General features: G+C 53.4%; 91 protein-coding genes and 2 pseudogenes. 54 read left to right on the top strand and 39 right to left on the bottom strand.

The annotated features are described in order from the left end of the window. From BM485_10525 to BM485_10515, 3 genes are all read right to left on the bottom strand, one after another. A partial coding sequence (locus BM485_10525) for a hypothetical protein (GenBank protein ID OKY75117.1) occupies positions 1 to 1,044 on the bottom strand: 1,044 nt, incomplete at its 3' end. Between the two features lie 253 nt (positions 1,045 to 1,297). Further along, positions 1,298 to 1,948 (bottom strand): histidine kinase, encoded by a 651-nt coding sequence (locus BM485_10520; GenBank protein OKY75116.1) that lies wholly within the window; start codon positions 1,946 to 1,948, stop codon positions 1,298 to 1,300. Between the two features lie 111 nt (positions 1,949 to 2,059). Beyond that, the gene (locus tag BM485_10515) at positions 2,060 to 2,329 is read right to left on the bottom strand and encodes a hypothetical protein (GenBank protein OKY75115.1); all 270 of its coding nucleotides are present in this window, start codon (positions 2,327 to 2,329) and stop codon (positions 2,060 to 2,062) included. Between the two features lie 301 nt (positions 2,330 to 2,630). On the opposite strand from BM485_10515, the gene BM485_10510 reads away from it, so the two are divergent. Continuing rightward, complete coding sequence (locus BM485_10510; GenBank protein OKY75114.1) at positions 2,631 to 3,458, top strand: phosphoenolpyruvate synthase regulatory protein; 828 nt, start codon at positions 2,631 to 2,633, stop codon at positions 3,456 to 3,458. On the opposite strand, the gene BM485_10505 is transcribed toward BM485_10510, so the two are convergent. Continuing rightward, the gene (locus BM485_10505) at positions 3,442 to 4,266 is read right to left on the bottom strand and encodes a hypothetical protein (protein ID OKY75130.1); all 825 of its coding nucleotides are present in this window, start codon (positions 4,264 to 4,266) and stop codon (positions 3,442 to 3,444) included. The two genes, BM485_10510 and BM485_10505, sit on opposite strands and share 17 nt — an antisense overlap. 135 nt (positions 4,267 to 4,401) lie before the next feature. Between BM485_10505 and BM485_10500 the strand changes: the two genes are divergently transcribed. The 13 genes from BM485_10500 (at position 4,402) to BM485_10440 (ending at position 15,924) form a co-directional block, all read left to right on the top strand. Beyond that, positions 4,402 to 6,381, top strand: coding sequence for an ABC transporter ATP-binding protein (locus BM485_10500; protein ID OKY75113.1), 1,980 nt, complete (start codon positions 4,402 to 4,404; stop codon positions 6,379 to 6,381). A gap of 159 nt (positions 6,382 to 6,540) precedes the next feature. After that, complete coding sequence (locus tag BM485_10495; protein OKY75112.1) at positions 6,541 to 7,335, top strand: hypothetical protein; 795 nt, start codon at positions 6,541 to 6,543, stop codon at positions 7,333 to 7,335. An 86-nt stretch (positions 7,336 to 7,421) separates the two neighbouring features. Then, positions 7,422 to 8,483, top strand: coding sequence for a deoxyguanosinetriphosphate triphosphohydrolase (locus BM485_10490; protein OKY75111.1), 1,062 nt, complete (start codon positions 7,422 to 7,424; stop codon positions 8,481 to 8,483). Positions 8,484 to 8,633: 150 nt separating this feature from the next. After that, the gene (locus tag BM485_10485) at positions 8,634 to 11,318 is read left to right on the top strand and encodes a valine--tRNA ligase (protein ID OKY75110.1); all 2,685 of its coding nucleotides are present in this window, start codon (positions 8,634 to 8,636) and stop codon (positions 11,316 to 11,318) included. 187 nt (positions 11,319 to 11,505) lie between these two features. Beyond that, entirely contained in the window at positions 11,506 to 11,850 is a 345-nt protein-coding gene (locus BM485_10480) for a transcriptional regulator (protein OKY75109.1), read from the top strand. A gap of 26 nt (positions 11,851 to 11,876) precedes the next feature. Continuing rightward, on the top strand, positions 11,877 to 13,175 hold the full coding sequence (locus BM485_10475) for a hypothetical protein (GenBank protein ID OKY75108.1): 1,299 nt from the start codon (positions 11,877 to 11,879) through the stop codon (positions 13,173 to 13,175). Positions 13,176 to 13,201: 26 nt separating this feature from the next. Next, entirely contained in the window at positions 13,202 to 13,432 is a 231-nt protein-coding gene (locus BM485_10470) for a thioredoxin family protein (protein OKY75107.1), read from the top strand. 74 nt (positions 13,433 to 13,506) lie between these two features. Beyond that, positions 13,507 to 13,959, top strand: a complete 453-nt coding sequence (locus BM485_10465; protein OKY75129.1) for a sulfurtransferase — start codon at positions 13,507 to 13,509, stop codon at positions 13,957 to 13,959. A gap of 2 nt (positions 13,960 to 13,961) precedes the next feature. After that, the gene (locus BM485_10460; GenBank protein OKY75106.1) at positions 13,962 to 14,354 is read left to right on the top strand and encodes a thiol reductase thioredoxin; all 393 of its coding nucleotides are present in this window, start codon (positions 13,962 to 13,964) and stop codon (positions 14,352 to 14,354) included. 65 nt (positions 14,355 to 14,419) lie between these two features. After that, entirely contained in the window at positions 14,420 to 14,815 is a 396-nt protein-coding gene (locus tag BM485_10455) for a hypothetical protein (protein ID OKY75128.1), read from the top strand. Next, positions 14,806 to 15,255 (top strand): arsenate reductase, encoded by a 450-nt coding sequence (locus BM485_10450; protein ID OKY75105.1) that lies wholly within the window; start codon positions 14,806 to 14,808, stop codon positions 15,253 to 15,255. The genes BM485_10455 and BM485_10450 overlap by 10 nt, the downstream gene beginning before the upstream one ends. Continuing rightward, the gene (locus BM485_10445; GenBank protein OKY75104.1) at positions 15,252 to 15,419 is read left to right on the top strand and encodes a BFD-like (2Fe-2S) protein; all 168 of its coding nucleotides are present in this window, start codon (positions 15,252 to 15,254) and stop codon (positions 15,417 to 15,419) included. The genes BM485_10450 and BM485_10445 overlap by 4 nt, the downstream gene beginning before the upstream one ends. Positions 15,420 to 15,501: 82 nt before the next feature. After that, positions 15,502 to 15,924, top strand: a complete 423-nt coding sequence (locus BM485_10440; GenBank protein OKY75103.1) for a hypothetical protein — start codon at positions 15,502 to 15,504, stop codon at positions 15,922 to 15,924. A gap of 171 nt (positions 15,925 to 16,095) precedes the next feature. On the opposite strand, the gene BM485_10435 is transcribed toward BM485_10440, so the two are convergent. Then, a complete protein-coding gene (locus tag BM485_10435) occupies positions 16,096 to 16,884 on the bottom strand; it encodes a carbonic anhydrase (protein ID OKY75102.1) in 789 nt (262 codons plus the stop codon). 34 nt (positions 16,885 to 16,918) lie between these two features. Here BM485_10435 and BM485_10430 point away from each other — a divergent pair, with 34 nt between their 5' ends. Beyond that, the gene (locus BM485_10430) at positions 16,919 to 17,308 is read left to right on the top strand and encodes a hypothetical protein (GenBank protein ID OKY75101.1); all 390 of its coding nucleotides are present in this window, start codon (positions 16,919 to 16,921) and stop codon (positions 17,306 to 17,308) included. On the opposite strand, the gene BM485_10425 is transcribed toward BM485_10430, so the two are convergent. After that, on the bottom strand, positions 17,280 to 17,951 hold the full coding sequence (locus BM485_10425) for a protein-L-isoaspartate O-methyltransferase (GenBank protein ID OKY75100.1): 672 nt from the start codon (positions 17,949 to 17,951) through the stop codon (positions 17,280 to 17,282). The genes BM485_10430 and BM485_10425 overlap by 29 nt on opposite strands. A gap of 179 nt (positions 17,952 to 18,130) precedes the next feature. On the opposite strand from BM485_10425, the gene BM485_10420 reads away from it, so the two are divergent. The 10 genes from BM485_10420 to BM485_10375 all read left to right on the top strand — a co-directional run bounded on the left by BM485_10420 (position 18,131) and on the right by BM485_10375 (position 29,154). Then, the gene (locus BM485_10420) at positions 18,131 to 19,483 is read left to right on the top strand and encodes a serine protease (protein OKY75099.1); all 1,353 of its coding nucleotides are present in this window, start codon (positions 18,131 to 18,133) and stop codon (positions 19,481 to 19,483) included. Between the two features lies 1 nt (position 19,484). After that, positions 19,485 to 20,243: a hypothetical protein gene (locus BM485_10415; protein ID OKY75098.1), complete on the top strand. Its 759-nt coding sequence runs from the start codon at positions 19,485 to 19,487 to the stop codon at positions 20,241 to 20,243. Between the two features lie 22 nt (positions 20,244 to 20,265). Beyond that, positions 20,266 to 20,634 (top strand): hypothetical protein, encoded by a 369-nt coding sequence (locus BM485_10410; GenBank protein OKY75097.1) that lies wholly within the window; start codon positions 20,266 to 20,268, stop codon positions 20,632 to 20,634. A gap of 457 nt (positions 20,635 to 21,091) precedes the next feature. After that, entirely contained in the window at positions 21,092 to 22,972 is a 1,881-nt protein-coding gene (locus BM485_10405; protein ID OKY75096.1) for a hypothetical protein, read from the top strand. A 174-nt stretch (positions 22,973 to 23,146) separates the two neighbouring features. Continuing rightward, the gene (locus BM485_10400; GenBank protein ID OKY75127.1) at positions 23,147 to 24,766 is read left to right on the top strand and encodes a phosphoglycerate mutase (2,3-diphosphoglycerate-independent); all 1,620 of its coding nucleotides are present in this window, start codon (positions 23,147 to 23,149) and stop codon (positions 24,764 to 24,766) included. A 29-nt stretch (positions 24,767 to 24,795) separates the two neighbouring features. Then, positions 24,796 to 25,311 (top strand): hypothetical protein, encoded by a 516-nt coding sequence (locus tag BM485_10395; GenBank protein ID OKY75095.1) that lies wholly within the window; start codon positions 24,796 to 24,798, stop codon positions 25,309 to 25,311. A 192-nt stretch (positions 25,312 to 25,503) separates the two neighbouring features. Then, on the top strand, positions 25,504 to 26,535 hold the full coding sequence (locus BM485_10390; protein OKY75094.1) for a hypothetical protein: 1,032 nt from the start codon (positions 25,504 to 25,506) through the stop codon (positions 26,533 to 26,535). A gap of 4 nt (positions 26,536 to 26,539) precedes the next feature. Next, positions 26,540 to 27,220 (top strand): hypothetical protein, encoded by a 681-nt coding sequence (locus BM485_10385; protein ID OKY75093.1) that lies wholly within the window; start codon positions 26,540 to 26,542, stop codon positions 27,218 to 27,220. A gap of 2 nt (positions 27,221 to 27,222) precedes the next feature. Continuing rightward, the gene (locus BM485_10380) at positions 27,223 to 28,440 is read left to right on the top strand and encodes a hypothetical protein (GenBank protein ID OKY75092.1); all 1,218 of its coding nucleotides are present in this window, start codon (positions 27,223 to 27,225) and stop codon (positions 28,438 to 28,440) included. Between the two features lie 6 nt (positions 28,441 to 28,446). Beyond that, complete coding sequence (locus BM485_10375; GenBank protein ID OKY75091.1) at positions 28,447 to 29,154, top strand: macrolide ABC transporter ATP-binding protein; 708 nt, start codon at positions 28,447 to 28,449, stop codon at positions 29,152 to 29,154. A 60-nt stretch (positions 29,155 to 29,214) separates the two neighbouring features. Here BM485_10375 and BM485_10370 read toward each other — a convergent pair whose 3' ends face one another. The 8 genes from BM485_10370 to BM485_10335 all read right to left on the bottom strand — a co-directional run bounded on the left by BM485_10370 (position 29,215) and on the right by BM485_10335 (position 38,207). Continuing rightward, positions 29,215 to 32,211, bottom strand: coding sequence for a hypothetical protein (locus BM485_10370; protein ID OKY75090.1), 2,997 nt, complete (start codon positions 32,209 to 32,211; stop codon positions 29,215 to 29,217). Between the two features lies 1 nt (position 32,212). Beyond that, positions 32,213 to 33,073 (bottom strand): hypothetical protein, encoded by an 861-nt coding sequence (locus BM485_10365; GenBank protein OKY75089.1) that lies wholly within the window; start codon positions 33,071 to 33,073, stop codon positions 32,213 to 32,215. 288 nt (positions 33,074 to 33,361) lie between these two features. Continuing rightward, positions 33,362 to 33,784, bottom strand: coding sequence for a hypothetical protein (locus BM485_10360; protein ID OKY75088.1), 423 nt, complete (start codon positions 33,782 to 33,784; stop codon positions 33,362 to 33,364). A gap of 354 nt (positions 33,785 to 34,138) precedes the next feature. After that, on the bottom strand, positions 34,139 to 34,417 hold the full coding sequence (locus BM485_10355; protein ID OKY75087.1) for a hypothetical protein: 279 nt from the start codon (positions 34,415 to 34,417) through the stop codon (positions 34,139 to 34,141). Positions 34,418 to 34,430: 13 nt separating this feature from the next. Beyond that, complete coding sequence (locus BM485_10350; GenBank protein OKY75126.1) at positions 34,431 to 35,597, bottom strand: hypothetical protein; 1,167 nt, start codon at positions 35,595 to 35,597, stop codon at positions 34,431 to 34,433. 5 nt (positions 35,598 to 35,602) lie between these two features. Continuing rightward, positions 35,603 to 36,223: a hypothetical protein gene (locus BM485_10345; GenBank protein OKY75086.1), complete on the bottom strand. Its 621-nt coding sequence runs from the start codon at positions 36,221 to 36,223 to the stop codon at positions 35,603 to 35,605. Positions 36,224 to 36,404: 181 nt separating this feature from the next. Continuing rightward, positions 36,405 to 37,112 carry a 6-phosphogluconolactonase gene (locus BM485_10340; GenBank protein OKY75085.1) on the bottom strand — a complete coding sequence of 236 codons (708 nt, stop codon included), beginning with the start codon at positions 37,110 to 37,112 and terminating at the stop codon, positions 36,405 to 36,407. Positions 37,113 to 37,139: 27 nt separating this feature from the next. Continuing rightward, a complete protein-coding gene (locus tag BM485_10335; protein ID OKY75084.1) occupies positions 37,140 to 38,207 on the bottom strand; it encodes a magnesium and cobalt transport protein CorA in 1,068 nt (355 codons plus the stop codon). Between the two features lie 68 nt (positions 38,208 to 38,275). Here BM485_10335 and BM485_10330 point away from each other — a divergent pair, with 68 nt between their 5' ends. Next, positions 38,276 to 38,551, top strand: coding sequence for a hypothetical protein (locus tag BM485_10330; protein OKY75125.1), 276 nt, complete (start codon positions 38,276 to 38,278; stop codon positions 38,549 to 38,551). Beyond that, entirely contained in the window at positions 38,551 to 38,967 is a 417-nt protein-coding gene (locus tag BM485_10325; protein ID OKY75083.1) for a class I peptide chain release factor, read from the top strand. Before BM485_10330 ends, BM485_10325 begins: the two co-directional genes overlap by 1 nt. Before the next feature lie 825 nt (positions 38,968 to 39,792). Here BM485_10325 and BM485_10320 read toward each other — a convergent pair. Further along, entirely contained in the window at positions 39,793 to 40,326 is a 534-nt protein-coding gene (locus BM485_10320) for a hypothetical protein (GenBank protein ID OKY75082.1), read from the bottom strand. 123 nt (positions 40,327 to 40,449) lie between these two features. Here BM485_10320 and BM485_10315 point away from each other — a divergent pair, with 123 nt between their 5' ends. The 7 genes from BM485_10315 (at position 40,450) to BM485_10285 (ending at position 46,979) form a co-directional block, all read left to right on the top strand. Continuing rightward, positions 40,450 to 41,049 (top strand): hypothetical protein, encoded by a 600-nt coding sequence (locus BM485_10315; protein OKY75081.1) that lies wholly within the window; start codon positions 40,450 to 40,452, stop codon positions 41,047 to 41,049. Between the two features lie 299 nt (positions 41,050 to 41,348). Beyond that, complete coding sequence (locus BM485_10310; protein ID OKY75080.1) at positions 41,349 to 42,902, top strand: hypothetical protein; 1,554 nt, start codon at positions 41,349 to 41,351, stop codon at positions 42,900 to 42,902. Between the two features lie 24 nt (positions 42,903 to 42,926). Next, positions 42,927 to 43,112 carry a hypothetical protein gene (locus BM485_10305; protein ID OKY75079.1) on the top strand — a complete coding sequence of 62 codons (186 nt, stop codon included), beginning with the start codon at positions 42,927 to 42,929 and terminating at the stop codon, positions 43,110 to 43,112. A 27-nt stretch (positions 43,113 to 43,139) separates the two neighbouring features. Continuing rightward, the gene (locus tag BM485_10300; GenBank protein ID OKY75078.1) at positions 43,140 to 43,742 is read left to right on the top strand and encodes a hypothetical protein; all 603 of its coding nucleotides are present in this window, start codon (positions 43,140 to 43,142) and stop codon (positions 43,740 to 43,742) included. 128 nt (positions 43,743 to 43,870) lie between these two features. Further along, positions 43,871 to 45,316: a hypothetical protein gene (locus BM485_10295; protein ID OKY75124.1), complete on the top strand. Its 1,446-nt coding sequence runs from the start codon at positions 43,871 to 43,873 to the stop codon at positions 45,314 to 45,316. A gap of 83 nt (positions 45,317 to 45,399) precedes the next feature. After that, complete coding sequence (locus BM485_10290) at positions 45,400 to 46,407, top strand: hypothetical protein (GenBank protein OKY75077.1); 1,008 nt, start codon at positions 45,400 to 45,402, stop codon at positions 46,405 to 46,407. Between the two features lie 95 nt (positions 46,408 to 46,502). Beyond that, positions 46,503 to 46,979, top strand: a complete 477-nt coding sequence (locus tag BM485_10285) for a hypothetical protein (GenBank protein OKY75076.1) — start codon at positions 46,503 to 46,505, stop codon at positions 46,977 to 46,979. Positions 46,980 to 47,601: 622 nt separating this feature from the next. Here BM485_10285 and BM485_10280 read toward each other — a convergent pair. From BM485_10280 to BM485_10270, 3 genes are all read right to left on the bottom strand, one after another. Beyond that, the gene (locus BM485_10280; protein OKY75075.1) at positions 47,602 to 47,823 is read right to left on the bottom strand and encodes a hypothetical protein; all 222 of its coding nucleotides are present in this window, start codon (positions 47,821 to 47,823) and stop codon (positions 47,602 to 47,604) included. A 69-nt stretch (positions 47,824 to 47,892) separates the two neighbouring features. Further along, complete coding sequence (locus tag BM485_10275; GenBank protein ID OKY75074.1) at positions 47,893 to 48,606, bottom strand: hypothetical protein; 714 nt, start codon at positions 48,604 to 48,606, stop codon at positions 47,893 to 47,895. A 357-nt stretch (positions 48,607 to 48,963) separates the two neighbouring features. Next, positions 48,964 to 49,401 carry an IS200/IS605 family transposase gene (locus tag BM485_10270; GenBank protein OKY75073.1) on the bottom strand — a complete coding sequence of 146 codons (438 nt, stop codon included), beginning with the start codon at positions 49,399 to 49,401 and terminating at the stop codon, positions 48,964 to 48,966. 359 nt (positions 49,402 to 49,760) lie between these two features. Here BM485_10270 and BM485_10265 point away from each other — a divergent pair, with 359 nt between their 5' ends. Further along, the gene (locus BM485_10265; GenBank protein OKY75072.1) at positions 49,761 to 52,238 is read left to right on the top strand and encodes a helicase; all 2,478 of its coding nucleotides are present in this window, start codon (positions 49,761 to 49,763) and stop codon (positions 52,236 to 52,238) included. On the opposite strand, the gene BM485_10260 is transcribed toward BM485_10265, so the two are convergent. Genes BM485_10260 through BM485_10250 form a run of 3 tightly spaced genes read right to left on the bottom strand, consistent with a single transcriptional unit; the run spans position 52,226 to position 57,837 of the window. Further along, positions 52,226 to 54,379, bottom strand: a complete 2,154-nt coding sequence (locus BM485_10260) for an RNA-binding transcriptional accessory protein (GenBank protein OKY75071.1) — start codon at positions 54,377 to 54,379, stop codon at positions 52,226 to 52,228. The genes BM485_10265 and BM485_10260 overlap by 13 nt on opposite strands. 41 nt (positions 54,380 to 54,420) lie before the next feature. Further along, on the bottom strand, positions 54,421 to 55,683 hold the full coding sequence (locus BM485_10255) for a hypothetical protein (GenBank protein ID OKY75070.1): 1,263 nt from the start codon (positions 55,681 to 55,683) through the stop codon (positions 54,421 to 54,423). Between the two features lie 27 nt (positions 55,684 to 55,710). Continuing rightward, positions 55,711 to 57,837 (bottom strand): hypothetical protein, encoded by a 2,127-nt coding sequence (locus tag BM485_10250; protein OKY75069.1) that lies wholly within the window; start codon positions 57,835 to 57,837, stop codon positions 55,711 to 55,713. A 342-nt stretch (positions 57,838 to 58,179) separates the two neighbouring features. On the opposite strand from BM485_10250, the gene BM485_10245 reads away from it, so the two are divergent. The 13 genes and pseudogenes from BM485_10245 to BM485_10185 all read left to right on the top strand — a co-directional run bounded on the left by BM485_10245 (position 58,180) and on the right by BM485_10185 (position 73,556). Further along, a complete protein-coding gene (locus BM485_10245) occupies positions 58,180 to 59,925 on the top strand; it encodes a hypothetical protein (GenBank protein ID OKY75068.1) in 1,746 nt (581 codons plus the stop codon). A 40-nt stretch (positions 59,926 to 59,965) separates the two neighbouring features. After that, positions 59,966 to 61,522, top strand: coding sequence for a hypothetical protein (locus tag BM485_10240; protein ID OKY75067.1), 1,557 nt, complete (start codon positions 59,966 to 59,968; stop codon positions 61,520 to 61,522). Between the two features lie 35 nt (positions 61,523 to 61,557). Continuing rightward, complete coding sequence (locus BM485_10235; GenBank protein ID OKY75066.1) at positions 61,558 to 63,903, top strand: hypothetical protein; 2,346 nt, start codon at positions 61,558 to 61,560, stop codon at positions 63,901 to 63,903. A gap of 78 nt (positions 63,904 to 63,981) precedes the next feature. Further along, positions 63,982 to 66,606 carry a beta-(1-3)-glucosyl transferase gene (locus BM485_10230; GenBank protein ID OKY75065.1) on the top strand — a complete coding sequence of 875 codons (2,625 nt, stop codon included), beginning with the start codon at positions 63,982 to 63,984 and terminating at the stop codon, positions 66,604 to 66,606. Positions 66,607 to 66,861: 255 nt separating this feature from the next. Further along, a pseudogene (locus BM485_10225) lies at positions 66,862 to 68,247 on the top strand (F0F1 ATP synthase subunit beta). A gap of 71 nt (positions 68,248 to 68,318) precedes the next feature. Beyond that, positions 68,319 to 68,708 (top strand): hypothetical protein, encoded by a 390-nt coding sequence (locus BM485_10220; protein OKY75123.1) that lies wholly within the window; start codon positions 68,319 to 68,321, stop codon positions 68,706 to 68,708. 34 nt (positions 68,709 to 68,742) lie between these two features. After that, a complete protein-coding gene (locus BM485_10215) occupies positions 68,743 to 69,042 on the top strand; it encodes a hypothetical protein (protein ID OKY75064.1) in 300 nt (99 codons plus the stop codon). 33 nt (positions 69,043 to 69,075) lie between these two features. Next, positions 69,076 to 69,348, top strand: coding sequence for a hypothetical protein (locus BM485_10210; GenBank protein ID OKY75122.1), 273 nt, complete (start codon positions 69,076 to 69,078; stop codon positions 69,346 to 69,348). Further along, positions 69,345 to 70,046, top strand: coding sequence for a F0F1 ATP synthase subunit A (locus BM485_10205; protein ID OKY75063.1), 702 nt, complete (start codon positions 69,345 to 69,347; stop codon positions 70,044 to 70,046). Before BM485_10210 ends, BM485_10205 begins: the two co-directional genes overlap by 4 nt. 10 nt (positions 70,047 to 70,056) lie before the next feature. Further along, positions 70,057 to 70,335: an ATP synthase F0 subunit C gene (locus BM485_10200; protein OKY75062.1), complete on the top strand. Its 279-nt coding sequence runs from the start codon at positions 70,057 to 70,059 to the stop codon at positions 70,333 to 70,335. A gap of 3 nt (positions 70,336 to 70,338) precedes the next feature. Further along, positions 70,339 to 71,106, top strand: a complete 768-nt coding sequence (locus BM485_10195; protein OKY75061.1) for a hypothetical protein — start codon at positions 70,339 to 70,341, stop codon at positions 71,104 to 71,106. Between the two features lie 6 nt (positions 71,107 to 71,112). Continuing rightward, on the top strand, positions 71,113 to 72,645 hold the full coding sequence (locus tag BM485_10190; protein OKY75060.1) for a F0F1 ATP synthase subunit alpha: 1,533 nt from the start codon (positions 71,113 to 71,115) through the stop codon (positions 72,643 to 72,645). Next, positions 72,645 to 73,556, top strand: a complete 912-nt coding sequence (locus BM485_10185; GenBank protein ID OKY75059.1) for a hypothetical protein — start codon at positions 72,645 to 72,647, stop codon at positions 73,554 to 73,556. The genes BM485_10190 and BM485_10185 overlap by 1 nt, the downstream gene beginning before the upstream one ends. 57 nt (positions 73,557 to 73,613) lie before the next feature. Here BM485_10185 and BM485_10180 read toward each other — a convergent pair whose 3' ends face one another. The 4 genes from BM485_10180 to BM485_10165 all read right to left on the bottom strand — a co-directional run bounded on the left by BM485_10180 (position 73,614) and on the right by BM485_10165 (position 77,197). After that, a complete protein-coding gene (locus BM485_10180) occupies positions 73,614 to 74,141 on the bottom strand; it encodes a hypothetical protein (protein ID OKY75058.1) in 528 nt (175 codons plus the stop codon). Positions 74,142 to 74,227: 86 nt separating this feature from the next. After that, positions 74,228 to 75,613: an HslU--HslV peptidase ATPase subunit gene (locus BM485_10175; GenBank protein ID OKY75057.1), complete on the bottom strand. Its 1,386-nt coding sequence runs from the start codon at positions 75,611 to 75,613 to the stop codon at positions 74,228 to 74,230. After that, positions 75,610 to 76,134 carry an HslU--HslV peptidase proteolytic subunit gene (locus tag BM485_10170; GenBank protein OKY75121.1) on the bottom strand — a complete coding sequence of 175 codons (525 nt, stop codon included), beginning with the start codon at positions 76,132 to 76,134 and terminating at the stop codon, positions 75,610 to 75,612. The genes BM485_10175 and BM485_10170 overlap by 4 nt, the downstream gene beginning before the upstream one ends. Before the next feature lie 124 nt (positions 76,135 to 76,258). Beyond that, positions 76,259 to 77,197 carry a tyrosine recombinase XerC gene (locus tag BM485_10165; GenBank protein OKY75056.1) on the bottom strand — a complete coding sequence of 313 codons (939 nt, stop codon included), beginning with the start codon at positions 77,195 to 77,197 and terminating at the stop codon, positions 76,259 to 76,261. A 228-nt stretch (positions 77,198 to 77,425) separates the two neighbouring features. On the opposite strand from BM485_10165, the gene BM485_10160 reads away from it, so the two are divergent. Genes BM485_10160 through BM485_10145 form a run of 4 tightly spaced genes read left to right on the top strand, consistent with a single transcriptional unit; the run spans position 77,426 to position 81,911 of the window. Further along, entirely contained in the window at positions 77,426 to 77,671 is a 246-nt protein-coding gene (locus BM485_10160) for an exodeoxyribonuclease VII small subunit (protein OKY75055.1), read from the top strand. Then, positions 77,672 to 78,559, top strand: a complete 888-nt coding sequence (locus tag BM485_10155; protein ID OKY75054.1) for a farnesyl-diphosphate synthase — start codon at positions 77,672 to 77,674, stop codon at positions 78,557 to 78,559. Then, a complete protein-coding gene (locus BM485_10150) occupies positions 78,559 to 80,445 on the top strand; it encodes a 1-deoxy-D-xylulose-5-phosphate synthase (protein OKY75053.1) in 1,887 nt (628 codons plus the stop codon). The genes BM485_10155 and BM485_10150 overlap by 1 nt, the downstream gene beginning before the upstream one ends. Further along, complete coding sequence (locus BM485_10145) at positions 80,442 to 81,911, top strand: hypothetical protein (GenBank protein OKY75052.1); 1,470 nt, start codon at positions 80,442 to 80,444, stop codon at positions 81,909 to 81,911. Before BM485_10150 ends, BM485_10145 begins: the two co-directional genes overlap by 4 nt. Positions 81,912 to 81,915: 4 nt before the next feature. Here the strand turns inward: BM485_10145 and BM485_10140 are convergent, their stop codons facing one another. Continuing rightward, positions 81,916 to 82,458 (bottom strand): hypothetical protein, encoded by a 543-nt coding sequence (locus tag BM485_10140; protein ID OKY75120.1) that lies wholly within the window; start codon positions 82,456 to 82,458, stop codon positions 81,916 to 81,918. 375 nt (positions 82,459 to 82,833) lie between these two features. Next, a complete protein-coding gene (locus BM485_10135) occupies positions 82,834 to 83,388 on the bottom strand; it encodes a peptidoglycan-associated lipoprotein (GenBank protein ID OKY75051.1) in 555 nt (184 codons plus the stop codon). A gap of 296 nt (positions 83,389 to 83,684) precedes the next feature. Between BM485_10135 and BM485_10130 the strand changes: the two genes are divergently transcribed. Together BM485_10130 and BM485_10125 are read left to right on the top strand one after the other, a co-directional pair. Next, positions 83,685 to 85,850 (top strand): alpha-glucan phosphorylase, encoded by a 2,166-nt coding sequence (locus BM485_10130; protein ID OKY75050.1) that lies wholly within the window; start codon positions 83,685 to 83,687, stop codon positions 85,848 to 85,850. Positions 85,851 to 85,929: 79 nt separating this feature from the next. Beyond that, positions 85,930 to 86,826: a hypothetical protein gene (locus BM485_10125; protein ID OKY75049.1), complete on the top strand. Its 897-nt coding sequence runs from the start codon at positions 85,930 to 85,932 to the stop codon at positions 86,824 to 86,826. A gap of 266 nt (positions 86,827 to 87,092) precedes the next feature. Here BM485_10125 and BM485_10120 read toward each other — a convergent pair whose 3' ends face one another. The 12 genes and pseudogenes from BM485_10120 to BM485_10065 all read right to left on the bottom strand — a co-directional run. After that, on the bottom strand, positions 87,093 to 87,899 hold the full coding sequence (locus BM485_10120; GenBank protein OKY75048.1) for a hypothetical protein: 807 nt from the start codon (positions 87,897 to 87,899) through the stop codon (positions 87,093 to 87,095). 228 nt (positions 87,900 to 88,127) lie between these two features. After that, a complete protein-coding gene (locus tag BM485_10115) occupies positions 88,128 to 88,781 on the bottom strand; it encodes a hypothetical protein (protein OKY75047.1) in 654 nt (217 codons plus the stop codon). Between the two features lie 480 nt (positions 88,782 to 89,261). After that, positions 89,262 to 90,284, bottom strand: coding sequence for a hypothetical protein (locus tag BM485_10110; protein ID OKY75119.1), 1,023 nt, complete (start codon positions 90,282 to 90,284; stop codon positions 89,262 to 89,264). Positions 90,285 to 90,304: 20 nt separating this feature from the next. Then, the gene (locus BM485_10105) at positions 90,305 to 91,426 is read right to left on the bottom strand and encodes a hypothetical protein (protein ID OKY75046.1); all 1,122 of its coding nucleotides are present in this window, start codon (positions 91,424 to 91,426) and stop codon (positions 90,305 to 90,307) included. Between the two features lie 3 nt (positions 91,427 to 91,429). Next, on the bottom strand, positions 91,430 to 94,198 hold the full coding sequence (locus BM485_10100) for a multidrug ABC transporter ATP-binding protein (GenBank protein OKY75045.1): 2,769 nt from the start codon (positions 94,196 to 94,198) through the stop codon (positions 91,430 to 91,432). Further along, positions 94,195 to 95,274, bottom strand: a complete 1,080-nt coding sequence (locus tag BM485_10095) for a glycoside hydrolase family 43 (GenBank protein ID OKY75118.1) — start codon at positions 95,272 to 95,274, stop codon at positions 94,195 to 94,197. The genes BM485_10100 and BM485_10095 overlap by 4 nt, the downstream gene beginning before the upstream one ends. 37 nt (positions 95,275 to 95,311) lie before the next feature. Further along, a pseudogene (locus BM485_10090) lies at positions 95,312 to 95,932 on the bottom strand (NAD(P)H:quinone oxidoreductase, type IV). A gap of 247 nt (positions 95,933 to 96,179) precedes the next feature. Further along, a complete protein-coding gene (locus tag BM485_10085) occupies positions 96,180 to 96,875 on the bottom strand; it encodes a hypothetical protein (protein ID OKY75044.1) in 696 nt (231 codons plus the stop codon). Between the two features lie 346 nt (positions 96,876 to 97,221). Beyond that, entirely contained in the window at positions 97,222 to 97,830 is a 609-nt protein-coding gene (locus tag BM485_10080; protein OKY75043.1) for a hypothetical protein, read from the bottom strand. 87 nt (positions 97,831 to 97,917) lie between these two features. Next, positions 97,918 to 98,505, bottom strand: a complete 588-nt coding sequence (locus BM485_10075) for a hypothetical protein (protein OKY75042.1) — start codon at positions 98,503 to 98,505, stop codon at positions 97,918 to 97,920. A 40-nt stretch (positions 98,506 to 98,545) separates the two neighbouring features. Beyond that, on the bottom strand, positions 98,546 to 99,958 hold the full coding sequence (locus BM485_10070; GenBank protein ID OKY75041.1) for a multidrug transporter: 1,413 nt from the start codon (positions 99,956 to 99,958) through the stop codon (positions 98,546 to 98,548). Beyond that, the coding region (locus BM485_10065) for a multidrug efflux RND transporter permease (GenBank protein OKY75040.1) at positions 99,955 to 102,118 on the bottom strand (2,164 nt) is incomplete at its 5' end. The genes BM485_10065 and BM485_10070, both read right to left, overlap by 4 nt.

The raw sequence follows: 102,118 nt of genomic DNA, 5'->3' as shown, positions 1-102,118 counted from the left end.
CACCTTGCAGTGTCCCTTGACCATGACATTGTTAGCGCCGAAGTCTTCTTTCAATCGGCTGTTTGCCCGTTCCGCGCTGGACCGGATTTTATAGCGCTCTGCCTCGTGCGGTGCCATGGGGACAACCTCTTGGCCGCGGCCATTCTTATCTGTGATTGGAACATGGCCGAACTTCCGGCTGGTCTCCTCGATCCGCTTGGCATCGTAGGCTGCATCCATCAAATCGTAGAGATAGGTCACCTTTCCGCTGGTCAACTTGATCAGCGGAATCGCTACCTGGCTGTCATGCAGCGAAGCAGAGGTTACAAGGGCACTGATTGGCAGGCCGATATCGTTGATGTCCAGATGCAGCTTGAAACCGTTCCATGATATTTTGTACCCCTTGGCGTCCTTCTTGGTGCCACGATCACAGGCAACCGGCAACTCACCAATGGCTTCCTCGGCACTCTGGCGGACCTGACGGTCAAGCCGCTTCTCGATGGCCGGCGTCCGTTGCTCGCCTTTGGCGGGACGCCCCCTCTTGCGAGGCTTCTTCGGCTCCCTGGCCACCTTCTTCGCCGCTTTCTCACGTCCGGCAATGGCCGTGGAGTCCCGGCTGATGTGTCCGACAAGCTCTTCGCCAAGGTATTCCTTCACCAGTGCATCATGGACCCGCCCACCAAGACTGCCGGCGGCAAATTCGGCAAAGGCCCGCGACAAGGTAGGCTCCGACGGGATAGCATTGGAAGTGGCAAATCCGCATATCTGCCGCAGATTCCCTGCTGATTGCAGAGCCCGACGCAGGTCGCTGGTCGTCGGATATCGGTAGAGCGCCTTTGCCACGAATGCTCGGGCGCAAGCCTGTCGGTCAAGAGGCTTGCGCCCGGGATACTGATATCGACGTATGTTCCTTGGTACGTGTTGCTCAACCTGGATAATCTCCAGAATAGACACCAGGCGTTCCTCCTGCGCGGTGAGCGGAGCTTGCAAACATTTGTTCAGATGGGGAAACAGACTTCTTTGGACATACCCCATCAACCATGATATTTTGTCGGTGAGCTTCACGGCGTTCTCCTGTGTTCTGTTTTGCTGGTTACAAAACAATACCAGAAAACGCCGTGAAGTTCAATTATTTCAATATGTTACGCGATAATATCTTTTGTGTGGCGCGTCTCGTCATTTTGAAAGAGGCTCAATAAAATATATCTTTTTATCGAATTGGCAATGACCGGCGACGGTTATTTAAAGTGGATTTGCGGCAGCTTCATTGAAATGAAAAAGGGGCCGACAACAGCTTGTTGCGAGAAGATGGAGGGGGCTAACGGTGGTAACGAAGGATGCGGCCACGAAACGGCTGGGTCAGATAGTCGATACTTTCAGGTTCGCTTCGGCTGTGCGAGTAACCCAAATGTGCCATTTTTTTACTGAAAGACCCATGACGGCCGCGTCCCGGATCAACAATTATCACCTCGCAATGGGGCCGGGCATGCCGATCTATAAAACCGGCCAGCAAATCAACATGATCTCTTTCATACAGCAGGTCACTGCCGATGATAAGATCAAATTTCCCTAAACTGCTGCTGTCATCGTCCCATCCGGTGCGGAAAAATGGTATTGCCTCGCCCTTGTTGAGCTTAACATTTTCCAGAAGAAAATGTTCCACCTCCGGATGGTAGTCCGTGGCGGTTATATCCGCCAAGCGGTTATTCAGCACCAAACTCGCCAGGGCGATGCCGCAGCCCACCTCTAAAATCCGCAACCCCTTGATCTCATGGTCAAACATGAGATGGGCAAGAAGTTCCCCCGACGCCCAGACAACCCCGAACAAGGACCATTGGGCCGAGGAAATTCCCAGTTGGTCGGCAACACCGCCGATATCGGCGTATTGCTGCTTGTCGCGCAAGGTGCGCAGATGAATATCCGTGTCGCCGAATTCTATTGTTTGATAGCGAATACGCAGCATTGACATGAAATACCTTTTGATGCTACGCAGATGTTTTGATGATACGCAGACATTTTCCCTGGAGGCGGGAATCAGTTTTGACTGGGGGGGGGGAAAAGAAATCCGGACGGGCTCGGCTTACCAGGGACTTCCCTCTCGTTCATCACGTGAACGAGCTTTCTTGACGACCAGAAGCAGATTGTTGACGGTTTTTCCGTGCAGTATCTCGATCGCTTTTGCTATATCTTCTTTAAACTGCATTTTTACGTAGCCGAAACATTTGGATTGACGGGTATAGTAATCGGTAATGATTTGGGCGTATTCTACAACAAAGCCATGGTGCAGGAAGAGCTTCTTTAATTCGAGCTCACTCATAACGGCAGTAAGGTTGCCGACATAGATTTTCATGTTGCACTCCTTTTTTTAAGCAATCAGCAAAAACTTCTACGAGGGCAAACAATGCGGGAAAAAAACAAAGTGGCGGGAAAACGTAAATGAATGTGCTTCGACTTAAACTAAGATTAAAGTAATGAGTTATTGTATACTCTGTCGTCGGCGCTTTTGCAAGTAGAGAAAAATACAAGCCCGATTGCACGGTTGGCTCCATGCTGAGAAAATCTCTCAATCCTGTACAGATCAATTTTCATGACAGGAGAAAAACACTCAGCTCATATTTTGACTTTTTCCCGGAGAATTTTTATATTTGCTTATGTGGAACTCAAAAGACGTCTATTACATATCCGACAGCACCGGCATCCTGGTAACCAATCTCGGCCAGGCCCTGACCTGTCAGTTTCCGGAAATAAATTTTGTTGAGGACAGCTACCCTTTTGTCCGTGCGATTTCCGATGCAAAGGATATTCTGAAAACCATCCTCAAACGCTCCGCAGGCAGGCGGCCCCTGGTTTTTGTCTCCATCATGGACGCGGATATCCGTCAGATTTTCGACAATCCGGAAGTGGAATTTTTCGATATTTTCGGCTCCCTGCTGGACGATCTGGAAGGCTCGCTGGAAACCAAGGCGCTGCGGGTGCCAGGATTCAGTCACCACACGGATGATCTGGAGATGGGGAGAAGAGTCGAGGCGATCCACTACTGCCTGGACCATGACGACGGCACCAAGACCTATGAATATCATGAAGCGGAGATCATTGTCCTCGGCGTCTCGCGTGCGGGGAAAACGCCGGTAAGCGTTTACCTGGCAACCCAGATGGGTTACAAATCGGCCAACTTCCCGCTGACCAGCGAATACCTCAATGAATACCGGCTTCCCGATGCCTTAAAAACATTGTCCAAAAAGGTCGTCGGCCTGACAACCTCCCCTGAATTTCTCTGCAGCGTCAGGGAAAAGCGCTATCCGGGAAGCACGTACGCCAAAATGAGTACCTGTCGGCAGGAAATCCATCAGGCGGAAGAGATTTACCGCCGGTTCGGCATTCCCGTGATTTCCTCCACCGGCAAATCCATCGAGGAAATAGTCACCCAGATCTGCCAAGTGGTCGATCTGCCGAAAAAGAAGGTCACCCTGCGGCCCTGATCTCGATTACCCGGTAATCCCCTGTGCCCAGCACGCCGTCCGCCCGGCGGATGTGGCCGATTTCCCGCCATTCCCGGCCCAGCAGCGCACAGCCGCAGGCATCAACCGCAACGGGATCAAACCCGGCGCACAGCTTATTGACCGGCGGTGAACAGGTCGGCCCCCAAAGATGGGCCTGGGCCATGCCCACCGTGGCATCAAGCAGGGTGAAATCAGGACTGCGGTAACGGTTCAGCTCAAACACCGCCTCCTGAATGCCGCTGTGAAACGAGGCTTTCTTCCAATGACCTCCCTGCTGGTAATGGCGCGGCGGGGCCGCGCCCATCATGTTTTTCATGGTCAGGGTCACACCGGCCAGGCTGTGGGCCTTCAACACCGGAACCGAAACCAGAAAGGTTTCAAAGAGAATGGCGGGCAGATATATTTCCGGAAATCGCCGGCACTGGCCGTTGCTTTTCCGGACGGATTTTTCTTCGTTAAGGTCAATGAGCTCCACCCCTTTCTCCCGGGCAAGCCGGGTGTAGCCCAGCGCATCAAAAACATGCGGGGTATCGTATTCCAGCGAACCGCATCCCTCGCCGATCATCACCCGGCAGTGCGGCGCCTGCTTCCGCAACCAGTCGACAAGGGCTGCAATCAAAGCAACCGGGGTGGTGATCGGCGGCTGCAGGGCTTCAACGAGATTGGGCTTGATCAGGATCGTCCGTTGTTCCGCCAGGACATCCGCCAAACGGCATCGGGCAAGCAAAAGGTTGATACTTCCGTCCCAGCTGGTAAAATCCGTGGAAAAAACAGTGCCTTTTTCGATCTTTTCTGCTATGTCCATGTCAGTTTCGCGCATTCACTAGTTGCGGCCTCAACGCCGTTTACGTTGATAGAGTAATTTTTTTTACCTACTTTTGAATCCTTTCTCCGGACTCCTGAATTCTTTGCAATACCCATTATGATTACCATTAATAACCTTTCCATACAATACGGAGCAAAACACCTTTTTAAAAATATCTCGGGACGCATCAACACCCGGGACAGAATCGGTCTGGTCGGGGTCAACGGCGCCGGCAAGTCGACCCTGCTGAAAATCATGGCCGGGGTTGCTGATTCCGATCCGGGGGTGGTCACCTGGTCGAAACAGGTCAGTTGCGGCTACCTGCCCCAGGAAATTACCGGCATCACCCTTGGAAACAGCCTGTTTGCCGAGGCGGAGAACGCCTTTGCCCCTCTCCTTGCCAAACAAAAGGAACTCGATGCCCTCAACAAGGAGATGAGCACCTGTCATGAAAACAAGGCCTCCCTGGAAGAGCTGCTCAAGCGTCAGGGAGAACTGCAGCATGAACTGGACCATTCCAATATATTCCGCATCAAGGCGACCATTGAAAAGGTCCTGGCCGGGCTCGGTTTCAAGGAGGAAGATTTGGCGCGGCCCTGCTCGACATTCAGCGGCGGCTGGCTGATGCGGCTGATGCTGGCAAAACAGCTCCTTGCCGCGCCCGGTTTTCTCTTTCTCGACGAGCCGACCAACCATCTTGACATCGAGTCCCTGACCTGGCTCGAGGAGTTTCTGGCTGGGTATGAGGGGGCGCTGATTATCGTTTCCCATGACCGGGCCTTTCTCGACAACATGACCTCCCTCACCTGGGAGTTGAGCCTCGGCAACCTGACGATTTACAAGGGAAATTACTCAACCTATGTCAAGGAAAAAGAGCTGCGGCAGCAGATCCAGCGTGCCGCCTATGACAACCAGCAGGCCCTGATCGACCAGACCAAACGGTTCGTTGAAAGATTCCGCTCCAAATCCACCAAGGCCAAACAGGCCCAGAGCCGCATCAAACAGCTGGAAAAAATGGAAATTATCGAGCTGGAGAAAACGGATCATAAAATTTTCTTTCGATTTCCTCCCGCGCCGCCCAGCGGCCGGCTGGCCATCACCGTTGAAGGCTTGAAAAAAAGCTACGGCGACAAAAAGGTCTTTGACAGCATCTCGTTTGAACTGCAGCGCGGCGACAAAATGGCCATCGTCGGTGTCAACGGCGCCGGCAAGTCCACTTTGGTAAAGAGCCTTGCCGGGCTGGTCAAACAGGACGACGGTGCCATCCGACTGGGCCACAATGTTTCCCTTTCCTACTTCGGCCAGCACCAGGCACAGGAACTTTCTCCCAACTATACCGTGCTGGAAACCCTTTCCATGGTTGAGGCGGAAAAAACCATTACCCAGACCAGGTCGCTGCTCGGCGCCTTTCTTTTCAGCGGCGAAGAGGTCGACAAAAAGGTTCAGGTCCTTTCCGGCGGCGAAAAAAGCCGACTGGCCCTGGCGAAAATGATTGCCACCCCCGCCAATCTTCTGATCATGGACGAACCGACCAACCATCTGGATATGACCTCCCAGGAAATCCTGCAGGAGGCCATGGCCCAGTATGACGGTACAATCATCATCGTCAGCCATAACCGTTACTTCCTTGACAACTTTGTCAACAAGGTGCTGGAGATCAAAAACGGCCGGGCCACTCTTTTTGACGGCAACATCAAATATTACCTGGAAAAAACCGCCGAGCAACGGGAACGGGCGGCAACATCGGCCGAGGAAACTCCGGCCCTTGTTGCAGATCCGCAGAACGACGCCGGCACCCCGGCCCGGGGCAAAAAAGCGCGACAGGAACAGGCCAGGATCCGCCAGGAAAAAAACAGCGTCCTCAAACCGTTTCTCAAAAAAATCGCGGAAAACGAGGCGGAAATCGAACGTCTGGAAAAGTCAAAAAGCGAGCTGGAAGCAATGCTTGCCGATCCTGAACTGTACAAGGACCAGGAAATTTTCGGTTCAAAAAGCAAAGAATACGCAGACGTGGAACGAAAGCTGAAACGCTGTTATCAGCAGTGGGAAGAAAATCAGTCAAAGGTGGAGGAAATAGAGGCGCGTTTTGCAGATTAGCGGAAACCTGAAATTTCAGGACAAATGCATAAAAAAACATCACTTTTCTTGACCATCACGGAAATAATCAGTAATGTCGTTTGTTGATTTAGACAGACGCACGCTATTTCTGACTGGAGGCTTTTGCCTCTTTATCAATTTTCTTTCGGGAGGAGAAAAATGAAAAAAATAGTAAAGAATTGTTTTCTTGCCTTGGGCTTTTCCGCTGTTCTCGCAGTTGCTCCGCAGACATGGGCATCCGATCACGGCGGCGGCCATGGTGCCCCGGCCGGCGCGCCGGCAATGTCAGCCAGTGAAACAATAAAGACGGTCATCGAAGGCAACAATACCTTTAAAGCCCATACCGACAGCGGTCACTTCGATGCTTTTCAGGACGGACAGGTCCCTAACCTGACGGTCGTCACCTGTTCCGACTCCCGTGTCCATACCCATCTTTTCGGCATGATGCCGGACAACAATATTTTCGTCATCAGAAATATCGGCAACCAGGTAGTTAACTCCGAAGGCTCGGTTGATTACGGCGTCAACCACCTGCCCACCAAAATACTGCTCATTCTCGGCCATTCAAGCTGCGGCGCGGTCAAGGCCGCCATGGGCGATTACTCAGGCGAAACCACCGGCATCAAAAAAGAGCTCGACCCCCTGAAACCGGTCATTGCCATGGATGACGGCACCGGCTCCGACAAGGAGCGCTGGGCCAAGAATGTGGAACGCAATGTCGATTACCAGGTGGATTACGCCATGAATCTTTATGGACAGAAGGTTACCCACGGTGATCTCGTCGTTGTCGGCGCGGTCTATGATTTCAACGACATTTACGGACAGGGCCGCGGTTCTCTGCTCATCACCAACATCAACGGTGAAAAAGCCCCGAACCAGATCATGCAGCACCCGGTGCTGAAGGATCTCTCCAAGGCTGATATCGTCACCCATGTGAGCAGCCGGGCCGATTGATCCCCGTTGCGGGAAACATCCCGTTATGCATCCGCACCCACAGATGATACGCTCTTCTGTGGGTGCTTTTTTGAAAGACTATTGCCATGATCAAATGCCTGCGACTTGAACTTGAGGACCGGGAGGCAAAAAACCTCTCCCCTTTTGCCTGTCATACCAAAAACAGCAGGGGCAGATTGCGGGAAGAGACGGAATGCCCCATCCGGCTGGCCTTTGCCCGGGATCGCGACAGAATCATCCATTCAAAAACCTTCCGACGGCTCACCCACAAAACCCAGGTTTTTCTCGCCCCCACCGGCGACCATTACCGCACCCGGCTCACCCACGCCCTGGAAGTGGCGCAGATCGCCCGCACCATCGGTGTCGCCCTGCGACTGAACGGTCATCTCATCGAGGCCATCGCCCTTGGCCATGATCTCGGACACACCCCTTTCGGCCATGCCGGCGAATCGGTGTTGAACGAGCTGCATCCCGGCGGCTTCCGTCATTACGAACAAAGCCTGCGGGTGGTGGAGGTTCTGGAAAACAAGGGAACGGGCCTGAATCTCTGTTACGAGGTGCGGGACGGCATCTTGAAACACTCCAAGGGCAGAAGGGCCATTCTGCCCGACGATCTCTCCGAGCTGCCCGAAACCCTGGAAGGCCAGGTCGTGCGGCTGGCGGATATTTTCGCCTATGTCAATCACGATCTGGACGACGCGGTGCGGGCCGGGTTGATAGAAGAAAAAAATATGCTCGACACGATAAGGGCGAGTCTCGGTGAAACCAACTCCCAGCGCATCAGCGCCATGGTCAACGACCTCATCGTCAAAACCCTTGAGGCCGGTGAATCGCGGCTTGCCATGAGCCCCGACGTTGTTCAGGCGACATCGGATCTGCGCACCTTTCTCTTTGAAAACGTCTACCAGTCCAGTCAGGTGCACAGCGAATTCATCAAGGCGATGAAGATCATCCGGGAACTGTATGAGTATTTCATGGAAGAGGATGTCAAACTGCCCGGACGCGGCATCTGGGAGGCGGAAACCGCCTATGGAGAGGAAACGGAACGGCCGCGCAAGGTATGCGATTTTATCGCCGGCATGACCGATCGCTATGCGCTGGATCTTTACACCAGCATCTTTTTCCCCAAGCGCTGGGGAGCCCGATAAGATTTTTTGATTCAAACAGGATTGATAAACTTGTAAAAAACACAAACAAACCCCGGAGATCACAGCGAACACAGAGTTTCCTTGCCGTAAAAAAAAATTCTCTGTGCTCTTTGTGCGCTTTGCGGTGAAACAAAAGAGTAGACATTATCCATGACAAACGAAGCAGACAATACCCAGGACAGCAAGTTGCCGGCCAAGGCCTATGAATTTGCCGATGTTGAACGGAAGTGGTATCAGACCTGGCAGGAGCAGAAGACATTCAGGGCCCATATGGATGAAAACCGGCCCTCCTTTTCCATCGTCATTCCGCCGCCCAACGTTACCGGTGTTCTCCATGTGGGACACGCCTTGAACAACACCATGCAGGATGTCCTGGTTCGCTATAAACGCATGCAGGGATTCAATACCCTCTGGGTGCCGGGAACCGATCACGCCGGCATCGCCACCCAGAATGTGGTGGAGCGCCAGCTTGCCGCCGAGGAAAAAAGCCGTCATGACCTGGGCCGGGAAAAATTCATCGACCGGGTCTGGCAGTGGAAGGCCGAATCCGGCGGCCGGATCATCAATCAGCTCAAACGCCTTGGTTGCTCCTGCGACTGGGAACGGGAGCGTTTCACCATGGACCAGGGGTTGTCCAGGGCGGTGCGCATCGTCTTTACCCGGCTGTACAAGGAAGGGCACATTTACCGGGGTGACTATATCATCAACTGGTGCCCCAGGTGTCATACCGCATTGGCCGACCTGGAAGTGGAGCATGAACCGACCGACGGCAAGCTCTATAAGATACGCTACCCCTATGCCCAGGGCGACGGTTCTATCGTCGTCGCCACCACCCGGCCGGAAACCATGCTGGGCGATACCGCCGTTGCCGTGCATCCCGAGGATGAACGTTTTACATCATTGCCGGAAAACTCGGTCATCCTGCCGATTTTAAACCGCAAGATTCCGGTTGTATTTGACGAGCATGTTGAGCGGGAATTCGGCACCGGCGCATTGAAGGTAACACCGGCCCACGACCTCAATGACTTTGAAATCGCCCGTCGCCATGACCTGCCGGCCATCAAGGTGATGGACGACAACGGCCGCATGAACGTCGAGGCGGGCCCCTATGCCGGTCTTGACCGTTTTGAATGCCGCAAGCGGATTGTCGCCGACCTGGAGAAGCTCGGCCTGCTCGAAGGCATCGAGGACTACCAGCACGGGGTGGGACACTGCTACCGCTGCGCCACGGTGGTCGAGCCATCCCTGTCCAAACAGTGGTTCGTCTCGGTCAAACCCCTGGCCGAAAAGGCAATCAATGCGGTCAAGCAGGGCGATATCCGCATCCACCCCAAGTCATGGGAAAACACCTTTTTCGACTGGATGTACAATATTCGCGACTGGTGCATCTCCCGCCAGATCTGGTGGGGCCACCAGATCCCCGCCTGGACCTGCGAGAAATGCGGCGAACTGATCGTCAGTGAAACCGACCCCGACAAGTGCCCGAAATGCGGCTCCGGCCAACTGCTGCAGGAAACGGACGTGCTTGACACCTGGTTCAGTTCCGCCCTGTGGCCCTTTTCCACCCTGGGCTGGCCGGAAAAGACCCCGGAGCTGCAATTTTTTTATCCCACCTCGGTGCTCATCACAAGCTTTGATATTCTCTTCTTCTGGGTCTGCCGGATGATGATGATGGGGCTGCATTTCATGGACGAGGTGCCCTTCAGGGACGTCTATCTCCATGCCCTGGTGCGGGACGCCCAGGGCCAGAAGATGAGCAAGTCCAAGGGCAATGTCATGGATCCGCTGCTGATCATGGATAAATTCGGCACCGACGCCCTGCGTTTCACCATGACCGCTTTTGCCGCCCAGGGTCGTGACATTCGCCTTTCCGAGGAAAGAATCGAGGGATACCGCCATTTCATCAATAAAATCTGGAACGCCTGCCGCTTTGCCCTGATGCACATCGGCGATTGCGATGCCTCCGTCACCCGCAACCTGTCGCCGGCCGGTCTCGGCCTGGCCCATCGCTGGATTTTCAGTCGACTGAACCGGGCCGTTGCCGAGGTGCACCGTTCCTTGAATGACTACCGATTCAATGATGCGGCGTCGGCCATGTATCAGTTCGTCTGGCACGAGTTCTGCGACTGGTATCTTGAACTGATCAAGCCCGAGCTTTTCAGCCAATCGGCGGAACAGAAAAATCAGGCCAGGGCGGCGCTGTTCGCTGTTGTTGAATCGGTTATCAAGCTCCTGCATCCGGTTATTCCTTTTGTTACCGAGGAAATCTGGCACGTGCTGCCCGGTGCGCGGACCAGCATCATGCTCGAGCCCTACCCCGAGGTCACCCCCGAATGGGATAATCCGGAGGCGGAAGCCGTTGCCGAACTCGTCATGGGCATCATCGGCGGCATCCGCAATATCCGCAGTGAAATGGGGATTCATCCCTCAGCCGAGGTCGAAGTCATTGTCTCCTGCCATGATCAGGCCAGGCAAAAGTCCATTGAACGGCATATCGACGAAATCAGGGGGCTCAGCCGGGCGAAATCGCTCGTTGTCATCCTGGACGGCATAGCGCCTAAAGGTGCCGCTTCGTATATCTTTACCGATATCGAAATCTTCATTCCCCTTGCCGGGCTGATCGATGTCGGCAAGGAGATTGCCAAACTCGACAAGGAGCAGCAGAAGATTGACAAGCAACTGCAACAAAGCCGGGGCAAACTCGGCAATGAAAAATTTCTGGCCAATGCCCCCGATGATGTAGTGGCCAAAGAGCAGGAAAAAGTTGCCGCCCTGGCTGCCACTCTCGCCAAGATCGAGGATAGCAAAAAAAGACTGCGGGAAATCGACGCCTAACTCTTTTTTTCCTGAATCCCGGGGGGAGCAATGTCTCTTTCCCCGGGATTTTCCCGTGCAATCTCCCCCATCTCCTGTTTTTCTCCCCTTCTTTCTCGAACACAACCGCAAAAAAGTATTTGACAATCCCATTTTGCGAAATTAATATATTGCCATATTGGAATATGAAAATACGAACGAGGGCAACATGAAAGATTTTATCCGTGTAATGAAAGCATTATCAGATCCGAACAGGGTCAAGATCATCAAGATGCTGGAGAACAAACCGCTGTGTGTCTGCGAGATCACGGCTGTTCTGCAGCTTGCCCAGCCAACCGTTTCCAAACATTTGAAACTGCTTGAGGATGCGGGCCTGGTGGATTCCAGCAAGGATGGCTCCTGGGTTAATTATCGGCTGGCGGAAAGTACCTCCTCCGCATACGGCCGCGTCATGCTGGCCCATATGCGGGAATGGCTTGATAATGATAAATCAATTAAAGATGTCGTGTTTCGCTGTAAAACCGTTGATCGGTGCGGAATAAAGGCGGCATAGGTCCGCCGAAGGGAGTTGGAACCGTTATGGAATGGAAAAGAGAATGGAAACCGCTCGTTTGGATTATTGCCGTTTTCCTCGCCTGCTATTACCTGCCTGTCGGCTACCCACGATTTGACAATGCCGTGCTGGAGGCATTGCAACTGGTCAAGTGGTACGCCGAAGAGCATGTGCTGCTTTGCCTGATCCCCGCCTTTTTTATCGCCGGTGCCATCTCCGTTTTCGTCAGCCAGGCATCGGTGCTGAAATATCTCGGCGCCACGGCAAACAAGGTCGTGGCCTATGGAGTGGCTTCGATGTCCGGCACCATCCTTGCCGTTTGCTCCTGCACCATCCTGCCGCTTTTCGCCGGTATTTACCGGATGGGAGCGGGCCTGGGGCCGGCCACCGCTTTTCTTTATTCCGGTCCCGCGATCAATATTCTGGCCATCATCCTCACCGCCCGTATTCTCGGACCGGAGCTGGGCATTGCCCGGGCTGTCGGGGCAGTGGTTTTCAGCGTTGTTATCGGCCTGCTCATGCATTTTTTCTTCAGAAAGGAAGAAATGGAGAAGGCCAAGGTGCAGATGGCCCTGCCGGAACAGGAGGTGCGGCGCCCCCTCTGGCAAAACGGCCTCTATTTTTTGATGATGATCGGCATTCTGATTTTTGCCAACTGGGGCAGACCGTCCGAGGCTACCGGGCTCTGGGCGGCCATCTATAGTAATAAATGGCTGATCACCTCTTTCTTTTCCGCCGGCATGGGCCTGATCCTCATGCTCTGGTTCGGCCTGCCCAAATGGCAACTGGCTCTTGCCGCAACTCCGGCAATAGTGATCGGCTTGTTTTTTGCCGATTACCCAACCCTTGCCTTTGTCGCGGGGGTTATTGGACTTTCCGCCGTCATCAGCACCAGGGAGGATGAAACCGGTGAATGGTTCAAGGAATCATGGGGATTTGCCAAACAGATTCTCCCCCTGCTGCTTTTCGGTGTTCTTGTCGCCGGTATTCTTCTCGGCAGGCCGGGTAATGAGGGAATTATTCCTTCCGAGTGGGTCAGCCGGGCAGTGGGCGGCAACTCCTTTTCCGCCAATTTCGCCGCCGCCTTTGCCGGCGCTTTCATGTATTTCGCCACGCTGACCGAGGTCCCGATTCTCCAAGGGCTCATCGGCAGCGGCATGGGAAAAGGCCCTGCCCTTGCCCTGCTCCTTGCCGGACCGGCCCTCAGTCTGCCCAACATGCTGGTCATCCGCAGCATCATGGGCACCACGAAAACCGTGGTCTTTGTTTCGCTGGTTATTGGTATGGCAACCATCAGCGGAATGATATATGGATCTTTTTTTTAATAATCGAAACCAATGCGAGGTGAAAAATGGAAATCAAGGTATGCGGCCCCGGCTGCGCCAAATGTCATGAAGCGGAACGGATCGTCCATGAGGCAATTGCGGAATCAGGCGTTCAGGCTACAGTGGAAAAGGTGACTGATTTTAATGAAATTGCAAAACTCGGGGTATTTTCCACTCCTGCAATCATCATTGACGGGCAAGCAAAATGCGTCGGCAAGGTCCCGTCCAAAAAAGACGTTCTGGGATGGTTGAAGTAACCTCTGTTTAAAGGTGATGCCTGTTGGTGGTGCATGATACGGGTCTCAAAAAATACCAGAAAAGGGGAACAATGATGAAGAAAAGAAGCAGCATCTTCCCGGCACTTGCACTCATGGTGCTTGTGCTCGTTCAGCCGGTTTTTGCCGCGGATGTTCTGGATGATTATCTTCTCGCTTTTTCTTATCAGGAAAGAAAAGAGATGAAAATCAACAGCAAGGAGGTGGTTGCCTTGCTGTCCGAGGGACACGTGCAGTTTATCGATGTGCGTTTTCCCGAAGAGTTCGCTGCCTGGAAAATGGGCTTTGCCCAAAACATCCCCTTGAATGAATTGCCGCGCCGACTGAACGAACTGGATAAAAACAAATTAATCGTTACCGCCTGTCCCCATAATGATCGGGCAAATATCGCCAGAATGTATCTCACCACCAAAGGATACAAGGCAAAATATCTGCAGGACGGCTTGCTTGGCCTTGCCGATTATTTGCGGGGCGACACGGCAAAGACACTGATGGAGCCGGGAAAATAATTATGAAAAATAATTTTACGTACTCGTTCATGCTTGTGATGCTGCTGTGGGCTGTTGTTTTTTTCGCGGCAGCCCCGACACTGTCCGCGGAAAAGGCCGAGATACCGGTTGTTCCCGTGCCCGGCACCGTTACCATGGTTGACCTGGGTGCGACATCATGCATTCCCTGCAAAATGATGGCGCCGATCCTCGCCGAATTGGCAAAGGAATACAGCGGCCGCGCCGCAATCATCTTTATCGATGTCTGGCAACATCGCGATGTGGCAAAAAAATTCGCCATCACCGCCATTCCCACCCAGATATTTTATGACAGCTCGGGCGCGGAGGTCTGGCGGCACACCGGCTTTCTCGATAAAGAATCGATCACGAAGAAAATTGAGGAGCTGCTGAACTGATTTTTATGGATGAACTGCTGATCACCATTTGAACAAAACGACGAAAAGAGGATCATATGGACACCATGCAAAAAATCAAGCAAACAATTGTCGTTGAATGGAAACATCTGGATAAGGATGGAACAACCTGTGACCGTTGCGCGGAGACGGGAAACGAGATTCGCCGGACCCTGTCGGTTCTGCAACAGGAGTGCGGGCCAAAAGGGGTTGAAATTGTCTTGATGGAAACCTTGCTCTCGGCAAACAACATCGGTGATTCAAATCTTATTCTGATTAACGGCAAACCTCTGGCAGAGCTTCTGCCGAATGCCGTTTCAGCGGAAAACAGCTGCTGCTCCTGTTCGGATCTGATCGGCAAAGAGACCTGCTGCCGGACGATTGTGCGTTTCGGCATGACGCACGAGGCCGTGCCTGCCCACTTCATCAGGGAAGCGATTTGCGGGGTGGCCCGATGCTGTTGAAAAAAACGGTCCTTTTTCTCTGCACCGGCAACTCCTGCCGCAGCCAGATGGCGGAAGGATGGGGACGCGCTCTGCACGGCCACCGTTACGATTTCTCTTCCGCCGGCATTGAAAAACATGGACTGAACCGGATGGCGGTGACGGTCATGGCGGAAGCCGGGGTCGATATCTCCGGCCATCACTCCAAAACCATTGAAGATCTGCCGGCCCGGGATTTCGATTTCGTTATCACCGTCTGCGGCCATGCCGATGAAAACTGTCCCTTCTTCCCTGCCCGGACAAAAGTCATCCACCATGGTTTTCCTGATCCGCCCCAACTTGCCCAAAATGCGCGGAGCCCGGAGGAAGCACTTGCCTGCTACCGGACGGTGCGGGACCTGATCCACGATTTTGTTTCAACCCTGCCGGCCGCACTGGAAGACGAAGGTGACATCACATGACAACGGACAAAAACCAAACCATCTGCTTTTGTTTCGGCTATACGGCAGGCGATATCATGGAAGATGTCCGCCGCCAGGGCAGATCGACCATTCTCGAGCAAATTTTGTCGGAGAAAAAGGCGGGCGCCTGCCGCTGCGCCGAAAAAAATCCGCGCGGCCGCTGATGCCTGGCCGATGTCCGCCGGGTCGCGGATGAAGCACGCGGGGCAATTCCGATAAAGTAGTAACACATCGTTTCAAAACAGCTTGAACTTCGTTTCCTGGAAACAGCGCAAGGAGATGGCGGACGACCTGAAAGAGATTTACAGCGCCGCGACCGTTGAACAGGCCGAGGCGAACTTGATAGCCTTCGGGGAAAAACGGGATGAGACTCATCCACGGGTCAGCCAGTCCTGGCAGAACAACTGGCAGCGGATCATCCCGTATTTTTCCTATCCGTCGGAAATTCGCCGGGTGATTTACACGACCAACACCATTGAGTCGCTGAATATGTCTCTGCGAAAGGTAACCAAAAACCGGGGCCCCTTTCCTAATGACGAGTCGATGTTCAAACTGCTTTACCTGGCGCTGACGAATATTTCGAAACGCTGGACGATGCCGATCAAAAACTGGAAATCAGCCTTGAATCAGTTCAGCATCATGTTTGAAGAGAGGCTGCCGGAATTTTGATCACAAAAACCATTTACACAAAATTCTTTACAGGCCCGACAGCGGCCATCGCAAGCCAGGAGATGTCCGTCAAAGCGTTGCCGGGCAGAGAGTGAAGGGATACCAAGGCAAAGGGCAGATTCAACCGATAGAACCTGCCCTTTTTCAATCTTAAACGAAATTCAAATCATTTCAGTGCGCTGCTCCGGCCATGGCCTCCATTGCCCGGTTCGGATTGCCTTCCACTTTGTTGAGGATTTCCGTTACCTTGGCTTCAGGCAGCCAGTCAACCTTGCCGGTGCTGACATCATACATGGCACCAACCACCTTGGCCTTGCCGCTTTTGACCATTTCGCGGCTCGCCGGGCTGGTCATGAACAGATCCTCGATTCCCTGCCAGATGTTTTCCTCAATGCCGAAAGGAACGATGTCCTTGCCGTGGACCTCGGGATGCGCGGCCATTGCCCTTTTCACAGCGGGTATGATGTTATCCACCAGGGGCGGGATATTTCTTTCCAGGGGATGTCCATGCCCCTGCACTTCACTTGTCACGGCGGTAACCGCGCCGCACTGGGTATGGCCGAGAACTACCAGTACCGGCGTATTGACATGGGCCAGGCCGTATTCGAGGGAACCGGCCTCATCAACATCAACAACATTGCCGGCAACCCTGATGATAAAAATATCCATGACACCGGCGTCAAAGATGCGTTCCACCGGCACCCGGGAATCCGAGCAGCTGATGATGGTGGCATAGGCGTGGTCGCCCTGGTCCTCCTTGCCCGCCTGAATCAGGCGCTGGGTGTCGGAATGGGGGTGGATGGATTTATTGGCGACAAAACGCACGTTGCCTTCCTGCAGCATTTTGATCGCCTCATCCGGAGTCGGCTTGTGCGCGGTGGAGCCACTGGCGGAAACCTGAAACGCCGTGGCGGCCAGTAAACAGCAACCGAGTGCTAACGACTTGAACATCTTCTTCATTTTTATCCTCCTCAAGTTATGTTGAACACATATAATGAATGGCTATTCATTCAAAAATCTTTATTTTGTTTCCCGGAAGTTGTCAAGCCTCAAAAAAAGAAAAAAATTAAGCGACAACGGGAAACAAGCAATCACGTTCCGGGTCAGGAACGCGTCAGGCATGGCCGATTATCCTTCCAGCCTGCCGGTGCTTTTGAGGCGCTTCCACGACGACCCGGCAACTGATTATCTCAGTGTGTTCTTGCTTAGCGTGTCAACCCGTTTGCGGATTTCAGCATCCAGCGCCCCTGGAGTGTCCATGTTGCGAAAGGTAACCTGTAACGGCAGTTGCATGATAATGACCCACCCGTGTAATATTTTTCAATTGAAAAAAATCAGCCTTCGCAGTTTTCATATCAAAGACTTTCGTTATGATCACCGGTAAGCGGCACAAAGGAAACAGGCAGGACATCCCTGGAGGAAAAACCGCCCTCGCGGTTTTTCTCGATCACCAGTAACTGTTGGGGCATGCCGGGCAAACCGACCGGAATGACAATCCTGCCTTCGGGTTTGAGCTGCTGCACCAACGGCAAGGGCACATGGGGAGCGGCCGCCGTGACCATGATGCCGTCAAACGGCGCATGTTCCGGCCAGCCCTGATACCCGTCGCCGCAACGGATTTCGATGTTGTCATATCCGAGCCTGCGGAGACGCGCCGAAGCCACCCCGGCCAGAGCCGGTATGATTTCAATGGAATAAACCCGGGCAACGAGAAGGGAAAGTATCGCCGCCTGATAGCCGGAACCCGCGCCCACCTCAAGAATGACATTATCCTTTTTCGGTCGGAGAAGATCGGTCATCAGGGCAACGATAAAAGGCTGGGAGATGGTTTGTCCGTGACCGATGGGCAGCGGCGAATCGGTATAGGCCGTTGGTTTATAGGCCATCGGAACAAATTCCCGCCGCTCCACCTGCTCCATGGCCCGCATGACTGCCGGGCGAAAACTCACAAGCCCGGTATAGCCGCTGGTGAAACGGCACTCTTCCTCAATTGTCCGCAGAAAATCCGCAATTTCTTCCGTTCGCATGGAGCGGCCCCTCTCTTTCCTTTGATCTTATATCGGGACCACCCAAGAAGCAACTGAATGCAGCGGTTTTTTTACGGCAATCGCGGCATGCCGCTCCCTTCCCTGCAGGATTTCTTCTTTTCTTTTGCCGTTGCATTTTGTTAGAATAAAAAAAAACAATTTTGCCGGAGGTGCTCCAGATGAAAGCCCCGGATTTCCCCAGCAGCCTGCTCCGATTTCTTCTGCCTTTTTTGCTGATTCTGCCCCTCGTCCCCTCCCCGGTTGCCGGCGAGAACGGCAAAACCGCGGTTGTGCTCACCATGAAGGGCGCGCTTGGCCCGGCAATGAGCGATTATCTCGTCCGCGGCATCCGTAGCGCCGAAGAGAGGCAGGCCGCGCTTGTCATTCTCCGCATGGATACGCCGGGCGGCCTGGACCATGCCATGCGCAGCGTCATTCAGGCTGTTCTCGCATCGCCGGTGCCGGTGGCGGTTTATGTCAGCCCGTCCGGTTCGCGGGCGGCAAGCGCCGGAACCTATATCCTGTATGCCGGCCATATTGCCGCCATGGCGCCGGCAACCAACCTGGGCGCGGCCACCCCCGTTCGGATAGGCGGCCTGCCCCATCGTCCTGAAAAAACTCCATCTTCCGGTGACGATAAATCACCGGATGCGCTCGATCGGAAAATGGTCAATGATGCGGCGGCCTATATCAAGGGACTGGCCAGGCAACATGGCCGCAACGAAGAATGGGCGGAACAGGCGGTGCGCGAAGCGGTCAGTCTCACGGCGGCGGAGGCGTTGCATATCGGGGTCATTGACCTGATTGCCGACGATATTGCCGACCTGCTGCGCCAGGTTGACGGCAGAACCGTTACAACGGCCGTCGGAGAAAGAAAGATCGCCGCAACGGATATCGCCCTGGAAACAATTGAACCGGATTGGCGCAACAGGCTGCTCGGGGTTATCAGCGACCCCAATATCGCCTATATACTGTTGCTTCTCGGCATCTACGGTCTTGTTTTCGAACTGGCCAATCCCGGTTTTATCCTGCCCGGCGTGGCCGGGGCGATCTGCCTGCTGCTTGCTTTCTACACCTTTCAGGTTCTGCCGGTTAATTATGCCGGGCTGGGGCTGATCATTCTCGGTACTTTCTTCATGATTGCCGAAGCCTTTGTACCCAGTTTCGGTTCCCTCGGCATCGGAGGGCTGGTCGCCTTTGTGGCGGGTTCAATCATCCTGATGAACGAAGAGGGTATGAGTGTTTCGTTGTCCGTTATCGCCGGCACCGCCATTTTTTCCGCAAGCCTCATGGTCGGGGTCATCGGCCGCACACTTTCCCTGCGGCAAAAAAAATATCTCACCGGCAGCGAGGAGCTGATCGGCAGTACGGGTATTGCCACTGATGATTTTGACGGTGAAGGCCGCATCTGGGTTCACAGTGAATCGTGGCGGGCCATTTGTCCGCAACCGGTTAAAAAAGGTCAAAGACTGCGGGTGACGGCAAAAGAAGGTTTGTTGCTCAAGGTGGAAATTTTCAAGGAGGAAAACTGATATGATAACACCCTTTATCGCCCCGATTGTCCTGCTTCTCGCCCTTCTTTTTCTTTCCTTCAAAGTGGTTCCCGAATACGAACGGCTGGTGGTCTTTTTTCTCGGCCGTTTCCAGACCGTCAAAAAACCGGGACTGCGCATCGTTGTGCCGGGCATCCAGCGAGCCATCCGGGTCGACATGCGGGTTATCACCATGGATGTGCCGAGTCAGGATGTTATTTCCAGGGACAATGTCACGGTAAAGGTCAACGCGGTTCTCTATTTCCGGGTGGTTGATCCGGAAAAGGCCATTATCCAGGTGGAAAACTATTTCAACGCCACCAGCCAGTTGTCGCAGACCACCCTGCGCTCGGTGCTCGGCCAACATGAACTGGACGAGATGCTGGCGGAACGGGAAAAAATGAACAATGACCTGCAGGAAATTATAGACAAACAGACGGACGCCTGGGGCATCAAGGTGACCAACGTGGAGATCAAGCATGTGGATTTGAATGAAAACATGATCCGCGCCATCGCCAAACAGGCGGAGGCGGAACGGGAAAGACGGGCGAAAATCATCCATGCCGAAGGGGAACTGCAGGCCGCCGAGAAGCTGCTGGCCGCGGCAAACATCATCTCCGCCAATCCCCAGGCCCTGCAGCTACGCTACCTGCAGACCCTAAACGACATATCGAATGAAAATGCCACCACCATCGTTTTTCCGCTGCCCATCAATATCTTGAAGGCCTTTGACACACCAAAAGAGAATACCGGCGGATGACGCGCAAAGGAAACATAAAAAGGTGCTCTTCTCCATCGCCGCCGACATTATTACCGTTTTCCATCTGTGCTTTATCATCTTTGTCATTGCCGGCGGCCTGCCGGCCCTCCGATACCGGCGTCTCATCTTTCTGCATCTGCCGGCCGCGGCATGGGGAGCCCTGATCGAATTCAAGGGCTGGATCTGCCCCTTGACCCCCCTGGAACAACAATTACGGCAAGCCGCCGCAAATTCTTCGTATCAAGGAAGTTTTATCGAGCATTACCTCCTGCCGATAATCTATCCATCCGAACTTACGAGGGAATTACAGATTTTTTTCGGCGTCATGGTGGTAATCGTCAACCTGGCCGTCTATGGATCTTTGCTTTTTCGAAGTGTAAGGCGACATTGAAAAAAATCCCGCGCAATGCACAGGTAAGGAAGGAAGAAAAGCACAAGGCGTGTGAGAAACGACGCGTTTCTTTTTGTGACAATGCACGGAAAAAAGGTGTATCATAAAGAGAATCCGGCAACATCTCTCTTTTCTCCGTATGAACGGGGAGGGAGACGAAACAACCCTCACCCTGGCCCTCTCCCTGAGGGAGAGGGGATTGACTTTTTGAGTGTCCCTGTCTTGAGGGAGAGAGGATTGACTTTTGAAGCGACCCTGTCCTGAGGAAGAGGAAATTGACTTTTTTTAGCGACCATGTCCTGAGGGAGAGAAAATTGACTTTTCATGTCGATCCAGGTTGACGCCGCCGGGTTCCTTTTCTTGTGGCAGAGGGAGTTGCCGGGTCAACGATATTTGTCGTTTTGCAAGAGGTTTATAAAGGAAACACATCCCGCAAACAAGAGCCAGGGGGGAGATTATGGATGGTTTTTTCCGCGCGATTCTTGGTGTCATCTTATTTGTTCTTGTTCTGCCCTGCGGTTTTACCTCCCTTCATGCCGCCGACAGCCCTCCGACCTTGAGCTACGGTGATTTTCTGGCAAAACTTTCCCGCGATGAAATCTCCGAAATTTCCGAAATCCACATGCAGGGCGGCACCGTTTATCTGACGGATACCCAGGGCAACAAATTTACCACTTTTTCCCCCGACGTCCCCGGTCTCATTCCCAAGCTGCTTGAAAAAGACATCATCATCCAGGCGCAAATCGCAAAGCCGTCGTACCGAACGGAAATATTTTCGCTCATCCTTTCGCTCATCATCTTTTCCCTTGCCTGGTTGACGTTGAAAAAAATCAGGGACCGCCACAAAAAAAAGAATGAAAAATTCGGCCAGGAAAAAGCCATCAAATTTCAAAAGGGCGGCAAGCAGGTTACCTTCAAGGATGTTGCCGGGGTCCCGGAGGCAAAAGAAGAGTTGCGGGAAATTGTCGAATTTTTGCAAAAACCGGAAAAATTCAGCAGACTGGGGGCAAACATCCCCAAAGGCGTTTTGTTTCAGGGGCCTCCCGGAACCGGGAAAACCCTGCTTGCCCGCGCCGTTGCCGGTGAAGCCGGGGTGCCGTTTTACAGTATCAGCGGATCGGATTTCGTTGAAATGTTTGTCGGTGTCGGCGCCTCCCGAGTGCGCGATCTTTTCAGTGAGGCGAAAAAAAACGCGCCGTGCATCATTTTCATCGATGAAATCGACGCGGTCGGCGGCCATCGGGGCGGGGGAGGCGGCAGTGCCGGACAGGAAGAACGGGGCCAGACATTAAACGCCCTGCTGGTTGAAATGGACGGTTTCAGTTCGGATGAGACAATCATTCTGCTTGGCGCAACGAATCGTCCCGACATCCTCGACCCCGCTCTGCTCCGCTCCGGTCGTTTCGACCGGCAGATCAACATATTGCCGCCGGACGTCAAAGGACGTTTGAAAATACTCAAGGTGCATGTCAAAAAGATCCCGTTATCACCGGATGTGGAGCTGGATAAAATAGCCCGTTCCACCCCAGGGTTTACCGGCGCGGAACTGGCGGCCCTGGTGAACGAGGCGGCCATCATTGCCGGACGTCAGGGAAAAACCTGTGTCCAGACAAATGATTTTGAGGTGGCCAGGGACAGAATCATGATGGGCATTGAGCGCAAGGGCATGATCATCAGTGACAAAGACCGCCGGACCATGGCCTTTCATGAGGCGGGTCATGCCATTGTCGCCAGGTTTGTTCCCGAGGCCGACCCCATCCATAAAATTTCCATTATTCCCCGAGGCCGTGCCCTGGGCCATACCCTGCAGCTGCCCCTGGCCGACCGGCATGCCTACTCCAAGGAATATCTTCACAGCAAAATCGCCATTTTCATGGGTGGACGGGCGGCGGAAGAAATCTGCTTTAATCAGCAGACAACCGGGGCGGAGGATGATCTTAACCAGGCCGTGGAGATTGCCAACAAAATGGTGTGTCGCTGGGGAATGAATCCGGTGATCGGCGCGGTTTCCTACTCCCGGGAAAACCGAGGTTTCCTGGGAGATCGACGTTCCATGCACACCGCTTACAGCGAGGAAACCGCCCGCAATATCGACCGGGAAGTAAAAAAGATCATCGATGAATGCTATAACGAGGCAATCACCATCCTGCAGCGGGAAAAGGATTTCCTTTGCCACCTGGCGGAGATGCTGCTGGTCAATGAAACCCTGGATCAGGAAGAGATGGAAATTGTGCACACCTGCATTCAGAAAAAACGACGGGAGGCGGCAATGTCGGCTGATTCCGCCGGCGTTTCCTGCCGTGCCGACACCGGTCGCCCCCACGCCGCTGGTGACTGATGCAGCAAGCCCGCGCCGGGAAACGAACTCGTGCCGGCGCGCCGTTATCCCTTCATTCAACCCGAAACCGCATGCCGGAGTGTTGCCCTCTGCCGTTATGCTATGGTATAGATGGCACAGCAACCTGATACTTCCAACGAATCGGCATTTCCAAGGATGAATAGAATGAGCGATATGAAATTGAAAAAAATTCCGGGATTCCATGACACCCCCGGCCCGGTGCTTACGGTCATCATGGATGGGATGGGCATCGGCAAGCAGGATGAAAGCGACGGTGTCTTCATGGCCTACACCCCGACCCTGGACGCACTGTTCAAGGAACCTCTTTTCACCCGCCTCAAGGCGCACGGCACTGCGGTGGGTATGCCCTCGGACGACGACATGGGCAATTCCGAGGTGGGACACAATGCCTTGGGCGCCGGCCGCATCTTTTTTCAGGGCGCAAAGCTCGTCAGTGAAGCGATCGCTTCCGGCAAGATTTTTCAAAGCAAGGCATGGTCCGCGATACAAAAACAAACGGGACGGGGCGGCACCCTGCATCTCATCGGCATGGTATCCGACGGCAACGTTCACAGCCACATCGATCATCTCTATGCCATCCTTGGCCAATGCGCGGATGAAGGCATCAAAGAGGTGCGGGTGCACGGCCTGCTCGACGGCCGGGATGTCGGTCAAAAAAGCGCACTGAACTATTTTGCTCCTTTGGAGGAAAAACTCACCGCACTCTCCACCAACGGCAGGCGCTACCGCATCGCTTCCGGCGGCGGCAGGATGATCACCACCATGGATCGCTACAACGCCGACTGGAGCGTGGTGGAACGGGGCTGGAAGGCCCATGTGCTTGGTGAAGGGCGCTTCTTTTCTTCCGCCTGCGAGGCAATCCGCACTTCGTATGAAGAAAATCCCGACATGACCGACCAGTACATGGAAAGTTTCGTCATAGCGGAAAACGGTGCGCCGGTAGGCACGATAAAGGACGGCGATGCCGTTGTTCTTTTCAACTTCAGGGGCGACCGGGCGATTGAACTGTCCCGGGCCTTTGATGAAACGAATTTTTCCGAGTTTGACCGCAAGCGAGTTCCTGATGTTTTTTACGCCGGGATGATGGAGTACGACGGCGATTCCCATATTCCCCGTAACTATCTGGTTGAACCACCGGCCATTGATCGCACCCTGGGTCAATATCTCTGCGCCACGAACATCCCCTCCTTTGCCGTTTCCGAAACCCAGAAATTCGGCCATGTCACCTATTTCTGGAACGGCAACAATTCCGGCTACATTGACGACAAACTGGAAAAATACGTGGAGATCCTTTCCGACAAGCTGGCTTTCAACCTGCGTCCCTGGATGAAGGCGGCGGAAATTACCGATCTGGCGGTGGAGGCCATTGAAAGCGGCAAATACAAATTTATCCGCCTTAATTACCCAAACGGCGACATGGTGGGACACACCGGCATCCCCATTGCCGTCCGTATCGCGGTGGAAACGGTTGACATGTGTCTGGCCAGGCTGCTGAAAGCCCTGCAAAAAACAGGCGGCGTGGCGGTCATTACCGCCGACCACGGCAATGCCGACTGCATGTGGACGGAGAAAAACGGGGTTCGTTCCCCCATGGTGGCCCATACCAAAAATCCCGTGCCCTTTATCATCAAGGACTATTCCGGCAAGAACAGCCTTGCCCTGGCCGGAGTCGCCGCGCCGGGGTTGAGCAACGTGGCGGCCACCATCTGCAACCTGCTCGGCTACCAGGCGCCGGAAGGCTATGATCCATCGCTGATTACAGTCATGCCCTGAGGTTGATTTCCCGGCAGCCTTGATCCGTGATGCAGATCTTTCGAGTAGACATCCTCCGCCACCAGCTGCGGGACGCTTTTATTTACTGGTGCGTTATTCCCGCGATCGTCATCGGCTCGGGATATCTTCTCGATCGTTTTTTTTGTTTTGCATCAATCGCCCCTCCGGGGTGGCTTATTTTCACCGCCTTTGCCTGTCTTGTTATCGGCTGCGGGATTATTTATCAAGCAACCGTCGACGTTACCCGTTACGGCCATGGCACGCCGAACCCCAGGCGCCCCCCGAAAAAGCTCGTGACCCAGGGCATTTACGGATACTGCCGGCATCCCATGTTTTTCGGATATGATCTCGCGGCACTCGGAGTTGCCCTTTTACTGTGGTCTCCCTCCCTGCTGCTGATCAGTTATCCCCTCTTTCTTTTCCTTGAAGTTCGCTTTTTAAGGAGTGAAGAACATTATCTCGCCCGTCGTTACGGAGAAAAATTTCTTTATTATCAAAAAAAAGTTCCTTTTCTTCTTCCTTTCATTTCCATCAGATGGCGATGAACGGATTCCTCTGCCCGGTCCATGCTTCCTCCAGGCAGAAACACCTTTCACCCAAACTCCCTCTCCTGAAGAAATAGTAGAAGAAACAGACCTTTCTATTCTGATGCCGGCGGCGTATAATGACCTGCTGAATGCTCAGGTATTCATTCGATGCATGGTACTATTAATATTTCAGGCATAGGCTGATCTTTCATGAAAACAGTTCCTTTTATCCGTTATTTTTTACAGGCCGCCAGGGAGCAACGCCGGGCGGAAGATGCCGTATTAAGCCTGCTCCCTTCCCTGCTCGACACAAAATACATCAGAAAAGAAGAACCCAGCGGCAAATCGGTTCATTATCTGAAGAAAAACTTTTTTTCCATCCTCTTTCTTTCCGTCTATGCCGCGCTCCATATCCCCAAGGAAAAACGAATTTTTTATGGTATCATCAACCATTGCCTGCGGGGCCTGGTGACCGGGACCGACAATCTCCTCGACAATGAATACAAGGAAATGCTGCCCTTGAATTTTGCTCAGGGCGCGACACGCTTCAAAAGCGTCATGCATATCCTTCTGTTTGACAGGGTTCTTTTTGCCGCCGTGAATGAAATGGTCAACCACCAGGTCATTTCCCCGTCTCAGTCGTCAACTTTGCATGATGCACTTTTTTCCGCCCTGGTCCCCATCGGTGCGGAAGAAGCCATGGAAGAAGGGGGTGTAACGGAAATACTGCGCCCTGATGCGATTCTCAAATCCGTGCACATGTACAAAGGGGGAAAGCTGCTCTGTCTGGCCTTTGTCGCGCCGCTTGTTCTTGAAACGGACAAGACGGAGATGCTGCAGCAGGCCGATCGGGGAATATACAGCATCGGCCTGGCTCTGCAGGTCATTGACGATTTGACTGATTTTTATGATGATATCCGCGACCAGCGTCATAATTATTTACTTTCCGTCGTCTACCACGAGGGCAACGCGGATGAGCGGAACGCACTTGTCCGGTTTCTGGAGAACCGGAACAACACAAGTCCGGCCATAGAGAAACAGTACAAAGACAGTGTGAAAATCGTTATGGAACGCGCCATCGGCGAAGCGGTGAAAGGTTTTGACCTGCTCGCCTCCGCCGGATACTGGCTGGAAAGAAAATCCGCCCTGCGCATCATACGTCAGCTTTTTCGTCTGCGCGGGGTGAAAAATCTTTTGCCGTTCTTTCCCGCCGACAAAGAAATCAAACAAACACTGACCTGAAACAATGGATAAATCCGTGATACAAACCAGGGGAAGACACCTTAATCATGTCGCCTATCTCTATGATCCGCTGATAGAAAACCTGTCTTTCGGCAGGGAGAGATTGTTCCGCGAAAAAACCTTGTCCCATATGGATATCAGGCCGTCGGACCATATTCTCGATATCGGCTGCGGCACCGGCAGCCTGACCCTGCTCATCGGCAGTCGTCTCTCCAGTGATGACAGGGGTATAATCGTGGGTATTGATGCGGCTCCACGCATGATAACCATCGCCGCCAAGAAAGCAGGCAGGCATCACGGTATGCCGATTTCTTTTCAGGTCGGAATCGCTGAAAGGCTTGATTTTGATGATCAATGCTTTGATTGGGTGGTCAACTCCATGTTTACCCATCATATCGATACCGAACTGAAGCGAAGGGCCTTCCGGGAAATGCTGCGGGTATTAAAGCCGGGCGGCAGGCTGCTTACCGCCGACATCGACAAACCTGTCGGCCTGTTTACCGTCATGGTTGGCTGGCTTTCCCGCTATCTCCTGCTGCAGCCCGAACTTGAAGACAATCTCAGGGGACATCTGCCGGAATTGATGCGGGATGCCGGTTTTATCCACGTCCAAAAGCAAGAACAGGTTTACAACATGGTTTCTTTCTTCACCGCGGAAAAACCGAGGGACAGCACGGCAGGATGAAAATGCTGGTCATTTACAGCCTGATCGGTTTGCGCAACATCCGGCGCAATTTCAGGCGTTCACTGCTTGCCGTGCTGGCCATTTCCTTCGGGCTTTTCTGCCTTATAGTTTTCCAGGCATTGAAAGTCGGGCTGCATCGAGAGATGATGCACAGCACCCTCAACCTTGACCCCGGCACCATCCAGATTCACGCCAAAGGCTATGAAGCCAATATCGCCGTGCTGCAGCCGATCGAGCAGCATGAGGAGCTGACGGCAATTCTGGCGAAAGATGGTTTTCATCCCTCTGCGGAACGGCTGAAAACCCCGGCTCTGCTTCTGGCCGGCAGAAAAAGTTCGTCGGTATTGCTTTCCGGGATACGACCCGAACAGGAAAAGCAGATCACATTCATCGGAGCAAAAACAGTCGCGGGCAGTTATCTGAAAAATCCCGGCACGCTTTTTATCGGTGAAACGCTGGCTGCAAGTCTTGAAGTGGGGGTGGGCGATTCGGTCATGCTCATGGCGCAGAGCATGTATGGAAAACCGGTGACCCGCAGGTTGCCGGTCGGCGGGATCTTTCGCACGAAATCAGCATCTTTTGACCGGAATCATATTTATACGGATCTGGCAACGGCCCAGAGCATGCTTGAGGCAAGTAACGTCATAACGGAAATCGCCCTGCAAACGGATCATGACGCAGTCGAATCCATCGCCGGCAAACTCCGGCAACGACTGAATCCGGAACTTTTCCAGGTCCGCGCCTGGCAGGTCATCATCCCTGATCTGAAACAACTTATAGAATTAAATGACGCCACCATGGGGCTGCTTGTTTTCATCGTTTTTGCAATTGTCGCCATGGGCATTGCCAATACCATGACAACCGCCATCTTTGAACGATTCCGGGAATTCGGCACCATGACCGCCATCGGCACCACACCCGGCGGAATCGTCACCATTGTGGTGCTGGAATCTTTTTTTCTCGGTTTGATAGCCGTCCTGGTCGGCACGCTCGCCGGAACGATCGCCTGTACATGGCTGTCACGTTACGGACTCGACCTTTCCAGTTTTATCAGCAGTAACCAGTATTTTGCCGAGGATCATGTGCTGAAGGCATATCTGCTGCCGGGTGACCTTCTTCGCGCCGTTTTCATTACCCTCGTCACCGCTGTCCTGGCTGGGATTTACCCGGCCTGGAAAGCATCCCGCCTTGACCCGGTCAAGGCCATTGCCCATACGTGATGGATCATGGTTTTTATCGACTTGCAACGAATTTCCAAAACCTATGATGATCGGGGTCTGCCGGTCCATGCCCTGCATCAGACGAATCTTGAGATAGGGGAGGGAGAATTTGTCTGCCTGGCAGGGCCATCGGGATCCGGTAAAACCACCCTGCTTAATCTGATGGGTTGCATAGACCGGCCTTCTTCCGGCATGCTGCGCATAAAAGGTCAAAGCGTGAATGATATGGGACGAAGACAGCTCGCCATGCTGCGTCGTTTTACTTTCGGCTTTATTTTTCAGACATTTAATTTGATACCGGTTTTAAGCGCCTTTGAAAATATTGAATATGTTTTACTCCTCCAGGGGATGGAAAAACAGGCACGACATCAGCGGGTTAAAGAAGTGCTGGAAAAAGTCGGGTTAGCCGGCATGATGGAGAAAACCCCCGGAGAGATGAGCGGCGGACAGCAACAAAGGGTGGCTGTCGCCAGGGCCCTTGCCGGTCGCCCCGCCATTATCCTTGCCGATGAACCGACCGCGAATCTTGATTCCCATACGGGAGAATCCTTGTTTGATCTGCTTCGGCAGATAAACAGGAGTCACAATACCACCTTTGTCTTCTCTTCCCACGATCCCGCCATCATCCAAAAAGCGCAGAGAGTCCTCACGATGCGGGACGGCAGCATCATTTCCGATTCGATCATGGCCGACACAGGCGCCAAGAAGCAATAATGGTCTTCGGCATAACGGTGTTTTGATTTTCCGGCATCAGGGCGAATACCGGAAACGGGATTATCTTTCTTTCAGCAATTGATTGATAATTTTTGAAATATCCTGCAGCTGAAACGGTTTGACGATAGCCGCAACAAAACCATAGTCCCGGCAATGCGCCATAATCGGGTCATTGGAATAGCCGCTGGAAACGACAACCTTTGCCTTGGGATTGATTGCATGGATCGCTTTGACGGCATCTTTTCCTCCCATGCCGCCCGGGATAGTCAAGTCCATGATGATAATATCAATCGGTTCCCCGCAGTCACCGTGTTTTTTGAATAAGTCGACCGCTTCCTCCCCGTGCCGGGCAAGAACAACTTCATGGCCAAGACTCGCGAGCATGGCCCGAGTGACATCCCTGACCATTTCCTCATCATCCATGATCATGATTCTCCCCTTGCCGCCGCTCATGTCCAATATTTCACATGTGCTTTTCATTTCCTTTTCCCTGGTTGAGGCAGGGAGATAAATGGTAAAGGCTGTTCCTTCCCCTGGTTGTGACTGCACGGATATCGAACCGTTATGCTTACTGATGATGGAATGGCTGATGGCGAGCCCGAGACCGCTTCCTTCCTTTTTCGTGCTGAAATAAGGATCAAAAATCTTATCAATGAGGTTTACCGGAATACCGATGCCGCTGTCACGGATAATGATTTTAATGAAATGTTTTTTACCGGGCAGGGTACTGCCCGCGTTTTCCCCGGACACGAAATTTTCACAGCTGACCTGGATGATGCCGCCTGTCGGCATGGCATGTTTGGCGTTGATGATGATGTTCTGGATGACCTGACTCATCTGACCTTTATCAATATCGACAAGCCAGAGATCATCCGGCATGAAATACCGGCAGGCAACGTTGCTGCCGTGCAGAACAAATTCGGCCGACTCCCGGATAATTTCAGCGATTGAGGCCGTTTCCTTGACAGGCTCGCCTCCTTTGGAAAAGGTGAGCAACTGCAGGGTAAGACCCTTGGCGCGGGCCGAGGCCTTTTCCGCATTGCTCAGCAGTTTGCGGGTAGCGTCGTCCAGGCCGCCGTCGTGCAGGGCCAGATTGATATTGCCCATAATGGCGGCCAGGATATTGTTGAAATCATGGGCAATGCCGCCGGCCAACAGCCCCACCGACTCCAGTTTTTTTATTTTCAGCAGCTCTTCTTCCATGCGCTGTTTTTCGGTGACGTCACGGAAAACGAGGACCACCCCGATAATTCCCCCGTCCTTGTCACGAATCGGTGCGCCGCTGTCTGCTATTTTGCGTTCACTGCCGTTGCGGGCGATGAGGACGGTATGATTGGCCAACCCAGTGATCCGGCCGGAGGCCATCACCTTGTCCACCGGATTTTCACAGGGAACACGGGTCTGCTCATGGACAATGGTAAATACTTCCGAGAGCGGTTTCCCTAGCGCCTCGCGCTGTTGCCAGCCGGTCATGTTTTCCGCCACGGTATTGAGCAAAACGATCCTGCCGTCCGTGTCGGTGGTAATAACCCCGTCGCCGATGCTGCGCAGGGTGACGGCCAGGCGTTCTTTTTCCGCCGCCAGCTCATCTTCCGCCGCCTTGCGCCGGGTAATATTGATGGCGATTTCCATGCGAACCATGCGGCCGTCCGTCCACTGGATGGCCTGATCACGGCATTCGTACCATTCCCTGGTCGCCGTGTTGTGTATCAGGGTGACACAGGTGCCGGTGGAGTTGCCCTCGGCATCCAGCAGTTTTTCGTTGGTGCAGAAGGAACATGGTCCATTTTGACCGACCTGCAGTGCCTGCCAGCAGATCTTGCCGGTGACGTCTCCCCACACTTGCCGGCCGTATTCATTGATAAAAAGCAGCTCATAGGTTTCCATGTCGGCAACATAGACAAGGGCTTCCAGACTGTCCACCAGCGTCCGGAAACGGGCAATGGCCGTATTTTTTTCCTCTTCCGACTTTTTGCGCTCACTGATATCGCGCACGACCGCAATAAGGCGGTCGTCATCGCCGATTCTGGCTGCCCGCAGGCTGATCTCGGCCCAGAAGAGCCGTCCGTCTTTTGCGCGGCAAAGCCAGTCAAAGGTCTGCGGTGTACCGGCCATGACCGTCTTGTTTCTGGCAAGCGCATCGTCCATCGTATACGGCGGAAAATTGGCGCTGACCGTGCCGATGTCGCAGCGCAGCGCCTCTTCCCTGGTGTATCCGTACATCTCGCACATCCGCTGATTCACGTCAAGGATCTCGCCGGTCGCAGCATCATGAACAAAAATGGCCTCGCCCACCGCATTAAAGATGGCGGCAAACCGCATCTCGCTGGTCCGGAGATCGTTGATATGGTGGGCGACAGAAGCCGCCATGCTGTTGAAGTCGGCGGCGAGCACACTGATTTCGTCGTGGCCGGGAATGAGAATCTTCGAACCGTAATCGCCTTGTGCCACCCGGCGCGTCCCTTCCGTCAGCGCGCGGATGTGGCGAGTGATGAGGTAGCCGCCGAAGACAAGCAGCAGCAGACTGAGCAGAATCTCCACCGCGGCGATGATGACACCCTCTCTCGTCACCCGGTGCTGGGTGGCCACCAGGGAGGCAAGGGAAATACCAAAGTGCACCGCGCCGACCTCGGTGTCGATGATGGTCAAGGGAAGACGGGTGTCGTAGGTGAGGTCGGTCAGTGCGTCGGCAACTTGCGAGTCGATATCGGGAAGGGCTGCCTGGTCATAAGAGCCGGCGGCGGCAATGACTTCGCCGTCAGGATCAAGCACGGTAATGTAACGGATTTCGGCACGTTCCGAGGTGGTCAATCGTTTGATAATTGCCGCCACCTCGGCGTGATCGCGTTGAAAGACGCGACCGGCAAGGGCGGCATCGAGCAGGGGGGAAAGCGACTCAAGACGCGCCTTGGCCTGGAATTCCACCGCCTCGTTCAGCAGGCGGAAGCTGTTGGCGAGCAGCAGGGTGAGCATGACGAACTCGATGGCAAGGGCGGCCGCCACCAGTCGGAATCGCAGCGAACGGTACCACGGAACGGAGCGGGACGGATTTATCATATTATTGCTGCGGCTCAACCAGGACGTGAACGTAGGGGTCGATGCGCGTCATGGCCTCGTCGTCCGGGGGCAGGAAGGATTCAAACTGGCTTTTCTGCAAAAAAGCCTTGCCTTCCGCGGTATCCTGAAAACCGAGCAGCGATTCGCGCAAGCGGAGAATCATTTGCTGATCGGTCTTGGGGGGAAGCATCACTAAAAAAGAGGGGGGCGCGGGTTTTTTCGCCCGGAAAATCTCGCGGAGCCCGCTATGCTGTTCTTCGTTAACGTGTTCCCACTTGTCCCAGAGCAGGGTCGGGGTTGCGCCGGCATCCACTTCCCCCAGGAACACGGACTGGACCACGTTGGAGAATGTGGCCGTTTCCACGATTTCCACATCCTTGCCCAAGGTAAGTCCCTTGTGGGCGAGAGCCTCCTCGGCCAAAAGATAGGTCACGGATCGCCAGTTTCCGACGGCCATTTTCCTGCCCCGGAGATCCTCAATCCTCTCTATGCCGGAGTCCTTGCGCACCAGGATGACCGTGGCGGTCTGTTGGCCGGTCATGACGACAAGCTGCCACCCGTCGCGTTTCTGGGCGAGACGACCCATGTGAGGGGCGGTGAGCACCAGGTCGTATTCGCCTTTGGCCGTGCGTTGCACATAGCTCATGAAGTCAGGCGCGGAAACCATAATGATCTTCTTGCCCAGCGCCTGCTCAATGCGTTTGACCAGGGGGGAGAGCTGTTCCACCATCTGGTTCGCCGAGATATACGGGAAAACACCGAGCACGAGAGAGTCACCCTTGGCGGCGGCGTGCAGAGCGGCGGGGAACACTATGCCAATCACGGCAATCGCCCACAGGGTGCGCTGAACAAGACGCTTCATAATGACCCTTCCTTGTTAAGGTTGCAATATCAAGAGAAAATCACAATAAATTATATAATACTCCGCGGCTCATGTCATTTTTTTTAACCGGTGATGATTGCCGTCTTGATCCCGTCATCGGCTGAACAGACAAAGCAATTTTCTCTCTACTTTGCGGGAAGGTCGGGGCAAAATACAAAAAAACCCGCTCCCAAGCAGGAAACGGGTTCAAAACTGTATCCCAAAAGCCTTTATTTATACGACGTTATCGGCAGTGATCCAAAACCGGGGCTGAATCACTATCATTATTCAGGCATTACCGATAATGTCTTTTACCTCCCTTGCCAGATCACTCGATGGTGTTACCACAACACTTTTACCACCGATTGTCATTGAGTATCTTTTGTCGTCACCGCTGCGATGATAGGCGTCCTGCAATTTTTTATGCATCAGAATCAGTTGCTGCTGGGCGATCCCTTTTTCATCGGCCAGTGTCTTAAAATTCTGCACCTTGCCGTTATTAACCCAGGCCATGCCGAAATTCTTGTTCGGGTTGCCGATAAAAACAAAGGCCGTGTCATCGGCAGGGACCACCTCCATGGGGTCGGAAACCTCACTGGAGATTTTCTCCAGCAGGCTTTTCATTGCTTCTATTTTTTTTGCCGCCGGATTTTCCGCCCCCAAGGGGGGGTATTTCTTGCCGCCACCGAAAAATTTTTCCAAAAATCCCATAGCCGCCTCCTCTTTTAATCATTCGATTTGCCTTGTCATTTTTGGCTTTAGATGGGGTACAGGTTTAAAACGAGAAGTTGAATTCTATCTAAATCATAGCAATTCCGCATCATCTGTCAAGGAATGAAAAAAACGCAATAACAGTTAGTTACACCTGCACAAGACATGGTCCAGGAACCTTTCAGTAAAATATTTTTCAGGTTGGCGGCAGGATTTCAGAGATAAAACAGAATGTTGCGTTTCAGTGCAATAGAAAGAGCGGACTATGCGCCGGCGGTTGATTAGTGAAGTTTGATGCTGATAAAAAAAGGTTCACATTATCAAAAAGATCGTTTTTCAGATCCTGATGCCGCGTTAGGCGGAGATGGAAAGCAAACAAAAGCCCCCTTCCCCTTTTCTGCGGTAGAGACCGGCAATGTGAATGGAAGCGGACCGCAAAAGATCCATAACCCTTTCCTGGTCCCGGCAGAGAAACTCGACCGCCATCCCGCAATCGGAACTTATTTCCCGGGGCACGGGGATGACATCATGAGTGATAGACTCTTTTTTGAGCAGCTTTTCCGCTTTCAGGACAAAATGAATGGAAAAAAGGATAACAACGCAGGTTGGTTCGTGAAGAAACGGTGAGGGCATAATCAGAAGGATTTCATTTTTTGACGATCATGTCAAGGGCGGTGAGACAGGTGGCAACATCGCTCTCGGTGTTGAAATAACCGAAGGAAAAACGGACGGTACCGGCGGGAAACGAGCCGATGGCCCGATGCGCGGCCGGGGCGCAGTGAAGACCGGCTCGCACCGTGATGCCGAATTCGCGGTCAAGAATATGAGCCACTTCCGACTCGCTTTTTCCCTTGACCCGCAGGGAGACGACCGCGGCGCATTGGCTATCGTTTCCAGGGCCGTAAACCGTAATATGCTCCATCCGGCGCAGCCCTTCCAGAAAGAGACGGCGCAGCCCCTGTTCATGCGCCCTGATGACCCCGATGCCGGTTTTGTCGATAAAGGAAATACCGGCTCCCAGTCCGGCAATTCCCAGTGTGTTGGGTGTTCCAGACTCGTAGCAATCCGGCATGAAATCAGGTTGACTTTCCAACTCGGAATTGCTGCCCGTCCCCCCCATTTTCATGGGGCGGAGCATAACGCCCTGCCGCAGATAAAAACCGCCGGTGCCGGTCGGCCCGAAAAGCGATTTATGGCCGGTGAAAGCAAGCATGTCAATGTTCATCCGTTCCACATCAAGGGGAAAGACCCCGGCCGACTGGGCGGCGTCCACCATGAAAAAGGCATCGCCCTTTTCCCTGCCCACGGCTTCCAGGTCAACGACGCCGCCGGTGACATTGGAAGCATGATTGATGACAATGAGCTTTGTATTGCTCCTGCGCAACCGCGCAAGTTCACTTGTCATGACCCGGCCGTCCGCATCAATCGGCAGCAGTGATATTTTGATATCCGCGGTTTTTTCAAGGTAGCGCAGAGGGCGCATGACCGAATTATGCTCAAGAGCCGTGGTGATGACGTGGTCCCCCGGCTGGAGCCGGTTGCCGAACAGGCCGAAAATCCCCAGGTTCAGGGCTTCGGTGACATTGCAGGTAAAGGCGATGCGGCTTGAGTCCGGGCAATTGAAGAGTTCAGCCAGCAATTCACGAGTGTCGAAGATATGCCTGCTGCTTTCCAAAGAGAAAGCATGAGCCGATCGTCCCGGGCTCAAGGAGGTTGTCCCCAGAAGTCGACAGACCGTCTCAACCACCCCCGGCGGCTTGGGAAAGGACGTCGCCGCATTATCGGCATAAATGACTGAAGGTTCGGCAGACACGATGCTCAAAAGGGACTCACGACTTTGTCGGCACCTGCCATGGACTGCATGATCTCGTACATGTTGGTGGTTTTGCCGACCAGCAGTTTGTCCTTCAACCCCAGGAAATCAAGACAGGTGCCGCAGGAAAAAATCTCCACCCCTTTTGCCGCCAAATCCTGAAGAGGTTCGATCAGGTCGGATTCATTCGCCGTGATCATGACACCGCTATTAAAAAAAAGAATCTTGGCCGGCAGCGGGCTGATGTCTTTCATGGTTTTGATATAGGCACGCATCAGCACCCGGCCCAATTCATCGTTGCCCTGCCCCATGGTGTCGGACGGCACGACGTAAACCAGCTCCCTGCGCACGGGCTCACATGTGTATCGGGATGCATCGCCGGCATCGTCGGCGGGGCGAGAATCCCCGCTTTTCCTGATGGTGATGCGGTAAAGACCGTCCTGCTCAGTCACGGATGACGAACATCCCCGGCTTTTGGCAAAGCGCTCCACATTGCTGCGGGATGCATCATTATCCACAAGGACCTCTATCTCGCCCGCAGCCATCTGCTCCAGGGCGTCTTTTGTCTGCAAAACCGGTTGCGGGCACTTCAGGCCGCGACAATCCAATTTTATGGACTGATTCATCTCTTCCCCCTTAATAGGGTTCCCCTATGGATAAACAATTAAATATCGTCTAATTCAATGATAATAAAACAAAAATTATAAATTATCGATATACCAAATCGCGCAAAAAAGCAAACGAGTTGTTCTAAAAAAAACCTACCCGCTTCCCGGTAAATTTCTTTTCATTACCAGCAATGACCACTCACGGCGCCCAATAGACATTAACCGGCTCCGCTGCTTGGGCCAGCACATAGCGAATGGGCATCTCGTTCAACGGACCCGGACCAACGGCCTTCTCAAAAACCTTCAACTTTTCCCGGCCGCGCAGATGAACAAAAATTGCGCGGGCATCGATCAGGGTCGGCAGAGTCAGGGTCATTCTTTCATGGGGCGCGGCAACAGGCCTCATGGCGCAGCAGAACCTGCCGGATGCCATATCCGTCGCCGCGGCAAGATTACGCGCCCCCGGAAAAAAAGAAGCGGTGTGGCCGTCATTGCCCATGCCGAGAACCACCGCATCAAACGGCCTGGGGATTATTGCAATTTTTTTTTCGCACGCAGCTTCGCCCCCTGCCGCTGAAGTGCCGTCGCTCATCAAGCCGACGAAGCGGGCTGTCGCCGCCCTGCCTGTCAGCAGATGGGTCCGCACAAGAAGCTCATTGCTGTCGGGGTCTGCGGGGGCGACCCATCGTTCGTCCGCCAGGGTGATCATCACCTTCCCCCATTCAATTTCCTGCTTGGCCAATGCGTCGAAAAAAGGAAGCGGCGTTGAGCCGCCAGACACCACAAGACTTGCGGCACCGTTTTTTTCGAGCCCGGCCTGCAGCCTGAAGGCAATGTTTTCGGCAAGATCAAGGGCCAGTTGGCTGAAGGTGGTGAAACCGCGAAAATTAAGGTTATAATCCGACATGACACGTTCCTTTTCCCGGCAGGTTGATTACAACCAGCTCTTTTTCTTAAAATAGATTCCCATTGAGCATCCCACCAGAAACATGAAAGCCAATGCGGCGAAATACCCCCATTTCCATTCAAGTTCCGGCATAAACTTGAAATTCATGCCGTAAACCCCGGCGATAAAGGTTAAGGGAATGAAAATAGTGGCGATCAGGGTAAGAACCTTCATAATCTCATTCATTTTATTGCTGTTGAGCGAAAGGGCGATTTCCTGCAGGCCGGCCAGCATGTCCCGGAAGGTTTCGGCGATATCAATGGACTGGATCACATGATCATGGACGTCGGCCAGGTAATGACGGGTGTTCTCGGAGATAAAGGCCTCGTTATTTTCAAGCCGACTGATGATGTCACGCAGAGGCCAGATCGATCTGCGGATCACGGTCATCTCCTGCCTGAACTCATGTATTTCATGGAAAATGGCGGAGGCATCGCCCCCCAGGGCCAGTTCTTCAAGGTCTCCCACCCGATCGCCCATCTTTTCCAGCAGTGAATAATAGCCGTCAACCACCGTATCAAGCAGGGCGTAAAGAAGATAGTCAGCTCCCTTTTTCCGCACCCGTCCGTTGCCGGTCCGGATGCGTTCCCGGAGCGACGCAAACAGGTCCGGGCCCGACTCCTGAAAGGATACCACGACATCATCGCGGAAGACAAAGGCGACATGAGCCGGCATGACAAACAACGATTGCTCGTCATAGGTGAGCGACTTGACGACGAGAAAAAGATACTCATCCCATTCATCGATTTTGGGCCGATGTCCGGTGTTGGCGATATCCTCCAATATCAACGCATGAAAATCAAATTTTCGTCCTATCTCCTCAACAACTCGTGGCTGGTGAATCCCATTGACATGAACCCAGGTTATTGCCCCCGCATCAACAGCCGTATCTGCAATTTCCGCAACCGTGTTACACTGTTGCTCGAATATCTTCGTTGGGGTAAAACGCATAAGGTCTATTCTGGTCCGTTCTTCTGTCTTTTCCCCCACATGAACCACGGTTCCGGGGGGCAGACCGGCCTTCTGCGAAAAATTCTGATAAATCCTGTTAATCATGGCGTATTATTGGTTAAAGAGATAAAAAACCGATGCGGTTGACAGGCATGGGAGCTGAATATTCGAATATGATACATGAAAACGGCTGGTACGTCTATATCGTCCGCTGCAATGACGGAACCTTGTACACCGGCGTCACCACAAACCCGACGCGCCGGATATCCGAGCACAATTCTTCGCGGGGCGGCTCCCGCTATACCCGGACGCGCCGACCGGTGGAGCTTGTTTACGTCGAGACAGGAGCCTCCCGATCCGTTGTCTGCAAACGGGAGTGCCAGATAAAAAAACTGTCCCTGGCGGCGAAAAATAATTTGATCAAAAAAACGGAAAAAGGTGAGCAGTGATGCTGCAGATATCCAAAAACGTGGCCATTGCCGACAGTGAAATAGAGATGACCGCCATCCGCGCCCAGGGTTCCGGGGGGCAGAATGTCAACAAGGTGTCGACCGCCGTTCACCTGCGTTTTGACATCGCCGCCTCTTCCCTTCCTGATTTCTATAAATCCAGACTGCTGAAAAAAGCTGATCAGCGGATTACGACGGAGGGTGTGGTCGTTATCAAGTCTCAGACCTATCGGAGTCTGGAAAAAAACCGGGAAGAGGCCCTGCGTCGACTCCTGGAACTGATACGGAGCGTTGCGGTCATCCCGAAAAAACGAAAACCGACAAAACCGACACGAAGCTCACAGGAAAAACGGATACAGGAGAAAACCCAAAGAGGCCGAACAAAAAATATGCGAGGCAAAATCCGCGACGAGTGACGGCAAAGGATGGGTGAATCACCTTCTCTGCCCGTTGTTTTTTCTTCACCAGCCGGACCAAGCAATCTCCTTCACAGGAAAGACTTTCGTCTCCCACCATCATGGTGTGACAATTTGCCACATTTCTTCCCTTCTTTTTTTTTGCTAAGGAGGATCTGAAGAAGTGAAGGCATTAAATTACGATCATCAACCATGTCATTGTTTCTTTTCCCTGCCTTGACCGTGTTTTTCCCGCCCCAATTCCTGTTTCGTTCAAGCAGAGGACGACGAGACGATCGGCCCGATTGGTGAGGAGTGAACCCGGGCCCCATCGTTACCTCCCAGAGGCTTCCACCCCTCTGCTAAATTTAAAAAAGGAGAAACCACGCCAATCGCCGGCAGGAGATGCGCGATACAGCTCATTGCCCCCCTGCCCTTTCATTTTCGAGCAGGAACAAAAGCCGGTGATTCTATTGCCGGATCTTAACGTAAATAAAAAACATAAGAGAAAGGAGGTGAAAAAGAACGAGTAACCATGGTTTTCCACGAAATACCGTTTGACGGTTTTCGCAGAAGGACAAATGAGGAATCACCAACCGAAGAATTACTAAAAAAAATGAAAAAGGAGAGATTATCATGGAGATAACCAAAAAAAAGGTTATGTTGACAGCGGTTTTTGCATTAACGACTGCAGGAACCTGCCTGGCCAACACTCCACCACCCCCGGTTAATCAAATCCTTGGCATCCCCGACAGCTCGTTCAACAACTTAGTTGAAGCGAATTGTCGCGCCTGCCATGAAGACCAAACCATTGTAAACCCCGGAACCATTCCGGACAGGCACCATTTACTTGTCAACAAAACCATCCCAACCCAAACCGACGTCCCTTTTCCACAGGCCGGCGTCACCGCCTATCAATGTCTTTCCTGTCATCAGCAGGTATGGGACACAACAACAAGCAGCTATGTCTTTGATACATTCCGCGACTGCCTCTACTGTCATGATCAGGTTGCCGGAGAAGCCTCCGTCCATCACTTGACGGCCAAGGCCCAATCGCAGGATTGTAAAGCCTGCCACGGCCCCATTGATAACCCATTGGACGGACATTACATTCCGTCCTATGAGCCGAGCCTCGTCACTCCATGGCCCAGCGATAAACCCAATGCGGACGTAAACGGTGAGGGGCAGTGTGTTTTTTGTCACGAATCGGGAACCGACACCGCGTCCGGACTGTTTGTCCTTACCAATGCCGACACACATCACTCCACCGGCCTTGGTCTGGGTGCCAGTGCCCAATGCCAATTCTGTCATGACTTCACTGTAGAAAAAAAATATTACATACGTAAATGTGAGGCATGTCACGGCGTGGCTTCTCTTCATAACATCCAGGTTGACTCAGACAACCCGGCCAACGTGAATTCCATTGTTCCTGGCGCGGAAAATCCATACTGGGGCCATATCGGCCACAACGACGACTGTTATGGCTGTCATGGATTCAGTGCCATGTCTGCCGCAGCTCCCTATTCCGGTCCGGTTATTCCCGACGTATCCGCCCTGGACGTAACGAGCGTGACCAGTGGCACCGCTGCGACGGTTACTGCTACCGGTATGGGCTTCACCAATGTTGTTATCGGCGTTGGCGGCGAAGAAATCGGTGTAACATCTAAAGTGATGCTGACCGCCGATGATGGAACCTTTGTAGAACTTATACCCTCCGCTATTTCCGCAACTTCCGTGGAAGTGACGGTTCCGGCTGATCTTGCTCCCGGAAACTATGACTTCCGCGTCGTTAAGGCTGATAAAACAAGTAACGCGGTCAATCTGCGCGTTATTCCAGCCATGGCGAACCAATCCATTACCTGCAGAGGAACCAGTGTCACTATTGAAGGCACAGGGTATTCCCAGCATGTAGATGCCCTTAATTCGGGAACCGGACTGTCGGCAACCGACAAGACCGGGGCCGAAGTGGATTGCGCAGTAAGAACGTGGACGGATACTTCTATTTCAGCAACCTGCAGTGTATGCCCGAGCAGTGTTACCGTCAATTCTATCTGGGGAGCAGATAACGATAGAGTGCGGACACTGAGGCCGACGCGCAGATAAATTGGCTCCGTTACACAAGGCTTGCAAATCGGGAGGTTATGATGCTTCCCGATTTGCATCTGCGCTTGACCGGACGGCGGATTCATTTCTTGAAAAAGAAAATGAGTACCGCGGGGTTGAATACGCCGAGGAAAAATCCGGTGTAGTTCGCGATGGGGACAACTGTTACCAAAATCCTTTGCCTTCATTGCCGGGTTAAAACAAAGCTTTCACCTCATTGCTATTGCGGAATCGCATCCAAAAAACATCTTGAATGATGGAGGGGTAAAATGAAGAGGTTGTTGTCAGGAGTGAACTCCTTGTTGTTTGTATTTATTTTCAGTTCTCCTTCCCAGGCGGAGGTAGAATTATTTGACTGGGGCATTAACATAGACGGCACAAGCTACTGCCTTGAGGGGCCCTGCTCGTATGACTTTTTTTCAAAGGGCAATTTGAGCAAACTTTCAGACCTTCCCCCTTCCATCGACTATGCAACATTTAATCTTACGGATAATTATTCCATTCTTGATGGTTTTGGAAAACTTGTCATCACGGTGACCGGCGCAGGGCCTCATTCGGTATCTGTTTATTTCAATTACGATCTCGATTATTCGATCAACAATGTCCTGAATGAAACCGGAACAAGTAACGGAACCGCCCCGGCCGGCCTTTCCTGGGAAATTGATGAAATCGGCTGGGGTTCCGCCAAGAAGACAGGGACTGCCAACGTATTGTACACTGGTGATATTTTTGATAATTTTTTCGACTCCGGCGTCACTTTTCCACCATCTTCTTACTTTGATAATGAAATATTTTTTGACCGGTTTCCTTTGCCGGATGGGCAGTATTTAGTTCCCCCTGTTGAAGATACGGCCCTGGGGCAAAGTTGGGATTTTGAACTCCTTGAAGGACAAACTGCCGTCATATCCTTTACCGCCGGGGCAACCGCACCTGCCGGATTTTATCTTGTCCAGCAAGATCCTGATACGGGAACCAATACCTATCTGACGAGTTCGCTTGCTTTGGAATCGAACTGTGCCGGAGTCATCGACTGCAACGGCGTATGCAATGGCTCCGCAATTGTTGACGATTGCGGCGTCTGCGGCGGCGACAACTCAACCTGCCTTGATTGTAACGGCGTTGCCAACGGCACTGCCGTGGTTGACAACTGCGGCACCTGCGACAGCGATCCAATCAATGACTGCGTCCAGGATTGCGCCGGTACCTGGGGTGGTTCCGCAACGACAGACAACTGCGGCACCTGCGACACCAATCCCGCCAATGACTGCGTCCAGGATTGCGCCGGTACCTGGGGTGGTTCCGCAACGGTAGATAACTGCGGTGTCTGTGATACCAATCCAGCCAATGACTGTACCCAGGACTGCAATGGCGTCTTTGGCGGCGCAGCCGTGGTTGATGCCTGCGGCACCTGCGACAGCGATCCGGCCAATGACTGCGTCCAGGATTGCGCCGGTACCTGGGGTGGTTCCGCAACGACAGATAACTGCGGCACCTGCGATACCAATCCGGCCAATGACTGCGTCCAGGACTGCAATGGCACCTGGGGTGGTTCCGCTGTGCTGGATAACTGCGGTGTCTGCGATGGGGACAATTCAACGTGTACGCCAAACGCCATACCCGGAGATTTGAACGATGACGGTATTGTCAATATGGCGGATGTCACAATTCTTACAGGCTTTTTGCGTCATCCCGTCGATGAATGTACAGAATGTGATATCGATGGAGATGGAAGGATTACCATCCTTGATGCACGAAAATTAGTGTTGTTATGGTTGGCGACGAAATCCTCGGCATCGGTTCAAACCAATACGGTAAATCCTGCCGACAAACCCGGCCCCAAAAGAGCTCTTTAAAGGAGACTCTTGTGAAGCCGTTTATTGATATCCGGTAAAAGGTCTGATAATCCGTTTTTCTTAAAACTGCTGTTCCTCCTTCCGCATTGTATGGAGGAACAGCAGTTTATTTCTTGTTTTAACCTGTTTGGGTCCTGTTTCGGTTTCACTTACCGTGACAGTGTCTGCCGCAGGCTGATTCTGGGAAATTATGAGAAAGTTTTTTTTTAAAAATATGTTACAAGTGAGGAAAATAAAATGAAATTCATGAAGTCATTGGGTTGTTGTTCGGTCTTTACCGTGCTTTCGCTGTTAAGCGCTCCGGCAATGGCGGCATCATTGTCATTTACGCCGACAAACTCCGCAATTCTTGCAGACGATGTGTTCGCTGTTGATATCGTCCTGTCAGACATGCGGGATTCAGATACGCTAAGCGCATTTGATTTTGATATCAGCTTTGATTCAAGCGTTTTGTCCTTTGACTCCTACTCCCTGGGGGTCGGCCTGGGAGTAGTTGATGGTATTTCTGCCTGGGACGCAAGTTCCGGCAACTACGCGCCCGGCCTGGTAAACCTCGCCGAGTTTTCACTCATTGGCCTTGACTCGTCCACTGGCGACTCTTTTTTTGCTGATCAATTTACATCCCCGTCAAACTCCATGACCCTGGCCACTCTTTCGTTTCAGGCGATAAATCCCGGCATGAGCGTGCTTTCATTTGCGAATGTCACGCTGGCTGATGAGGCTGGGAATCCTTTTTCCGCAGTTACCGTTGATCCTGTTCCCGAACCGGCCACCATGCTGCTTTTCGGCACAGGCCTGGCCGGTCTTCTCGGAGGGCGCCTGAGGAAGAAAAAGGCATAGGTCCAGCGCACCTGTCTTTGTCGAACAAACAGCGGAAAAAACGCATTTTTTGACATAAATGAGGAAACACAATGTATGTACCCAAAAAAATAATGTTGCGGTGCAACTCCGTCATCATTCCGACCCTGATGTTTTTTTTCGGTTTCACTCCTGTTGCGCAGGCTGAGGAACGCGCGGTAATCGTCGGGTTTCACGACACCCCCGGGATACAAGAGGAAACTCTTTTGCGGGGGCATGGCGGAGGGGTCAAACGCAAATTTCGTCATCTCAAAGCGTTTGCGGCAACCCTTAGCGATGAGGACATGGTCAGACTCCGCAAAAATCCAAAAGTGAAATATATTGTCGAGGATACGGTGTATTCGACGATTGAGCCCTTGGATGCCTCGGCTGATCCTGTTGAATACCTGAATTCATGGGGAGTAGAGCATATAGGCAGCAAGACGGCCCACTCCGACAATATCACGGGAGAGAGAGTGCGCGTTGCCGTTCTCGATAGCGGCATCGACTATACCCACCCGGAACTTGCTGATAATTATCAGGGCGGATGGGACTTTGTCTTTAATGATAATGATCCCTTTGACGACAGCTGGAACAGTCATGGGACCCATGTGGCCGGTGTCATCGCCGCTGCCGCCGACGGCAGCGGGGTTGTCGGCGTGGCGCCCAGTGCCGCACTCTATGGCATCAAGGTATTGGATGGCGCCGGTTTCGGCCTTTTAAGCTGGATCATCGCCGGTATCGACTGGGCTGTTGAAAATGATATCGATATCGTCAACATCAGTATTGGCGGCCCTCATTCGGCCGCTCTTCAGGATGCCTGCGAAACGGCCTATAATGCCGGAGTCCTGCTTGTGGCCGCGGCAGGCAATGGCAGCACCATTACCTATCCGGCCGCCTATGATTCCGTTATTGCCGTGACGGGCACGGATAAGGCGGATCAAAAGGGCTGGTTTGCCTCGACAGGACCGCAGATTGAACTGGCTGCCCCGGGAGTCGCCATCAACTCAACCACCGCCGACAACACCTATGCGGAATTAAGCGGCACCTCGCAAGCGGCACCGCATGTTTCAGGAACAGCCGCTCTTCTTCTTTCCTCAGGGGTGGATGATATAAATGCAGATGGCATCATCAACAATCTCGATGTCCGCCGGCAGTTGCAGCAAAGCGCTCGGGATTTGGGAGATGCCGGCCGGGATGAAGTTTTCGGCTTTGGCCTCGTCAGTGTGGAAGCCGCCCTGGAAAACAATGATGAGGTTGAAGGCCCCTTCCTGGAGTTCGAGCTGACAAAAGACGGCAAATACGGGTGTAACAAGAACATCGTCAGTCTTTCCGGAGATATGTACCAGGTTTCCATCAGGAACATCTCTCTGCGTGGTGTTCACATTGCCGTTTGGGAGGGAAGGACAAGAAGAAGTGATCTTTCGGAAATGGTGCATTTTCAACGGCAGTCACCAGAGGAGGATGTGACCTTTTTTCTTGATGCGAGCGACACGGCATTCGACATCGTTTTTCAACCCATCGGCAAACCCGGCGCTTCAGCAAGAGTTCGCATCGATAAAGCAAGCAGCCTCTAATAAAATTTCAGCCTGATCGCATCTCACACCCTTGATGTGTCCCCAAAGGACTGTGCGGGCTGTCTGACGAATTGTGAAAAAACATGCAAACAAAAACAAATATCACGACGTTTACCCTGGCTACATGTTGGGTTATTTCCCTTCTGTTCTGTTGCACCGGTTTGGGTCGTGCGGATTCCGCGGAAAAGACGGATCGCGGCAAAATCGTTGCCAAGGTCAACGGACAGCCGATCGGCGAAGACCGATTGACCTTGGAAGTAACCAGGGATCTTGAAAAATATAACAAGTTCGGCATGAAAAAAGCCGCGCCTGAATTGATAAAAACCCTGAACAAACAGGCCCTGGAACGAATTATCGATAACGAAGTTCTCTCCCAGGCAATCAGCAAATATGAGATGCCGGACATTGAGCAGAAGGCTCTTCAGGAATTTAATGACCTGAAAAAGCACTATGATACGCAGGAGAGGTTCGACGGGTATCTCAAATCCCGTCAAATGACTGAACAGAGCATGTTGGCTTCATTGCAGAACAAAACAATGATCACCACCTACATGGAAAAACAAGGGATATTGCACTTTGATCCACCGGAAGAAGAGGTTCTTGCCTTTTACGAACACAACAAGGAAAACTTCAAAAAAAAGGAACGTGTGAATGTGCAACATATTCTGGTGCAGGTAAAGGATGACGCGAAACAGCCGGAAAGAGATGCTGCTCTGCAAAAAATAAATGATATCAAGCAAAAAATTCAGGCAGGTGCGGATTTTGGCGCATTAGCTGAAGAATACTCTGATTGCCTCATGTCGAAACAGCAAGGTGGTCAACTTGGTTTCATCGAGAAGGGGTTCATGCCCCCGGAGTTTGATGAAATTGCTTTCAGCAGTGAGCAGGGCACAACGAGCAAGGTATTTCAAACCGGATTCGGTTATCATCTCTTACAGGTGCTTGCCAAGGAACCTTCCGGCTATCTCCCGATTGATCAGGCGCGCCCTTTTATAAAAAAGTTTCTCGAAGAAAAACATATCGGCAAAATGCGGCTGGAGCACATAAAAGAGTTGAGAAAAAAGGCTGATGTCGAAATATATCTCAACTAACGCATTTTCCCGCAAAAGGTCCCGGGAAGGATAAAATCTTCATAGCACAACCGGCAATTTCCGGTGACACTTCAACATTTGCAAGGAGATACGAAATGAAGAAAAAAATGAAGTTACTGACACGTATAACTCTTGCCCTTTTCGCAATCATCCTGATTTTTTTCCCTGATGATGCCGGGGCATGGGGTTCGTCACGAGATTCCTGGAGTGACGGCATGCAAGGCGATTGGGACGACTCGGCAACTGAGGCTGACTGCCGCGCATGCCACGGTGATCTTGCCCGTTTTCCCCGGCTCCAGTATGAAAACCCGGACAAACACCACTTACTGATCGGGCAGACCATCCCGCCGGCAAGCATTGTCCCTTACGAAACCGGCGGTAACACCTATGAGTGTTTGTCATGTCATGCCGTCGAGCAGACTGATGATGACTCGGCCTACCAGGTTACCATTGAACGGAACTGCCTCAATTGCCATCCAGCCGACACGGTGACCGGCAGCCCGAGAAGCAACAATCTTCATCATGATCTGCCGAACTATCGTTGCAGCGATTGCCATCGAGGGGGCCATTAACCCATGGTCCTCGCTTTATGCGAAAAAAAGAGCGTCTCGGTTCCGTAAGGTTCCGATGATTTTTGCCGGCCATTATTTCAGTCTGACGCAGATGATCGGGTTGAATGTTGCGTTCCATTACTTTCATTTCAACCCGGTCTAAAAACATCTTTCCGCATCTTGCCGCCTCTTCGGCGATTTTCTCTATCACGAGCCACAACCGATACTTCCTGCCGAAACCGACCATCTGTTTTTTCCCGTCCCCTGATCAGCCTGAAAACCGTTAAAACGGCTCCAGATCAGCATGCCGGGAAACGATTTTTCCCGTTGCTCACGTTACGGCACCAAGAAACCAAACCGTCGTCATCCCCTCCTTCCGCATTTTTTTTCACATTCCAGGGAACCTTTTTTTTCATTTCATCGTTGAAACTTAAAATAAGACAAACATGACCGCCATCCGGAAGAAGTTGCGGGTTGGAGCGGTCTGACGATTGCGCTCCGGAAATCCCGGGGAAGGAAAGAGCGGGGGTTCTTCCTTCCCCGGACCGGGCGCATGCTTTCGGGCAGACCAGTTGAAATCAATCATCGTGGTATGCCGACCGGCATTTTCCCGCCGGCCACTCCTCTACGTGTCGATAATCGGTCATTCCTGAACGTTGATATCCGATTTGTGCTCGGGCACAACTTCCGAATCGTTGGCACGTGTACGATTTTTTTTGTTTTTCACCCTGTCTTTGAAGAAATACCCCAGACAGGCAACAGCAACAATGCCGGCGGACATCCTGACCAGTGTTGCCGCAAGCGCCGTGGTTCCGCCGATGGTTCGGCTAAACACGCCCGGTTTGAACCCGCCCCTCTGTCGCATTTTCACAGCTTCCTCCCTGCGCCATCTTTTTCTTCCATTCCTTATTATTTTTCCAGAGGCGATCCCCGGCTACCTTCCCTGCTCCTTGTCCCACAGCGGCAGCGTTGTCACCGCCCAGTTCAGGCCCGATCCCGTTTCTTCCTGCCACTCGAAGGGATCACGCTCCCCGAACAGACCCGGCTTGAGCTTGAAGTCGGCGTTCCACTCTCCTTCGCCGTCCATAATCCATTCAGGGTCCAGCAGGACATCGCCGAATCTCGTGTGCAGGTAGAAAACCCGCATTTCCAGATAGTCGAATTCCCCCTTTGGAACAGTGAAAACCGCCTCATTGTGCGTTTTATCCTTCGGCTCCCACCAGGAGAGACCACCTGGGACGATGCGCTGATGCGCGACCGGTTGCCGGGAGTCGATCCGGCCGTAGGCAACAACCAAACCGTCAGGTTCTGTCTTTGTCAATTTCTCGTCAGCCGCGCCAGGGGAAGGGGCGCTGGAAAGTTTCACGGCTCGCACGTTGAACCAGAACGCCGGCACGTATATCCTGCGGCTGGTTTGGTTTATTGCCGTGATGCGGACGCGGATCAGAAGCATTCCATCCTGTTCCGCAATATTCTCCAGGCTCGTGGCAAGTTCAAGAGCAGTCGGCTCCCGGCTCGGCTTGATAATATCCTTGAACACGAACTGGTAGGTGCCGGACAAGGCGACGAACACCACCACAAGAAGCTGAATCCAATCACGTGTGTTCTTCCAACCAGGATCTGAAGTCGTCGTTTCTTTACTTGCCACGTCTGCATCCTTTTTTGTAACTATCCAGCTTGGGACGAAAATTGCTCAAACCGCCCCGGTGCTGTAACTATTCAGCAGTGCCGCAGATGCGCCGGTAAGCGCAGACTCCGAGAGAGGCCTGGCCGCTATACACTGGGTATGCGGGCAGGCCGATGACAAAGCAGATGCGGTGCTGCTGGATAGTTACCCCTTTTTTTTCTTAAAAAAGTGTCAAATGAGCGGGAGGCTTTTCCGGCGGAATACGATCGCTGAAAGTAAGTAACCACCGGCAAAGCCGGTGGCTTTAAACACCGTGGACCGCTCAAAGCGGTATGTTTAAAAGATTATCTGACCACCATTCGGTGGTCATAACCAGCGTCAACCTTGCTTAAATAACGATAATTGCTCGATACGCTGGTCTTCCTTTTCTTGCTTTTTGATATAGTTCCGGACGACCTCTTCATCGGCGCCTACTGTTGACACAAAATATCCTCGTGCCCAGAAATGCATTCCGTTGAAATTCTTCCGCTGTCCAAGGTAAATCCGAGCGATGTGAATTGCACTTTTCCCCTTTATGTATCCAACTACTTGTGCTACCGAATATTTCGGTGGTATCGATATCAGCATGTGGACATGATCTGGGAGCAAATGCCCTTCCACCACCTTGCTCTCCTTCTGACGAGCAAGTTCATGAAAAACCTCCCCCAGATTCTTCCGTAGTTGCCCATAAAGTACTTTCCGCCGGCATTTCGGTATCCATACCACATGGTACTTGCAATCCCACCTCGTGTGACTTAAAGATTGTATGTCGTTCATCGAAACCTCCATTCTCGTGACTTTGAGCGGTCCACGAGTTTGGAGGCTTCGATATTATTCCGGAACTGTCAAACTTTTGTTGTCCCCCGGCAAAGCCGGGGGTTTACCTAAAGGAAATTATCCGACGATTCTAACTCATATTATCATCCAGGATGTTTTTATCCAGCTTTTTTGCCGGCTGAAAAATATTTTCTTGAACTGTCCCGTTCTTTCCGGTGTGTTCCGCCAAGGGCAACGATCGGCGGCTCGAGAGCCGTCAGGGCTGCAAAAAATTCTCCCCTGGCATAATGCGGCCGATCAGATTAAAATCAACGATCACCTTTACGATTCGCCAAAACACCCCGGAAATCCAGCCGACCATGACAACCGATCCAAACCCGGAACTGCAACTTGCCGACGATTTTGTCCGGCATACTGCCTGCAATGTCTTCCTGACCGGCAAGGCCGGCACCGGCAAGACCACCTTTCTCCACAATCTGAAAAAAAACACCGGCAAACGCATGATAGTCACCGCGCCCACCGGGGTTGCGGCCATCAACGCCGGCGGGGTCACCCTGCATTCGTTTTTCCAGATGCCCTTTGGTCCGTATGTACCGGGAGGCGAAATCAACGACCAGCGCAATCAGCGCAAATTCAACAAGGAAAAAATCAACATCATCAAGAGCCTCGATCTGCTGGTGATCGACGAAATAAGCATGGTGCGGGCCGATCTGCTCGATGGGGTGGACATGGTGCTGCGCCGCTACCGCCGCGGCAACCTGCCCTTCGGCGGCGTGCAGCTGCTGATGATCGGCGACCTGCAGCAGCTTGCGCCGGTGGTCAAGGAGAGCGACCGGCAGATACTGCGCGATCATTATGAATCAATCTACTTTTTCAGCAGCAATGCCTTGCGGCAAACCGAGCTGATATCCATTGAGCTGCAACATGTTTACCGCCAGTCGGATCTCCGGTTCATTAAACTGCTCAACCGGGTGCGGGACAACAACCTTGACGAGGACTCGCTGCGGGAGCTCAACCGCCGCTACATCCCGAATTTTGTTCCGGCTGAAGACGAAGGCTACATCACGCTCGGCACCCACAATCGCGGGGTTGACGCCATCAACGAAACCAGAATGCGGGCCTTGCCGGCCAAGCTGCACCGTTTCAGCGCCGAGGTGGAAGGCGAGTTTCCCGAATACGCCTATCCGACCCCGGCCCTGCTCGAACTCAAGGTTGGCGCCCAGGTCATGTTCATGCGTAACGATGCGTCGCGCGACAAGCTCTATTTTAACGGGAAGATCGGCACAATAACCCGGATCGCGGGCAAAACGGTGTTCGTCAAATGCCCTGACGACAAAAAGGAAATCATGGTTGAACCGGCGACCTGGGATAATATCAAGTACACGGTCGACAGCCTGACCAGGGAAATCACGGAAAACAAAATCGGCAAATTCGTTCAATATCCGCTGAAACCGGCGTGGGCCATCACCATTCACAAAAGCCAGGGGCTCACCTTTGACAAGGCGGTCATTGACGCGGCCGCCTCCTTTGCCCATGGCCAGGTTTATGTGGGCCTGAGCCGTTGCAGAACCTTTGAAGGCATGGTGCTCAGTTCGCCTCTTTCCATGCAGTCGGTCAAAAGCGACGGTACGGTGCTCTCTTTTGTCAAAAAGGCGTTCCAAAAGCCGCCCTCGCCCGAACTCCTGCTTGCGGAAAAAATCCGCAGCCAGCAGCGGCTGCTGCTGGATTGCTTTGATTTTGACCAGCTGCGTTTTCGCCTGAACCGTCTGCTGCGGGTGGTGCTCGGCAACGAACGGCTGATCACGGTGACCGGCATCAATGATATCCGGGAAATGGAAAAAAGCGGGGTACGTGAGATCTGCGTGGTCGGCGAAAATTTCAAACGGCAATTGCTCGGTCTTTTTGCCCCTGACACCCTGCCCGAGTCGAACAGTCACATTCTTGAACGAATCGGCAAGGCATCACGCTATTTTCAGGAAAAAATCGAAACCATTCTCCGGGAAAATCTCCGGGCCCTGCGGGTGGAGACGGACAACAAGGACATAAAAAAACAAATCCACACCGCCCTCCATGAACTGAACCGGGAAGTGCTGATAAAAACGGCTGGGGTGAAGAGTTGTGAAAACGGCTTTTCCCCGGACCGCTACCGGCGCGCCCTGTCCGCCGCTGAAATCGACTGTGCGCCGGACAAGGAAAGAAAAGCCGTTCAGGAGGAATACACCGCCGCCGATGTCGCGCATCCCGAGTTGTACCAGGCCATAAAGGACTGGCGGGCGCAAACGGCAGCCAAAGAGGGGCTGCCCCATTACCGGATTTTGCACCAAAGCATCCTGATCCAGATTGCGGTCAGTCTGCCGGACACCCCCGGGGATCTGAAGAACATCAAGGGAATCGGCCCACGCACCCTGGAAAAATACGGTACGGAGCTGGTGGAGCTGGTTGCGGACTACCGCAGGAAACACAGGATTCGCGAGGTGGTTCTGCCTGCACCCAAAGCCCTGGGGGAGCAGGGGCGCGCCGAAAAAGAAAAAGCGCCGCCCGCCACGACCCGGCACGTCAGTTTCGTGCTGTTTCAGGATGGTTTATCGATTGAGCAGATCGCCGAACAACGCGGTCTGGCACAATCAACCATTGCCGGACACCTGGCCCATTTCGTCGAAACCGGCGAGCTGGAAATCGGCACCCTGCTGTTGCCGGAAAAGCAACGGGCCATTGCCGAAAAACTGGCGACAATGAAAAACAGCCCGACCAAAGAGATAATAACCGCCCTCGGCGACGACTCTTCCTACAACGACATCAAACTGGTGCAGGCCCACCTGAAATTTCACGGGAGATGAGTTGCAACTCCCGGCGAACGCTCCTCCATTTTCAGGGAAAGGGTTATCCGTTTTCGCGGGATATCGATTTCCATGACGCGAACCAGCAGCTGTTGGCCGATTTTAACGATTTCCGCCGGGTCCTTGACAAAGCGGTCCGCCAGTTGACTGATGTGGACAAGACCATCCTGATGCACCCCGATGTCGACAAAGGCGCCGAATCGGGTGACATTGGTGACGATTCCCGGCAGCCGCATTTCCGGATACAGGTCCTCAATGGCATTGACGCCTTCAGCGAACTGAAAGACGGTGAACGCCTTGCGCGGGTCACGGCCCGGTTTGGCAAGTTCCGCCATGATGTCGTGCAAGGTCGGCAGCCCAACCGCATCGGAGAGGTATTTTTCCAGATTGATTTTTTCCCTGGCCGCTGCATTGCCGATCAGTTCGGCAACCGAGCAGCCCAGATCCCGCGCCATCTGCCCGACGAGGTCGTAGCGTTCCGGATGGACGCCGCTTGCATCAAGGGGATTTTTCGCCCCTCTGATGCGCAGAAATCCGGCGCACTGTTCATAGGCCTTCGGCCCCAGACGGGGGACTTTCCTGAGTTGTTGCCGCTCGGTGAAAGGGCCGTTTTCCTGCCGGTAGTGCACGATATTTTTTGCCGGTCCCGGACCAAGGCCGGAGACAAAGGTGAGAAGCTGAACGCTTGCCGTGTTGACCTCCACGCCGACACTGTTGACGCAGCTTTCGACGACGTCCTCCAGACTTTTTTTGAGTTCCGCCTGGTCGACATCGTGCTGGTACTGTCCCACCCCGATGGACTTGGGATCTATCTTCACCAGTTCCGCCAGCGGGTCCTGCAAACGGCGACCGATGGATATGGCGCCGCGAATCGTCACATCAAGCCCGGGGAATTCCTCCCGGGCCGCATCCGAGGCTGAATAGATGGAAGCGCCGCTTTCATTCACCATGGTAATGACGATATCCGGCGCAAGATTCAGGCTGCGGACAAAGGCCTCTGTTTCGCGGCCGGCGGTGCCGCTGCCGATGGCAATGGCTTGCACCTGGTAAGTCGCGCAGAGTTGACGGATTGTCTCCCCGGCCTGGCGCAGTTTTTCTCCGCCATGGGTAGGATAAATGGTCGCATGCTGGAGGAGCGTGCCCTGCCCGTCAAGGCAGACCAGCTTGGCGCCTGTCCTGAACCCCGGGTCAAGGGCCAGTAAACGTTTCTCGCCCAGGGGCGAGGCAAGCAAAAGTTCCCGGAGATTCTCGGCAAAAACGGCGATAGCTTCGGCGTCGGCCCGGGCTTTCAGGTTGGTGCGCAGTTCATTTTCCAGCGATGGCGCAAGCAACCGTTTATAGCTGTCCTCCACCGCCAGGGCCACCTGCCGGCCGGCAGCATCCTGCTGTTTACTGAATTTTTTCAGTAAATATCCGACCCCTTTTTCCTCGGGAGGGCGGATGGCCAGGGTGAGTATTTTTTCGCGCTCGCCCCGCAGCATGGCGAGCAACCGGTGACTCGGCACCTTGGCCGCCGGTTCCTGCCAGTCAAAATAGTCCTTGAACTTCGCCCCGTTTTCCTCGTTCTTTTTCACCAGCCTTGACTGAATGATGCTTTCCTTGGCAAAAAATTGGCGCAAAACCGTTCGCACCTCGGCATCTTCACTGACCCATTCAGCAATAATGTCCCGGCTGCCCGCCAGGGCATCGTCTTCGTTGGCGCAGCCCTTTTCCGGGTCAACAAAGGACGCCGGGTCGATCCTCTCCCCCTTCTGGGCAAACAAAAGCCCGGCCAGGGGTTCAAGTCCTTTTTCCCTGGCCTGGGTTGCCCGGGTCCGGCGTTTCCGGCGGTGCGGCAGGTAGATGTCTTCCAGGGTGGCAAGATCCCGGGCAAGAGAGATTTTCCGGCTAAGAACATCGGTGAGCAAATCGCGTTCGGCAAGGGAAGCAACAATCGCCTGCCTGCGTTTGTCGAGCTCGGCAAGTTTTTCAATCCGGTCCCGTACCGCGGCGATCTGCGTATCTTCCAGGGACCCGGTTGCCTCTTTGCGGTAGCGGGCAATAAACGGCACGGTCGCGCCCTCTGCCAGCAAAGCGGCAACAGCGGCAACCTGCTGCTCCCGGAGATGCATTTCCCGGGCAATGATTTCATGATGACTCATTTTTGATCCTGATAACGAGGTGATGCCGAACGGGCCGGGTTTCAGGGCTCGGCAAAAAGGGAACGCACGGTTTCCGGAATCTTCCCCTTCGGCATCAGGCGGTTGTTTTCTCCCAGCTCATAGAGTCCGAACCATTCCTCCGGGTCGTTCTCTTCATGGTGGGTGAGGTCTTCGGCGTGTTCACCGCTTTTCCACCATTCATCGTGCAGTTCAAAAAAGACCAGCCCGCAGAATTTCTCCCGGCCCGCTGCTGTCCGCACGTCCCGCCAGATGGAGCGGAAGACCGCCGGGACATCCTCGATCCGATGCCCGCCGAATCCGGGTACCCAGGCTTTCGGGGCAATGGGCGAGGTCGAAAGACCGACCTGGGTGATGAAAACCGGCTTTGCCGTCATCCGGGCCAGGTCTTCGAGATAGCCCTGATAGGTGGTTTTCGTCACGGAGCCGGGCGGCGAGGTGACGACCCCCCGTGCATAGGTGTAGATGTTGAGGCAGACGAGATCCCCCATGTCCGGCACCAGAACGCTTTTTTTCTCCACCTCCAGATCGGGACGGTCGGCAACCGGGCCGATGTGGGTCCAGCTCGTGTGCGAGTAAAGGTGGCGGCGGCCGTAGCGCGTCAGTTCATAATCAATGGCCCCGTCGATCAGACGGGAAAGGGCGACCTCGGTGGGGGTGCGATTTGTCACCACCACATGCTTGCCCCGGTACTCGCGCACCTCGGGATGACGGCTGTCGGTGCGGGCCACCGCTGCCGCCTCCAGTTCATCACCCACGGAAAAGAGAACCAGGCGGTCCGGCCGGCCAACCGCATAGGTGTGATCAATGACATCCTTGATCTGGGCCAGGGTACGCTGCTGGAATTCCTCGGCCAGAAAATCCTCTTCGCAGCAGTGCACCCAGATATCCTGGCCGTAAAGGAGATCGGTCTTGTCAAGCTCGGCAAAGAAACCGGCCGGCATGTGCAGCGGAAAGAGATGAAGATAATTGACCCCGAGTTCGCGGATGCGGGCAAAATGATCCCGGTAACGGCCGTCATTCCCTGGGTTTGCGCCACTGAGCGGCGTTTTGTCGCCGGGCAGGAAGGGGGAGTAGCCGATGCCCCGGAAAAAGACGGGTTTCCCCGTTGTCTGATCAACAACGGAGCTGCCGCGGACGACGAACCGCTGCGGCTCAGGGGTTGTTGCGTGGATGACCGCTGTCTTCCCGTTAGTATCCGGGGAAGCGCAGGACGCGAGTCCGACGGTTGCGGCAAGAACAAAAGCAATCAATGAAAAAACAAACGATTTTTGGGGCATGGTCATTGTTTTGCGAGGTTGTGGCGCACGGCATCAACCGCCCTGCCTGTGCACCGTGACATTGAACTCTTCGATCTGCACGGCCGCATCCTTCCCTTCGCCGAAGAGATGAAAGGAAAAGGCCTGCCGCGCCTCCGGATTGTCGAAATCAAAGGCTATTTCCGTCACCTCGCCGGCGTGAAGCAGCGGAAAGGGCGGATAGGAGATACTGGTAATAAGATGCTCAAACTGACGAAGATTCAGTTTGAGCTGGATTCCCTCGTCACCGGCCTTGACCGCCTTGATTTTCATCGACACATGAATCTTGGAGTTTTCGGGAAAATCAAGGTACTGGGCGCCGATGAGATTTTCCGACCACTCATTGACGACTTTTTCCGGCAGCGGACGGATTTCGCCGTTGGCAAAGCGCATCTCCCGGCTCAGCTCTCCGGCAATCAGCTTGTCGTCCAAAACCACCGCCCGGGCAAAGAAAAAAGAGGAACCGTGTTCCTTGTACAGCTCAAAAGGTCCGGGGGGAAAGCCGAGCATGGAGTCGGCTTTTGTCACCTGACAGGTATCGGAATTCCACCCGCATTCATAAAGCAGGTTGTCCTTGGTGTGCCAGCGGAGTTTGCCGGCGGTATAGGCGACCATTTCCCTGGACTCGGCATAATCGCGGAAAAAGCTTCTGCCGATATTCGTTGGGGGCTGGGGCAGCCCCAGATAGTCGATAATCGAGGCGCTGATATCGACCAGGCCGAAGGTGCCTTTTTTAAGACGCGGCAGTTGCTCCTGTTCCGGGGCCATGACGATGCCGGTGCCCCAGCTGCATATCCATTCTGCGATCTCCGAGCCATGGGATTCATCCGATGTCACGATAACCAGGGTATCATCCAGGACCCCGTCCGCGACAATTCCCTTGATAAATCCGGAAACGGACTCATCGAGCATCATGACCGCGGCATCAATCCGTTTCGGATATTTTTTACTGATGGCCTCGGAAACCGGGGCGCAGGGATGATGGGTGCCGACGGTGAGCAGCGTCAGCATCCAGGGCTCTTCTGCCGCCTGCAGGCCGGCGATATAGCGGCGCGCCCCCTTGAAAAAGGCCGGATCGCTTATCCCCCACTCAAAGGGATAGGGGTCAGGCTCGGTGAACCATTCCGAACCGTGGACATGCTGGAAACCCATTATCGGCATGACCCGGTCCTTGCTCATGAACGTAAGGCCCGCACCCTGCAGGTAATGGGTGCTCCAGCCGTTGGCGGCAAGCCAGGCCGGCAGACAGTTTTTGGCGCGTTCCGAACCGGCAACGAGCTCGAATGCCTTGGGGGTTTTCAGTGACAGTTTGCTGAAATCGCCGCAGAGAATGGCATAGAGGCCGCGAATGGTCTGGGCGCTGTGGGCGACAAAATCGGGAATCAGCATGGCATTGGCGGTGCTGTCGACCAGACCCTGCATGACAAGGGCCTGGGCGTCGACCCCCATCGCCTTGCGAATTTCCGGATGATAAAGACCGGGAACGCCTTCCATGACAACGATGAGCACGTTTTTCGCCCGGCCTTTGCCGAGCAGGGGGGTGCCCTGCAGATCAAGCTTGCGCACCCCTTCCGGCAGATCCGCCTCGGTGAAAACCGGCATATCGGGACGGAACACCATGGCAATGGCGTCGCCGCTGAACCAGTGGAGCGGATTGTAACGGGCGGCAATGCTGCTGTCGGCATATTTGCGGTCCAGCAGGGAATGCCCGGCGAAGAAGAGCAGAGCAAGAAGCGTCCCATTGCGAAAGAGGCGCCACCCGGGCCGGGAAACCGGGAAAATACTCACCAGCAGGACTGCGGCCAGCATCGTTCCCTCCTTCAAGGGAGAAGCAACGTTGAACCCGGCGGTGGAATTTTTCACGAATTCCGGATCAATGAGGTAATGCATGTCCTGCCAGGAGGGAAAACGCTGCATGGCGGCAAACAATTCAAGTGCTGCGACCTGAAACACTGCCCAGAGCAGCACCAGGATAACCCGCATCCACTGGGGGAAGAGCAAAGCGAACAGCCACACCAACAAGCCCAGGCCGCAATCGGATAGCAGACCGACGGGCTGCGTGAAGCCCTGATCCAGTAAACGCCACAAAACCGGCAGAAAAAAGGGAACAGCCGAAAGAAACAGAAAGAATTGTTTTTTCAAGAGAGGGTGAAAATAACCTGGTTGATGGAATTGGTTGTTTTCCGCTCGTACAGACAACGGAGAAGGAAAAGGTCAAACCAAGAAGAGGAGTTCAAAAAAATACAAAGATCATATATAACAAAAGAGTATTTTTACTGTCAAGGCCTTTTCAAAAGCCCCATCTTTCTCCGCCGGCCGACGGAGAGCCTCCGTCGGAAAGTCGGTTCTCCATCTTCGTGACTGACGACCACGGCTTGAGCGGATTCATCTGATGATGAAATCATTAAAAACTGTACTTTCAATCCATTCTTGATTAGATTATGAAAAAATTATCCGCTTAATTTAATAGACACCGCATCCCACATGACACAAATCTTGGTCCCGGATCAAGCAGTCTGTTCGCAAAAATTACAGGACAGGCTTTCCCACCTCATAACGTACAATCCCAACACCATTATTATCACCAACAAGGCGGGAAAGGTCGAGTACGTCAACGAAGTTTTTACTTCAATAACCGGTTACCTCGACACGGAGGTACTGGGACAGCATGTCGAAAGCCTCAATCTCCATGATCTGGCCAGCTTGCGCACCCTCTCCTGGCATGCGGTCTGCCGGGGAGAAATATGGGAAGGGGAAATCACCAGTTACAAAAAAAACGGCAGCCGATTTTTCGAACAGACTTTTGTTCTTCCCCTGACCGATGACGACGACAATATCTGCTGGATATGTTTCATCAAACGTGACATCAGTGAAAGAAAACGGTATGAAAGGAATCTCCTCGCCCTTACCCAGACCCTGGAAACCCAGCTCAAAGAGCAGAAGGCCACGGAAATAGAACTGGAGACGGTCAACCGCCAGAACGAGCTCATCCTCAATTCGGTGGCTGAAGGAATTTTCGGAGTCGACATAGAAGGCAGCATCACCTTTTTAAATGCCTCGGCGGAAAATCTGACCGGATACAGAAGCGAAGAGCTGTTCGGACGGCCGTATCATATTTTCTTCCGCCGGTCCAGCGACACCGGCTGCCGGCATGCGCCATCGCTCTGCCCTGTTTTTGCTTCTTTCCACGACGGCAGATTTCACCAGAGCGGCCATGAAATTTTTTCGCGTCAAGACGGATCGGATTTTCCCGTGCATCTTGCCTGTGCCCCGATTATCGAAGATAAAACCGTTATCGGCGCCGTCGTGCTTTTCAAGGATATCACGGAAGAAGTACGTATCCAGAAACAAAAGGAAAAAGCCGAACAGGAGTTGCGCGAACTGACGGCCACCCTGGATCAAAGGGTGCAGAAACGGACCGCCCAGTTGAATACGGCAAACCAGAGCCTGATCAATACCCTGGATCTGCTGCAGCGCACCCAGAACCAGCTGGTTCAATCGGAAAAAATGGCATCTCTCGGAGAGCTTGTCGCCGGCATTGCCCATGAAATAAATACCCCGGTGGGTATTGCCTATACCGCCTCCACTCATCTGGAAAAAGAAACGCATAAAATGGCTGCCCTCTATCAGGCAGGGGACATGAAACGGTCGAATCTGGAGGAGTACATGAATGTCTGCCTGGAATCGACCTCCTTGTTGCAATCCAACCTTACCCGCGCCGGAGAATTGATCCGCAGCTTCAAGCAGGTGGCCATCGACCAGTCCGGGGAAGCAATACGTAATTTCAACATCAGGCAGTATGTCAATGAAGTGCTGCTCAGCCTGCGGCCGATCCTGAAGAAAACAAGACATACGATACAATTGACCTGCGATGAGAATATCATCCTGCGCAGCTACCCGGGCGCCGTGTCACAGATAGTGACAAATCTCATCACCAATTCCATTAACCATGGCTTCGACGAAAACGTGTCCGGCACCATCACGCTGGATTTTTCCCTGAATAACGCAACCCTTACCTTTGTCTACCACGACGACGGCAAAGGAATCGCCCTGGGTGATCTGCAGCATATTTTCGACCCTTTTTTCACCACAAATCGCAGCAGAGGAGGAAGCGGCCTCGGCCTGCATATCATCTACAACATCATCACCCAAAAATTAAACGGGACTATAACCTGCCAAAGCGCTCCGGAAGAAGGAACTTCCTTTACCATTCTTCTGCCGACGGTGTAATTGCATTTCACAAAGAGAACCTGACAGGAGGATATGAAAGATGACAAATGACGATCTTGTTTTCAGCGATGAACAGGCAACAGCCCCTTCCAATGGCGGCCATCTCACAGACCGATGCTGGAAGGTGCTGATTGTTGACGACGACCAGGAGGTACACAGCATCACCACCCTGGTGTTGAGGAATTTCACCTATGACGGGAAAAAACTTCTCTTTCTTCACGCATACAGCGCGGCTGAGGCAAAAAAACTGATTGAACAACACCAGGACACCGCGGTAATCCTGCTCGATGTGGTCATGGAAAGCCATGATGCCGGTCTTCTTCTGGTCGAATACGTGCGCAAGACGCGAAACAATCCCTTTGTCCGCATCATCCTCCGCACCGGCCAACCCGGACAGGCGCCCGAGGAAAGTGTCATCATCGAGTACGACATCAATGATTACAAGGAAAAAACCGAGCTGTCCTCCCAGAAGCTTTTTACCGTCATGGTCTCCTCGCTCCGCACCTATCGCGACATGCTGATCATCGAGGCAAACCGCAACGGGCTGAAACGAATCATCGACGCCTCGGCCAACCTCTTTGAATTGCGATCACTGAAACAGCTCGCCTCAGGCGTTTTGACCCAGCTCGTCTCCATCATGCACATGGATCCCGATGCCATTGTCTTTGAGACCTCCGGCTTTGCCGTCACCCGCTCGGCAAGGAAGTTCTCTGTCCTTGCCGCCACCGGAAAATTTAACAACCTCACCGAGATAAACGATCAGCACGAATTGCCGGAAAAGGTCTTCCAGGATCTGCAGACGGCCATCATCGAGAAAAGATGCCTTTATTATCCGGATCGCTATGTCGGCTATTTTAAAAGCGAACTCGGAGCCGAGACCGTCATCTACTGCGAAGGCTGGCACGAGCTGAATGAATTGAATCAATCCCTGATTGAAATTTATTGCGCCAATGTCCATATTGCCTTTGAAAACATTCATCTCAACAAAGAAATAGAAGACACCCAGAAGGAAATCATCTATACATTGGGCGAAATCGCCGAGGCCCGTTCTCAGGAAACCGGCTTTCATGTCAAGAGGGTATCGGAATACTGCCGGCTGCTGGCGGAAAAATGCGGGCTCAATCCAACTCAGGTTGAGATTCTGCGCCTCGCCTCCCCCATGCATGATGTGGGCAAGGTAGCGATTCCCGATAATATCCTCAACAATCCCGGCCCTCTGACCCCTGATGAGTTCAGCACCATGAAAAACCATGCGACAATCGGCCATGACATGCTCGGTTCTTCCACCCGGGAAATCATGAAGGCTGCCGCCGTTATTGCAGTGCAGCATCATGAAAAATACAACGGCACCGGATATCCCCGGGGACTTGCGGGAGAAAATATCCATATTTTTGCCAGGATAACCACCATCGCCGATGTCTTTGATGCCCTCTGCAATGACCGGATTTATCGCAAGGCCTATGACCTCCCTGAAATCATTGAATATTTCAAAAAAGAACGGGGAGGACACTTTGATCCGGTCCTGGTTGATGTTTTTCTGACAAACATTGCCGAATTTCTTAAAATAAAAGATACTTTTCGCAGCAGATCAAACTAGATCATACCCTTTAAACGGCACGACACCCTTACCTTATGGCCAGCACAAAAAACACCATCACCCTGTCTCGTTTTTCCCCCGTTTCCCTTCATTTTTCCGGGACGGGGTATCGTATCTTTCTACAGGCGGCAATCTTCTGCCTGCTTTGTCTTTTCCCGCTGCAATCCGCACTCGCCCAGCAGCCCCGGAACGATGCGGCTGAATTATCCGCCGCGCTGAAAGCAATCAAAGAAACCGTGAGTGAGAAAGATCTCACTCAGGTGAAACTCGCCGAAACGGCAAAAAAAACAAATGATCTTTCGGCAGCCGCGAAAACATCGCTCGAAGAACTGCAGGCTGAACTGGCCAAGGTGGATCAGTCCATTGATCTCTTAGGCCAGGAAACAAAAAATGACCCGCCCGAAGTAGCCCGGCAACGCAAACTTCTCCAGCAAAAAAAATCAGGGCTGGAAAAGAAAGTCGCCGAAGTTCGCCTGATCCAGGTCAAAAGCGAGGAACTGCTGGCCGAGATCACCGGCCGTCGCGAAAAACTGTCCGCCCAGCAGTTTTTTCACAGGAGCGCGGATTTCCTGCAACTGATGCAGCAGCTTTACTCCCGGAAAACCGAATGGGCCGGGGATACCGTTTCTTTTCTCCTGCAACACAGCGGACTTGAAACGTTCAGCCCGCTGCATCTCGGCGTCGGCATCTTCCTCCTGATCATTACGTTGCTTTTCGGGTTCTGGAGCAGATGGCGCCTTCTTTCGCAAGCCTCGGCCAAAAAAGAATTCATAAAAATTCTGATGGGCAGCGTTGCCGGTTATTTACCTTTTTTCCTGCCGCTCCTTGTCATCACCCTTTACAGCCAGCTGCTGACGAAAAACAGTGCCTCCTTTACCTATACCGGCCCCCTCGCGTTTGCCTGCACCCTTTTCGTCTTTCAACTCTGGCTGGTACGCTTTTTTTTCAAGCCGATCCTGGACCAGAAGCCCCTGATCAGCCTCCCTGACAAACTCGCATCGGCATTCAGGCGACAATTACGAATAACGGCATTTCTTATTGCCGTGTTGTCCCTTTTACTTGTCGCTCCGGTTGAAGCCGAAACCGGGGCCGCCTATTACTATTTTCTCCGACTGGTCACAGGCACCGCGCTTTGCGCTGTTCTGGCCAGACTCGGCTGGCTTTTTAATAAAATACCCGGCCTGGAAAAAACATCTTTCTGGATACGCAGTATCCTGGCAATCGTCCTGCTGACGGCCATCATTACCGATCTGCTCGGCTTTCATAATATTTCTTTTTATGTGATCAAGGGATTCACCCAAACCGTTGTCCTGGCAGTCCTCTTTTTCTGCACCAGGTACCTTGTCAACAGTGTCTTCAGAAGCCTTTCCTATGGAAAAACCGAATGGTCGCAAAAAGTACGGAAACAGGTTGGCCTTACGGGGAATGAGGTCGGTTCGAATTTCATCTGGATCAATTTTCTGCTCAATTTTCTGCTCCTTATCGCCCTTCTCGTGGCTGTATTGAACACCTGGCTGCAATCATGGACGGCCGCCCCGCAATCAACCCGTTTCATCATGCAGGGGTTTGCCATCGGCGAAACGCAGATAGTTCCCCTTCGCATTCTCATCGGCCTGCTTCTTTTCGCCCTGTTCTGGACCCTTTCCAACTGGGCAAAAACCATGTTGAAAAGATCGATCAGGGAAGATCAACATGTCAGCAAAAGTGCGCGTGATGCCATTGTGACCCTGACAGGCTACCTAGGTATCATAATCGCCGTTTTGCTCGGACTCGCCATGGCCGGGGTCAATTTTACCTCGCTTGCGGTCATTGCCGGCGCCCTGTCGGTGGGAATAGGATTCGGGCTGCAGAACATTGTCAGCAATTTCATATCCGGGCTCATCCTCCTTTTTGAACAACCAATCCGGCGGGGCGACTGGATCGTGGTCGGCAATACGGAAGGGTATGTGAAAAAAATCAGCGTTCGCTCCACCGTGATAACAACCTTTGACAAGGCGGAAGTCATTGTGCCCAACTCCGAATTCATTTCAACCCAGGTAACAAACTGGATGTTTTCCGACAGAAACGGTCGACTGCGGATTCCGGTCGGCGTTGCCTACGGCAGTGATACGGAACTGGTCAAGAAAATCCTCGAGGACATCGCCAACGCCCATCCGGCGGTTATCATCGACGGCTCCGCACCGAAACCGGCCGCCCTGTTCATAAGTTTTGGAGACAGCTCCCTTAATTTCGAGCTGCGTGTTTTCCTGACCGACGTAGATAGCCGATTCAAAACATTAAGCGATATCAACTTTTCCATTGACGCGGCCTTCCGCCAAAATAACATTGAGATTCCATTTCCCCAGAGGGATATTCATATCAAGACCGAAGCCACGCCGTGACAGGCGATTCATTTTCTTGCAGAAGCGTGATCACATCACAACAGCATTTTGAAAAATTTTTCCTAGAAAACAAATTACATGAACAGATCAACCATCCTTATTGCCATTGCCATTGCCGTTATTTCAATCAGCTTGTGGGCCGTTACCAACCAGCCTGAACATGAACCGGCATGGCCTGAACGTATCCAGGGTTTTTCCTTTTCCCCCATGCGTATCGGCCAAAGCGCCGTTACCCATATCCTTCCTTCCGTGGAGGAAATTGATGCCGATCTGCAGCTGCTTGCCGGCAAAACCCATGCCGTGCGCAGCTACACCACTGAAGGAACGCTGGCTGAAATTCCCCGACTGGCCAACAAATACGGACTCAACGTCACCCTCGGCGCGTGGCTTGACGGCGATCTCGGCAAAAACGACAAGGAAATCCGCGATGCCATCAGGATAGCCAGGGAAAACTACCAGAATGTCGTCAGGGTTGTTGTCGGCAACGAATCGATCCTGCGCGGCGATCTGACGGTTGACGAGGTCTCCGAATATCTCGAATGGGCCCGGGATGAGCTGAACGTGCCGGTAAGCACCGCCGAGCCGTGGCATGTCTGGATCAGGTATCCGGAACTTGTCGAACATGTCGATTATATCGCCGTTCATATGCTGCCCTATTGGGAGGGGGTTGACCTCGACCGTGCGGTTGATTACGTCGTCGACCATGTCAATCTGCTGAAAAATACCTTTCCGGACAAGCAGGTCATCATCGGCGAGGTGGGCTGGCCCAGCAACGGCAGGACGCGCATCTCCGCCGTGGCCAGCACCGCCAACCAGGCCGCCTTTCTGCGCCGCTTCCTGGAGAGGGCTCAGCAGGAAAACTATACCTACTATATCATGGAGGCCTTTGACCAGCCCTGGAAACGGGTTTCGGAGGGTTCCGTCGGGGCGTACTGGGGGGTTTACAATGTTGAACGGCAACCGAAATTCCCCTTCACCTCGCCCATTGTCAAAATCCCCGAATGGAGAACTCTTGCCGCCATCTCGGTGGTAATCGCTCTCATCACCTTTGCCCTGCTGCTTATCGACAGCAGGACACTGCGGCCCCGCGGCCGCAGCTTTCTCGCGGTTATCGCCTTTGGCGCGGCAACAGCCGCCGTCTGGATCGTCTACACCTACACACGGCAGTACATGACCCTCGCTTCCGTGCTGGTCGGCATCCTGATGGTGGTGGGTATTGTCGGCGTTGTGGTTATCCTGCTGGCCGAGGCCCATGAATGGGCCGAGGCAACCTGGCTGGCCGAGTGGCGTCGCCCCTTTACCATCCGGAAGCTGCCGAGGGAAAAACTCCCCATGGTATCGGTGCATGTACCGGCCTATAACGAACCGCCGGACATGATGATTGAAACCCTCGATGCCCTTGCCATGATGGATTATCCCCTCTTCGAGGTCATCGTCATTGACAACAACACCAAGGACCCGGCGGTCTGGCAGCCGGTACAGGCTCATTGTGCAAAACTCGGCCCGCGTTTCCGCTTCTTTCATGTGGACCCTCTTGCCGGATTCAAAGCCGGTGCGCTTAATTTCGCACTCAAACATACGTCGCCTGACGCCACCGTCGTAGCAGTCATTGACAGCGATTACATCGTCACGCCGGACTGGCTGCACGATCTGGCCTCCCAGTTCGACAATCAATCCATCGCCATTGTTCAGGCTCCCCAGGATTATCGTGACGACAAGGAAAACCTTTTCAAGGCCATGTGCTATGCCGAATACCAGGGCTTCTTCTATATCGGCATGCAGACCAGAAATGAACGAAATGCCATTATCCAGCACGGCACCATGACAATGGTGCGCAAGTCGGTGCTGGAGGAAGTCGGCGGTTGGGCGGAATGGTGTATAACCGAGGATGCCGAACTGGGTCTGCGCATCTTTGAACGCGGCTATGAAGCCACCTATATTCCCCAGACCTACGGCAAGGGCGTCATGCCCGACACCTTCATCGATTTCAAAAAACAACGTTTCCGCTGGGCCTACGGGGCGGTTCAGATCATGCGGCACCATGCGGCCGCGCTCTTGTTCAAAAAAAATACCTCTCTTACCCGCGGGCAACGGTATCACTTTATTGCCGGCTGGCTGCCATGGATGGCTGACAGCTTGAATCTCATTTTCACCCTGGCCGCCGTCGGCTGGTCCATCGGCATGATATATTTCCCGCTGAAGGTTGATCCGCCGCTGGTGATCCTTTCCGCCATGCCGCTCACCCTGTTTGTTTTCAAGGTGGGGAAAATGATTTATCTCTACCGCACGAGAATAGGGGCAACAGTCGGCCAGACTATCGCCTCGGCCATTGCCGGATTGTCGCTTTCCCATACGATTTCCCAGGCGATCCTCATCGGTTTTGTCACCAAAAGCAAACCCTTTTTCCGCACCCCGAAACAGGCCAAGGCGCATGCCCTGCTCCAGGCCCTGTCCACTGCCAGGGAAGAAGGGTTCATCATGCTTGCCCTCTGGTTGTCCGCGTTTACCGTAGCCTTGCGCCAGGGAACGGAAACCGCGGACCTGCTGATATGGGTTCTGATGCTGCTGGTCCAGTCGATTCCCTACCTGGCATCGGTGATCATGTCGCTTGTCAGCGGATTTTCACGAACCGAAAAGAAGATCATCAGCAGCATTACTTCTTCTCCCGAGGTAACTTCGCAAGAAAATGCCTCTCACCAATGACATGATGGGGGAAAATCTTTGCCTTGCCCGGAACAACCTGATGGGTACCCGGCACTGAAAACAGGAGGATGAGTTTTTTCATCCTTCCTGTTTTTTTGTGGAGAGCCGCGTTTTTCGCAGATGAACTTCTGCTTGACTCACGGCAAACCGCTGTTCCATACTTTAGGGAACTAAAAAAACGAGATGGGATTGATTTCATGCAAAGCTGCAAACCGCGACCTTGCTCCATCCCGCTCATATTTTTTTGTCACTGAGATGCCAACCACCGCTCCTCACTATTTTCAGGGCCTCATTACCGCCGTCAAAGGAAGCGTTGTCGATGTCCGCTTTGACAAGGGCCTGCCGGCGCTGCACGCCAAATTGACCTCGGGCGAGGGCAATTCAGTTGTCCTTGAAGTCGCCACCCATCTGGATGAAGAAAGCGTCCGCGCCATAGCCCTTACGCCAACCGCCGGCCTTGCCAGGGGTGACCGGATCCGTACCGACGGCAGGCCGCTTACCATGCCGGTGGGCGAGGCTTTGCTCGGCAGAATGCTGAACGTCTTCGGAGAGCCGGTTGATTTGAATGGCCCTTTGCCGGACAATCTTGAAAAACGTCCCATCTATTCGCAACCTGTCCCTCTGTCCCGCCACACTGTTCAACCGGAGATATTTGAAACCGGCATCAAAATCATCGACCTCCTCTCCCCTTTGGAAAAGGGTGGAAAAGCGGGCCTCTTCGGCGGGGCCGGGGTCGGCAAGACGGTGCTCATCACCGAAATGATCAACAACATGGTGGGACTTTACGAAGGCGTCAGTCTTTTCTGCGGTATCGGCGAACGATGCCGCGAAGCGGAAGAACTCTACCGGGATATGGAGCAGGCAGGCGTACTGGGCAAGACCGCCATGATCTTCGGTCAGATGAATGAACCGTCAGGCGCCCGTTTCAAGATCGGTCATGCCGCTCTTACCCTGGCCGAATACTTCCGGGACAGCCGAAGGCAGGACGTGCTGCTTTTGATCGACAATATCTTCAGATTCATTCAGGCCGGGTCCGAGGTGTCGGGTTTGATGGGACGCATCCCCTCCCATGTCGGCTATCAGCCCACCCTTGCCACCGAACTGGCCGAACTGGAGGAACGGATCTGTTCCACCACCAGCGGTTCCATCACCTCGGTTCAGGCCGTTTATGTTCCGGCCGATGATTTCACCGATCCCGCCGCCTCCCATACCTTTGCCCACCTTTCCGCCTCCGTTGTTTTATCACGGAAACGTGCCGGCCAGGGTTTTTATCCGGCCGTGGACCCTCTGGCGTCGAATTCAAGCATGTTGACTCCGGATATCGTTTCCGCCAAGCATTATGAGGTGGTGCAGGGGGTCAGGCGGGTACTGGCCGAATATGAGGACCTGAAGGACATTATTGCCATGCTCGGCCTGGAAGAACTTTCCGAAGCCGATCGCCGCACCGTTGCCGTGGCGAGACGGCTGGAACGTTTCTTCTCCCAGCCTTTTTTCACAACCACCCAGTTTACCGGCATGGCCGGCAAACTGGTCCCTCTGGCCCAGACCATTGAAGGCTGTGAGCGTATTTTACAGGGTGACTTTCTTGATGTGCCGGAACAGGCGCTGTATATGATCGGCGCCGTTGATGAGGTGGATCGCGCCAAGTATTCCGGTGCCGGCCGGGCAGATGAAGCAGGCAAAAATCGACACCCGGGAAAAGAATGAACCGTATTTCCCTCGGCATTTATCTGCCCAGCAGAATTTTCCGGCAGATCGAAGGAGTCGGCAAAGTGGTGGCGGAAGGGCTTGAAGGCTATTTCACCCTGCTGCCGCGCCACACGGATTACGTGTCGGTGCTCGTTCCCGGCATCCTCACAGTGGAAGAGCAATCCGGCCGAACCGTCTATTTCGCCGTGGACCACGGCGCACTGATCAAACAGGGGGCAATCGTCAACATCTCCACCAGGAACTGTATCGAAGGAGAGGATTTTTTGTCGCTGGGCAAAATAGTTGAAACCGAATTTTACCAGATAGACGATCTTGAGAAAAAGGCCAGAACAGCCCTTACCGGCCTTGAGCATTCCATGCTCCGCCGTTTTGCGGAACTGAGAAAAACATGATGCGCCACGGAAACGCCGCCCCTGGAACTCATTTATGAAAAAAAAACCGCCCAAAGAACATCTGCCGGAAATCGTAGACAAAAAATGTCTCAAAAAAGAGCGGGCACGGAAAGAAAAACAACGTCCCATTTTTTTCGGCCTCGGCATGTTCGGCATGATCGGCTGGACTGTGGCGATCCCTGCGGTCATCGGCACATTTATCGGCCGCTGGCTGGACGAGCGGCATCTTGGCCGGGACACAGTTTCATGGACCCTGACCTGTCTCTTTGCCGGACTTTTTGTCGGCGGCATTGTTGCCTGGCACTGGATCAAAAAAGAAGGGAGAACGGATTAAGTGCAGATTGTTGACTGGCTCATACTGACCGCCATGCCTTTTGCCGGCTTCATCCTTGGCCTCGCCTATTTCAAGGGATTATGGGCCACCTTGAACCGTCTGCCGGAAGCAACAGGGTTCGGTGGTCGGATTCTTGCGAGCTTCATGATCAGACTGGGCCTCCTTGTCCTGGCCTTTTACCTTTTGATGGCAAATGACTGGAAGAGACTGGTCGCGCTCACCATCGGCTTCTGGATTGCCCGGCTGGTTATGATTCGTCGCTACGGCAGACACACACCGGTAGAAAACTGCGGGCAGTCATCATGAAATTTTCGCCGGATCAATTCATTCTGATCGAATGGGGATGGGGGCACCTCAATGCGACAATTCTCTTCACCTGGCTGGAAATGTTCCTGCTGGTCGGGGGATCATGGCTTATCACCAGAAAGCTCGGCAGCGGCATGAAATTAAACCGCCGGCAGAATCTGCTCGAAATCCTGGTCGGCGGCATCGCCAATCACATCGAAGAGATCACCAGGCAGAAAGCCGATCCTTTTCTCCCCTTTGTCGGCACCCTTTTTCTTTTCATTCTTCTTTCCAACATTCTTGCCGTCATTCCCTTTTACCCGACCCCCACCGCCTCATTGTCCACCACCAGCGCCCTGGCGTTCTGCGTCTTTATCGCGGTGCCGGTATTCGGCCTTTCGACAAGGAGCCTGGGCAACTATCTGGGGGAATATATCAAACCTTCCCCGTTCATGCTGCCGTTTAACCTTCTCGGGGACATATCCCGCACCTTTGCCCTGGCCGTCCGTTTATACGGCAATCTGATGAGCGGCTCTGTCGTCGGCTTTGTTCTCCTGCTTATCGTGCCTTTTTTCTTTCCGGTGGTCATGAGCGCCCTCGGTCTTCTTACCGGAACCATACAGGCTTACATCTTTGCCCTGCTTGCCATGATCTATATTGCGTCAATGTTGAAAAACAAAGAAGTAGAAAACGGACCACCCACACAATCCACCAAATGAGGGGAAAAATATGGAAACAATACCATTAATCGGCATGATGTCGGTACTCGGCGCCGGACTCTGCATGGGACTCGGCGCCATCGGTCCGGCTATCGGCGAGGGCATGGCCGCTGCCGCTGCCCTGCGCTCGCTCGCCCAGCAGCCTGATGAGTCAGGGGCCATTACCCGCACCCTGTTTGTCTCCATGGCCATGATTGAATCAACCGGCATTTACGCCTTTGTCGTCGCCATGCTTCTTCTTTTTGCCAATCCCTTCTGGGACTATGCAATCAAACAGGCCGGCGGATAATTGATGAAAATCGACTGGTTCACATTTGCCGCCCAGATCATTAATTTTCTCATTCTGGTCTGGTTGTTGAAAAAAGTCCTCTACAAACCGGTTGTGCAGGCAATGCAAAAACGGGAAGACACCATTGCCGCCAGACTTGACGAGGCGCAAAACAGGTCCGCGGAAGCTCAGGCCGAGAAAGAAAAATACCAAGAATTGCAACAAAAGCTGCATGATTCAGTTCCCCGGGAAATGCGGCGGGCCAGGGAAGAAGCTGACAACTTCAGAAATGAGCTGATCGAGTCTGTTCGGCTGGAAGTCGAGAAAAGCAGATCCCAATGGCATGCGGCAGTTGAACAGGAAAAGGAAACATTTCTCCTGGAAACAAGCCGCCTGGTGACAAAATATTTCCACCAGCTTGCCGGCAAGGCCCTGCGGGATTTGGCGAATGAAGACCTGGAGCAGCGGATACTCAGTGTTTTTAGCCGTGAACTTGATAAAATTCCCGCGGCCGAAAACGAAAAAATCTCCCACGATCTGGTAAAACTCGGCATGCCCGTAATCGTCACAAGCGCTTTTCCCTTTTCTCCTGAAACGCGGGAAGAACTGAAAAAAAGGCTTGATGCCCTCTGGGGTGCACCCGCGCAGAAAGAATTTGTCATTGACCCTGCACTGCTGGCCGGCATTCAAGTCGAGGCAGGGGGAAAAAAAATCAAATGGGACATGCGCGGCTATCTGCGGGAATTTGAAAAAAAACTTGCCGCTTCACTGGAAAGAGCAAACGCGGGGTAAAGCCCCATTGATCATCTTATGCTGAAAGCATCCTTGACAAAAACACATAGCGCTTTTACCCAATCGCTTGCGTCGCACTCCTTTGCACTGACAGCCGAAGACGTTGGGCGAATTATCTCGATTACCGGCCCGGTTGCCATGGCAAACGGACTTGCCGGAGTGACATCGGAAGAGCTGGTTGAGATGGAAGACGGCACCATCGGTCTTGTCGCAAGTCTTGACCCGGACAAAGTCGGCATCATTCTGCTCGGCAGCTCGGACCGGCTCAAGGCAGGCCAGGAAGTCAGACGTCGCGGCCGGGTGGCCGACATCATCGTCGGCACCCCCCTGCTGGGCCGGGTCATCGATGCCGCCGGCAGGCCCCTGGACGACAAGGACCCCCTTCCGGATCTGGCGAAAAGCCCCCTTGAACATCCGGCCCCGGCAATCATGGCGCGCAGTCCGGTAACTGACCCTTTGCAGACCGGCATCAAAGTGGTGGACGCGCTGATTCCCATCGGCAAGGGCCAGCGGCAACTGATCCTCGGCGACCGGCAGACCGGCAAAACCGCCATTGCCCTTGATGCCATCGTCAATCAGCGGGACAAGGATGTCATCTGCATCTATGCCGCCATCGGCCAGCGGGAATCCGGGGTGGCGAAAGTGTTGCACGATCTGCGCGAACAGGGAGCCATGCACTACACGGTGATTGTCGCCTCCAGCGGTCAGGACGCGCCGGGCCTGCAGTTCATCACGCCCTACGCCGCCACCACCATCGGTGAATACTTTATGCGACAGGGCAAGGATGTACTCATCGTTTATGATGATCTCACCCGCCATGCCCGAGCCTACCGGGAACTTTCCCTGCTGCTGGAACGATCACCCGGCAGGGAGGCGTATCCCGGCGATATTTTCTATATTCATTCCCGGCTGCTGGAACGGTCAACCCATCTCAGACCGGAACACGGCGGCGGCTCGATGACCGCCCTGCCCATTGTGGAAACCGAGGCGCAGAATCTTTCCGCCTACATCCCGACCAACATCATTTCCATCACGGATGGACAGATCTATCTCTCGCCCGATCTCTTTGCCAAAGGTATCCTGCCCGCCGTTGATGCCGGAAAATCGGTATCCCGGGTCGGCGGCAAGGCGCAAAAGGCCGCCTACCGTGAGCTGGTGGGCAGTCTTCGCCTTTCCTACGCGCAATTTGAGGAGCTGGAAACTTTTGCCCGTTTCGCCACGAGGCTTGATGACAACACCAAGCAGGCCATCGAACGAGGCAAACGGGTCAGAGAGGTGCTGAAGCAGAACAGATACGCGGCCCTCAAGGATTATGAGCAGGTGGCGATCATGACGGCGCTGACCGAGGGACTCCTTGATGCGCTTGACATCAAAGAGATCAAGGAAGCAGAGTCGGCGATGAGTGCGGCCGTTTCCCGCCGACTTCCCCACATCTGCGAAAAAATCAGCAAAGGAGAAAAATTGACGGCGAATGACACAATGGAGCTGCTGCAAACCTGCAGGCAGGCCCTGTCGGATAAAAAGAAAAAAGATTCGTGATGGAAACTCTCCAGACCCTCGACAAACGAATCACCACCACCGCCAAGCTGCAGGGCATCGTCAAAAGCATGAAAACCCTTTCCGCGGTCAATATCCGTCAGTATGAACGCTCCCTGACTTCCCTGAAAACATTTATCGAGGTCATTGAGCTCGGCCTGCAGACCGCCCTGAAGGAACAGACCCTGCCCAGGCAACATCCAGCCAATCCAGGGCCGCGGGGACTGATCATCTTCGGCTCCGACCAGGGCCTCTGCGGCAGGTTCAATGAACGGCTGGCGGATTTTCTCGCCGGCAACCTTGAAAAAATGGAAATAAACGATCACGCCTCGGTCAAACTGCTCGTCATCGGCGCCCGGATCGGCGCCCGGCTCGAAGCGGCGGGTTACGCCATCGAGGAGGTCTTCTGGGTACCGGGTTCGGTGAACGGCATCAACACCACCGTCTATCAGGTACTGCTCAGCATGGAACGATGGCTGAAGGAAGAGAGGATTTTCCAGGTGGATATTTTTTACAACCGCTACGACAAACTGACCGCCTCGGAACCCAGCCGTCGTCCTCTTCTGCCGCTTGATAATGAACGCATGCGGGAGCTGGGCAAACGCAAATGGCCGGGACGTTCCCTTCCCTGCTTCCGTATCCCGGCTGACCAGCTTTTTTCCGGCCTCATCCGCCAGTATCTGTTCACCACCCTCTACAGCGTCCAGGCGGAGTCCCTGGCCAGCGAACAGGCAAGCCGCCTGAGATCTTTGCAGAATGCGGAAAAAAACATCGAGGAGCACATTGAGGAACTGCGGGGAGAATACCGTATCAAGCGCCAGTCCACCATTACCTCGGAACTGCTTGATCTGGTTGCCGGCTTCAAGGCGACCCTGAAAAAGAAAAAAACATCTTCTCCCGGCGAACCGGAATAAAACAAAAGCCGTCTTTTTTTCAGGGATGTCCGCAGTTACAATTTTTCGCCCCGGCGGTTATCCGAAACAAAGGCCGCAATCAGGGCAAATCGCCGCCGATGTCTGGAACTTGAACCCGCAGGCCGGACAGACCGCCTGTTTTTCCTCCGGATTAAAGACAGAGTCGCAATGGGACAGGTCATGATGGCTGATGGCCGTGGTTCTGTCGATGTACGCCTGAACGACCGCAAAGGCGTCACGAGCATCTCCCCGGTGTACCTGAAGGTAAAAGGAGGACGAACCGCAGCATCCCTTGCCGCAGGAATTTCCTCCTCCCTCCCCGGCAATGAGCACGGCAATATTTTCCTTTTGCAGCTCTTTTTCGAGAATTTTGACTTCCTTCATGTCCGCCTTGTGAATGGAGACAAGGTCGTCTTCCGGCGTGATCTCCTTTTGACGGCCGTTTTTCCGGGCCAACGAATCTTTTGACTTTTCCATCATCTCTTTGCCGCTCAAAAGGGCTACTCCGCAATCAGCGCAGAGTGTTATTTCAGCCCGGTATTCGTCTTTACAGCGGGGACAGTATTTGAGTTCCGGATCAATCATGCGTCACGCTCCATATATTTTTTCTTGCCAGACCGTTGCAATAAAATACTCCCGTCATCCGCATGCGGAAACGGCTTTTCAATATTTTACAGAATATATCTGCTCAAATCCTCATTGCCGGCAATTTCAGCGAGCTGTTTTTTGACATAGTCGGCGGTAACAGTGAATTGCTGTCCTTGCATGTCGGGTGCGTGAAAGGAAAGCTCCTCCAGCAGCCGTTCCATGATGGTATGAAGCCTGCGGGCGCCGATATTTTCCGTTTTCAAATTGACTGCGGCGGCAATTCTCGCCATCTCGCGAATGGCGTCCTGCTCAAATGACAATTCAATCCCCTCGGTTGCCATGAGAGCGATATACTGTTTGATAAGGGCGTTTTGCGGTTCAGTCAGGATCCGGAAAAATTCCTCTTCTCCCAGGGGGTCCAACTCAACCCGAATGGGAAAACGGCCCTGGAGTTCAGGCACCAGGTCGGAAGGTTTGCAGAGATGGAAGGCCCCGCTTGCGATAAAAAGGATATGGTCGGTTTTCACCATGCCGTATTTGGTGGAAACCGTGGCGCCCTCGACAATGGGCAGCAGGTCGCGCTGCACTCCTTCCCGGGAGACCTCCGCCGACTGAACCGCACCCGATCGGGAGGCGATCTTGTCGATTTCATCGAGAAAAATGATACCGGTCTGTTCCGTGCGCTGAACGGCAAGACGGGTAACCTTGTCCATCTCAATCAGCTTTTCCGCCTCTTCCTTTTCAAGAATCAGCCGTGCTTCGCCGACTTTCAGCTTCAGTTTCTGTCGTTTTCCGGGAAACATCTTGCCGAAAATGTCCTTCATGCTTGACCCCATGTCGTCCATGCCTCCCATGCCGCTGTTGCTGAAAATCTCGACAATGGGCAGGCTCTGCGCCTGGTCAACGGTCATCTCGACAACTTTTTCCTCAAGTTTGCCTTCACGCAGCATGCAACGAAATTTTTCCCTGGTGCTCTCCGGGGAAGAAGAAGGCGCTGTCTGACCGGAGGGCGGAAGCTCCAGCGACTTCGTGAATGAAGAGGGAGAGGGGGGAACCAGCAGGTCCAGCAGTCGTTCCTCGGCCATGACCAAAGCCTTTTCCTTGACCTTAGCCGTTTCCTCCTCTTTGACCATGTTGACGGCAAGCTGCGTGAGATCGCGAATCATGGATTCCACATCGCGTCCCACATAACCGACTTCGGTGAACTTTGACGCCTCGATCTTCAAAAAAGGCGATTGGGCCAGATTGGCGAGTCTTCTGGCAATTTCTGTTTTGCCGACACCGGTGGGGCCGATCATGATGATGTTTTTGGGGGCGATTTCATCGCGCAGGGGCGGCTCGACCTGCTGCCGACGCCAGCGATTACGCAGGGCAACGGCGACAAAACGCTTGGCATCCTGCTGACCGATGATGTACTGATCGAGTTTGGTGACAATTTCCTTGGGGGTTAACGATTGCAGTGATGTCATATTTTTTCCACGACTATATTAGTATTGGTATAAACGCAGATCTGACCGGCAATCTCCATGGCTGCCCGGCAGATCTGTTCGGCATCGAGACCACTGTGATTGATCAGTGCCTTGGCTGCGGCCTGTGCAAAAGGGCCGCCTGAACCGATGGCCAGAATGCCGTCATCCGATTCAATCACGTCCCCCATGCCACTCAGGATAAAGGAATTCTCCTTGTCGGCGGCAATAAGCATCGCCTCAAGCCTTCTCAGCATCTTATCCGTGCGCCAGTCCTTGGCCAGTTCGACCGCGGCGCGGGTGAGGTTGCCGTTGAACTGTTCCAGTTTCTGTTCAAGCCGGTCAAAAAGGGTAAAGGCATCGGCGGTTGACCCGGCAAATCCGGTAATCACCTTGTTCTGATACAGACGTCGCACCTTTTTGGCCTGATGCTTCATGATGGTATTGCCGAGCGACACCTGTCCGTCGCCGGCCATGACGACGTCGCCCTTGTGGCGGACACAGATGATGGTGGTTGATCGAATAACCGGTTTTTCATTTTCCATATTTATTTTTCCGTAATTATTGATAGCTTCGTAAAAAGTCAGGGGCCGTCAAAAAAAGAACCATTCGATTTGCAGGTTCGTGTCCCGGCCTTATGAATAAAATTCATCCGCGTTTTGCCTTTGGATGCGCCGCATCATAAACCTGCATGAGATGATCCACGTTTAAATGGGTATACTTCTGGGTGGTGGAAAGGCTCGCATGGCCTAAAAGTTCCTGCACGGCGCGCAGATCAGCCCCCATTTCCAGGAGATGGGTGGCAAATGAATGACGCAGGGCGTGAGGCGTGACCTGGGCCGCTATGCCGGCACGGGCGGCATAAAAACTGACCAGCCGTTCCACGCTTCTCGTGGTAAGCCGCCCTCCCCTGCTGTTTAAAAAAAGAGGATTTTCGTCGGTTTTACTGCCGCGTTTTCGCCGCTCGGCAAGAAGCTGCAGTCGTTCCGGCAGATAGGACTGAAGCATGTCGCTTGCCGGCTCTCCCATGGGAACCAGCCTTTCCTTGTTTCCCTTGCCCCTTACCCTAACCATTCCCCCATAAAAATCAACCCTGTCGACATTTAATCCGGCGAGTTCCGAAACCCGGATTCCGGTGGAGTAGAGCAGCTCAAGGATAGCCCGGTCCCGCAGAAAAAACGGGTCACGGCGGCCGGGTTCTTCCAGCAGGGTAAAAACTTCGTCAACCGTCAAAAAAACAGGAATATAGCGCCCCTGTTTCGGCATGGAGACATTGGCAAAAGGATCGCTCGCGACATGATTTTCCCTGATCAGAAAGCGAAAAAAAGTCCGCAGGGCCGAGAGTTTTCTCGCCACCGAAGACGATTTGCACCGGGCATTGAGATGATAGACAAAAGAGCGGACGAATTGGGGGTCAGGGGCAACGGCATTGACTCCTTCCGGGGCAAATGAAAAAAACTCTTCAATATCCCTTTGGTAATTGGTAACGGTGTGTGGAGAATAGCCCTTCTCCACTTTCAGCCACTCGACAAAAAGAGGAAGAAGTTGGCCTCCCGGGCCGGCTTTTTTTTGAAAGGTGTCGGTCATTCTTGCGTTCTACACTCAAGGGTGTTAAATATAACAGTTTCGTGCGGTTTGCGATTTTTTCAGCTTGCGCCGTGATCACTCGTCGGGGTTCCATCTGAAAAACGGAACCAACGCCGGCAAGTGTTTATATACATTATATTTCAGAGACGGATGGTCAGCCTTGTGACTCTTTCCAAGACCGTCTCTCTTCTGTCATGAATTCAGCTTAAATACCACGTTCATCAGACCATGGCCAAAAAAAATTTCGAATCGGCTTTAACTCGCTTGGAAGAAATCACCAGAGAGCTTGAAGAGGGGGAACTCAGCCTGGACAGTTCCCTGAAGAAATTCGACGAAGGTATGAAGCTTGTGCAATTCTGCAATCAGAAGCTGGATGAATCCCAGAAACAGATTGATATCCTGCTCAACAAAAACGACGCACTGACCCGTGTTCCCTTTGACCCTGAAAACGACCTGTCCGAAGAGAGTTTGTAAGTGAACATCACGACCTATCTTCATGAAAAAAAAGTTCAGATTGAACAGGGACTCGCACGGTTTATGCTGCAACCTGAAGGGTTGCTGAGGGATCATATCACGGCCATGCGCTATTCACTTTTTGCCGGGGGAAAGCGGATCCGGCCGGTTCTCTGCCTGGCGGTTTGCGAAGCGCTGCACACCGACCCTTCCCCCTATCTGACCTTGGCCTGCAGCCTGGAATGCATTCACACCTATTCCCTGATCCATGACGATCTGCCGGCCATGGACAATGACGAACTGCGACGCGGCAAACCGACAAACCACATGATTTACGGCGAAGCCGGCGCCATTCTCGCCGGTGACGGGCTTCTTTCCTTTGCTTTTGAATTGCTTTCCCGACCGGACACCGGTAGCCTGTCCAGCCATGACCAACTGCGCATTGTCAATATCATTGCCGGGGCCATAGGTCCGTTGGGAATGGTGGGTGGTCAGGCCCTTGACATGGATTCCGAAGGAAAATCAATTCCCTTTTCCACCCTGCAGTATCTGCACAGCTGTAAAACCGGCGCGCTGATCACCGCTTCCGTGCAGACCGGCGCCATCATCGGCCGGGCCGACGACCAACAATTTGCTGCATTGAGTTCTTATGGTAAACAGATCGGGCTTGCCTTCCAGATCGTCGATGATCTTCTGAACGTGGAAGGGACCACCGCGCAGCTGGGCAAGGCGGCGGGATCTGATGCCGAACAGAACAAGGCGACATATCCCTCCTTCTTTGGCGTTGAAAAGACACGAAAGCTCGCCGGAGAGGCGGTTGACGGCGCAATTGCCGCCTTGTCTTCCTTTGACCATGAGGCGGAACCTCTCCGTGAACTGGCACGGTATATTTATAATAGAAAAAAATAATGGATGACCAAACCATTCTCTCAACAATAAATTCACCGGTTGACCTGAGAAAGCTCGCCGAGGAAGACCTCGTCCGGTTGTCACGGGAAATCCGCGGGGAAATCATTCAGACCGTATCCAGGGTCGGCGGTCATCTCGCTCCCTGCCTGGGTGTGGTTGAACTGACCCTGGCTATCCATTATGTATTCAATACCCCGGACGACAAACTGATATGGGATGTCGGTCATCAGGCTTACGCCCACAAGCTGATAACCGGACGCCGGGAATCCTTCCATACCCTGCGCCAGTATCAGGGCATCAGCGGCTTTCCCAAACGGGAGGAAAGCGAATATGACGTCTTTAACACCGGTCACAGCAGCACATCCATATCAGCAGGCCTCGGCATCAGCATAGCCAATCACCTCAAGGGAACAACCAACAAGACCATCGCCGTCATCGGTGACGGTTCCATGACCGGCGGAATGGCATTTGAGGCATTAAACCAGGCCGGCCACCTGGACAAAGATCTTATTGTTATCCTTAACGATAACGAGATGTCCATCTCCCCCAACGTCGGCGCGCTTTCCAGTTTTCTCAGCCGTAAACTGACCGGTCGCGCCATGGTTCGTGCCAAACAGGATCTGAGCCAGTTTCTCAAACATTTCCACAATGTCGGGGAGAATATCCTTCAGGTGCTCAAAAAAAGCGAGGAAAGCCTGAAAAGCTTTTTTACGCCGGGGATGCTGTTCGAGGCACTTAAATTTGAATATATCGGCCCCATTCCCGGCCATAAACTGGAAAACTTACTCGACACATTCCGCAACGTCCGCGATTTCACCAAAGGCCCGGTGCTGATTCATGTCATAACCACCAAAGGAAAGGGCTATGGCCCTGCTGAAAAAAACCCCGGCGCCTATCACGGCGTGGGTCCCTTTGACATTGAGACCGGTAAGCCGTTGCCGGCAAAATCCGCAGCTCCGACCTACACCAGGGTTTTTGGCGACACCCTGGTGGAAATTGCCGACAAAGACCCGCGCATCGCCGCCATCACAGCTGCCATGCCGGCCGGCACGGGACTGAGCAAATTCGCTGATAAATTTCCGGACAGATTCTTTGATGTCGGGATAGCCGAACAACATGCCGTTACCTTTGCCGCAGGTCTTGCCACCGAGGGAATTCTTCCGGTGGTGGCCATTTATTCTACTTTCATGCAGCGCGCCCTTGACCAAGTGATACACGACGTCTGCCTGCCGAACCTGCCGGTTACTTTTGCCATTGACCGCGGCGGACTTGTCGGTGATGACGGCCCCACCCATCACGGGGTCTTTGATCTCTCCTTTCTGCGCATGATCCCTAATATGGTGATCATGGCGCCCAAGGATGAAGAAGAACTGCGTCACATGCTGCACACCGCCATTTTCATGCCTTGTCCAACCACGGTTCGTTACTGCCGCGGCAACGGCGAAGGCGTCGATTTAACCGCTGAGCCCGCCAAAATACCTTTCGGCAAAGGCGAACTTCTGCGGGAAGGTCAAGATGTCCTGCTCCTGCCGGTGGGCAACCGTGTTTATCCAGCATTGGCGGCGGCGGAAGGATTGCACAAAATCGGCATCAGTGCCGCAGTCATCAATCCTCGCTTTGTCAACCCACTGGACGCTGATCTCATCTGTCACTGGGCGGAAAAAACCGGCAAGGTTATCACCGTTGAAGACAATGTCAAAAAGGGAGGTTTCGGCAGTGGCGTGCTCGAGCTCTTTGCCAAAAAGGGAATTGACAACATTGCGGTGCGAATTCTGGGCATTCCTGATCGATTCATCGAACACGGCCCCCAGGATGTATTGCGCCACAATGTAAAAATAGACACACCTGCCATTATCAACAGCGCCTTAGAACTTGTCGGCAAGTGACTAAAAACAGATTCGGCTTCAGGCAAACTCCGGCCTTCATCTGGGCCTTTACTACATATTTTGCCGAAGGATTCCCCTATTCCCTCATCAGGACCATTTCCACATTCTTTTTTCGGGCAAGCGGTGTCAGCCTTGAAGCAACGGGGCTGACCTCCCTTTTGGGCCTGGCGTGGATCTTTAAATTTCTCTGGGCTCCCTACCTTGATTTCTTCGGCACAAAAAAAAAATGGCTCCTGCTCACTCAAGGGATTCTTGTCGTCATTTTTTGTCTGATCACCTTGTCGGCCGGCCGAAGCTGGGCGCTGCCTTTTGTCGCCTTGCTTTTTTTTGCGGCAAGTTTTATCGCCTCAACCCATGATACCGCCATAGACGGCTACTATCTTGAGGCCCTTGACCAGGCTGGACAGGCAAGGTTTGTCGGATACCGCGTTATGGCCTACCGGATTGCCATGATGTTCGGCAGCGCCGTTATTGTTACCCTGGGGGCCCGCAATGGCTGGCCCGTGGCTTTCGGCTTGTCTTCCTTTCTTCTTACCCTGCTTTTTTTCTTCCACCTCTTTTTTCTCCCTTCCTGCGAATATGAAAAAAAGCCGATAAAAGCACTGATTAAAAAACTTATTTCGGTACCGCACCTCATCGTCTTTCTTCTCGGCCTGGTCCTTCTTGCCGCCATCCTTCTCATGGACCGGAGTCGTGCTTTTCTGGGCAGCCTGCCTTTAGCCAATATGGTCGGGGTGCTTCTTCTACTTTCCCTGCTGATGCTCATTGCCCTGCGCAACAGCCTGATGGCCCGTATCAAGGAAAAACCCGACTCCATTTTCGGCAGGGCGTTCATCTCCTTCATCGATCAGGAAAGAATCACGACCATCATCCTTTTTATCGTCTTTATTCGCGTCGGTGAGTTCATGCTGTCCGCCATGGCCGGACCATTCTTTATTGATGCGGGATTGAAGGGGCATTACGGCTGGATCACCGGGGCGGTGGGACTGCCGTGCTCCATTATCGGCGCCATGGGCGGAGGATGGTTTATTGCCCGCTATTCTTTAAAAAAAATGATCTGGCCTTTTTTGCTGGCCCAGAATCTGACCAATTTAACCTATATGGCGCTGGCTTTTCATCTGATCGGGGATGGCCAGGGACAAATGGAGATGGCGCAGGCCGCTCTTTCTTCGTCCGACATCCTTCTCGCCTGCCTGGTTGCCGCTTTTGACTATCTTTCGGGGGGAATGGGAACAGCGGTGCTCATGACCTTCCTGATGAGACTGTGCAAAGAAAATTTCAAGGCGGCCCATTATGCCATCGGCACGGGGCTGATGAGCGTTTCCGGCGTTTATGCCGGTTCTTTCAGCGGATTTCTGGTTGACTGGTGCGGATACGGGGTCTTCTTCGGCTTGAGCTTCTGCTTTTCACTGCCGGCCATGGCTTTTATTCCCTTTCTACCGTGGCCGGCAGTGAAAAAAACGTGAAATATTATTTTTTATCGAGCATCTTCAAAATTTGCGGGGTGATATCGGTGGATTCATCCGCATAAAGCAGACCGGTTCGTGAGCTCAGACCCTTTCTGGTATTTTCCAGGATAAGCAGATAATTTTCTTTTTTACCGTATTCGGCAATCAGTTCATGGAGGTCTTTCAAAATCGGCTCCATGATTTTCTTTTCAAGCTGTTTCAATTCAAACTGGGCATCATCTGTTTTCAGCTTGAACTCCCTCATCTTCATTTGATAGTCACGTTCTTTCCCTTCAAGAATTTCCTGGCTCCAGACGGAACGCTTCTTTTCGATTTCCTCTCCCAGTCCTTCAAGAGTTGACTGTTCCGCGGCGAATTTATTCTGGAATTCCTGAACTTTGGCCTCTAACTGTTTCTGGGCCTCCTGTCCTACTTTCGATTGGGTAAGAACCTCCTGCAAACTGATGGTCGCCACCTTCATGGCATTTGCGGAAAAAGCCTGACCAGGCGCCAAAAAAAGGCAAAACAAACCAGCGGCAAAAAACAATTGAACAGTTCGATACAGTTTCATGGCTCACTCCTGATTTCGCGTGCAACTCCTGCTTCCGCGGAAGAGTTATTGCAGCTCTCTTTTATTATCTCAACTTTCCAACGTGCTTGACCATTCTGCACCTGCATGCGCTTTCAAACAACAAAAAAACATGTGTAATTACAGGGAACAACGGCAATCCAGCAGCCTCTTTCGGGAATAACGCATGGGGGTTGGATGACAGCGGAACTGACGCATCAAGGGCAAAAAAGCGAATATTGTCGGGGAAGATTTCACAGACTCAAAACCAACCTCAAATTCAACACGGAAAGTTATGCATGCGCAATACAAAAAAGCCGGGAATGACTGACAGCAGTCTTCCCGGCTTTCGGTCAACACTACGAAGATTTTTTAGCGAATTACAAAATCATCGCGTCGATTCTGTGCCCATGAATATTCATCATGACCATAAAGAAGCGGTTTTTCCTCGCCGTAGCTTACAGTGTTCAGCCTCGCCTCGTCCACCCCGAGATTGGCAAGGTATTTCTTTGCCTGCTGCGCTCTGCGTTCGCCAAGAGCCATGTTGTACTCGTTGGTGCCACGCTCGTCACAGTTGCCTTCGATGCTGATCTGAACGGTAGGATACGCCCTGAGGAAATCCCCATTTCCCTCAATACGTGATTGCTGATCGTCACGAATATCTGATTTGTCAAAATCAAAATAGACGGGGAGCATGGGGCCGTGGGTTCTGCCTTCTGAAATTTTGGCATTGCTGGCGGTATAAGGGTTGGAATCCAGGGATTCATCAGCCCCTGCCCTATCGCCGACATCCACCCGCGGTGTTTCAACAGGTGCTACAGGTGCTTCCTCGGTGGGGACTGCTTTTTTGGCGCAACCACCGGCGAGGAATGTTACAGACAACATAAGTGACGCTACTGCCAACATCCGAACATGTTTTACCTTCATCATTTTGCCTCCTTTCTCGACAAAAAAAAGCTGAAGTTCAGAATAAAAAAAACCTGCAAAAAAAAATTTTTTCAGGCTATAACAACATATAGTAAATAAAAATAGAAATTCAATATTTTTTTATATTTTTTTTGCATTAATTACTCATACAACCTCCTTAATAAAAGAGTTCTTGTAACATCGGCTATTATACACTCCTCTTCATCAATTTTCTTGCAAAATTTATCAATTAAGTAAAAAATATTATTTATTTTTTACTTACCGGCACTTTTTGCCTCACAGGACTAACTATAATAATGAATAACTATATTGCCACCAACCGTTGGGGAACATTTTTCGGAATAACACAAAAAACACTCGATGGGGTCTGGCACAACCTCACCTCTCCTGATGGAAATTCCGTCATATATATTTCCATGGAGATCGGAGCCGACCGGGACGTTTATCATCCGATCAAAACCCGGCTCCAACAAACAGCTATTGAAAAAGCATCATCGAATGTGCTCCGCCATTTTTCCAAACTTTTCCTTCATGGCCCGGATAAAATCCCGAACTATAGCGGCGGACTTGGTATTCTGGCTGGTGACACCTTGAAAAGCTTTGCCGATCTCAAAATCCCTTCAATCGCAATTTCCCTGCTGTACCGCAAAGGTTATTTTTCCCAATTGGTTGATTCTCGACTTGGCCAGATATCAACGGCAACCGACTGGTCCCCGGAAAATACCCCGACCCTTTATTTGATGAAAAACCCTGATTTTCCGGACCTGCCCTTGGAGATAGAGGTGCCCTTTTATGACGAAAAGGACAGGGAAGTGCTGGCCATTGCCCGACTCTGGCTAAAAATGGAGGTCAGCGCCAATCTTGATTTTTTTGTCCCGGAAATCCTGCTTGACTACAGCGTTCCTTCTTCACCTGACTTTATCAGGGAGGTTTCGCAAAGACTTTACGAGAGTGTTTCCGATCAGGCGAAAGCGGTTCAGCGGAGATTACTTGGCGCCTCGGTTATCGCCGTGAAAAAGAAACTCGGCCTGACCAGCAAAACATTTCATCTCAACGAGCAGCATGGAGTCATTCTCGTCCTGAGCCTCATTGCCGAACGGCTCGAGGAAACGCTGGGCAGGGATTACCAAACCAAAGCGACCGATACCGACATCATGCAGGCAGCGGAGCATGCCGCCAAAAGCATCGTTTTCACCATCCATACACCGGTCAAGGCCGGACATGATCGTTTCGACAAAAACATCATCAGTCAGATCGGCCATGCCTTCTGCGGCAAGGTGTTGCATCTGCTCGCCCAGGACGAAGAAAATCCCAACCAGTATAATTTCACGTCGCTGGCCATGCGGGTTAATCGTGCGACCAACAGCGTCAGTCGACTTCACAAGGAAGTCACCAGGAAACAGTTCCCCCAGTTTGCCGAAAAAATCAGCGCAATCACCAATGGCGTCCATCATCTGACCTGGATCAGCGATGCAAAGGCCGCTCTTTACGACAGTTTCACGGAACTGAAAAACTGGCGGGAAGATCCTTCCGTTTTCATCAATGCCGGCCTCCTCCTCACTTCGGACGCATTCCGTGAGGCATTTGAACAGGCCTGGGCACAGGATACCATTAAATTAATCAACTATGTCAATGAAATGCTCGCCTTGCACCGCAAGCAGATGCATGAAACCTGGATTGACCCCCCCAACTATCTGTCCAATCTCGATGACGGCGTGCCTGAACTCAATCCCGATGTTTTCACCATTGGTTTTGCCAGGAGATTCTCCACCTATAAACGGGCTGATCTTATTTTCGACGACATGAGGACACTGGCCGACATCATCGTCAAAAACAATTTTCCCGTTAACTTTATTTATGCGGGAAAGGCCCATCCTTCGGACGAACCAGGCAAGTCGATCATCAAACTCGTTCTTGATATCCAGGAAGATCTGTATATCAAAAGTAAAGGTTTGGCGAAGTTGATTTTTATTCCCGGCTACGATATGAAGATTGCCAAAATGATGGTTTCAGGCGTCCATGCCTGGCTCAACAGTCCCAAACGGCCCCTTGAAGCCAGCGGCACCAGCGGCATGAAGGCCGCCATCAACGGTATTCCCAACATCAGTACCATGGACGGCTGGTGGGTTGAAGGCTATCATGAAGGCAAAACCGGCTGGAAATTCGGCTATGAATCGGCAATCGACGATGCCAGTCTCAGTGAAGCACCGAATGCTCTTCTTTATGAACAGGATTCGGATTCGTTCTACGAAATTTTCCCTCACATCCTTGAAACGTTCTATGATATCAATCTCCATTCCAATTATATCGATAAGTGTATCCACAATCTGCAACTGAACTGCCCTATCTTTAATACGCATCGCATGGCCGGCGAGTATGTGGAAAGATACAACATGAAGTTGCCCGACGGAGTTGAAAAAAGATTGGAGCGGTTGCGAAAAATTTACCAAAGCGACGCATAAAAAAAATAAAGATTTCTCCGCAGCTGCCGATTAGTTGTTTATAACCACAAATGACTAATACAGCCTGCGGAGAAAAGTCATGACAAATCCCATCAACAACGCCAATCCAGCCCCTTTTCTGCAAAGCAACCGGATCCCTTTGACAAATGACAAAGGAGTGAGCAGCTACAGGGAATCACTGGCCCGGCGCAGCGAAGCCAATATCTCCATAACAACCGATGAAGGCGATGTGGTTACCATTTCCAACTTCCAGGAGTATGCGTCCTCCCAGAGTGCGGAAAAATGGACGACCCCTTTGCAGCATGGGGTGAACTTCACCACCTCCAAGCTTTCCATCAATTCCTTTAACCTTTCCGTCGCCGGAGACCTGAACGAGGAGGAGCTGGCCGACATTGCCGAGCTGTTAAAGGATCTTTCCTCCATTGCCGGTCATTTTTACCGCGGCAACATGGACAAGGCGATGAACGAGGCACTGACGATCGGCGACATGGGTTCAATTTCTCAACTCTCAGCTTCGTTCAGTTACCAGGAAAGATGGTCAGCCTCCCAGTTGACCGAGTACCACCCCCTGCCTGCATCTGATTCGCTGCAACAAAAACTGGCGGAAAATTTTGCCGGAATATCGTCGATTATCGACGAGGCATACACGGGCGAGATGAAATATGCGGAAACGCTGCAGGCTCAATGGCAACAGATTAAGGATTTTCTTGAAGCCAGAGACATGGAGAGCCAAACCGGAAATGACGCATTCAATTCCCGCCGGGAAAATGACATACCCACCGCCCGCCACATGATGCACCGGATCAAGCAGACCATGGAAAAACATCCACGCCTGGCTCCGCTCAGTTTGCCCATTGCCCATAAGGCGATTGACCAGGAAGAAAAAAACATCCCCTTCAGCACCATGCCTGGTCAAAAAAACATGCTCACAGACAACCTCCTTGACGAGTTCAACAACTGGTTGTACGAAGCGTAAATCTCAGAAGCGGAAGCGGAAAATAAAAAACCGGCGCAAACCGCAGTGTCAACTGCGGTTTGCGCCGGTTTTTTATTCAGCAAAATCATCAAGCTCCAACAACCTGACCAGTTCTCCGCCAAAAGCATACCCTGCATATTTACGGCTCGGGAAAAAGGCAACGGCAGGAAAGAGATGTGCTTGTTGTGACAAGAAGGAGCATTGCCCGATCTCCGGGGAGGAGACCACAAAAAAAAAGGGATTGCGTTGTCACCCGCAATCCCTGACTATACCTGGCGGGGCCGACCGGGCTCGACAGCCAGGAGATCCCTTTTGCGGATGTCGATGTCCTTTTCGAGGTTCTTCTGCTGTTGTTGCAGTTCGGTGAGGATCTCGACGCTTTCGGTGAGTTCCCGGACCTCTTCGGCCTCGAATTTCGGACAGTCCGCCACAAAGGGGCAATAACCGCACAAGGGGCTGACCTCCATGGCCGGTACCGTTGACGCATCCGTCATAACCTTCCGATAATCGCTCCAGATGGTGCATGCCCGGTCGATCAAACCTTCAAAAATAGTTGCCTGTGGCGTGTAGCCGTTAAACAGCGCCATGCCCGACGCAACGAAGTTGACCGCAAGTATTGCGCCCTTTTCGACGGTGTACTCGGGATAGGCCGCGGCAAGCAGTCCCATCTGCAAATAGAGCTGGGTTTCCCAGGAGCCGTATGGATGTGCCGGGATGGTCTCCGGAGATTTCACTTCCAGAACGGCCATGGTCTTCCTGATTTCGGATGTGAAGACGAAGTCGATGTGGGCTGTGACCGGGACATCTCCTGCGTACTGAACTTCCACCTGCCGGGTGAAATTGGTAAAGCCGGCGGCGGAAAACGCTGCTGCCACGATGTCTTCAGCCATGTGCCCGCGCCTGAAACGAAGCAGGGTCACCAGATCGGCTTCAGGGGGATTGATTTTTGAAAGAATGGTTTTGCGTGGGCAGGCGGCGATATCGGATGCGCCGAGATAAGTGGCACGGTCGCCGAGCGTTTCCACGGTTTGCTGAATGGCCAACTGCTGAAGAGCGGCCTTCAGGGTGATCATTAACTGGTCTGACATGTGAGTATCCTCCATAATTGATTATTCGGGGAGGATACACGGATTCCCGCCAGGGGAATGGTATCACTCCCTCTGGGTTACGGGTGGTTGGGTTCCTGGGGGAACCAATGAAGAATGCAGAATTAAGGATGATGAATTGATGGGTGGTGCATACTGTCACGTTATAGTCACGTGACAGTCACGTGACACATGCGTGACACGGAATTCTGCATGCTACGCAGCTTTTCTCATCCAGGTCTTTTCGGACTTGTCCCATTGAAAGCCGGCGGCCTTGAGCAGTTCCTTCTTATCGTACAGCCTGTCTCCAATGGCGACGATGACACCTTGACGATCTTCAAAGGTGACGCCGGCGATCTTGGGCATGGCCGTAGGTTTGTTGCTCTGGTCCGCTGTTTTTTTGTCCGCTTGTTTGCTGCCGGACTGGGTTTTCGGGGGATTTGCCTGATAGATTTTGCTCAGCAACCCCTTGTAGGAATCGCTGCCGATGGAGAGAAGCGACATGCATTTCTGAATGGCATCGGTGATCGCGCCTTTCTGGGCATCGCCGACATTGCCTTTGACAATCTGCATCTGGCCTTTCTGTGAACCTTTGCAGAGCCAATCTCCGTCGACCTTGAGAAAGAGTTTTACTTCGGCCACCGCCTGAGTGTCGAAGATCTCTTCCTTGGTCAATTCATACTTCCAGTGTTCAGGTCCAATGAATTCGTTGACGGAATCGAATACGTACTGGGGCCGGTAGCCGTATTTTATCTGGCCGATGACCTTGCCGTCCTTGCCCGTCATTTTGATTTCCTGGACCGCTTCCTTGCCGAAAGACCGTAATCTTTTGTTGATCTGATCGATCTTTTCCTTGAGTGTTGCTGACATTGTTGTTTCCTCCTGTTTGTAGTGGGAGAAAAACAACAACGCCCCGATGGGAGCATAGATTGTTCCGCTCCCGATTGATGGGTTGATGGATTTACCGAAAAAAATATCTCGCCTGGCGGACCTAGAGGTTCACAAAAGTGATTAAACCCGGAGCGAAGGCGAAGATAACATAGGGAATAAAGAAGAAAAAGATGAGGCAGCCATGCAAAAATTATATGACGGCGCAGGTTCGCATCCACGATTAAACCTGGACGTACCAATAAATGTGAGGCTGTGGTACCTGGAATTCAAGAACACGAAAAATGTGTTCAGCTAAACCCTGAAAAGGGGTATCTCATTGTGAAATGAGCCGGAATAATGACCTTATTCTTATGGATTAGGCCGAAAAAGGCAAGGAAAAAAAGGTGATTTGTCGGGTTTCAAAAAGACCAGGCAGGATAGTGAAGTAACCAATTGATCCACCACGCGTAACGTGTACTATCAAAGTTGTAGTGAAAGGCTGAGCGCCCCGAAATCATCGCGGCGGTCGCCCTGGCCTTTGAACTCCCGTGTCCTGAGCACATGGGTATAGCCCAAACGCAGGTTCCGCCAGGTAATAGCGATACCGAACTGGAGGTCACCTACCAGCGGTTCTTTGTCCACGCTACGGCTGTCGCGAAAGGTGTTGCCGTCAAGAAAGATGTTGCGGGCGACGGCCCGGCCCTCAATTCCCGCAAACAGGTACCAGCCGAAACCGTGCTGAGGGATAAAAAAGCCTGAACCCGGCAAACTGGGTTGAATTCGGGGAGGACCATAGTCGTTCGGCATGTTTTCGCCATAGCGCAGTGTTACACCGGCATTGGCGGTGGTGAACACGTTACCCAGGGCTACTCCGGCATGGGGGGTCAGATCGAAGGGCACACCAAGAAGCGACTTTGATATCAAGCCTCGCCAACTACGGGCATAGGTCAGAATGAACCCAGGTTCGTTCTTGAGTTGGGTGTCCCAGCCTCGCGGGTCATCGGAGTCGACAAAAGAGTGGATGAGCTTCTGGCTCTGTTCCGCAAGCGAGGCCGGGCCTACCACGCCCACGCTTAATTCAAGTTGATCGAGCCGCTGCCCGGTTTCGGCGACCAAGCCAACGGAGGTATACAGCCATCCCGCATAAGGCCGATCATCAAGTGGTGGATTCTCCAGGGTGATGTCTTCTGGGGTGTACATGTTCTGGCCCACCGAGAAACTCATCCTCACGGCCTTATCGGCGGGAAACAATGGAAACCGGTCAGCCATGTTCAACGCCCACTCCGGCGTTTGGTTCTTGCCGGACAGCCAGGATACCCTCAGGCCGTTTGTATAATGATCGTCGGCATTGGCAAAGAGGTCATTTTCAAGAACAAAGCTCCATATTCCCTTTTCCGCGCTTTGATTGGCGGCAACGGAGGCTGATGGACAAAAGCAACCGACCATCAGAATGATAGTCGCAAAGCCAGCCAGGCATGCAAAACTGGGGGATCTGTTCTCTATCGGAAGTGTTGTGGCGCTGCTCATCCCATGCTCCCAATGGTCTTGCGAAATCGCGCAAGCGTAAAGCCAAACAAGGTTGCCCCTATCAGGACGAGAAAGACAAACTGAGACCAGACGACTTCAAAACCTGCATCGCGGAAGAGGATGGCTTGCGCTATCTGAACGTAGTGGGTGTTAGGCGCGGCCAGCATGATGTACTGGACGAGTTCCGGCATGCTCTCACGCGGGGTGGAGGCGCCGGACAACATCTGCAGCGGCAACAGCACCAGCATTAGCAGCAGGCCGAACTGCGGCATGGACCGGGCGACGGTGCCGAGAAAGATTCCCATGGCCGTGGTGGCAAAAAGATGCAGAGCGGTACCGACCAGAAACAGCGTAAATGAACCCTGGAGTGGGACACCAAGCCAGCCTTTCACCACAAAAACAAGTGACAAAGCCGATGCGGTCAGCACCACCAGACCCATGGACCAGACTTTGCTCAGCATGATTTCAAGCGGCGTCACGGGCATCACGAGCAGGTGCTCTACGGTGCCGTGTTCGCGTTCGCGGATCAAGGCGGCACCCGTGAGAACAATGGCCAGCATTGTCACGTTATTGATGACACCCATGACAGTGGCGAACCAGGATTTGTTTAGCTCGGGGTTGAATCGCGCCCGCAGGTTAATATCCACCGACAATGTGGGAATTGTCCGGTAGCGTTGGACAAAGGCGCTCACTTCTTCATTGAGGATAGTCTGGATGTAACCGCTGCCGGTAAAAGCCTGGCTCATGCGGGTGGCATCGACATTGAGTTGAACCGTCGGCTGCCGCCCGGCCAGGACGTCCCTCTGAAATTCAGGGGGAATATTGATCGCGAAGGTATCGAGACCGGCGTCCATTCGCGCATCCATTTCGGCCTGGTCGATGACCTTCGGAGCCAGGAAATAAGGTGGATAAAAAGCATCGGTGATACGTTGGGAAAGGGGTGAACGGTCCTCGTCGACGACGGCGATAGGAGCCTTGTGAAGCGTCTCGGGTATGGCCGTGGCCCGGGTGTAGATCGACAAGGTGAATACATAGATCACCAACACCAGCATGGTTGGGTCGCGCAGCAAGCTGAACAATTCCTTGACGCCAAGATGCAGTACATGTTTGAGACGCATGACTCAGCGCTCCTGTTTTTTCAACAACAGGGCCGAAAGCCCGATTAGAACGGGAACGACGATCACAAGAGGCAAAAAAGCATTCCAGAGATCGGGGAACCCCAGTGCCTTGGAGAAGGTGCCACGGGCAATGGTGAGGAAATGGGTTGTCGGGTAGATCTGGCCGATGACTTTTGCCGAGCCTTCCAGTGACGACACCGGGTCGAGCATGCCGGAATATTCGGCTGCCGGCAGCAGGGTTAGCACGGCGGTGGCAAAAAGCGCCGCGATCTGGCTGCGCATGAAGGTGGAGAGCAAAAGCCCCAAGGCGGTGGCAGCGCTCACGTAGAGCAGTGCGCCGACAGCGAGGGCGGCAAAGCTACCCGTGAAGGGCACGCGAAACAGGGTCACGGCCATCAGTGTGAGCAGCAGGAAACTCGCCAGGGAGAGAGCAATATAGGGCGCTTGCTTACCGAGCAGGAACTCCAGGCTGGTAGTGGGCGTGACGTAAAAATTGATGATGGAGCCGAGCTCTTTCTCGCGCACCACCGCGAGCGCAGCCAGCATGGCTGGAATGAGCATCAGCAGCAGCGGGATAACCGCCGGCACCATGGCCACCAGGCTTTTTACATCGGGGTTGTAGCGGAAACGGGTCTCGACGTTTACCAGTCCGGCCAGCGCCTGGCCGTGACCGGCTTCGCGAGCTTTTTGCGAAAGCCATTGGGCATGCATGCCACGTACATACCCCTGGATGGTTTCCGCCCGCGTCGGCATGGCGCCATCGATCCAGGCACCTATTGAAACCGGCCGGCCACGGGCGAGGTCCCTGCCAAATCCAGGAGGAATCTCTACAGCCAGTGCCAGTTTACCGGCACGCATCCGCTGGTCCAGATCCTGGTAATCGCGGATGGGCTCTTTTTCGATGAAATAACGCGAGCCGGCGATATTCAAGGCATAATCATGGCTGATGGCTGTCTGGTCCCGGTCCAGGACGGCGACGGTCAGGTCCTCCACGTCCATGGTGATACCGTAACCCATCACCAGCATCAGGATCACGCTGCCAAGGAGGGCGAGTGTCAGCCGGATAGGGTCGCGCATCAGTTCCAATGTTTCGCGCCGGGCATAGCTCAGCATGCGACGGGGGTCGAAGAGTCGCGGCTTGCCAGTATGAACGTTGTCACGAGATCCGGTTGAAGCCGTTTGATTTTCCATCTCCTCGACCCTTTCCTCCCCCTTGTTATTCGCGGCACGCTCCAGATAGGCGACAAAGGAATCTTCCAGGCTCTCCGCGCCGTGTTGTGCGGCAAGGTCATCAGGGGTACCCACCGCCAGCACCTGGCCGGCGTGCATCAGGGATATGCGGTCACAGCGTTCCGCCTCGTTCATGAAATGGGTGGAGATAAAGATTGTCACGCCGTCGCGCCGCGACAGTTCCCCCAGAGATTCCCAGAACGCATCACGCATGATCGGATCCACACCGGAGGTCGGTTCGTCCAGGATCAACATCTCGGGTTTGTGAATCATGGCCACCGCCAGCGAAAGACGCTGGCGCACTCCGAGCGGTAAGGCAGCAGGCAATTTACCCATCACGTCGAGCAGACCAAAACGAGCGGCGATTTCCTGGGTGCGTTGTTCGATTTCTTCAGCGGGAACCTCGAACAGGCGGGCGTGAAGCCGCAGATTTTGCCGAACGGACAACTCGGAATAAAGAGAAAAGGATTGCGACATGTAGCCCACCCGGCGACGGGTGTCGAGGTCGCGCGGGTCCACCTCCCGGCCGAACAGCCATGCCTGCCCGCCGGTGGGTGGCAGGAGGCCCGTGAGCATCTTCATGGTGGTGGTTTTGCCGCAACCGTTGGATCCTAAAAAACCGAAAATCTCGCCCCGCCGAATACGAAAACTCACTTTGTTCACGGCTGTAAAGGCGCCGAATCGCATGGTAAGGTCTTTGGCCTCGATGGCGACTTCACCGTCGGTTTCGTCCTCGAGCGGTGGAATGGCCACCCTGCGATGCTTGCGCCGCTTCTCCTCCGGCAACAGGGCGATAAAGGCCGCTTCCAGCGACTCGGTTCCGGTTTGCCGGAGCATTTCCTCGGGCTGCCCGGCGGCAAGCACCTGGCCCTCATCCATCGCTATCAGGCTATCGAAACCTGACGCTTCGTCCATGTAGGCGGTGGCCACCAGCACCGACATGCCGGGGCGTGTGGCGCGAATATGCCCGATCAGCTCCCAGAACTGGCGCCTCGATAGCGGGTCCACCCCGGTGGTGGGCTCATCGAGAATCAGCAGATCCGGATCATGGATCAGCGCGCAACAAAGGCCCAGTTTCTGCTTCATGCCGCCCGAAAGCTTGCCGGCGGGGCGATCAATAAAGGGCGCCAGCCCCGTGGCCCTGGTCAACTCCATGATTCGGCCTTGGCGCTCTAGCCGGTCTTGGCCAAAAAGCCGGGCAAAGAAATCGATGTTATCGAAAACGGACAGAGTCGGATAAAGGTTTTTTCCCAGGCCTTGAGGCATGAACGCGATGCGCGGAAGAATGCGTCGGCGATCACCGGCGTTGGCCATATCGACACCGAGCACCTCGATCCGGCCACCCTGAATCTTGCGCGCCCCCGCGATCAGCGCCAGCAGGCTGGACTTGCCCACCCCGTCCGGTCCGATAAGGCCGACCATGCAACCCGCCGGGACATCAAGGCAGATGTTGGCCAGCGCCCGCACCTTCCCATAGCGCAAATTGACATCATCAAGCCTTGCAACCGTTTTTTCAGCGGCATTGAAACGGCTTTCGCTCATTCTGGCATCCTGACCTGCAACTCTGGCGGCCATGCCATTTCTGGATCCAGCCGCACGTACGCCATTCCCGGCAGGCCAGTCTTGACCTGGCTCATATATTGACGCAGCAGCGCCGGATCGATCCGCGCCTTGACCCGGAACATCAGCTTCAGGCGTTCTTCCGATGTTTCCACCGTTTTCGGGGTGAACTGGGCCACGTCGGCAACGAATGAGATCGCGGCCGGGATGACGTATTGCGGGGCGGCATCGAGTACAAGGCGGACCTCGGCCCCCAGCGCCACCCGGCCAGCGGTTTTTGTCGGCAGGAAGAAGGTCATGTAGACATCGGTGAGGTCTATCATGTTCAGGACAGTGCCGCCGGAGGCCAGCACCTCGCCGGGCTGGGCCACCCGGTATTGCACCCGTCCCTCCCGCGGCGCCTTCAGCACACTGTCCTCGAGGTCCGCCTGGATCCGCTCAAGCATCGCCCTGGCCGCTTCAACATCGGCTTGCGCACCGATCACCTGGGATTTCGCCGTGGCAATGGCCGCATCCGTCCTTGCGACATCAGCCTCGGCGGCACGAAGCATGGCCTCGGCGCTGAGAAAAGCGGCTCGATCGTTGTCGAATTGCTGTTGGGAAACCGCCTTGCTGGCGACCAGCGATCGCGACCGCTCCAGCCGAACCCGGGTCACCTCGACCTCGGCCTCACGCTGCGCGACCACCGCCTGCGCGGCTTTCTTCTCGCTTTGCCGCTGTACGACCTGGCTGTTGGCGATCAACACCGCGTTTTCCGCCTGACGCAAGCGGGCCAGCGTCTCTCTCTGCTGCGCCTCCAGAACGGCGGTATCCATCTTGGCCAGCACCTTCCCGATCTCGACGTAATCGCCTTCCTCCGCAAAAATCTCCTTGACCTTCCCGGCCCTCGGCGTGGCGATATCGATTTCCACCGCTTCGATACGTCCGTTGCTGCTTGCGATACGCTCATCCAGTCCGTCACCCTGGAAATGACGCCAAAGCAACAGGGCCGCTACCGTTGCCATGCCAAGGAGCAACGCGCTCGTACCCCACTTTTTAAAATTTACGTTCAATGACATCTTCATCCATTCCTCATTCCTAAACGATCATGGATCATCAAGCGCCTTCTTTGAGTTTCAAAGCGATTCGCGCCACGTGAGCACCCTGAAAACGGGCGCCGTTCAGTTCGTTGTCGCTGGGCATCCTCTCTCCCTGGTCGCCGGCGATAGTCGAAGCGCCATAGGGCGATCCGCCGCTGATTTCGGCGATGCCCATTTGACCTGTGTAAGCATAAGGGAGACCGACCACCACCATACCATGATGCAACAACGTAATATGAAAGCTGAGGATGGTCGTCTCCTGACCGCCATGCTGGGTGGCGGAACTGGTAAACACACTGCCGGGCTTGCCGATCAAGGAGCCTTTCTGTCAGATGCCACCGCTGGCATCCAGAAATTGGCGCATTTGACCGCACATATTGCCGAAGCGGGTCGGGGTGCCAAAGATAATCGCATCGGCCACCGCAAGGTCATCCACTGTGGCCACCGGGATATGGGCCTGCCTTTTCTGGATCTCCAAAGCGCCCATCTTCTCCAATACTTCATCAGGAAGGGTTTCCGAGACCCTCCTGACCAGCGCCTCGCAGCCGGCGACCTGCGACACTCCTTCCGCGACCGCTTCCGCCATTCTGAAAATATGCCCATGCAAACTGTAGTAAATGATAAATATCCTGCACATGTTTTGTTCCTCCTTTTTCCTGTCTTTTTTCTCGATGGACATCGAACAATCGCCACCGACGACGGAGAGGTCGGCTGGCGCTTGTTCGGCCACAAGTTTCGAAAGTAGGCCTTGAGTGAACGCCATGTGCAGACCCCAGAACGCCGCACCAAGAAATGCGCTCAGAGGCGACGCGGCCATGGCCAACACAACGTCGGCGCCACCGCAATCAATCGAGGTCATGGGTATCGCTCTCTTCTTACCCCCATCAACGACCTCCATGGGTTCTCGATGGGTTTTCCTCGCCGGGACAAGGGGCGCACATGCCGCTTGTTATGAAATCCAGCAATAGATCCGTTACTGTCCCGAGATCGTTTCCCGGCGGGGAAATTTCGGAAGACGGAAAAACGGCGCTGCACAGGCGCATGCAATGCGTCATGGCGCCGACGACGAAATGGAGCCGCCAGAACAGCTCATCATCCGGCAGGCCGGGAAGGGCGTCATGCAAGACCTCGGACAGAAATTTGAAGGGCGTTTTGAACTGATTGATGAAAATGGTTCTGATGGTATCGTCCGGCTCGGATAAGGCATGCGCTGCCAAGGCAAGAAAACAACTTTTTTCCCGCGCGAGCATGTCAGACGTAAAAGCCGGTTCGATAAAGGCGCGCAAGCATTCCCTGGCCAAGGGCCCGGGGTCCTTCAGGGCGGCGTTTCGCCGAATAGTCGCAAGCCTCTCCATGCGCTGTTGATTAATCGGTCGCCACCGCCGCTCAACAACCTTTTCGATCAAAGTCATCTTGGAGCCAAAATGATAATTGACCGCCGCCAGATTAACCTTTGCCTCGGAAGCGAGTTGCTTTATGGATGTGCGATGGAAGCCGTCGCGCGCGAAAAGGCGTTCCGCCGCGTCCATAATGCGCAGCTTGGTGTCTGATTGAAGGCTTTCGCTTGACCTGTTCATCATTACCTGTTCGTTCGTGAGGAGAGGGTCTTTTTTTTCACCGGCTTCATGGACATGTGCTTAAATATGCGTCCTGCGGTCTAGAGAACTACTCTGCCTTAAAACCAGGAATTTCCCTTCAAGACGATCCAGGATTCTGACGACATTCGTCGGTGTCTTCTTGGTTCGGCGGCAAATTTTCCATTGCGGATACCCAATATTTCCCTCCGCCAAACATTGCAGCACATACAATTGTTCCCATGTAACGCCATAGGACATGGGAATTCGATTCGCGACATGCTGAATGTTCCGGGCCAAAAAATAAATAGCCCGGTTTAACGGCATCTCTCTGCTTCTTTTCTTCATGCGATCATTCAAGTTGCAATTCTCCACTTTTGATCCCTCGTAGCAGCAGACGCACCACATGCGCAGCCACCTCTTCCGGGGAGTCATGGGCCGGCGAACTGCCCAACAGATGCCGCCGCAGGGGAGTTATCTGGTAGTGATGAACCATCAGGCCGACTATTGAAATGGCCAGCAAATGCGGGTCAAAGTCTGGAGCGAGCTCACCGCAAAGGGAGATGAGCGAGGTGAAAAATTCGTGAAAAACCTGGTCCGCCAGCAGTTGCAGACGCTTGTTATCTTCCGCCAATATTTCCCGCTGGATCAATTTGTTGAAATTCGGATCGTCATGGATGAGCCGACAAAAAGCCTCGGCAAACTTCTTTAGCCGTTGCTCGGGGGGGGCATCCGCGCACAGGGCCGACGATAATGTCTCGGCCCTTCGGGCAAACGCATAAGACATGGCGGCCATGTAGAGAGTATACTTGTCCTGATAGTGATGATAGAGGGTTGCGGGGTTCAGGCCGACTCCGGTGGCGAGGCTGCGCATGGAAACGCCATTGAAGCCGGCTTCGGCAAAAAGGGGGATAGCGGCTTCAAGGATTTTGACTTTACTATCCGGAAAGTTCGATTGCATTTTTTGTCGCCTTCTCTCTTTTTTTCTTTACTTGGTTGACAAGGACACGAACAAAAACGGGCGGTACACACTCCCTCTTTCATTCTTTCATTCGTGTTGCCTGTCGCCTTTTCGATAAAGAGACAGGTAATGATATGGTCCAATCTCGATCTCTTGTTTTATCGCTGGGATAAAACCAGCCAATCGGAGTGTCTCATCAAGCTCACCCGGAGCGATTCGGATTTTGATGGGAGGGCCGGGAGATCCGGTTATTTTTTTATACTCTATCACCGCCAGGACCCCGTCAGGCTTCAAAACCCTCTTGATTTCGCCTAGCGCTTCATGGCCGCTGCTTTTTTGAAACAAGTCATGGAAAACTTTGGTCAAGAGGCAGATATCCATGGTTCCGCTGCCCAGAGGTAGCGAATCTGGAGTGACGACATTGGGAATGACGTTAATGATGGCGCTATCCGAAATCTCCTCAATGAAACGTTCGAGGCCTTCCTCCCTTAGATAAAAAACAAAGACCTTGCCATGCGGGCAGAGGGATGCCATGGCAATGGTATAGGCGTCAAAGTCGCCCGCCATGTCCAAGATGGTGCTGTCACTACAAATCGGCAAAAAAGCAAGGAGTTTTTTAACGTCTATCCTGTCAAAACCTTTTTTGCCACCAGTGACCGACTTATTGTTGACCATCCTTTCCTCCTGTCTCCAAGGAATTCTCCGATACATAAGGTTAACTATTTTTTCCCGATACTTCGCCTCCCAATACAGCGTAAAGTCGCACCCGGTTTGCAAGTTTGGCCAGGCGCAACGCCACCAGCCCTTGCTGGGAGGCAAAGTGCGAGCGTTGCGCGTCAAGGACCCCGAGGTAACTGTCAATGCCATCCGTATAGCGTTTGTCGGCGAGGCGGTATGTTTCCGCGGTCGCAGTGACCAAGGAGAGCTGGGCTGCGATCCGCCGGTCTATCGTCCCCTGCACGGCAAGGGCATCGGCTACTTCCCTGAAGGCGTTCTGAATGGCGAGTTCATACTGGGTCAGTATAATCTCCCGATCGGACTTGCTGACCCTGAACGCTGCCCAGACACGGGCGTCGAAAATCGGCGCCACGACCCTCGGCGTGAAACTCCAGGTGCCCGTTCCGGAACCGAAGAGACCGGAGAGGTCGTCACTGGCCGTCCCCACCGCGGTAGTCAGCGCAATCCGGGGGAAAAAGGCGGCCCGAGCCGCACCGATAAAGGCATACGCCCCCTTGAGCCGATGCTCCGCCGCCATGATGTCAGGTCTCCGCAGGAGGATCTCGGAGGACAGGCCCGCGGAAATTTCCGCGGGGGGGGCGACGCGTTCGAGATCGACCGGCAACAGCTCGTCAGGGACCGGAATGCCGGCGAGGAGATTCAAGGCGTTTTGGTCCTGGGCCGTCAACTGCGTGAAAAGAGCGACGTCTCCCCGGGCCGTCTCCACCGGGATCTGTGCCCGCCGCAAATCCAGTTCGTTGGCGAGGCCTGCGTCATACTGTTTTCGCACCAGACCGTAAGTCGCCTCCTGCGTTTCCAGGGTGGACCGGGCCAGTTGCAGATTTTCCCGGTCCGCGGCAAGGGTCAGATACACGCGGGCAACCTCGGCCACCAAGGCAATCTCGGCGCTCCGCCTGGCCTCCTCGGTTGCCAGATACTCTTCTAAGGCCTTATCCTTCAGACTACGGATCCGCCCGAAAAAATCGATCTCCCAGGAAGCAATCCCGAGATCGAGGCTGTACTGTTCCCTCGTGCGGGAATCCCCCGCTTTGATAAGATCGGATGACAAGCCTTGCTTGCCTCCCTCGCCGGTTGCCTGAACCGCCGGAAACAGCTCTGCCCGCTGCACGCCATAGAGAGCCCGTGCCCGTTCCATGTTCTGGGCCGCCAGCCGCAGTTCCCGGTTATTTTCAAGAGCGATGCCGATGACTTTTTGCAGCTTTCCGTCGGTGAAAAACTCCTGACGGTCAAGGTCCAAGGCAATCGACGATTCGGGTATAGTTTGGTATGCCTCACCCTGTGGCCACTCAGCCGGAATCGGCGCTTCCGGCCGCAGATATTCGGGGGCCAGGGAACACCCCCCGGCGATAAGGCCGATGCTGGTCAGCAAAATTGCCAATCGTCTGTTCATTTTTTCCCCTCCGCCGTGATGCTTTCTTCATGATAACTCATGGTCACTTCTTTTCGATGTTTGCCAAGCACTTTATAGATCATGACGTAAAAGAGAGGCGCGAACAACGTAACCAGGAAGGTCGAGGTCACCGTGCCGCCGACTACGCCGATGCCGATTGCCCGTTGCGCTCCCGATCCTGCTCCTGTTGCCAGGGCGAGGGGCAGAACCCCGCACCCGAAGGCCAGCGATGTCATGATGATCGGCCTGAGCCGCAGTTTGGCGCCTTGAAGTGTCGCTTCGATCAACCCCATGCCTTCATCGATCTTTGACCTGGCAAATTGAACGATCAGAATGGCGTTTTTGGTGGTGAGCCCCAGGGTGATCAACAGGCCGATCTGAAAATAGACATCGTTGGGCATCCCGGCGAAGCTGGTGGCGATAATGCCGCCGATGGCTCCAAGGGGCATGGTCAGCAGGATGGCGATGGGGATGGGCCAGCTTTCGTAAAGAGCCGCCAGGCAGAGAAAGATGGCGAAAACCGAAAAAGCATAGAGCAGAGGGGCCATGGAACCGCCCTGCCGTTCCTGGTAGGAAAGTCCGGTCCAGTCGGCGGCGATTCCGGTCGGCAGTTTGGCGACAATCTCCTCGATGGCGGCCATGGCCTCGCCGGTGGAGTGGCCTGGAGCCGGTTCGCCCCAGATATTGATCGACGGAAAGGCGTTGAACCGCTCGAGCTTCGGCGAGCCGGCCGCCCAGCGCCCCGCAGCGAACGAGGAGACGGGGACCATCTTTCCGATGGTGTTGCGCACATATAATTTTTCCAGATCGTGCGGCAGCATGCGATAGGGCGACTCCACCTGGGCATATACTTTTTTGACCCGGCCGGCCTGGATAAAATCGTTGACATAGGCGCTGCCGAAGGCGGCCGAGATGGTGTTATGAATGGAGTCGATGGGAATCCCCAGAGCGCCGGCCTTGTCCCAGTCAACATCGATGTGGTATTCGGCCACATCATTCATCCCGTTGGGCCGGACCCTGATCAGGCGGGAGTCTTGGGCCGCCATGCCGAGGAGTTGGTTGCGCGCCTCCATGAGTTTATCGTGGCCCAGGCCTCCACGGTCCACGAGCTGCAAGTCGAAGCCGGTACCCATCCCCAGTTCGACGACCGGAGGGGGCGGGAAAGCGAAGACCATGGCTTCTTTTATTCCTGAAAACGCCCCCATGGCGCGGCCGGCAATGGCCTTGACTTTCAGGTCGGGCCGCTGGCGAAGCTCCCAGTCCCTGAGCTTGACAAATCCCAGGGCCACGTTCTGTCCCTCGCCGCCAAAACTCCTGCCCGCGACGGTAATGAGTGAATCCACCCCCTCCTTCTCGTTCGTCAGAAAATGATCCGTGACTTTGGCCATGACCGCTTCCGTCTGCTCGAGCGTCGAGCCGGAGGGGAGCATGGCCTGAACCATGAGGAGGCCTTGATCCTCATCCGGAATATAGGATGTGGGCATGCGCTGGAACAGATATCCCATGGCCACGACAATCAGAACAAAGACAAAGAGGTAGCGAAGTTTTTTTGCCAACACGTGGCCGACCAGCCGCACATAAAAATCCCTGGCCCGGAAAAAAGTCCGGTCAAACCAGCGGAAAAAAGGCCGCAGGAACCGGACGGCGCCATCCGAGGGTTCATGTCCCTTGGGAATCGCTTTGAGCAAGGTGGCGCAGAGTACGGGGGTCAGGATCAGCGCCACGAGCACCGACAGAAGCATCGACGAAATGACGGTAATGGAAAACTGACGATAGATCACCCCGGTGGAGCCGGGGAAAAAGGCCATGGGACCGAATACCGCCGAAAGCACGAGACCGATGCCGATCAGGGCGCCGGTGATCTCGTCCATCGATTTGGCGGTGGCTTCGCGGGGGGAGAGCCCTTCCTCGGCCATGATCCGCTCGACGTTCTCCACCACCACGATGGCGTCGTCAACCAGAAGACCGATGGCCAGGACCATGGCAAACATGGTCAGCATGTTGATGGAAAACCCGAAAAGCCCCAGGATGCCGAAGGTGCCGAGCAGAACCACGGGCACCGCGATGGTGGGAATAAGAGTGGCGCGAAAGGTGCCCATAAAGAGATACATGATCACAAATACCAGAAAGACAGCCTCAACAAGGGTTTTCACCACCTCG

Source organism: Desulfobulbaceae bacterium DB1, assembly GCA_001914235.1.
Lineage (GTDB): Bacteria > Desulfobacterota > Desulfobulbia > Desulfobulbales > SURF-16 > DB1.
Note: the sequence above shows the minus strand (reverse complement) of the source record. Positions and strands in the feature narration are given on the sequence as shown.

Bases quoted from the DNA above. Each gene is read 5' to 3' on its own strand.
- BM485_10520 (OKY75116.1), bottom strand. From the start codon at position 1,948: ATGTCAATGCTGCGTATTCGCTATCAAACAATAGAATTCGGCGACACG.
- BM485_10515 (OKY75115.1), bottom strand. From the start codon at position 2,329: ATGAAAATCTATGTCGGCAACCTTACTGCCGTTATGAGTGAGCTCGAA.
- BM485_10510 (OKY75114.1), top strand. From the start codon at position 2,631: ATGTGGAACTCAAAAGACGTCTATTACATATCCGACAGCACCGGCATC.
- BM485_10500 (OKY75113.1), top strand. From the start codon at position 4,402: ATGATTACCATTAATAACCTTTCCATACAATACGGAGCAAAACACCTT.
- BM485_10495 (OKY75112.1), top strand. From the start codon at position 6,541: ATGAAAAAAATAGTAAAGAATTGTTTTCTTGCCTTGGGCTTTTCCGCT.
- BM485_10490 (OKY75111.1), top strand. From the start codon at position 7,422: ATGATCAAATGCCTGCGACTTGAACTTGAGGACCGGGAGGCAAAAAAC.
- BM485_10485 (OKY75110.1), top strand. From the start codon at position 8,634: ATGACAAACGAAGCAGACAATACCCAGGACAGCAAGTTGCCGGCCAAG.
- BM485_10480 (OKY75109.1), top strand. From the start codon at position 11,506: ATGAAAGATTTTATCCGTGTAATGAAAGCATTATCAGATCCGAACAGG.
- BM485_10475 (OKY75108.1), top strand. From the start codon at position 11,877: ATGGAATGGAAAAGAGAATGGAAACCGCTCGTTTGGATTATTGCCGTT.
- BM485_10470 (OKY75107.1), top strand. From the start codon at position 13,202: ATGGAAATCAAGGTATGCGGCCCCGGCTGCGCCAAATGTCATGAAGCG.
- BM485_10465 (OKY75129.1), top strand. From the start codon at position 13,507: ATGAAGAAAAGAAGCAGCATCTTCCCGGCACTTGCACTCATGGTGCTT.
- BM485_10460 (OKY75106.1), top strand. From the start codon at position 13,962: ATGAAAAATAATTTTACGTACTCGTTCATGCTTGTGATGCTGCTGTGG.
- BM485_10455 (OKY75128.1), top strand. From the start codon at position 14,420: ATGCAAAAAATCAAGCAAACAATTGTCGTTGAATGGAAACATCTGGAT.
- BM485_10450 (OKY75105.1), top strand. From the start codon at position 14,806: ATGCTGTTGAAAAAAACGGTCCTTTTTCTCTGCACCGGCAACTCCTGC.
- BM485_10445 (OKY75104.1), top strand. From the start codon at position 15,252: ATGACAACGGACAAAAACCAAACCATCTGCTTTTGTTTCGGCTATACG.
- BM485_10435 (OKY75102.1), bottom strand. From the start codon at position 16,884: ATGAAGAAGATGTTCAAGTCGTTAGCACTCGGTTGCTGTTTACTGGCC.
- BM485_10430 (OKY75101.1), top strand. From the start codon at position 16,919: ATGAATGGCTATTCATTCAAAAATCTTTATTTTGTTTCCCGGAAGTTG.
- BM485_10425 (OKY75100.1), bottom strand. From the start codon at position 17,951: ATGCGAACGGAAGAAATTGCGGATTTTCTGCGGACAATTGAGGAAGAG.
- BM485_10420 (OKY75099.1), top strand. From the start codon at position 18,131: ATGAAAGCCCCGGATTTCCCCAGCAGCCTGCTCCGATTTCTTCTGCCT.
- BM485_10415 (OKY75098.1), top strand. From the start codon at position 19,485: ATGATAACACCCTTTATCGCCCCGATTGTCCTGCTTCTCGCCCTTCTT.
- BM485_10405 (OKY75096.1), top strand. From the start codon at position 21,092: ATGGATGGTTTTTTCCGCGCGATTCTTGGTGTCATCTTATTTGTTCTT.
- BM485_10400 (OKY75127.1), top strand. From the start codon at position 23,147: ATGAAATTGAAAAAAATTCCGGGATTCCATGACACCCCCGGCCCGGTG.
- BM485_10395 (OKY75095.1), top strand. From the start codon at position 24,796: ATGCAGATCTTTCGAGTAGACATCCTCCGCCACCAGCTGCGGGACGCT.
- BM485_10390 (OKY75094.1), top strand. From the start codon at position 25,504: ATGAAAACAGTTCCTTTTATCCGTTATTTTTTACAGGCCGCCAGGGAG.
- BM485_10385 (OKY75093.1), top strand. From the start codon at position 26,540: ATGGATAAATCCGTGATACAAACCAGGGGAAGACACCTTAATCATGTC.
- BM485_10380 (OKY75092.1), top strand. From the start codon at position 27,223: ATGCTGGTCATTTACAGCCTGATCGGTTTGCGCAACATCCGGCGCAAT.
- BM485_10375 (OKY75091.1), top strand. From the start codon at position 28,447: ATGGTTTTTATCGACTTGCAACGAATTTCCAAAACCTATGATGATCGG.
- BM485_10370 (OKY75090.1), bottom strand. From the start codon at position 32,211: ATGATAAATCCGTCCCGCTCCGTTCCGTGGTACCGTTCGCTGCGATTC.
- BM485_10365 (OKY75089.1), bottom strand. From the start codon at position 33,073: ATGAAGCGTCTTGTTCAGCGCACCCTGTGGGCGATTGCCGTGATTGGC.
- BM485_10360 (OKY75088.1), bottom strand. From the start codon at position 33,784: ATGGGATTTTTGGAAAAATTTTTCGGTGGCGGCAAGAAATACCCCCCC.
- BM485_10355 (OKY75087.1), bottom strand. From the start codon at position 34,417: ATGCCCTCACCGTTTCTTCACGAACCAACCTGCGTTGTTATCCTTTTT.
- BM485_10345 (OKY75086.1), bottom strand. From the start codon at position 36,223: ATGAATCAGTCCATAAAATTGGATTGTCGCGGCCTGAAGTGCCCGCAA.
- BM485_10340 (OKY75085.1), bottom strand. From the start codon at position 37,112: ATGTCGGATTATAACCTTAATTTTCGCGGTTTCACCACCTTCAGCCAA.
- BM485_10335 (OKY75084.1), bottom strand. From the start codon at position 38,207: ATGATTAACAGGATTTATCAGAATTTTTCGCAGAAGGCCGGTCTGCCC.
- BM485_10330 (OKY75125.1), top strand. From the start codon at position 38,276: ATGATACATGAAAACGGCTGGTACGTCTATATCGTCCGCTGCAATGAC.
- BM485_10325 (OKY75083.1), top strand. From the start codon at position 38,551: ATGCTGCAGATATCCAAAAACGTGGCCATTGCCGACAGTGAAATAGAG.
- BM485_10320 (OKY75082.1), bottom strand. From the start codon at position 40,326: ATGAAGAGAAGCCACGCCGTGACATGCCTCACATTTACGTATGTAATA.
- BM485_10315 (OKY75081.1), top strand. From the start codon at position 40,450: ATGTCTGCCGCAGCTCCCTATTCCGGTCCGGTTATTCCCGACGTATCC.
- BM485_10300 (OKY75078.1), top strand. From the start codon at position 43,140: ATGAAATTCATGAAGTCATTGGGTTGTTGTTCGGTCTTTACCGTGCTT.
- BM485_10295 (OKY75124.1), top strand. From the start codon at position 43,871: ATGTTTTTTTTCGGTTTCACTCCTGTTGCGCAGGCTGAGGAACGCGCG.
- BM485_10290 (OKY75077.1), top strand. From the start codon at position 45,400: ATGCAAACAAAAACAAATATCACGACGTTTACCCTGGCTACATGTTGG.
- BM485_10285 (OKY75076.1), top strand. From the start codon at position 46,503: ATGAAGAAAAAAATGAAGTTACTGACACGTATAACTCTTGCCCTTTTC.
- BM485_10280 (OKY75075.1), bottom strand. From the start codon at position 47,823: ATGCGACAGAGGGGCGGGTTCAAACCGGGCGTGTTTAGCCGAACCATC.
- BM485_10270 (OKY75073.1), bottom strand. From the start codon at position 49,401: ATGAACGACATACAATCTTTAAGTCACACGAGGTGGGATTGCAAGTAC.
- BM485_10265 (OKY75072.1), top strand. From the start codon at position 49,761: ATGACAACCGATCCAAACCCGGAACTGCAACTTGCCGACGATTTTGTC.
- BM485_10260 (OKY75071.1), bottom strand. From the start codon at position 54,379: ATGAGTCATCATGAAATCATTGCCCGGGAAATGCATCTCCGGGAGCAG.
- BM485_10255 (OKY75070.1), bottom strand. From the start codon at position 55,683: ATGACCATGCCCCAAAAATCGTTTGTTTTTTCATTGATTGCTTTTGTT.
- BM485_10245 (OKY75068.1), top strand. From the start codon at position 58,180: ATGACACAAATCTTGGTCCCGGATCAAGCAGTCTGTTCGCAAAAATTA.
- BM485_10240 (OKY75067.1), top strand. From the start codon at position 59,966: ATGACAAATGACGATCTTGTTTTCAGCGATGAACAGGCAACAGCCCCT.
- BM485_10235 (OKY75066.1), top strand. From the start codon at position 61,558: ATGGCCAGCACAAAAAACACCATCACCCTGTCTCGTTTTTCCCCCGTT.
- BM485_10230 (OKY75065.1), top strand. From the start codon at position 63,982: ATGAACAGATCAACCATCCTTATTGCCATTGCCATTGCCGTTATTTCA.
- BM485_10215 (OKY75064.1), top strand. From the start codon at position 68,743: ATGAAAAAAAAACCGCCCAAAGAACATCTGCCGGAAATCGTAGACAAA.
- BM485_10210 (OKY75122.1), top strand. From the start codon at position 69,076: ATGCCTTTTGCCGGCTTCATCCTTGGCCTCGCCTATTTCAAGGGATTA.
- BM485_10205 (OKY75063.1), top strand. From the start codon at position 69,345: ATGAAATTTTCGCCGGATCAATTCATTCTGATCGAATGGGGATGGGGG.
- BM485_10200 (OKY75062.1), top strand. From the start codon at position 70,057: ATGGAAACAATACCATTAATCGGCATGATGTCGGTACTCGGCGCCGGA.
- BM485_10195 (OKY75061.1), top strand. From the start codon at position 70,339: ATGAAAATCGACTGGTTCACATTTGCCGCCCAGATCATTAATTTTCTC.
- BM485_10185 (OKY75059.1), top strand. From the start codon at position 72,645: ATGGAAACTCTCCAGACCCTCGACAAACGAATCACCACCACCGCCAAG.
- BM485_10180 (OKY75058.1), bottom strand. From the start codon at position 74,141: ATGATTGATCCGGAACTCAAATACTGTCCCCGCTGTAAAGACGAATAC.
- BM485_10175 (OKY75057.1), bottom strand. From the start codon at position 75,613: ATGACATCACTGCAATCGTTAACCCCCAAGGAAATTGTCACCAAACTC.
- BM485_10165 (OKY75056.1), bottom strand. From the start codon at position 77,197: ATGACCGACACCTTTCAAAAAAAAGCCGGCCCGGGAGGCCAACTTCTT.
- BM485_10160 (OKY75055.1), top strand. From the start codon at position 77,426: ATGGCCAAAAAAAATTTCGAATCGGCTTTAACTCGCTTGGAAGAAATC.
- BM485_10150 (OKY75053.1), top strand. From the start codon at position 78,559: ATGGATGACCAAACCATTCTCTCAACAATAAATTCACCGGTTGACCTG.
- BM485_10135 (OKY75051.1), bottom strand. From the start codon at position 83,388: ATGAAGGTAAAACATGTTCGGATGTTGGCAGTAGCGTCACTTATGTTG.
- BM485_10130 (OKY75050.1), top strand. From the start codon at position 83,685: ATGAATAACTATATTGCCACCAACCGTTGGGGAACATTTTTCGGAATA.
- BM485_10125 (OKY75049.1), top strand. From the start codon at position 85,930: ATGACAAATCCCATCAACAACGCCAATCCAGCCCCTTTTCTGCAAAGC.
- BM485_10120 (OKY75048.1), bottom strand. From the start codon at position 87,899: ATGATCACCCTGAAGGCCGCTCTTCAGCAGTTGGCCATTCAGCAAACC.
- BM485_10115 (OKY75047.1), bottom strand. From the start codon at position 88,781: ATGTCAGCAACACTCAAGGAAAAGATCGATCAGATCAACAAAAGATTA.
- BM485_10105 (OKY75046.1), bottom strand. From the start codon at position 91,426: ATGCGTCTCAAACATGTACTGCATCTTGGCGTCAAGGAATTGTTCAGC.
- BM485_10100 (OKY75045.1), bottom strand. From the start codon at position 94,198: ATGAGCGAAAGCCGTTTCAATGCCGCTGAAAAAACGGTTGCAAGGCTT.
- BM485_10095 (OKY75118.1), bottom strand. From the start codon at position 95,274: ATGTCATTGAACGTAAATTTTAAAAAGTGGGGTACGAGCGCGTTGCTC.
- BM485_10085 (OKY75044.1), bottom strand. From the start codon at position 96,875: ATGATGAACAGGTCAAGCGAAAGCCTTCAATCAGACACCAAGCTGCGC.
- BM485_10080 (OKY75043.1), bottom strand. From the start codon at position 97,830: ATGCAATCGAACTTTCCGGATAGTAAAGTCAAAATCCTTGAAGCCGCT.
- BM485_10075 (OKY75042.1), bottom strand. From the start codon at position 98,505: ATGGTCAACAATAAGTCGGTCACTGGTGGCAAAAAAGGTTTTGACAGG.
- BM485_10070 (OKY75041.1), bottom strand. From the start codon at position 99,958: ATGAACAGACGATTGGCAATTTTGCTGACCAGCATCGGCCTTATCGCC.